Origin of the sequence: Sphingomonas glacialis (genome assembly GCF_014653575.1) — a bacterium.
In the GTDB taxonomy this organism is placed as follows: domain Bacteria; phylum Pseudomonadota; class Alphaproteobacteria; order Sphingomonadales; family Sphingomonadaceae; genus Sphingomonas; species Sphingomonas glacialis.
Genome location: NZ_BNAQ01000004.1, coordinates 283,754 through 390,353 on the forward strand (window position 1 = coordinate 283,754; position 106,600 = coordinate 390,353).

General features: G+C 66.7%; 112 protein-coding genes, 2 tRNA genes, 1 other RNA gene, 1 pseudogene and 1 other annotated feature (1 of these 117 only partly in view). Of the genes and pseudogenes, 68 read left to right on the forward strand and 48 right to left on the reverse strand.

Translation table 11 applies throughout. The features are described 5' to 3' along the window. Positions 1–1,357, reverse strand: the 5' portion of a protein-coding gene (locus IE187_RS14735; protein WP_189676869.1) for a TonB-dependent receptor. Its footprint begins 656 nt before the window's first position; only the first 1,357 of its 2,013 coding nucleotides appear in the window; the start codon lies at positions 1,355–1,357; the stop codon falls past the left edge of the window. Between the two features lie 45 nt (positions 1,358–1,402). Beyond that, a complete protein-coding gene (locus IE187_RS14740; RefSeq protein ID WP_189676870.1) occupies positions 1,403–2,722 on the reverse strand; it encodes a chymotrypsin family serine protease in 1,320 nt (439 codons plus the stop codon). A 217-nt stretch (positions 2,723–2,939) separates the two neighbouring features. Between IE187_RS14740 and IE187_RS14745 the strand changes: the two genes are divergently transcribed. Then, entirely contained in the window at positions 2,940–3,281 is a 342-nt protein-coding gene (locus tag IE187_RS14745; protein WP_189676871.1) for a hypothetical protein, read from the forward strand. A 125-nt stretch (positions 3,282–3,406) separates the two neighbouring features. Here IE187_RS14745 and IE187_RS14750 read toward each other — a convergent pair whose 3' ends face one another. The 3 genes from IE187_RS14750 to ald all read right to left on the reverse strand — a co-directional run bounded on the left by IE187_RS14750 (position 3,407) and on the right by ald (position 5,682). Then, positions 3,407–3,910, reverse strand: a complete 504-nt coding sequence (locus IE187_RS14750) for a hypothetical protein (RefSeq protein ID WP_189676872.1) — start codon at positions 3,908–3,910, stop codon at positions 3,407–3,409. Then, positions 3,856–4,248, reverse strand: coding sequence for a hypothetical protein (locus IE187_RS14755; RefSeq protein ID WP_189676873.1), 393 nt, complete (start codon positions 4,246–4,248; stop codon positions 3,856–3,858). The genes IE187_RS14750 and IE187_RS14755 overlap by 55 nt, the downstream gene beginning before the upstream one ends. Before the next feature lie 327 nt (positions 4,249–4,575). After that, positions 4,576–5,682, reverse strand: a complete 1,107-nt coding sequence (ald, locus tag IE187_RS14760; RefSeq protein ID WP_189676874.1) for an alanine dehydrogenase — start codon at positions 5,680–5,682, stop codon at positions 4,576–4,578. Between the two features lie 131 nt (positions 5,683–5,813). Between ald and IE187_RS14765 the strand changes: the two genes are divergently transcribed. From IE187_RS14765 to IE187_RS14780, 4 genes are all read left to right on the forward strand, one after another. Beyond that, entirely contained in the window at positions 5,814–6,254 is a 441-nt protein-coding gene (locus IE187_RS14765; RefSeq protein WP_133187359.1) for an Lrp/AsnC family transcriptional regulator, read from the forward strand. A gap of 197 nt (positions 6,255–6,451) precedes the next feature. Continuing rightward, on the forward strand, positions 6,452–8,335 hold the full coding sequence (locus IE187_RS14770) for a potassium transporter Kup (protein ID WP_229839439.1): 1,884 nt from the start codon (positions 6,452–6,454) through the stop codon (positions 8,333–8,335). After that, the gene (locus IE187_RS14775; protein WP_189676875.1) at positions 8,332–8,859 is read left to right on the forward strand and encodes a 2'-5' RNA ligase family protein; all 528 of its coding nucleotides are present in this window, start codon (positions 8,332–8,334) and stop codon (positions 8,857–8,859) included. Before IE187_RS14770 ends, IE187_RS14775 begins: the two co-directional genes overlap by 4 nt. Before the next feature lie 97 nt (positions 8,860–8,956). After that, positions 8,957–9,033: transfer RNA gene (locus tag IE187_RS14780), tRNA-Met, on the forward strand. Between the two features lie 88 nt (positions 9,034–9,121). Here IE187_RS14780 and IE187_RS14785 read toward each other — a convergent pair. Together IE187_RS14785 and IE187_RS14790 are read right to left on the reverse strand one after the other, a co-directional pair. Further along, on the reverse strand, positions 9,122–10,162 hold the full coding sequence (locus tag IE187_RS14785) for an aldo/keto reductase (RefSeq protein WP_189676876.1): 1,041 nt from the start codon (positions 10,160–10,162) through the stop codon (positions 9,122–9,124). A 113-nt stretch (positions 10,163–10,275) separates the two neighbouring features. Then, complete coding sequence (locus IE187_RS14790; protein ID WP_189676877.1) at positions 10,276–10,725, reverse strand: hypothetical protein; 450 nt, start codon at positions 10,723–10,725, stop codon at positions 10,276–10,278. Positions 10,726–10,910: 185 nt separating this feature from the next. Here IE187_RS14790 and IE187_RS14795 point away from each other — a divergent pair, with 185 nt between their 5' ends. Together IE187_RS14795 and trxB are read left to right on the forward strand one after the other, a co-directional pair. Then, positions 10,911–11,291, forward strand: a complete 381-nt coding sequence (locus IE187_RS14795) for a VOC family protein (protein WP_133187367.1) — start codon at positions 10,911–10,913, stop codon at positions 11,289–11,291. A 100-nt stretch (positions 11,292–11,391) separates the two neighbouring features. Next, positions 11,392–12,357 carry a thioredoxin-disulfide reductase gene (trxB, locus tag IE187_RS14800; RefSeq protein WP_133187369.1) on the forward strand — a complete coding sequence of 322 codons (966 nt, stop codon included), beginning with the start codon at positions 11,392–11,394 and terminating at the stop codon, positions 12,355–12,357. Positions 12,358–12,489: 132 nt separating this feature from the next. Here the strand turns inward: trxB and IE187_RS14805 are convergent, their stop codons facing one another. The 3 genes from IE187_RS14805 to IE187_RS14815 are packed head-to-tail and all read right to left on the reverse strand — an operon-like array spanning position 12,490 to position 14,241. Next, positions 12,490–13,257 (reverse strand): hydrolase 1, exosortase A system-associated, encoded by a 768-nt coding sequence (locus IE187_RS14805; protein WP_189676878.1) that lies wholly within the window; start codon positions 13,255–13,257, stop codon positions 12,490–12,492. After that, complete coding sequence (locus IE187_RS14810) at positions 13,245–13,958, reverse strand: alpha/beta hydrolase family protein (protein ID WP_229839426.1); 714 nt, start codon at positions 13,956–13,958, stop codon at positions 13,245–13,247. Before IE187_RS14810 ends, IE187_RS14805 begins: the two co-directional genes overlap by 13 nt. 10 nt (positions 13,959–13,968) lie before the next feature. Then, the gene (locus tag IE187_RS14815) at positions 13,969–14,241 is read right to left on the reverse strand and encodes an acyl carrier protein (protein ID WP_133187375.1); all 273 of its coding nucleotides are present in this window, start codon (positions 14,239–14,241) and stop codon (positions 13,969–13,971) included. Between the two features lie 116 nt (positions 14,242–14,357). Here IE187_RS14815 and IE187_RS14820 point away from each other — a divergent pair, with 116 nt between their 5' ends. From IE187_RS14820 to IE187_RS14875, 12 genes are all read left to right on the forward strand, one after another. Further along, entirely contained in the window at positions 14,358–15,857 is a 1,500-nt protein-coding gene (locus IE187_RS14820; RefSeq protein ID WP_189676879.1) for an AMP-binding protein, read from the forward strand. Next, the gene (locus IE187_RS14825; RefSeq protein ID WP_189676880.1) at positions 15,854–17,080 is read left to right on the forward strand and encodes a pyridoxal-dependent decarboxylase, exosortase A system-associated; all 1,227 of its coding nucleotides are present in this window, start codon (positions 15,854–15,856) and stop codon (positions 17,078–17,080) included. Before IE187_RS14820 ends, IE187_RS14825 begins: the two co-directional genes overlap by 4 nt. A 104-nt stretch (positions 17,081–17,184) precedes the next feature. Then, a complete protein-coding gene (locus IE187_RS14830; protein ID WP_189676881.1) occupies positions 17,185–17,829 on the forward strand; it encodes an XrtA/PEP-CTERM system exopolysaccharide export protein in 645 nt (214 codons plus the stop codon). Positions 17,830–17,842: 13 nt separating this feature from the next. Next, the gene (locus IE187_RS14835; RefSeq protein ID WP_133187383.1) at positions 17,843–19,366 is read left to right on the forward strand and encodes an XrtA system polysaccharide chain length determinant; all 1,524 of its coding nucleotides are present in this window, start codon (positions 17,843–17,845) and stop codon (positions 19,364–19,366) included. After that, on the forward strand, positions 19,363–20,295 hold the full coding sequence (locus IE187_RS14840; RefSeq protein WP_189676882.1) for an AAA family ATPase: 933 nt from the start codon (positions 19,363–19,365) through the stop codon (positions 20,293–20,295). The genes IE187_RS14835 and IE187_RS14840 overlap by 4 nt, the downstream gene beginning before the upstream one ends. Beyond that, the gene (locus IE187_RS14845) at positions 20,292–21,920 is read left to right on the forward strand and encodes a hypothetical protein (RefSeq protein ID WP_189676883.1); all 1,629 of its coding nucleotides are present in this window, start codon (positions 20,292–20,294) and stop codon (positions 21,918–21,920) included. Before IE187_RS14840 ends, IE187_RS14845 begins: the two co-directional genes overlap by 4 nt. A 39-nt stretch (positions 21,921–21,959) precedes the next feature. Beyond that, complete coding sequence (locus tag IE187_RS14850; protein WP_189676884.1) at positions 21,960–23,354, forward strand: XrtA/PEP-CTERM system-associated ATPase; 1,395 nt, start codon at positions 21,960–21,962, stop codon at positions 23,352–23,354. A gap of 4 nt (positions 23,355–23,358) precedes the next feature. Then, a complete protein-coding gene (locus IE187_RS14855) occupies positions 23,359–24,216 on the forward strand; it encodes an XrtA system polysaccharide deacetylase (protein ID WP_189676885.1) in 858 nt (285 codons plus the stop codon). Continuing rightward, on the forward strand, positions 24,213–25,286 hold the full coding sequence (locus IE187_RS14860; RefSeq protein ID WP_189676886.1) for a FemAB family XrtA/PEP-CTERM system-associated protein: 1,074 nt from the start codon (positions 24,213–24,215) through the stop codon (positions 25,284–25,286). Before IE187_RS14855 ends, IE187_RS14860 begins: the two co-directional genes overlap by 4 nt. After that, complete coding sequence (locus tag IE187_RS14865; RefSeq protein WP_189676887.1) at positions 25,286–26,497, forward strand: TIGR03087 family PEP-CTERM/XrtA system glycosyltransferase; 1,212 nt, start codon at positions 25,286–25,288, stop codon at positions 26,495–26,497. Before IE187_RS14860 ends, IE187_RS14865 begins: the two co-directional genes overlap by 1 nt. A 16-nt stretch (positions 26,498–26,513) precedes the next feature. Further along, positions 26,514–28,043 (forward strand): exosortase A, encoded by a 1,530-nt coding sequence (xrtA, locus tag IE187_RS14870; RefSeq protein WP_189676960.1) that lies wholly within the window; start codon positions 26,514–26,516, stop codon positions 28,041–28,043. Beyond that, the gene (locus IE187_RS14875; RefSeq protein ID WP_189676888.1) at positions 28,043–29,935 is read left to right on the forward strand and encodes an XrtA/PEP-CTERM system amidotransferase; all 1,893 of its coding nucleotides are present in this window, start codon (positions 28,043–28,045) and stop codon (positions 29,933–29,935) included. The genes xrtA and IE187_RS14875 overlap by 1 nt, the downstream gene beginning before the upstream one ends. Position 29,936: 1 nt before the next feature. Here the strand turns inward: IE187_RS14875 and IE187_RS14880 are convergent, their stop codons facing one another. From IE187_RS14880 to IE187_RS14890, 3 genes are all read right to left on the reverse strand, one after another. Then, positions 29,937–30,365 carry an MAPEG family protein gene (locus IE187_RS14880; protein ID WP_189676889.1) on the reverse strand — a complete coding sequence of 143 codons (429 nt, stop codon included), beginning with the start codon at positions 30,363–30,365 and terminating at the stop codon, positions 29,937–29,939. A gap of 61 nt (positions 30,366–30,426) precedes the next feature. After that, positions 30,427–31,470 (reverse strand): 1,9-bis(guanidino)-5-aza-nonane synthase, encoded by a 1,044-nt coding sequence (locus IE187_RS14885; protein WP_133187399.1) that lies wholly within the window; start codon positions 31,468–31,470, stop codon positions 30,427–30,429. Between the two features lie 125 nt (positions 31,471–31,595). After that, complete coding sequence (locus IE187_RS14890; protein ID WP_189676890.1) at positions 31,596–32,831, reverse strand: type III PLP-dependent enzyme; 1,236 nt, start codon at positions 32,829–32,831, stop codon at positions 31,596–31,598. Positions 32,832–32,970: 139 nt separating this feature from the next. On the opposite strand from IE187_RS14890, the gene IE187_RS14895 reads away from it, so the two are divergent. The 14 genes from IE187_RS14895 to IE187_RS14960 all read left to right on the forward strand — a co-directional run bounded on the left by IE187_RS14895 (position 32,971) and on the right by IE187_RS14960 (position 44,323). Then, a complete protein-coding gene (locus tag IE187_RS14895) occupies positions 32,971–33,939 on the forward strand; it encodes a threonine ammonia-lyase (RefSeq protein WP_229839427.1) in 969 nt (322 codons plus the stop codon). 64 nt (positions 33,940–34,003) lie between these two features. After that, positions 34,004–34,171 (forward strand): hypothetical protein, encoded by a 168-nt coding sequence (locus IE187_RS14900; RefSeq protein ID WP_165954448.1) that lies wholly within the window; start codon positions 34,004–34,006, stop codon positions 34,169–34,171. 324 nt (positions 34,172–34,495) lie between these two features. Further along, positions 34,496–35,395 (forward strand): alpha/beta fold hydrolase, encoded by a 900-nt coding sequence (locus tag IE187_RS14905; RefSeq protein WP_133187403.1) that lies wholly within the window; start codon positions 34,496–34,498, stop codon positions 35,393–35,395. A 218-nt stretch (positions 35,396–35,613) separates the two neighbouring features. Continuing rightward, entirely contained in the window at positions 35,614–35,946 is a 333-nt protein-coding gene (locus IE187_RS14910) for a hypothetical protein (protein ID WP_133187413.1), read from the forward strand. A 385-nt stretch (positions 35,947–36,331) separates the two neighbouring features. Next, a complete protein-coding gene (locus IE187_RS14915) occupies positions 36,332–36,976 on the forward strand; it encodes a histidine phosphotransferase family protein (protein WP_189676891.1) in 645 nt (214 codons plus the stop codon). A gap of 106 nt (positions 36,977–37,082) precedes the next feature. Further along, positions 37,083–39,374: a chemotaxis protein CheA gene (locus IE187_RS14920; RefSeq protein ID WP_133187417.1), complete on the forward strand. Its 2,292-nt coding sequence runs from the start codon at positions 37,083–37,085 to the stop codon at positions 39,372–39,374. After that, positions 39,374–39,802, forward strand: a complete 429-nt coding sequence (locus IE187_RS14925; protein WP_133187419.1) for a chemotaxis protein CheW — start codon at positions 39,374–39,376, stop codon at positions 39,800–39,802. Before IE187_RS14920 ends, IE187_RS14925 begins: the two co-directional genes overlap by 1 nt. Before the next feature lie 65 nt (positions 39,803–39,867). Further along, entirely contained in the window at positions 39,868–40,233 is a 366-nt protein-coding gene (locus tag IE187_RS14930; protein ID WP_189676892.1) for a response regulator, read from the forward strand. Positions 40,234–40,242: 9 nt separating this feature from the next. Further along, positions 40,243–41,334, forward strand: coding sequence for a chemotaxis protein CheB (locus IE187_RS14935; protein ID WP_189676893.1), 1,092 nt, complete (start codon positions 40,243–40,245; stop codon positions 41,332–41,334). Positions 41,335–41,396: 62 nt separating this feature from the next. Next, positions 41,397–42,191 carry a CheR family methyltransferase gene (locus IE187_RS14940; protein ID WP_189676962.1) on the forward strand — a complete coding sequence of 265 codons (795 nt, stop codon included), beginning with the start codon at positions 41,397–41,399 and terminating at the stop codon, positions 42,189–42,191. Between the two features lie 89 nt (positions 42,192–42,280). Then, entirely contained in the window at positions 42,281–42,970 is a 690-nt protein-coding gene (locus tag IE187_RS14945; RefSeq protein WP_133187425.1) for an N-acetylmuramoyl-L-alanine amidase, read from the forward strand. 11 nt (positions 42,971–42,981) lie between these two features. After that, an RNA gene (gene rnpB / locus IE187_RS14950) (RNase P RNA component class A) lies at positions 42,982–43,374 on the forward strand. 80 nt (positions 43,375–43,454) lie between these two features. Then, complete coding sequence (locus tag IE187_RS14955) at positions 43,455–44,000, forward strand: J domain-containing protein (protein WP_133187427.1); 546 nt, start codon at positions 43,455–43,457, stop codon at positions 43,998–44,000. Then, positions 43,997–44,323, forward strand: a complete 327-nt coding sequence (locus tag IE187_RS14960) for a hypothetical protein (RefSeq protein WP_189676894.1) — start codon at positions 43,997–43,999, stop codon at positions 44,321–44,323. Before IE187_RS14955 ends, IE187_RS14960 begins: the two co-directional genes overlap by 4 nt. A gap of 63 nt (positions 44,324–44,386) precedes the next feature. Here IE187_RS14960 and IE187_RS14965 read toward each other — a convergent pair whose 3' ends face one another. Further along, positions 44,387–45,460: a serine hydrolase domain-containing protein gene (locus IE187_RS14965; RefSeq protein WP_189676895.1), complete on the reverse strand. Its 1,074-nt coding sequence runs from the start codon at positions 45,458–45,460 to the stop codon at positions 44,387–44,389. 24 nt (positions 45,461–45,484) lie between these two features. Between IE187_RS14965 and IE187_RS14970 the strand changes: the two genes are divergently transcribed. Further along, positions 45,485–45,829, forward strand: coding sequence for a hypothetical protein (locus IE187_RS14970; protein ID WP_189676896.1), 345 nt, complete (start codon positions 45,485–45,487; stop codon positions 45,827–45,829). Between the two features lie 13 nt (positions 45,830–45,842). Here IE187_RS14970 and IE187_RS14975 read toward each other — a convergent pair whose 3' ends face one another. From IE187_RS14975 to IE187_RS15015, 9 genes are all read right to left on the reverse strand, one after another. Continuing rightward, a complete protein-coding gene (locus IE187_RS14975; protein WP_189676897.1) occupies positions 45,843–46,253 on the reverse strand; it encodes a SufE family protein in 411 nt (136 codons plus the stop codon). A 136-nt stretch (positions 46,254–46,389) separates the two neighbouring features. After that, complete coding sequence (locus IE187_RS14980) at positions 46,390–46,632, reverse strand: hypothetical protein (RefSeq protein WP_133187436.1); 243 nt, start codon at positions 46,630–46,632, stop codon at positions 46,390–46,392. A gap of 30 nt (positions 46,633–46,662) precedes the next feature. Further along, positions 46,663–46,932 (reverse strand): hypothetical protein, encoded by a 270-nt coding sequence (locus IE187_RS14985; RefSeq protein WP_133187438.1) that lies wholly within the window; start codon positions 46,930–46,932, stop codon positions 46,663–46,665. A gap of 189 nt (positions 46,933–47,121) precedes the next feature. Further along, positions 47,122–47,394, reverse strand: coding sequence for a hypothetical protein (locus IE187_RS14990; RefSeq protein ID WP_133187440.1), 273 nt, complete (start codon positions 47,392–47,394; stop codon positions 47,122–47,124). A gap of 18 nt (positions 47,395–47,412) precedes the next feature. Beyond that, positions 47,413–47,706 (reverse strand): hypothetical protein, encoded by a 294-nt coding sequence (locus IE187_RS14995; RefSeq protein ID WP_133187443.1) that lies wholly within the window; start codon positions 47,704–47,706, stop codon positions 47,413–47,415. A 41-nt stretch (positions 47,707–47,747) separates the two neighbouring features. Next, a complete protein-coding gene (gene pspC, locus IE187_RS15000) occupies positions 47,748–48,125 on the reverse strand; it encodes an envelope stress response membrane protein PspC (protein WP_133187445.1) in 378 nt (125 codons plus the stop codon). Position 48,126: 1 nt separating this feature from the next. Next, positions 48,127–48,396 carry an envelope stress response membrane protein PspB gene (gene pspB, locus IE187_RS15005; RefSeq protein WP_133187447.1) on the reverse strand — a complete coding sequence of 90 codons (270 nt, stop codon included), beginning with the start codon at positions 48,394–48,396 and terminating at the stop codon, positions 48,127–48,129. A 1-nt stretch (position 48,397) separates the two neighbouring features. Further along, positions 48,398–49,066, reverse strand: coding sequence for a phage shock protein PspA (gene pspA / locus IE187_RS15010; RefSeq protein ID WP_189676898.1), 669 nt, complete (start codon positions 49,064–49,066; stop codon positions 48,398–48,400). Between the two features lie 42 nt (positions 49,067–49,108). Continuing rightward, positions 49,109–49,252: a hypothetical protein gene (locus IE187_RS15015; RefSeq protein WP_189676899.1), complete on the reverse strand. Its 144-nt coding sequence runs from the start codon at positions 49,250–49,252 to the stop codon at positions 49,109–49,111. Positions 49,253–49,411: 159 nt separating this feature from the next. Here IE187_RS15015 and pspF point away from each other — a divergent pair, with 159 nt between their 5' ends. Both pspF and IE187_RS15025 read left to right on the forward strand, forming a co-directional pair. Continuing rightward, positions 49,412–50,458, forward strand: coding sequence for a phage shock protein operon transcriptional activator (gene pspF / locus IE187_RS15020; protein ID WP_189676900.1), 1,047 nt, complete (start codon positions 49,412–49,414; stop codon positions 50,456–50,458). A gap of 64 nt (positions 50,459–50,522) precedes the next feature. Then, the gene (locus tag IE187_RS15025) at positions 50,523–51,128 is read left to right on the forward strand and encodes a superoxide dismutase (RefSeq protein WP_189676901.1); all 606 of its coding nucleotides are present in this window, start codon (positions 50,523–50,525) and stop codon (positions 51,126–51,128) included. A gap of 441 nt (positions 51,129–51,569) precedes the next feature. On the opposite strand, the gene IE187_RS15030 is transcribed toward IE187_RS15025, so the two are convergent. The 4 genes from IE187_RS15030 to IE187_RS15045 all read right to left on the reverse strand — a co-directional run bounded on the left by IE187_RS15030 (position 51,570) and on the right by IE187_RS15045 (position 56,268). Then, on the reverse strand, positions 51,570–52,187 hold the full coding sequence (locus tag IE187_RS15030; RefSeq protein ID WP_189676902.1) for an inner membrane-spanning protein YciB: 618 nt from the start codon (positions 52,185–52,187) through the stop codon (positions 51,570–51,572). After that, positions 52,184–53,113 (reverse strand): signal recognition particle-docking protein FtsY, encoded by a 930-nt coding sequence (ftsY, locus tag IE187_RS15035; RefSeq protein ID WP_133187457.1) that lies wholly within the window; start codon positions 53,111–53,113, stop codon positions 52,184–52,186. The genes IE187_RS15030 and ftsY overlap by 4 nt, the downstream gene beginning before the upstream one ends. Then, a complete protein-coding gene (mtaB, locus tag IE187_RS15040) occupies positions 53,110–54,480 on the reverse strand; it encodes a tRNA (N(6)-L-threonylcarbamoyladenosine(37)-C(2))-methylthiotransferase MtaB (protein WP_189676903.1) in 1,371 nt (456 codons plus the stop codon). Before mtaB ends, ftsY begins: the two co-directional genes overlap by 4 nt. 159 nt (positions 54,481–54,639) lie before the next feature. After that, on the reverse strand, positions 54,640–56,268 hold the full coding sequence (locus tag IE187_RS15045; protein WP_189676904.1) for a putative bifunctional diguanylate cyclase/phosphodiesterase: 1,629 nt from the start codon (positions 56,266–56,268) through the stop codon (positions 54,640–54,642). A gap of 227 nt (positions 56,269–56,495) precedes the next feature. Here IE187_RS15045 and ffh point away from each other — a divergent pair, with 227 nt between their 5' ends. The 3 genes and pseudogenes from ffh (at position 56,496) to rimM (ending at position 59,098) form a co-directional block, all read left to right on the forward strand. Next, complete coding sequence (gene ffh / locus IE187_RS15050; RefSeq protein ID WP_189676905.1) at positions 56,496–57,983, forward strand: signal recognition particle protein; 1,488 nt, start codon at positions 56,496–56,498, stop codon at positions 57,981–57,983. A gap of 42 nt (positions 57,984–58,025) precedes the next feature. Then, positions 58,026–58,466 (forward strand): annotated as a pseudogene (gene rpsP / locus IE187_RS15055) (30S ribosomal protein S16); the annotation flags it as partial. A 140-nt stretch (positions 58,467–58,606) separates the two neighbouring features. After that, positions 58,607–59,098, forward strand: coding sequence for a ribosome maturation factor RimM (rimM, locus tag IE187_RS15060; RefSeq protein WP_189676907.1), 492 nt, complete (start codon positions 58,607–58,609; stop codon positions 59,096–59,098). Here rimM and IE187_RS15065 read toward each other — a convergent pair. Further along, positions 59,088–59,993, reverse strand: a complete 906-nt coding sequence (locus IE187_RS15065) for an NAD(P)/FAD-dependent oxidoreductase (RefSeq protein WP_189676908.1) — start codon at positions 59,991–59,993, stop codon at positions 59,088–59,090. The genes rimM and IE187_RS15065 overlap by 11 nt on opposite strands. Before the next feature lie 82 nt (positions 59,994–60,075). On the opposite strand from IE187_RS15065, the gene IE187_RS15070 reads away from it, so the two are divergent. From IE187_RS15070 to rplS, 4 genes are read left to right on the forward strand one after another with little or no spacing between them, the layout of a single operon-like run. Further along, on the forward strand, positions 60,076–60,369 hold the full coding sequence (locus tag IE187_RS15070; RefSeq protein ID WP_189676909.1) for an AbrB/MazE/SpoVT family DNA-binding domain-containing protein: 294 nt from the start codon (positions 60,076–60,078) through the stop codon (positions 60,367–60,369). Next, a complete protein-coding gene (locus IE187_RS15075) occupies positions 60,366–60,743 on the forward strand; it encodes a type II toxin-antitoxin system VapC family toxin (protein WP_133187473.1) in 378 nt (125 codons plus the stop codon). Before IE187_RS15070 ends, IE187_RS15075 begins: the two co-directional genes overlap by 4 nt. After that, the gene (gene trmD / locus IE187_RS15080) at positions 60,740–61,471 is read left to right on the forward strand and encodes a tRNA (guanosine(37)-N1)-methyltransferase TrmD (RefSeq protein WP_189676910.1); all 732 of its coding nucleotides are present in this window, start codon (positions 60,740–60,742) and stop codon (positions 61,469–61,471) included. Before IE187_RS15075 ends, trmD begins: the two co-directional genes overlap by 4 nt. A gap of 1 nt (position 61,472) precedes the next feature. Beyond that, positions 61,473–61,865: a 50S ribosomal protein L19 gene (gene rplS, locus IE187_RS15085; RefSeq protein WP_010186138.1), complete on the forward strand. Its 393-nt coding sequence runs from the start codon at positions 61,473–61,475 to the stop codon at positions 61,863–61,865. A 72-nt stretch (positions 61,866–61,937) separates the two neighbouring features. Here rplS and IE187_RS15090 read toward each other — a convergent pair whose 3' ends face one another. The 3 genes from IE187_RS15090 to IE187_RS15100 all read right to left on the reverse strand — a co-directional run bounded on the left by IE187_RS15090 (position 61,938) and on the right by IE187_RS15100 (position 65,168). After that, on the reverse strand, positions 61,938–63,416 hold the full coding sequence (locus IE187_RS15090; protein WP_189676911.1) for a SulP family inorganic anion transporter: 1,479 nt from the start codon (positions 63,414–63,416) through the stop codon (positions 61,938–61,940). 70 nt (positions 63,417–63,486) lie between these two features. Next, positions 63,487–63,542 (reverse strand) — a sequence feature (sul1 is cis-regulatory element that is thought to sense ions involved in sulfur or methionine metabolism; They are found in Alphaproteobacteria). A gap of 52 nt (positions 63,543–63,594) precedes the next feature. Further along, positions 63,595–64,281, reverse strand: coding sequence for a pentapeptide repeat-containing protein (locus IE187_RS15095; protein ID WP_189676912.1), 687 nt, complete (start codon positions 64,279–64,281; stop codon positions 63,595–63,597). A gap of 35 nt (positions 64,282–64,316) precedes the next feature. After that, positions 64,317–65,168: an alpha/beta hydrolase gene (locus IE187_RS15100; protein WP_189676913.1), complete on the reverse strand. Its 852-nt coding sequence runs from the start codon at positions 65,166–65,168 to the stop codon at positions 64,317–64,319. Positions 65,169–65,277: 109 nt separating this feature from the next. On the opposite strand from IE187_RS15100, the gene IE187_RS15105 reads away from it, so the two are divergent. From IE187_RS15105 to IE187_RS15145, 9 genes are all read left to right on the forward strand, one after another. Further along, the gene (locus IE187_RS15105) at positions 65,278–66,636 is read left to right on the forward strand and encodes a DUF418 domain-containing protein (protein WP_189676914.1); all 1,359 of its coding nucleotides are present in this window, start codon (positions 65,278–65,280) and stop codon (positions 66,634–66,636) included. An 82-nt stretch (positions 66,637–66,718) separates the two neighbouring features. Further along, entirely contained in the window at positions 66,719–68,947 is a 2,229-nt protein-coding gene (locus tag IE187_RS15110; protein WP_189676915.1) for a S9 family peptidase, read from the forward strand. Between the two features lie 158 nt (positions 68,948–69,105). After that, positions 69,106–69,822, forward strand: coding sequence for an MgtC/SapB family protein (locus tag IE187_RS15115; protein ID WP_189676916.1), 717 nt, complete (start codon positions 69,106–69,108; stop codon positions 69,820–69,822). 61 nt (positions 69,823–69,883) lie between these two features. Next, positions 69,884–70,912 (forward strand): aspartate-semialdehyde dehydrogenase, encoded by a 1,029-nt coding sequence (locus IE187_RS15120; RefSeq protein WP_189676917.1) that lies wholly within the window; start codon positions 69,884–69,886, stop codon positions 70,910–70,912. Beyond that, positions 70,912–71,433 (forward strand): hypothetical protein, encoded by a 522-nt coding sequence (locus tag IE187_RS15125; RefSeq protein ID WP_189676918.1) that lies wholly within the window; start codon positions 70,912–70,914, stop codon positions 71,431–71,433. The genes IE187_RS15120 and IE187_RS15125 overlap by 1 nt, the downstream gene beginning before the upstream one ends. 57 nt (positions 71,434–71,490) lie before the next feature. After that, the gene (locus IE187_RS15130; RefSeq protein ID WP_229839428.1) at positions 71,491–71,676 is read left to right on the forward strand and encodes a hypothetical protein; all 186 of its coding nucleotides are present in this window, start codon (positions 71,491–71,493) and stop codon (positions 71,674–71,676) included. After that, positions 71,657–72,418 carry an alpha/beta fold hydrolase gene (locus tag IE187_RS15135; RefSeq protein WP_189676919.1) on the forward strand — a complete coding sequence of 254 codons (762 nt, stop codon included), beginning with the start codon at positions 71,657–71,659 and terminating at the stop codon, positions 72,416–72,418. The genes IE187_RS15130 and IE187_RS15135 overlap by 20 nt, the downstream gene beginning before the upstream one ends. 52 nt (positions 72,419–72,470) lie before the next feature. Beyond that, positions 72,471–74,309 carry a M2 family metallopeptidase gene (locus IE187_RS15140; RefSeq protein ID WP_189676920.1) on the forward strand — a complete coding sequence of 613 codons (1,839 nt, stop codon included), beginning with the start codon at positions 72,471–72,473 and terminating at the stop codon, positions 74,307–74,309. 14 nt (positions 74,310–74,323) lie between these two features. After that, complete coding sequence (locus IE187_RS15145) at positions 74,324–75,052, forward strand: SIMPL domain-containing protein (protein ID WP_229839440.1); 729 nt, start codon at positions 74,324–74,326, stop codon at positions 75,050–75,052. 43 nt (positions 75,053–75,095) lie between these two features. Here the strand turns inward: IE187_RS15145 and IE187_RS15150 are convergent, their stop codons facing one another. From IE187_RS15150 to IE187_RS15165, 4 genes are all read right to left on the reverse strand, one after another. Beyond that, complete coding sequence (locus IE187_RS15150) at positions 75,096–75,602, reverse strand: hypothetical protein (RefSeq protein ID WP_133187501.1); 507 nt, start codon at positions 75,600–75,602, stop codon at positions 75,096–75,098. A gap of 70 nt (positions 75,603–75,672) precedes the next feature. After that, positions 75,673–77,127 carry an AMP nucleosidase gene (locus tag IE187_RS15155; protein WP_189676922.1) on the reverse strand — a complete coding sequence of 485 codons (1,455 nt, stop codon included), beginning with the start codon at positions 77,125–77,127 and terminating at the stop codon, positions 75,673–75,675. A gap of 84 nt (positions 77,128–77,211) precedes the next feature. Next, a complete protein-coding gene (locus IE187_RS15160) occupies positions 77,212–77,475 on the reverse strand; it encodes a hypothetical protein (protein ID WP_189676923.1) in 264 nt (87 codons plus the stop codon). 109 nt (positions 77,476–77,584) lie between these two features. Further along, a complete protein-coding gene (locus IE187_RS15165; RefSeq protein ID WP_133187507.1) occupies positions 77,585–78,064 on the reverse strand; it encodes a peroxiredoxin in 480 nt (159 codons plus the stop codon). Positions 78,065–78,183: 119 nt separating this feature from the next. On the opposite strand from IE187_RS15165, the gene IE187_RS15170 reads away from it, so the two are divergent. Continuing rightward, on the forward strand, positions 78,184–78,756 hold the full coding sequence (locus IE187_RS15170) for a YqgE/AlgH family protein (RefSeq protein ID WP_189676924.1): 573 nt from the start codon (positions 78,184–78,186) through the stop codon (positions 78,754–78,756). 104 nt (positions 78,757–78,860) lie between these two features. Beyond that, the gene (ahcY, locus tag IE187_RS15175; protein WP_189676925.1) at positions 78,861–80,282 is read left to right on the forward strand and encodes an adenosylhomocysteinase; all 1,422 of its coding nucleotides are present in this window, start codon (positions 78,861–78,863) and stop codon (positions 80,280–80,282) included. Positions 80,283–80,400: 118 nt separating this feature from the next. On the opposite strand, the gene IE187_RS15180 is transcribed toward ahcY, so the two are convergent. Then, positions 80,401–81,009: a CC0125/CC1285 family lipoprotein gene (locus tag IE187_RS15180; protein WP_189676926.1), complete on the reverse strand. Its 609-nt coding sequence runs from the start codon at positions 81,007–81,009 to the stop codon at positions 80,401–80,403. Positions 81,010–81,303: 294 nt separating this feature from the next. On the opposite strand from IE187_RS15180, the gene IE187_RS15185 reads away from it, so the two are divergent. The 3 genes from IE187_RS15185 to IE187_RS15195 all read left to right on the forward strand — a co-directional run bounded on the left by IE187_RS15185 (position 81,304) and on the right by IE187_RS15195 (position 82,593). Next, entirely contained in the window at positions 81,304–81,894 is a 591-nt protein-coding gene (locus tag IE187_RS15185; RefSeq protein WP_133187515.1) for a hypothetical protein, read from the forward strand. A 34-nt stretch (positions 81,895–81,928) separates the two neighbouring features. After that, positions 81,929–82,456, forward strand: a complete 528-nt coding sequence (locus IE187_RS15190; RefSeq protein ID WP_189676927.1) for a DUF2141 domain-containing protein — start codon at positions 81,929–81,931, stop codon at positions 82,454–82,456. Between the two features lie 62 nt (positions 82,457–82,518). Then, positions 82,519–82,593 (forward strand) — tRNA-Asn (locus tag IE187_RS15195). 105 nt (positions 82,594–82,698) lie between these two features. Here the strand turns inward: IE187_RS15195 and IE187_RS15200 are convergent. Beyond that, the gene (locus IE187_RS15200) at positions 82,699–83,493 is read right to left on the reverse strand and encodes an NAD kinase (protein WP_229839429.1); all 795 of its coding nucleotides are present in this window, start codon (positions 83,491–83,493) and stop codon (positions 82,699–82,701) included. A 207-nt stretch (positions 83,494–83,700) separates the two neighbouring features. On the opposite strand from IE187_RS15200, the gene IE187_RS15205 reads away from it, so the two are divergent. Both IE187_RS15205 and IE187_RS15210 read left to right on the forward strand, forming a co-directional pair. Further along, entirely contained in the window at positions 83,701–85,689 is a 1,989-nt protein-coding gene (locus IE187_RS15205) for a putative bifunctional diguanylate cyclase/phosphodiesterase (protein ID WP_189676928.1), read from the forward strand. A gap of 14 nt (positions 85,690–85,703) precedes the next feature. Then, the gene (locus tag IE187_RS15210; protein WP_189676929.1) at positions 85,704–86,159 is read left to right on the forward strand and encodes a YybH family protein; all 456 of its coding nucleotides are present in this window, start codon (positions 85,704–85,706) and stop codon (positions 86,157–86,159) included. Between the two features lie 128 nt (positions 86,160–86,287). Here IE187_RS15210 and mfd read toward each other — a convergent pair whose 3' ends face one another. Together mfd and IE187_RS15220 are read right to left on the reverse strand one after the other, a co-directional pair. Further along, complete coding sequence (mfd, locus tag IE187_RS15215; RefSeq protein WP_189676930.1) at positions 86,288–89,863, reverse strand: transcription-repair coupling factor; 3,576 nt, start codon at positions 89,861–89,863, stop codon at positions 86,288–86,290. 49 nt (positions 89,864–89,912) lie between these two features. After that, positions 89,913–90,179 carry an FAD assembly factor SdhE gene (locus tag IE187_RS15220; protein WP_133187525.1) on the reverse strand — a complete coding sequence of 89 codons (267 nt, stop codon included), beginning with the start codon at positions 90,177–90,179 and terminating at the stop codon, positions 89,913–89,915. An 87-nt stretch (positions 90,180–90,266) separates the two neighbouring features. Between IE187_RS15220 and recG the strand changes: the two genes are divergently transcribed. Next, complete coding sequence (gene recG, locus IE187_RS15225) at positions 90,267–92,327, forward strand: ATP-dependent DNA helicase RecG (protein WP_133187527.1); 2,061 nt, start codon at positions 90,267–90,269, stop codon at positions 92,325–92,327. 3 nt (positions 92,328–92,330) lie between these two features. Here recG and IE187_RS15230 read toward each other — a convergent pair whose 3' ends face one another. The 5 genes from IE187_RS15230 to serS form a co-directional block, all read right to left on the reverse strand. Beyond that, positions 92,331–92,651: a PilZ domain-containing protein gene (locus IE187_RS15230; RefSeq protein ID WP_189676931.1), complete on the reverse strand. Its 321-nt coding sequence runs from the start codon at positions 92,649–92,651 to the stop codon at positions 92,331–92,333. Positions 92,652–92,750: 99 nt separating this feature from the next. Further along, positions 92,751–93,977 carry a tyrosine--tRNA ligase gene (gene tyrS / locus IE187_RS15235; RefSeq protein WP_189676932.1) on the reverse strand — a complete coding sequence of 409 codons (1,227 nt, stop codon included), beginning with the start codon at positions 93,975–93,977 and terminating at the stop codon, positions 92,751–92,753. 29 nt (positions 93,978–94,006) lie between these two features. Then, positions 94,007–95,122: a M23 family metallopeptidase gene (locus tag IE187_RS15240; RefSeq protein ID WP_189676933.1), complete on the reverse strand. Its 1,116-nt coding sequence runs from the start codon at positions 95,120–95,122 to the stop codon at positions 94,007–94,009. A 26-nt stretch (positions 95,123–95,148) separates the two neighbouring features. Further along, positions 95,149–95,913 carry a 5'/3'-nucleotidase SurE gene (gene surE, locus IE187_RS15245; RefSeq protein WP_189676934.1) on the reverse strand — a complete coding sequence of 255 codons (765 nt, stop codon included), beginning with the start codon at positions 95,911–95,913 and terminating at the stop codon, positions 95,149–95,151. Positions 95,914–96,037: 124 nt separating this feature from the next. Continuing rightward, positions 96,038–97,318 (reverse strand): serine--tRNA ligase, encoded by a 1,281-nt coding sequence (gene serS, locus IE187_RS15250; protein WP_189676935.1) that lies wholly within the window; start codon positions 97,316–97,318, stop codon positions 96,038–96,040. 95 nt (positions 97,319–97,413) lie between these two features. Here serS and IE187_RS15255 point away from each other — a divergent pair, with 95 nt between their 5' ends. Continuing rightward, the gene (locus tag IE187_RS15255) at positions 97,414–97,854 is read left to right on the forward strand and encodes a host attachment family protein (protein WP_189676936.1); all 441 of its coding nucleotides are present in this window, start codon (positions 97,414–97,416) and stop codon (positions 97,852–97,854) included. A 59-nt stretch (positions 97,855–97,913) separates the two neighbouring features. Here the strand turns inward: IE187_RS15255 and IE187_RS15260 are convergent, their stop codons facing one another. Next, complete coding sequence (locus IE187_RS15260; protein ID WP_133187541.1) at positions 97,914–98,009, reverse strand: PEP-CTERM sorting domain-containing protein; 96 nt, start codon at positions 98,007–98,009, stop codon at positions 97,914–97,916. 145 nt (positions 98,010–98,154) lie between these two features. On the opposite strand from IE187_RS15260, the gene IE187_RS15265 reads away from it, so the two are divergent. From IE187_RS15265 to IE187_RS15275, 3 genes are all read left to right on the forward strand, one after another. Continuing rightward, on the forward strand, positions 98,155–98,895 hold the full coding sequence (locus IE187_RS15265; protein ID WP_189676937.1) for a hypothetical protein: 741 nt from the start codon (positions 98,155–98,157) through the stop codon (positions 98,893–98,895). A gap of 504 nt (positions 98,896–99,399) precedes the next feature. Next, a complete protein-coding gene (gene dksA / locus IE187_RS15270; protein WP_133187545.1) occupies positions 99,400–99,864 on the forward strand; it encodes an RNA polymerase-binding protein DksA in 465 nt (154 codons plus the stop codon). A 76-nt stretch (positions 99,865–99,940) separates the two neighbouring features. After that, positions 99,941–100,321, forward strand: coding sequence for a PilZ domain-containing protein (locus tag IE187_RS15275; RefSeq protein ID WP_133187547.1), 381 nt, complete (start codon positions 99,941–99,943; stop codon positions 100,319–100,321). Positions 100,322–100,377: 56 nt separating this feature from the next. Here the strand turns inward: IE187_RS15275 and IE187_RS15280 are convergent, their stop codons facing one another. After that, a complete protein-coding gene (locus IE187_RS15280) occupies positions 100,378–100,533 on the reverse strand; it encodes a DUF465 domain-containing protein (protein ID WP_140852102.1) in 156 nt (51 codons plus the stop codon). Positions 100,534–100,709: 176 nt separating this feature from the next. Here IE187_RS15280 and IE187_RS15285 point away from each other — a divergent pair, with 176 nt between their 5' ends. Together IE187_RS15285 and IE187_RS15290 are read left to right on the forward strand one after the other, a co-directional pair. Further along, on the forward strand, positions 100,710–100,907 hold the full coding sequence (locus tag IE187_RS15285) for a YdcH family protein (RefSeq protein ID WP_133187551.1): 198 nt from the start codon (positions 100,710–100,712) through the stop codon (positions 100,905–100,907). Between the two features lie 127 nt (positions 100,908–101,034). Continuing rightward, complete coding sequence (locus tag IE187_RS15290; RefSeq protein WP_189676938.1) at positions 101,035–101,472, forward strand: DUF1465 family protein; 438 nt, start codon at positions 101,035–101,037, stop codon at positions 101,470–101,472. Positions 101,473–101,527: 55 nt separating this feature from the next. Here the strand turns inward: IE187_RS15290 and IE187_RS15295 are convergent, their stop codons facing one another. After that, positions 101,528–102,487, reverse strand: a complete 960-nt coding sequence (locus tag IE187_RS15295) for an NAD(P)H-dependent flavin oxidoreductase (protein WP_133187553.1) — start codon at positions 102,485–102,487, stop codon at positions 101,528–101,530. 106 nt (positions 102,488–102,593) lie between these two features. Between IE187_RS15295 and IE187_RS15300 the strand changes: the two genes are divergently transcribed. Further along, a complete protein-coding gene (locus IE187_RS15300; RefSeq protein WP_189676939.1) occupies positions 102,594–105,185 on the forward strand; it encodes a M1 family metallopeptidase in 2,592 nt (863 codons plus the stop codon). A 46-nt stretch (positions 105,186–105,231) separates the two neighbouring features. On the opposite strand, the gene IE187_RS15305 is transcribed toward IE187_RS15300, so the two are convergent. Beyond that, entirely contained in the window at positions 105,232–105,756 is a 525-nt protein-coding gene (locus IE187_RS15305; protein ID WP_133187557.1) for a gamma carbonic anhydrase family protein, read from the reverse strand. Positions 105,757–105,942: 186 nt separating this feature from the next. Between IE187_RS15305 and IE187_RS15310 the strand changes: the two genes are divergently transcribed. Beyond that, a complete protein-coding gene (locus IE187_RS15310; RefSeq protein WP_189676940.1) occupies positions 105,943–106,323 on the forward strand; it encodes a hypothetical protein in 381 nt (126 codons plus the stop codon). Positions 106,324–106,600 lie beyond the last annotated feature (277 nt).

Below are 106,600 nucleotides of genomic sequence, written 5' to 3' on the forward strand. Positions count from 1 at the left end.
GGAAGCCCGTATAGGCCGCGGTGCGCAGCGCGATCGCGTCGCTCGCGTGGAACAGCGCCCCGGCGCGGCCCGTCCCCTCGAAACCGTGGCGGTCGCCGTAGCGCGCCTGCGTGGTGACCGACCCCGCCGCATTCGCCTCGCGGAAGAAGCCCCGGGTGATCGTCCAGCGGTCGCCGCGCACACCCGCGGTCAGCACGAGCCGCCCGAGCGTCCAGTCGTCCTCGACGAACGCGCCAAGCGTGCTGGTCTTGCCGCCCGCGGTGCGGCGCGTCGTGACGAGCCCGCTCGCGGCATAGGCATCCTCGTACAGCGTACCGTCGCCGAGCCGCGCATCGACACCGACGCGCAGCACGTGATCGGCCCCGACCGGCGGACGCAGCTCGATCTTGCCGCCAAGGCCGGTGGCGGGCGTGTTGCGCTGGTCGAGCGTCAGCTTGGCGGTGGTGGCGCTGATCACGCGGTTGGTGAAGTTGCGCGTCTGGACATAGGCGAGCGCGTCGATCGCCCAGGCCCCGCGATGGATCAGCCGGACGCTGGCATCATTGGCCTGCGAACTGCTGTCGGCACCCGCGAAGCGCAGCGTGCGAGTGTCGCGATAGAGCAGGCCGCGCGCCTGGATCTCGGTCGCGGCATCAAGGGGCACGACCGCGCGCATCCCGCCCGACCAGTCGCGATAGCGCGCGCGCACGCTCGCCGCGGTGATCTGGCTGTCGGGCGTGGTGTAGTACCCGTCGCCCCGCTCGAACTTGCCCGAGAGACTGACGAACCCGCCGCCCACGTTAGGCGAGACGCTCGCCGACACCTCTTGCGCATTGTTGCTGCCATAAAACGCCTCGCCAGCAAGCAACGGCAGGTCGCGCCGCGCCGCGCTCACCAGCTCGATCGTCCCCGCGACCGCCCCCGCACCGAACGCGCCCGCACCGCCGCCGCGCGTCACCCGCACCCCGCCGAGCCGATCCGCCGCAATCGCGTTGAACGGGATATAGCCGAAGAACGGATCGGCGAGCGGCACCCCGTCGAGCAGCACCAATGCGCGGCTCGACGCGTTGCCGCCGAGCGCGCGCAGCGTGACGCCTTGTGCCGACGGGTTGGCCGAGCGGCTGTCGGCGCGGCGGAATTGCTGGAAGCCCGCGACGTCGAGCAGCACGTCCTCGACCCGGCCCGAGGCGTCCCCCGTCAGCCGGTCGCGCGAGATCGTCACCGAACCATAAGCGGGCACCCCGGGCGGGACGGGCAAGGGCTGGCCCAGCACCACGATGTCGGGGCCGTCGCTTGGCGGTGGCGGCGCAGCCTGCTGCGCAAGCGCGGGGAGGGGCGCTGCAAGGGCGAGCAGCGGGAGGAGCGATACGCGATACATCGGTGAGGCCAGACCTGATCGGGAGAAGATCGGCGCCGCCGCGCGTCATCCCGTCGGAACGACGCCCGGCATCGCCTGCAGCAGCGACCAGCCCTCTGGCAGATAATCGAGCGACATGTAGAAATAAAACGCGCACGACCCGTCGCCGCGATAGCTCGCGCCTTTCAGAATGCCGAGCGCGGTGGTGCCGCTGAACACCGGCGATCCGCTGTCGCCGCCCTTGCACGTCGGGCCCGACACGGTGACCCAGGTCGGCAGGCACGGCCCGCCGCACAGATCCCCCGCGGGCGCGAAATCGGTGAGCTGGACGAGCGCGCAGCTATAGCCGGTGCGCTCGCCGCGATGGCAGACGAAATCACCCGCGCGCGTGCTCGCGCGGCCGCGGCTGCCCGTCACCGGGCGTAGCCGGGTGCGCGCGGCATCGGCATAGAAGGTCGGCGGCAACGGCCCGAGCGCCGCGTTGATCTGGACGTCGCGATAGCCCCAGCCCCATTGCCCGACGAAGCTGAGCGGCTCGATGCCCCCGCGCGCACCGCGATAGTCGAGCTGGTCGACGCAGTGCGCCGCCGTCGTCACCGCGCTGCGCACGCCGTCGGTGATGTTGAAGCCGGTGGTGCAGACATAGCGCCGCTTGTCGTCGGGGTTGAGCCCCTCGACTCGCGCGCCGCCTTCGGGCGAGAGGTTGACGTCCTTCTGGTTGAGCGCGCGGACCTTGACCGGCACCCCAGCGATCGCGCCGAGCCGCTGCTCGAGGCTGGCGGCGCCCTCGGCGGCGTCGCTGCTGCCGATCGTCACGACGAGCGCGCCGGTGTGCGGATCGAGCCCCATGCCGGGCGGGGTGCGAAGCGCCGCGCGGATCGCCGCCTGGTGATTGGTCATCGCCCAGATCACCCGCTCGCGCGTGACCGCGGCGCCGGGCCGGAACACGATCGGCACGGTGATCCCGCCCGCGCTGACCTGCTCGGGCGCGACGGGGGCGGTGCCGGTGAGATTGACGACGATGCGATAGGCCGGGCGATGCTCGATCGCGATCCCGGCGAGCCGGTCGCGATACCGCTCGGCGATCGCATCGGTGACGGGAACGCTCGCATCCTGCACCGCCAGCCGCGCGATCGCCTCGCGTAAGGGGACCGCGAAGAGCCTGGCATATTCGGCGGCATCTTCCGCGCGCGCGGTGGCGGCGGTTTCGACGATCGGCAGCGCGACGAGCGGGGGCGGGGTGGTCTTGGTGTCGATCAGCGGGAATGCTGTCGCCGTGATAGCGGGAGGCTGCGCGATCTGCGTCGGGATGATCGGCGCGGCCGACTGCGCCCAGGCGCTGGCCGGGATGAGGAGAACGGCGATGGCGAGGGGGAAAATGCGCACCCTTGTATGATAGCGGATTGCCCGCGCGCCGGGAACGGGAAAGCGCTCGCGTGACGAGCGGGATGGCTGACGCGAGCCTGCCCGGATGGCGAGACCGGACCCGCCGTTCGGTCGTCATTTCTCGATTGCTTTGCCGTAGATGCACGCGGATACCATCACGAACACGCATGGCTCTTGTACGCATTTCTCCAGCACTGTCCGACAGGGAGTAGCTACGATGATCAAACTGCTGATACTTGGCGTGGCGGCGACGACCGCCGTATCCGCCAGCGCGCAAACGACTGTTCTCGACGGCGGGATGGGTGCCCCGAACTACAGCACCTATCGAACGTCGATCGAAAGCCTGAACGCCGCGCCGTCTTCCGAAACCCCGACGATGCGCGCTGCAAAGCTGGCGCGCGCCAACGCGCTCAAGGCCGAGGCCGAGACGTTGTTGCGCCAGGATGGCGGGACATTCACCCCCCAGCATATCGCGTATATCCGCGGCAAAGCCTGCGACATTCTCGGCCATTCGCGCGTCGAGATGGGGAGCCTGGTCCCGCGGCGCCGCTGCGTCTGATCGGCCTGCTCAGGCCGGCCGCGGATCGCGTGGGGGGTGCGGGCGAACGCCTGGCGCCCCGCGCAGGAGGCTAGGGGCGAATAAAATGCGGTCTCAATACCGCGACCGTCGCCTGCCGCGCGAGGTCATCTCAATTTTGCGAGCGTAATGCTGCTGCCCCGCACCACCCAGACCTGCTTGTCGGAGGTGGCGACGAACACCGGCATCTTCAGGCTGTACGATGCAAAGACATGGATCTCGGTGGGTACGGGATCGAGCAGATGCGTAACGGTGACGCCGACCGGCTTCGCGCCGGCCGGCAGCTTCGGCACCGCCAAATTGAGACAGCTTACAGTATACGGGCGCGACGAGACGACGGTGCCGTCGGGTGCCACGACGATGCGATAATTCCCGCCCATCGGATAGGTCGTCGCATCGGGCATGGCGGACAGCAGGTACACCGCGATCGGCCCGCCGTTGCGCGACGGCAGAACGACGGTGTTGAACGGGAAAGCGGTGCAGGGCTTGTAGCCGCGCTCGACCGCCCGTGCCGCCGCCACGGTGCGGGCGCGCGCGAGGATCGCCTGATCTGCGCTCAACGCGACCGGGGTGGCGAGCAATTCCTTGCGGACGACCTGACCGGCGCGCACATCGGCGACGAAGAACGCCCGCGCCGCGTCGCCCGCGCCGCGTCGCCCGCGCCGCGATAGTAGGTGACTCGCAAGGTCTGCGGATCGGCCAGCTCGACGACATAGCCGCCGACGCCGGTGAGCTGGTCCTTGGCAACGGTTGCGGTCAACGCATCCGTGCTCGTCCAGGCCGCCCGGTCGAAAAGGTAGAGTAGCCGGCCGATGCTGGCGGATTGGGCAACCCGCTGTTCGGCGGACGGGAGCGGTGGAGCGGCGCCGGGCAATGCCGGCGCGGCAGGCGGAGCGTCCGACGCCTGAACGCCGGCCGCGGCCAAGAATGCAGCGAAAATCAGTGACATCGTCTTCCCCCGATGGCCGGAGGCTGGACGAAGCCACGCGCGTTGGCAATCCCGCTGCGGGCGAATATCTTGGGATCGCGGGCTGCGTCCGCCCGATCCGACAGGGCCGCTGTCCTACAACCCCGCGCCTGTGGTATACGTCTCCCGGCTCTTTGAAATCGCCGGCCCGCACGGTCGGCATTGGCACCAAAATGGAAACGATCGCGCTTGAAGATCGCGCGTCTTGGGGTCAATCGAGTCAACTAACTCGCTTCGTCGCAAAAACGCCCGCCATCGCACGGCGGGCGCTCCCCGATCAGCCAGCCCTAGACTCAGTCAGCCCCAGCCTCAGCCAGCCCACGCCTCGAACGGCAGGTCGAGCGCATCCGCCACCGCCTGGTGCCGGATCTTGCCCGCCGAGACGTTGAGCCCGTTGGCGAGATGCGCATCGGCCTGCATCGCGCCCTCGGCGCCGAGCGTCGCGAGCTTCAGCACGAACGGCAGCGTCGCATTGTTGAGCGCGAACGCCGAGGTCCGCGCGACCGCGCCGGGCATGTTGGCGACGCAATAGTGGATCACGCCGTCGACCTCGAACACCGGGTCCTCGTGCGTCGTCGCATGGCTCGTCTCGAAGCAGCCGCCCTGGTCGATCGCGATGTCGACCAACACCGAGCCGCGCTTCATCGTCTTGAGCATGTCGCGCGTGACGAGCTTGGGCGCCGCCGCACCGGGAACGAGCACCGCGCCGATCACGAGATGCGCGCTCTTCACCGCCGCCGCGATCGCCGCGCGCGAGGCATAGGCGGTCTTGATCTGGCTGCCGAAGAACATGTCGAGCTCGGCAAGCCGTGCGTTCGAAATGTCGTAGATCGTCACGTCGGCGCGCATGCCGACCGCCATCTGCGCGGCGTTGACGCCCGAGACGCCGCCGCCGAGGATCGCGACCTTGGCTGGCGCCACGCCCGGCACGCCGCCGAGCAGGATGCCGCGGCCGCCTTGCTCCTTCTCGAGATAGTGCGCGCCGACCTGGATCGACATGCGCCCGGCGACTTCGGACATCGGCTTGAGCAGCGGCAGCGAGCGGTCGGGTGCGGTGACGGTCTCGTACGCGATGCACGTCGCGCCCGACTTCATCAGGCCTTCTGCCTGCGGCTTGTCGGCGGCGAGGTGGAGATAGGTGAAGAGCAAATGGCGCGGTTCGAGCAGCGCGATCTCGCTCGCCTGCGGCTCCTTGACCTTCACGATCATGTCGCTCTGCGCGAACACAGCCGCGGCGTCGGGCAGGATCGTCGCGCCGGCGGCGACATAGTCCTGGTCCTCGAAGTCGATGCCGAGGCCCGCGCCGGTCTCGACCGCGACGCTATGGCCCGCGGCGACGAGGTCGGAGACCGAGGGAGGGGTCAGGCCGACACGATATTCGTGATTCTTGATTTCCTTGGGAACGCCGATGCGCATCGCAAACTCTCCTATTGAGTGCGGCCCTTCTACAGCAGTGCGAGCGGGAAGTGCGTGCAAACTCGTCCGCAAGGCGAGGCAGATCGGGATTGTATTGCAAAACGTGCCACGCCCGCGCAACAGCGTCCCGGATGGATACGATCGACAGCAAGATCATCGCACAGCTCGGGCAAGAGTCGGGGCTGACGAGCGAGGCGCTCGGCGAGCGCGTCGGCCTTTCGCCCTCCGCCGCGCATCGTCGCGTCAAGACGCTCGAGCAGCAGGGGATGATCCTCGGCTACCGCGCCCGCCTGTCGCGCGCCGCACGCGGCAATCCCTCGACGGTGTTCGTCTCGGTGACGCTGACCGACCAGCGCCAGGCGACGATGCAGCAGTTCGAGCAAGCGCTCGCGCGCACGCTGCAAGTCAGCGAAGCGCATTTGATGAGCGGCGAATCGGATTATCTGCTCAAGGTGCTGGTCCGCGAGGATGACAGCTACGAGCGGATCCACCGCGAAGTCCTGTCGGCACTTCCCGGCGTCCACCGCCTCGTCACACAATTCACGATCCGCACGCTCGCGACCGAGGATTGAACGTGTCTGAACATGCGCTGTACATGGCGTTGCGGGGGGCATTGCCGCGTGCTATTGCGCCGCACCATCGGGACCGAGGCTTAGCCGTCATCCATGACCTATCTGCATGAAATCCGGGCAAGAACACCCTTAGCGTGACGACCACTCAGGCAAGTGCGGGCGACCTGCCCGCCAATCGCGATTCGACGCCCGATACGATCGGCGAAGACGCCCTCCATCACGGCAAGGACGGTCTCGCAAAGCTCGCTTTGGGCGCGATCGGCATCGTCTTCGGCGACATCGGCACCAGCCCGATCTACGCCTTTCGCGAAACCTTCGCCGGGCATCACAAGCTCGCGCTCGATCCGGTCCACATCATGGGCGTCGTCAGCCTGATGTTCTGGTCGATGATGATCGTCGTCAGCCTCAAATACGTAACGATCATCATGCGCGCCGACAATAAGGGCGAGGGCGGCAGCCTGGCGCTGCTTGCTTTGGTCAACGGCCGGACCAAGAACAAGCGCTGGTCGCGCGGGATCATCCTGCTCGGCGTGTTTGCGACCGCGCTCTTCTACGGCGATTCGATGATCACCCCGGCGGTGTCGGTGCTGTCGGCGGTCGAGGGCCTCGCGGTCGTCTCGCCCGGGCTCGGCAATCTCGTCATGCCGATCGCGATGACCATCATCATCGCCCTGTTCTGGATCCAGCGCAGCGGGACCGCGCGCGTCGGGCTGTTCTTCGGCCCGATCATGCTCGTCTATTTCGCGGTGATCGCGACGCTCGGCGTGCTCAGCATCGTCAAGACGCCCGACATTCTCTGGGCCTTCTCGCCGCACTATGCCGTCGAGTTCTTCGCGCTCGATCCGCTGCGCGCGTTCCTCGCGCTCGGGTCGGTCGTGCTCGCGGTGACGGGCGCCGAGGCACTGTACGCCGACATGGGGCATTTCGGTCGCAACCCGATCCGCGTGTCGTGGCTGTTCGTCGTGCTGCCCGCGCTGATGATGAATTACATGGGGCAGGGGGCGCTGCTGTCGCGGATGGGCCAGCCCGCGCTCGAGAGCCCGTTCTACATGCTCGCCTCGGACAGCCTCCAGCTGCCGCTCGTCATCCTCGCGACGATGGCCGCAGTGATCGCATCGCAGGCGGTGATCTCGGGTGCCTTCTCGGTGACGCAGCAGGCGATCCAGCTTGGCTTCATGCCGCGGCTGCGGATCGAGCATACCAGCGCGGCGACGGTCGGGCAGATCTACATTCCGCTGGTCAATTGGCTGTTGCTGACGATGGTCCTGCTGCTGGTGATCTTCTTCCGCACCTCGTCCAACCTCACGTCGGCCTATGGCATCGCGGTGACGGGGGCGATGTTCATCGACACTTGCCTGCTCAGCGTCGTGCTGTTCCGTCTGTGGAACTGGCCGGTCTATTATGCGCTGCCGTTGCTCGCGGTGTTCTTCCTGGTCGACGGTGCCTATTTCTCGGCGAACCTGACCAAGGTGCCGGCGGGCGGCTGGTTCCCGCTGCTGGTCGGCTTGATCATCTTCACGATCCTGACGACCTGGTCGAAGGGACGGCAGCTGATGATCGACCGGATGCGCGAGGGCGCGATGCCGATCAAGATCTTCATCCAGTCGGCCGCCACCTCGGCGACGCGCGTGCCCGGCACTGCGGTGTTCATGACCTCCTCGCCCGAGGGTGTGCCGCACGCGCTGCTGCACAACCTCAAGCACAACAAGGTGCTCCATGAGCGGATCATCCTGCTGACGATCAAGATCGCCGACGTCCCCTATGTGTCGGAGGGGCATCGCTGCATGATCGAGGATCTGGGGGCCGGCTTCCACCGCATGGTGCTGCGCTATGGCTTCATCGAGGAGCCCGACGTGCCGGTGGCGCTCGCCAACGTGCATCGCTGCGGTGCCGATTTCCGGATGATCGACACAAGCTTCTTCCTGTCGCGCCAGACGCTGCTGCCGTCGTCGCGGCCGGGGATGATGCTGTGGCGCGAGAAGCTCTTCTCGTGGATGCTGCGCAACGCCGAGAGCGCGATGGAGTTCTTCCGCCTGCCGACCAACCGCGTGGTCGAACTCGGCAGCCAGCTCGAGATTTGAGCGATGTCGCGCCAGCGCCGGCCCCTGCGCCGATCATCGTCACCGCGCTGTTCGGTGCGGGTGATGCTGCCTGGTTCGATGAGCTGCGCGTCCGGCACTTTCCGCCCGAGCGCAACCAGCTCAAGGCGCACCTGACGATGTTTCATCACCTCGCGCCGAGCCTCGAGCGCGAGCTCAAGCAGCGGCTCGCGGCGGAGACCAGCCGCGTGCGTGCGCCCGAGGCGCGGATCGCGGGGCTTATGTCGCTCGGTCGCGGTGTCGCGTTCCGCATCGAATCGCCTGCGCTGGAGGATATCCGCGATCGGCTCGCCGATGCCTTTTCCGCGGTGCTGACGCCGCAGGACCGCGCGGGCTGGCGGCCGCATGTCACGGTGCAGAACAAGGTCGAGCCCGCCGTCGCCAAGGCGCTGCAGGCCGAGCTTGCGCGCGATTTCCAGCCCCGCACCGTCCGCCTCGCCGGGCTGGCGAGCTGGTGGTATCGCGGCGGCCCGTGGGAGCCGCTTTCGCGCCATATGTTCGCTTGAGACGAAACCGGCGTAAAGGTGGGTTGACCGCCCGGATGCGCCTACTTATAGCCCGCGCCTCGCACACAGCGGCACGCTCCGGTTTAGCCGGGGCCACGGCGAAGTAGCTCAGTTGGTTAGAGCACGGGAATCATAATCCTGGGGTCGGGGGTTCAAGTCCCTCCTTCGCTACCATCCCTTTTAGAACCCGGCCTCGGGTCACCGCTCTCGCCAGCCGCGGGCAATGCCCGGCCCGCCCGCACAGGCAAACCGGGCGCGGGCGTCAGCGCATCTTCTCGAGCAGCGTGCGGCGATATTCGCCCTGACGTTCGAACATCCAGCCGGGATATTCCGCAGGCAAAGCGCTCGTCTCGCCGAGCTTGGCGAGATCGTCGGACGACAGTTCGACCTTGGTCGCGGCAAGATTGTCGGTCAGCTGGTCGGGCCGCTTGGCGCCGACGATCACGCTCGACACCGCCTTCTGGTGGAGCAGCCACGCGAGCGCGATCTGCGCGACCGAGACACCGTGCGCCTCGGCGATCGGGCGCATCACGTCGATGATGGCATAACCGCGATCCTTGTCGATCGGCGGGAAGTCGAAGGTCGCGCGGCGGCCATCGGTCTTGCTCTCGTCGGCGCGGTCATATTTGCCCGACAGGAAGCCCCCAGCGAGCGGGCTCCACACCATCAGCCCGACTTCCTCCGAGAGGAGCGCGGGCACGATCTCGCGCTCGAGGTCGCGGCTGGCGATGGTGTAATAGGCCTGAAGCGAGGCGAAGCGGTGCAGCCCGAGCCGCGCCGATTCGCCGAGCGCCTTGACGATCTGCCACGCCGCCCAATTCGAGATGCCGATATAGCGGACATGGCCATGCTGGACGAGCGTATCGAGCGCGCGCAGCGTCTCCTCGATCGGCGTGGCGGGGTCGAAGCCGTGAATCTGGTAAAGATCGATATGGTCGAGTTGGAGCCGCTTAAGGCTCGCCTTGCACGCGTCGATCAAATGGTAGCGCGATGCGCCGCGCGCATTCGGGCCAGCGCCCATCTCGCCGAACGCCTTGGTCGCGACGACGATCTCTTCGCGCTTGAGGCCGAGGTTGCGGATCGCCTGGCCGGTGATCTCTTCCGAGCGGCCGTTCGAATAGACGTTGGCGGTGTCGATGAAATTGATCCCGCCATCGATCGCGACGCGGACGAGCGCATCGGCTTCGTCCTGGCCGAGCTGGCCGATCTTGCCCCACATGTCGTCGCCGCCGCCGAAGGTCATCGTGCCCAGGCACAGTTCCGAGACGAACAGGCCGGTGCGGCCAAGCTTATTGTAGCGCATGGAGATTCCTTCCGAAGCCGCCCGCGGAGCGTGGGGCAGGCGGTCCTCGCATTAAAGCATGACGCGCCGAATGGCTCCAGTCGCCGGGTTGCCGGCGTCAGGTGGTACGCGGCCTAATCGCGCAAATCTGGAAACAGCGCCTCGATCTCTGCCTGCAAGTCGCTCGACCCCGCACGCAGCCCGAACTCGTCCAGCAGCGCGCGGACCAGGCGGATGCGAACGGGGCCGAGCCCCGGCATCGTCTCGAGCCCGGGCTGGTCGCGATCGGCGATTCGATCGGCGAGATCGCCGAGCGTGCGGTATCCGGCGCGGGTCAGGATCCCGCGCAGCCCCGCGGGCAAGGCGGACCGGCCGACCGGAAAGTCGCGCGCGGTCGCGCCCGGCATTGTCCGATGCAAGCGCGTCTGCCCGGCCTTCTCGCGCTTGAGCGTGCGGCGGATGTGGCCGAGCTGGCTCGTCGTTAGCGCCAGCCGACGCCCGATCACGCGATACGGCACGCCTTCGGCGCGGAGCGCACGCGCCGCGGCCAGATTGGCGCTGACCTGTTCGAGTTGGCTGAGCATAAGCGAGCGGCGTTCCTGCGGTAGCAGTGGAGATAGGGCGTGGGCGGGCGTTCCGACAAGCGGCGTATCGTTTGCGTCCAGGCGCGCGGGCAGCGCGTGCACAGGTGTCTTTCGTGTCCGCGGCAAATGCGCTAGCCGCGACGCACTGCCGCTGCACGGTGCGCGGCGCAATCACGGAGCACGCTATGTTCAGCCACGTCATGGTCGGATCAAACGATCTCGAGGCCTCGCGCGCATTTTATGATGCGACGCTCGGTGCGCTCGGCGCCAAGCCCGCAGTCGAAAACAGCGGTCGGCTCGTCTATATGCACGCAGGCGGGCTGTTCATCGTCACCAAGCCGATCGACGGTGCGGAAGCCTGCCACGCCAATGGCGGGACGATCGGCTTTGCCGGTGCGTCACCCGAGCAGGTCGATGCGTGGCACGCTGCCGGTGTCGCGGCAGGTGGCACGCCGATCGAGAACGATCCTGGCGTGCGCGAAGGCGGTTTCGGCAAGCTCTATCTGGCTTATCTGCGCGATCCTGCCGGGAACAAGTTGTGCAGCATGTATCGCATCCCTGCCTGATCTCGCACGGCGCGGTCTTGCGCGCTGTCTACGACCTCCCATCTCATTGGCCGGCCCGCTGCTCCCCTAGAGGCAGCGGGCCGACAGGATGAAAGCCATCATGACCACTCACCACACCCGCATGTTGATCCTTGGTTCGGGGCCCGCCGGCCTCTCCGCCGCCATTTATGGCGCACGCGCGGGGATGAAGCCGATCCTCGTCCAGGGCATCCAGCCCGGCGGGCAGCTGATGACGACGACCGATGTCGAGAATTATCCCGGCTTTGCCGACGTCATCCAGGGGCCGTGGCTGATGGAGCAGATGCAGAAGCAGGCCGAGCATGTCGGCACGACGCTGATGTACGACACGATTGTCGCGGTCGATTTGTCGCAGCGCCCGTTCCGGCTGACCGGCGACAGCGGCGACGTCTATGAAGGCGAGGTGTTGATCATCGCGACCGGCGCGCAGGCCAAGTGGCTTGGGCTCGACAGCGAGGAAGCGTTGAAGGGCAAGGGCGTCAGCGCTTGCGCGACGTGCGACGGCTTCTTCTATCGCGGCAAGAAGGTCGCAGTGATCGGCGGCGGCAACACTGCGGTCGAGGAAGCGCTCTACCTCACCAACCACTCGCCCGACGTGACGCTGATCCACCGCCGCAGTTCGCTCCGCGCCGAGCGCATCCTCCAGGAGCGGCTGTTCGCGCACAAGGGCGTGACCGTCTTGTGGAACAAGGAAGTCGACCAGTTCGTCGATGGCGGCGGCAACGCCGGGCTGGTCGCGATCGATCTGGTCGACACCGTGACCGGCGAGAAGTCGCGGCTCGAGACCGAGGGCGGCTTCGTCGCGATCGGGCATCATCCCGCGACCGAACTGTTCCGCGGGCATCTGAAGCTCGACGAGGACCATTATCTGTGGGTCGAGACGGGTTCGACGCGGACCAGCGTGCCGGGCGTGTTCGCGTGCGGCGACGTGATGGACAAGATCTACCGCCAGGCGGTGACCGCGGCGGGAACGGGCTGCATGGCGGCGCTCGATGCCGAGAAGTTCCTGGCCGAGGCCGAGTTCGAGCTGGCCGAGGCGGCGGAGTAAGAGCCTCATTCTTCGTCACCCCGGCCTCGTGCCGGGGTCCACCGCGCCATAGAGTCTGCATGGGCAGGTTATGCATCCCGGTGGAACCCGGGACAGGCCCGGGGTGACGGTTTAGGGGGCGTCGATCAAACTCTAGACGCGCGTTACCGCGCTGAATATCTGCGGCTCCAGCCATGCCGCATCGCTCGAATGCGCGAAGCTGTGGCTGTCGGTGTCGCACAGCGCGACGGGCCCGTCCCATCCGTCGCGAAACGCGATCGCGGTGGTGTCGCGCGCCGCGAGCAGGATCGTCGTGTCGATCCGGCTCGCCGCCAATGCCGCGCGCAGTCGCGCCGCCAGGCTCTCGGCGGCTTCAGGTTTGCTCTGCGCAACCTTGGCCAACCCACCGGCCAGCTTGGACAAATTGACCCCGCCGCGCGCGAGCCGCAGCCATTCGCGCGGGTCTTTCAGCTTCTCGGCATAGCGCGCGCGGATTGCGGCGGCGGGGGGTAGCGCGTCGGTTTCCTCGATCACCCAGGGGTTGGCGAGGATCAGCCGGTCGATCCCGGCGGTCGCGCCGAACAGCGCAAGCGCCGTCGCCGCATCGCAATTGCCGAAACCGACGAGCCGTTCGATCCCCGCCTCGGCGCTGAAGGTCGCCGCAGCGCACCCGATATCGGGGCCCGAGGTCAGAAACCCGCCGTTCGTCCCCGTCGAATCGCCGATCCCGCGCCGGTCGAAGCGCAGCACCGGGATCCCCCGCGCCGCAAGGCGCTCGGCCAGCAGCGCCATCCCGCGGTGCGCGCCGATACGGATCTCGTTGCCGCCCGAGACGATCAGCAGCCCGGTCTTGCCCGGCGCTTCATCCAGCGTGCCGAACAGCGTGTCGCCCGTGCAGGCGAAGCGGATCAGCCTCCGCATGTGGTAATCCAGTCGGCAATATCGTCGGCGAGCAACGTCGCGAGCGCAGGGTCCGAATCCGGCTCGGCGCGTCGCCACAGCGGTGCGCCGGGGACACGCCGATCGGCCGGCATCGGATCGGTTGCGAGCCGGACAGTCCGGACGAATCCCCCATCCGCGGCAGTCCACGGGATACGCCGCGAGAGATCGGTCAGCAGACCCGGCGCGATGCGGTTGCCCGCAATCTCGATCGGCGCGTCGGTATCGAGATACCACCGATCGCCCAGTACCGTTCCCGCCCGCGCGGCGGCTTGCTTGATCCGCTTGAGGCCGCGCAGCACGCTCGCGCCGTCCTGCGGCGCAAGCTGCCAGCGACCGTCCAATGCGGCCGTCGTGTCGAGCAGCGCGCCGCTGCGGATCGACACGCCGTAACACCGGCGACCGTCGGCGCGCTCAAGCTTGATCGCGTCGGCGATGCCATCGCTGAAATCGCCGATGCCGCACTGCTCGAGCGGAACGAGGCTTTCGCCCTGGCCCGGCACGTCGGGGAGCAAGCTGCCCACACCGCGGCGTGCAAGGGCGCGGCAGATCGCCACCGCAAGCGCGCGGACGCGATTGGCTTCCTCGAACAGCGGTAGGGTGACGACGGCGACCGGCCCGCTCGCCGGCCCGAAACGCAGCATGGCCTCGCGGCCGCGGCGCGTCTCATACGAGTCGATCAAGCGGGTAGCGTCATCGCGGCGCCTTGGCCGCGGCGAAGCGGACGAGGCTACCATAGGTCTCGAGCATTTCGCCATCGACCTCGTCATCCTCGATCAGGATGCCGAGCCGCTCCTCGATCTCGGTCAGCAAGCCAGCGACTGCCATCGAATCGAGTTCGGGCATTGCGCCGAACAGCGGGGTCTCTGCGCGCAACTCGGCCGCGCGCGCCTCGCTCAGCCCCAGCACGTCGCGCAACGTTGCGCGGACGGTCGAATCGATCTGGTCGTAATCATCTGGAAGCACAAGGAGCCCCGGTTCTAGCCGTTATGTTGCACCGCGATAGAGACTGGGCCGGGCAATGCCAAGAGCCGCCCCCGCGCGAGCCCTTCACAGCCAAGCCGCGTTCGCTATCAGGGGGCATGCTTGCGCTCGACCCAATCCCCCGGCCCATCGATACGCTGCCCGCGTTGGGGCGTGGCGATGCGGTGGCGATGATCGATCGCGCGGGGACGCTCGACTTCGACGGGCTCGAGCGGATGACGGGCGAAGTGGCGGCGTGGCTGGCGGCGCAGGGCTATGCGCCGGGTGCGCGGGTCGCGAGCTGGCTGCCCAAGACACGGCTGGCGTGCGTATTGCCGATGGCGGCGCCACGCGCGGGCCTTGTGCATGTTCCGATCAATCCGATGCTCAAGCGTGCGCAGGTCGGCTATATTCTGGCCGACAGCGGGGCGGCAGCGCTGCTGACGCAAGCGGGCCGACGCGATACGCTGGAAAGCGGTGACATCCCCGAGGACTGTGCAGCCTTGCTCGACGAGGACGTGCGCGGGGAGGACCGACTTCCGCCGTCGGGCGGTGATCCCGATACGCTTGCCGCGATCCTCTATACCTCGGGATCGACCGGGCGGCCGAAGGGGGTGATGCTGAGCCACGCCAATCTGTGGCTCGGCGCGATCAGCGTCGCGCACTATCTCGGGCTGACGCCCGACGACCGCGTGCTCGGCGTGCTGCCGCTGAGCTTCGATTATGGGCAGAACCAGCTCTTCTCGACCTGGGCGGCGGGCGCCAGTTACGCGCCGCTCGATTATCTGACGGCGCGCGATGTCGTGAAGGCGGTCGAACGCGTCGGCGCGACGACGCTCGCGGGCGTCCCACCGCTGTGGGTCCAGCTGCTCGAAGCCGAGTGGCCCGATGCCACGGCAAGCCTTTTGAAGCGCCTCACCAATTCGGGCGGAGCGTTGACCGCGCCGCTCGTCGCCGGGCTGCGGGCGCGGTTCGCGCAGGCCGATCTCTACCCGATGTACGGGCTCACCGAGGCGTTCCGCTCGACCTATCTTGCCCCCGCGCTGGTCGCCGCGCATCCCGACTCGGTCGGCCGCGCGATCCCCTTTGCCGAGGTGATGATCGTCCGCCCCGACGGAACGCAAGCCGCGGCGGGCGAGCCGGGCGAGCTCGTCCATGCCGGGCCGCTGGTCGCGCAAGGGTATTGGCGCGATGCCGAGCGCACCGCGCAGCGTTTCCGTCCGGCACCGGCCTGGTCGATATCGGGCGGAATGGCGGTGTGGTCGGGCGATACGGCGGTGATCGACGACGAAGGCCTGTTGCGCTTCGTCGGGCGCGACGACGAGATGATCAAGAGTGCCGGCAACCGCATCAGCCCGACCGAGATCGAGGAAGCCGTTGTGGCGGGCGGCGAGACCGTCGAGGCGGTCGCGCTCGGCGTGCCCGATCCGCGGCTCGGCCAGGCGATCGTCGTGGTGGCGCGCGGCGACGGTGCGCGCGAGGCCGATCTGCGCGCGCGCTTGCGGCGCGACCTACCGAGCTTTCAGCAGCCGACGCGCTACGAATGGCGCGCCGAGCTGCCGCGCAACGCCAACGGCAAGCTCGACCGGGCAGCGATCAAAGCGGAACTGACGTCATGAAACCGATGGGTACGATCCCTGCCGACTTTGCCGGTGCCCCGCTCACGATCGCCGGGCGCAGCGCCGCGGATTGGGTGGCGATGGCGGGCGATACGCCGCTGTTCATCTATGACAGGGGAGCGGTCGAAGCGCGGATCGCTCGCTTCCGCGCGGCCTTTCCTGACATCGACTTGCATTATGCGATCAAGGCCAACCCGTTCGCGGCGCTGCTCGCGGCGATGGCGCCGTTGGTCGACGGGCTCGACATCGCTTCGGGCGGCGAACTGACGATGGCGCTCGCGGCGGGCAAGGCGCCGCAGACGATCAGCTTCGCAGGCCCGGGCAAGCGCGACGACGAGCTTACGGCTGCGATAAAGGCCGGGGTCACGATCAACCTCGAATCGAGCGGCGAGGCGACGCGCGCGCTTGGCATTGGCGACCGGCTTGGTATCACGCCGCGCCTCGCCATCCGGGTCAATCCCGAGATCGAGCTGCGCGGATCGGGGATGCGGATGGGGGGGCGTGCGTCGCCGTTCGGGATCGACGCCGATCGCGCCGCGGCGGTCGCCCGCGATGTGATCGCGAGCGGGGCGGACTGGCGCGGATTGCATATCTACGCGGGCTCGCAAGCGCTCGACGCGTGGGCGATCATCGACACGCAGGCGGCAACGATGGCGCTGGCCGGGCGGCTCGCCGAGGAAATCGGCGTGATGCCGCCGCTCGTCAATCTCGGTGGAGGCTTCGGCATCCCGTATTTCCCGGGCGAAGCGCCGCTCGACATCGCCGCGATCGGCGCGGCGCTCGCGGAAGCACTCGCCACCCGCAGCACGGCCTTGCGCGACACGCGCTTTGCGATCGAGCTCGGACGCTGGCTCGTCGGCGAGGCGGGCGTCTATCTGACGCGCGTCGTCGACCGGAAGGAGAGCCGCGGCGAGACCTTCCTCGTCGTCGATGGCGGGCTGCACCATCAGCTCGCGGCGACGGGCAATCTCGGCACGGTGGTCAAGCGCAACTATCCGGTGAGCATCGCCACCGCCGCCGCCGGTGCGCCGACTGAGGTCGTCAGCGTCGTCGGGCCGCTGTGCACCCCGCTCGATCGGCTCGCCGATCGCGTCACGTTGCCCGTCGCCGCAGTCGGCGATCTGGTTGCGGTGTTCATGGCCGGCGCGTACGGGGTCTCGGCAAGCCCGACGGCGTTTCTGGGGCATCCGCTCCCGGCAGAAACGCTGGCCGAGCATTCCTAACGGTATATTCACCCCTTCCGCACCATATCGTGTCGACAGCCGTAGCTTGCTCATCCGGGGCAGACGTGACTCGGGTCGGCAGCATCAAGCGGTGGGAGGTATGCATGCAGCGTTTTTCGAAGTCAGTTCGCGCGGTCTTGAGCGTCGGGACGAGCGCGCTCGCGCTGGCCGGTTGCACGACCGTGAGCCGTCCTGAACTGCCGCAGGCCGCCTTTGTCGCCGGGCAGGAACAGCCGGGCGAGGAATATATCATCGGCCCGCTCGACCAGCTCAACATCTTCGTGTGGCGCAACCCCGAGCTGTCGTCGAAGGTGCAGGTCCGCCCCGACGGCCGGATCACCACGCCGCTGATCAGCGACATGCCCGCGGTCGGCAAGACGCCGCGGATGCTCGCCGACGACATGAAAATCGCCCTTGGGGAATATATCAAGGATCCGATCGTTTCGGTCATTGTCGAGAACTTTTCCGGCACCTTCAGCCAGCAGATCCGCATCGTCGGTGCGACCGCCAAACCTGCTTCGATTCCGTACCGCGCCAACATGACGCTGCTTGACGCAATGATCTCGGTCGGGGGCTTAAGCCAATATGCCGCAGGCAACCGCGCAAAGCTCGTCCGCTACAATCGTGAGACCGGCAAGCAGGTCGAATACAATCTCAAACTGTCGCGTCTGCTCAAGGACGGCGACAGCCGGGCCAACGTGCGGCTCGAACCCGGCGATGTGATCATCATCCCCGAGAGCATGTTCTAGGGGCCGCCGAGCGATGAGTGGTTTCCTCACCGAAGTGCAGATCATCCTGCACACCATGTGGATGCGGCGCTGGATAGCGCTCGGCGTCGCATGGGGTGTCGCGGTGTTGGGCTGGGCGGTCGTCGCGCAGCTCCACAATAGCTACGAATCGCGCGCGCGCGTCTTCGTCCAGCTCAACACGATCCTGCCGAGCGCGGTCGGGATCACCGCTGCGGATCAGCAGAAGGACGTCGACACGATCCGCCAGACGCTGACCTCGGCGGTCAATCTGGAAAAGGTCGTGCGCGGCACCGATCTCGCCAATACGGTCAAGACCGATCGCGACGTCGCCGACCGCGTCAACACGCTGTCCAAGGCGATCAAGATCACCGCGCAGCAGGACAATCTGTTCGAGATCGTCGCAAGCGGATCGAGCCCCAAGGTGACCGCGCAGATCGTCCAGAAGCTGATCGACCTGTTCGTCGAACAGAATCTGTCGGGCGACCGCGACGAGACCAATTCGAGCCTCAAATTCCTCGATGCGCAGCTCGAGCAGCGTCAGAAGCAGCTCGCCGATGCCGATGCCAAGCGCGCCGATTTCCAGAACCGCTATCTCGGCAGTCTGCCGGGTTCGGGCTCGCTGACCGACCGGATGGGCGCGGCACGCTCGGCGATGGCGCAGGTCGATAGCGATCTGGCGGCGGCGCAGTCGGCGTTGTCGGTGGTCAATGGCCAGATGGCCGGAACGCCCGCCAACATCCCCGGCGCAGCGGGCGCTGCCGCCAGCGCCGGCCCGGCGCGTGCGCGCCTCAATGCGATCCAGGGGCAGCTCGCCGATGCGCGGGCGCGCGGCTATACCGAGAACCATCCCGACGTCGTCGCGCTGCGCAGCCAGCTTGCGTCCGCGCAGGCCGCCGCACGCAGCGAACCGATGGTCGGCGGCGGTGGCGCCGCGTCGGCTTCGAACCCGGCCTATCTCGGGCTGCGCTCGATCCAGGCCGACAAGCAGGCCCAAGTCGCGGCGCTGAGCGCGCGCAAGGGGCAGCTCCAGCACGATCTCGATGCGATCAACGGCAAACTCGCTGGCGACCCCGCGGTCGCCGCGCAGCAGTCGCAGATCGATAACGACTATCAGGTGATGAAGGACAGCTACGCCAAGCTGCTGGCTGATCGCGAGGCGATCAAGCTGCGCGGCCAGGCGCAAAGCCAGACCGATTCGATCAAGTTCAGCGTAATCGATCCGCCGACGGCACCGCGCGTTCCTGCATCGCCCAACCGGCCGCTGTTGCTGACCGGGGTGCTGATCGCAGCGCTCGGCGCAGGCGTCGCGGTGGCGTTCGGGCTGACGCAGTTCAAGACGACATTTGCGACCGCAGGCCGGCTCGAAAAGGCCGCCGGGCTGCCGGTGATCGGCTCGATTGGCGCGATCGTCACCAAGGCGCAGCTCGCCCACCGGCGTCGGATGCTCGCCTATTTTGCCGGCGGGGTCGGTGCACTGGGCGCAGCCTATATCGGTTTGCTCGGGGTCGAGATGCTTCAGCGAGGATTGGCAGCATGAGCGATCCAACCCCGCGCAAGCGTCCCTCGCTGCTCGAACAGGCGGCGACACGCTACGACTTCAACACCCATTTCCGTCCGCTCGACGATGTGCCGGCCGACAAGCCGGTCACCACGCCGATCGCGCCACTCGCGTCGCCTACGCCCGAGCCCGGTCCGATCGCGGCGCCGCGCGCTACGCCTCGGCGGGGCGCCGAGGTCAAGATCGATCGCACCTTGCTCGCCGAGCGCGGCATGCTCGTGCCGGGTGCCCCGATCGGCGCACTGGTCGAGGAATTCCGGCTCGTGAAGCGCCAGTTGCTCACCACCGCGCGCGGCGTTCGCGTGCGATCTGGCGACCTGTCGCGGACGATCCTCGTTACGTCGGCACAGCCCGACGACGGCAAAACCTATTGCGCGCTTAACCTCGCCATCTCGATGGCGGCCGAGCGCGATCTTGAAATCCTGCTGATCGACGCAGACTTCGCCAAGCCGGACGTCATGGCACGGCTGGGGTTGAGCGAGGGGCGGGGGCTGCTCGATGCGCTCGCCGATCCGCAGGTCGAGCTCGAGAGCTGCGTCGTGCGCACCGATATCCCGCATCTCAGCCTGTTGCCGTGCGGCACCAAGTCGAATGCCGATACCGAGCTTGTCGCGAGCGCACGCACCGGCGAACTGATCGCGCAACTGCTCGCGGCCGATCCGCGGCGCGTGTTGATCTTCGATTCGCCACCGGTGCTCGCCGCATCGCCTGCTGCCGCGCTCGCGCATCATGCCGGGCAAGTCATGCTCGTCGTGCGCGCCGACCGCACCAGCGAAAGCGACCTGCGCGAGGCGATCGACCTGCTCGACGGGTGCGAAGCCATCCAACTCCTCCTCAACGCCGTGTCGTTCGCCCCCGGTGGGCGGCGCTTCGGCAGCTATTATGGACAACAGGAAGACGCGTCATGAAGTGCCGCCTCCGCTCCACTGCACTCCTGCTCGGGACTGGGCTCGCTGCGTTGATCGCGGCCGCACCGGCGCAGGCGCAGGACCAACAGCGCCGAACGCGAATCTCGCCGTATATCGAGATCGGGCAGATCGTGACCGCCGACCTCAAGAATGACGACGTCCTGACCTATTCGACGGTCGCGGGCGGGGTCGAGGCGTCGGTCCAGACACCTCGGACGCAGCTGCAGGTTAGCTACCGCTATGAGCGGCATTTTTCCTACGCCAAGCGTGTCGGGGACGATGACCTGCACAATGGCTTGGCGCGCGGCAGCATCGCCGTCGCGCCTAATCTCAGCATCGAGGCCGGCGCGATCGCGACGCAGTCGCGTACCGATATTCGCGGCGCCGCACCGATCGCGCAGGTCGGCCAGCGTGACAATATCAGCCAGGTGTTCTCGGGCTATGTCGGGCCGAGCTATGCCGCGCGTGTTGGCCCGGTCGGTGTCGCGGCGAGCTATCGCTACGGCTACACCAAGGCCGGGTCGCCGGGGAATACCGGTGTCGCACCCGGCAGCCCGCGGCTCGACGTGTTCGACAGCTCGCAAAGCCACACCGTCAATGTCAGCGCGGGGGTGAAAGCGGGGGCGCTGCTGCCCGTCGGGATCAACGTCTCGGCCGCGTATGACCGCGAGACCGCCAACCAGCTCGATCAGAAGTTGGAGGACAAGGTCGTTCGCGCCGATCTCGTCGCGCCGGTTGCGCCGACGGTCGCGCTCACCGCGGGCGTCGGCTACCAGAATCTGCAAGTGCGCCAGCGCGATGCCTTGGTTGACGCAAACGGTGTACCGGTGGTCGACCGCCGCGGCCGCTTCCAGTCCGATCCTGCCTCGCCGCAACGCATCGCTTACGAGACCGACGGCTTGATCTATGACGCGGGCGTGATCTGGCGTCCGTCGGAGCGCACCACGCTGCAGGCGCATGTCGGGCGGCGGTATGGTGGGATGACCTATTTCGGAACGCTCAGTTACGCCGCGACGCGCTCGATCTCGGTCAATGCCGATGTCTATGACACGGTCGAGACGTTCGGGGGGCAGTTGCGCAACAGCCTGGCGGGTCTGCCGACCTCGTTCCTCCAGCAGCGTGCGGCATTCGGTCAGCAATATAGCGGCTGCACGTTCGGCGCGGCGGGTGCGGGGGCGGGCGGGTGCCTCAACGGCGCGTTGCAGTCGATTTCGACCTCGGCGTATCGCGCACGCGGCATCGATGCGGTGATCTCGGCGACTCGCGGCAAGCTCAACCTCGGCGTGGGCGCGGGCTATTCGAACCGCCGCTTCCTTGCGCCCGACCAGATCAACGCGGCGTTCTCGATCAACGGCGTCAGCGACCAGAGCTATTATGCCCAGGCGTTCGCCAACGTGCCGCTGACGCGAGTCTCCGGTATCAACGGGACGCTGATCTACAATTATTACGACAGCGGGATTGCCGATGCGCCGGGCGTGACCAGCGCCGCCGCGACCGCGCTCTATTATCACAATTTCGGTCGGATCGGCACGACTGCTTCAGCAGGCCTGTATTCGTTCAGCCAGAGCGGCGTCGCGGATCAGCTTTCGGCGACGGGCCAAGTGGGTGTACGGTATCAATTCTGAAACGCACGGGCGGATTTCTGTCATTGCGGGGATAGCAGCATGTACGAAGACTATTATGGATTGCGCGGTCGCCCGTTCCAGCTGACGCCCGACCCACGCTTCTGGTTCGAGACCGCGACGCATCGCAAGGCAATGGCGTATCTCGGTTATGGCCTGGCGCAGGGCGAGGGCTTCATCGTCATCACGGGCGATGTCGGCGCGGGCAAGACGACGCTGGTCGGCCATCTGATGGACACCGTCGATGCGACTCGGCTCCACGTCATCAAGATCGTCTCGACGCAGATCGAGGCCGAGGATCTGCTGCGGATCGTCGCGGGCGGGCTCGAGATCGAGAGCGACGGGCTGACCAAGGCGCAACTGCTCGTCGCGATCGAGCGTGGGCTGCGCGCGACGGCACGCGCCGGACGCCGTACGCTGCTGATCGTCGACGAAGCGCAGGCGCTGCCCGTTTCGAGCCTCGAAGAGCTGCGAATGCTCTCGAACTTCCAGACCGGCAGCCATGCGCTGCTGCAGATTTTCCTGCTTGGCCAGCCCGAGTTTCGCGAGCGGCTGCACGGGTCGGACCGGCTCGAACAGCTCCGGCAGCGCGTGATCGCGGTCCACCATCTCGATCCGATGGAGCGGGACGAAGTCGAACCCTATATGCGCCATCGCCTCGCCGTGGCGGGATGGACCGGGCGCCCGGGCTTCACGCCCGACGCCTATGCCGCTTTTTATGACGGCACCGACGGCGTGCCGCGGCGGCTCAATCAACTGGCCGGGCGCGTCCTGCTCTACGCAGCGATCGAGCAACTCGAGACGATCGACGCGCATGCGGTGGCGACCGTGCTTGCCGACATTGCGGGCGACATGCCCGGCGTAAAGGCGATCGTGATTCCCGAGCGCCAAGCGCCGGTCGCGACGCCGGAAGCCGAACCCGTGCCGAGCCTGGTGCCCGAACCGGACGCGCCGGCCGTGCCGCACTCGGATCCGGTCGCTGCACCCGTGCCGGTGGCGGACGTCGAGCCGGAACCTGAACCGGAGCTTGAGCGCGAGCTGGAGACAGAACCGGAGCCGGACTTCGAGTCGGAGTCGGAGCCCGAGCCCGAGCCCGAGCCCGGGCCCGAGCTCGAAGCGGACGACGAAACGCCGCATGCGCCCGATCCGGTCGTGCTCGCGGTCAGTGAGCCTGTCCCGGAAGTGCTCCCGGTGCCCGCATTCAAAGTGCGGCCTATCGCCGACGACGCGGAGGACCATCCGCCGATCGCGCCGCGCGAGGAGCCCATTGCATCGACAGACGTGGAGCCCGACACTACCCTCGCCGAGCAAGTCGCCGCGCTGACTGCGCGCGTCGAGGAGCAGGACGTCGCTCTGCGGCGCGTGCTGAAATTGCTCGTCGACTGGGCGGAGTCGGGACAGGCGCCGGGCCTTGCCATGCAGCATGACGAGGACTGAGCCGATGCGCCACGCGCTGACGGTCGATATCGAGGACTGGTTCCAGGTCGGCGCGTTCGAGACGGTGATCGACAAACGCGACTGGGATTCGCTCACGCCGCGAGTCGAGCGCAACACCGATGCGGTGCTCGCGCTGTTCGGCGAAAGCGGGGTCAAGGCGACCTTCTTCACGCTCGGCTGGGTGGCGCAGCGGTACCCTGCTTTGATCCGCCGGATTGTCGAGCAGGGGCATGAGGTGGCGAGCCACGGCTGGGATCACGATCGGGTCTTCACGCTCGACGCCGCCCGCTTCCGCGCCGACATCGGCCGCGCGCGCGCAGCGCTCGAGGATGCCGCGGGCGTCGCCGTTACCGGCTACCGCGCGCCGAGCTTCTCGATCGATGCGCGCACGCCCTGGGCGTACGATGTGCTCGCCGAGGAGGGGTACGTCTATTCGTCGAGTGTCGCGCCGCTCAAGCATGACCATTACGGCTGGCCCGAAGCTTCGCGCTACCCCTTCCGACCGCTTGCGGATTCGCCGCTGATCGAAGTGCCGGTGACCGTCGCCGAATTCGGCGCGCGCCGGATGGCGACGGGCGGGGGCTTCTTCCGGCTCTTCCCGGCAGCGCTGACCGATTATGCGGTACGCCAGGTCAGCCGGGAGGCGCAGCCGGCGATCTTCTATTTCCATCCGTGGGAGATCGATCCCGGCCAGCCACGCGTCACCAATGCGCCCGCGAAATCGAAGCTGCGGCATTACAGCCGGCTTGGCGCGATGGCGGGAAAGCTGCGTGGGCTGATCGACCGGCATGACTGGGGCCGCATGGACGCCGTCGTCGCCGCGCTCGATCTGCCGACGCGAGCGCGCGAGCCAGTCGCGTGACGGTGCCTCTGCTCGCCGCGCCGGTTGGCGTCCGGGCGATCGATCTGCGGGAGCCCGACGCGCGGACGCGGATCGACGCGTTCGTGCGGGCGCACGATCAGGCGACGCCATTCCACCTCCCGGCGTGGAGCCTCGGCGTCGCACAAGGCTGCGGGCAGACCAGCCACACGCTCGTCGCCGAGCACGCCGACGGGGCTATCGTCGGCCTGCTGCCATTGACCGAAGTGCGCTCGCCTTTGTTCGGCAAGGCATTGGTGTCGAACGGCTTCGCGGTCGGCGGGGGGATCCTCGCGACTGAGGCTGCGGCGATCCCCGCGCTGGCCGACGCCGCTTGGGCGCTGGCCGAGCGGCTCGGCTGCCCGACGCTCGAACTGCGCGGCGGGCCGATTCCGGCCGAGGGCTGGCAGATCGACACGACGACCTATCTCGGCTTTGCGCGCGATCTCGCGGCGAGCGATGCCGACGAACTGCTCGCGATCCCGCGCAAGCAGCGCGCCGAGGTGCGCAAGGCGCTCGATGCCGATCTCGAGGTCGCGATCGGAAGCGTGCCCGCCGACCTCAAGGCGCATTACGCGGTCTATGCCGAATCGGTGCGCAACCTCGGCACGCCGGTATTCCCCAAGCGGCTGTTCCGCGCGGTGCTCGATCAGTTCGGCGACGATGCCGACATCCTCACCGTCCGCGCGAACGGCGAGCCCGTCGCGGCGGTGCTCAGCGTCTATTTCAACGGGACCGTCTATCCGTACTGGGGCGGTGGCACGCACGCCGCACGCGGGCTCCGCGCCAATGACCGGATGTATTTCGCGCTGATGGCGCACGCCCGGTCACGCGGCTGCACGCGCTTCGATTTCGGTCGTTCGAAGGCCGGGACCGGCCCTGCCGCGTTCAAGAAGAATTGGGGCTTCGAGGGCGTCGCGCTGCCCTACGCCAAGCGCGCCGCGGTCGGCACCGAGGCGCGCGAGATCAACCCGCTCGATCCGCGCTATTCGCGCAAGGTCGACCTGTGGAAGAAGCTGCCGCTGTGGGTGGCGAACCAGCTTGGCCCGCACATCTCACGTGGCCTCGGCTGATGGGAGACATCCTGTTTCTCGGCCACCGCGTGCCGTATCCGCCCGACCGTGGCGACAAGATCCGTGGCTTCCACATCCTCAAATATCTGTCCACACGCAAACGCGTCCATTTGATCGCCTTTGCCGACGATACGCGCGATCTCGCCGGCAAGACCGGGCTCGCCAAGATGACCGGCAACCGCTCGATCATCTGGCGTTCCAAGTCGCGCGTGCAGGCAGCGATCGAGGCGCTGCTGACGCGCAAGCCGATTTCGCTCACGTCGTTCGACAGCCGGTCGCTGCGCAGCGCGGTCGAGGCGCTGCTCGAGCGCCATGCGATCGATACGATCTACGTTTTCTCGAGCCAGATGGCGCAATATCTGCCGGCGCGCCCGCGGCAGACGGTCATCATGGATTTCGTCGACATGGATTCGGCCAAGTTCGCCGCCTATGCGAAGGAAGGCCGCGGCCCTATGGCTTGGGTCATGCGCCGCGAAGCTAATCTGCTGTTTCAGTACGAACGCGCGATCGCCGCGCGCGCCGATGCCAGCCTGTTCGTCAGCGAAGCCGAGGCGCAGCTGTTTCGCGAGCGCAGTGGCGCGGAGCGCGTCCATGTCGTCGAGAATGGCATCGACACCGACGTCTTTGCACCCGACGCCTCGTTCACGCAGATCGACGCGATCGAGGCGTTGATCGTCTTCACGGGGCAGATGGATTATCGCCCCAATATCGAGGCGGTGAGCTGGTTCGTCGCGGCGATCTTCCCGCACATTCGCGTGCGCTTTCCGCACGCGCGCTTCGCGATCGTCGGGCGCGCGCCGAGCGAGGCGGTCAAGGCGCTTGCCAAGCAGCCCGGTGTGATCGTCACCGGCGAAGTCGCCGATGTGCGCGGCTGGCTTGCCGCGGCGTCGGTCGTCGTCGCACCGCTCAAGCTCGCGCGCGGGATCCAGAACAAGGTGCTTGAGGCGATGGCGATGGCGCGTCCGGTGGTCGCGTCGCGCGCCGCGGCGGAGGGGATCGACCATGCCGACACGCTGCGCGTCGGCGAGAGCGTCGGCGAGATCGCCGATGCGGTGATCGCGCTGCTCGACGATCCTGCCGCAGCGGGACGACTGGGCCGCGACGCCCGCGCGCAGGTGCAGGCGCGCTACAGCTGGGAAGCAAGGCTCGCGCCGCTCGATGCGATCCTCGGGATCAGCGTCAAGGCGCCGCCGTGCCGCTCCGCGGCCTGAGCCGGTGACGATCGCGATGCCCGTGCCCGCGTCTGCGGACCCGCGCGCGTCGCTCGCGCCGCTGTGGCGCCGGCAGACGGCGATCCTCGCCATCGTCGCGATGGCATTGCTCGCGCTGTTCCGGAGCGATGTCGCTGCACTGACGACGATCTGGTGGACGAGCACGACTTTCGGGCATTGCCTGTTCATCACCCCGGTGCTCGCCTGGCTGGTATGGCAGCGCCGCGGCGAGCTCGCGCAAGTCGCGCCGATTGCCTGGGCGCCGGGGTTGGCGATCGTCGCGCTTGGCGGGCTCGGCTGGCTGTTCGGCGATGCCGGCGGCGTCGCGCTCGCGCGGCACCTCGGGATCGTGATGATGCTGCAAGGCGCGGTGGTGACGCTGCTCGGCCCCAATGTCGCGCGCGCGTTGCTCTTCCCGCTCGCCTATGCGGTGTTTCTAGTGCCGTTTGGCGAGGGGCTCGAGGAGCCGTTGCAGCGCGTGACCGTCGGCATGACGATGCCGCTGCTCCATCTGTTCGGTGTGCCCGCGCAAGTCGATGGCGTGCTGATCACGATCCCCAACGGCTATTTCGAAGTGGCCGAGGCGTGTTCGGGCGCGAAGTTCGTGATCGCGATGATCACCTATGGCACGCTCGTCGCCAATGTCTGCTTCGTGTCGTGGAAACGGCGTGCGCTGTTCCTGCTGGTGTCGGTGATCGTTCCGGTGCTCGCCAACGGCGTGCGCGCGTTCGCGACGATCTTTGCGGCGTATCATAGCTCGGTCGAGCAAGCGACGGGGTTCGACCATATCGTCTATGGCTGGGTGTTCTTCGGGCTGGTGATGGCGGCGACGCTGGCGATCGGCTGGCGCTGGTTCGACCGCGCGCCCGATGCGCCGGTGTTCGATCCCGCAAAGCTGCAGAGCGTCCCGCGATTGCGGCTCGACGCGGTGGTCGCAGCCGCGCTCGTGCTCGCGGTCGCGGCGGTGTTCCCGGCCTGGTCGAGCGCGATCGCGGGGCGGGCGCAAAGTCTGCCGGCGGAGATCGCGCTGCCGGAGGTGCCGGGCTGGCACCGCGTCGCGACGAGCACGCGCGCGGTGTGGTCCCCCAATTATCCGGGCGCCGACCATTTTCTGCTCGGGCGCTATGCCGATGCGGCGGGCGAGACGGTCGATCTGGCGATTGCGGTCTATGGCAGCCAGCAGCAGGGCAAGGAGATCGTCGCGTTCGGCGTCGGGCCGATCCGCGAGGACGATGTGTGGCTCCGTGTCGAGGATCTGCCCGATCTTGCGGGTGGGTCGGTGATCCGCGTCAGCGCCCCTGGCCCGGTCGAGCGGCAGATCGTAACGTGGTACCGTGTCGGCGATGCGCTGACGACCAAGGGGCCGATCGTGAAACTGGAAACGCTGAAGGCCAAGCTGCTCGGTGGGCCGCAGCGCGCGGTGGCGGTGCACGTCTCGGCCGAGATTCTGCCGGGGCATAACGCGCGGGCGGCGATGACGCGCTTCATCGCGGCGCTCGGTCCGATCGAGCGTGTGGCCGATCGTGCCGCCGGGATGTCGCGCTGATGTGCGGCATCGCCGGTCTCTATTATCCCGCGACCCCCAAGCCGGTCGATCCCGCGCGGATTCAGGCGATGGCCGACGCGCAGGCGCATCGCGGGCCCGACGGCTCGGGCGTGTGGACTGCACCGGGGGTCGGGCTCGGGCATCGGCGCTTGTCGATCATCGACGTTGCGGGCTCGCCGCAGCCGATGGCGAGCCAGGACGGCGCGCTGACCGTCACCTACAATGGCGAGATCTACAATTTCGCCGAGCTTCGCGCCGAGCTGCAGGCGTTGGGCGCGGTGTTCGTCACCGCTGGCGATACCGAGGTTTTGCTTCACGGCTGGGCGGCGTGGGGGGCGGCGATGCTCGACCGTCTTAACGGCATGTTCGCGTTCGCGCTCCACGATACGCGGCGACAGAGCCTGTTCCTTGCGCGCGACCGGCTGGGGGTAAAGCCGCTCCATTATGTCGAACTGGCCGATGGCGCGGTGGCGTTCGCGTCGGAATTGAAAGGGCTGCTCGCGCATCCGCTCGTGCGCCGCGTGCCCGATATCCGCGCGGTCGAGGATTATCTGGCGTTCGGCTATGTGCCCGACGATGCCTGCCTGGTCTCCGGGGTCAAGAAGCTGCCCGCGGGGCATTGCCTGCTGATCGAGCGTGGCAAGCCGGTGCCGGCGCCGTCGCGCTGGTGGGACGTCGATTTCTCGAAGCGCGCGACCGGATCGGCCAAGGCGCTCGAGGAAGAATTGACCGCGCTGCTACGCGAGGCGGTAACGTCGCGGATGGTGTCGGACGTGCCGCTCGGCGCATTCCTGTCGGGCGGAGTCGACAGCTCGGCGGTGGTCGCGCTGATGGCCGAGGCGTCGCGCGGGGCGGTGCGGACGTGCACGATCGGCTTCGACGAGAGCAGCCTCGACGAGCGCAAATACGCCGACGAGATCGCGCAGCGTTTCGCGACGCAGCATCGCGAGCGGGTGGTGGCGGCGGACGATTTCTCGCTGATCGACACGCTGGTCCATGCGTTCGACGAGCCCTTCGCCGATGCCTCGGCGCTCGCCACCTACCGCGTGTGCGAGCTGGCGCGCGAGGACGTCACCGTCGCGCTGTCGGGCGACGGGGCGGACGAGGCGTTTGCGGGCTATCGGCGCTACAAGTTTCAGGCGGCCGAGGAGCGCGTGCGGGGGCTGGTCCCTGCGTCGGTCCGCACCAATGTGTTCGGCACGCTCGGCCGCTGGTATCCCAAGGCCGATTGGGCGCCGCGACCGCTGCGCGCCAAGACGACCTTGCTCGCGCTCGCCGAGGATGGCGCCGAGGGCTATGCGCGCTCGGTCGGCGTGACGACGCCGGCGTTGCGCGCGGCGCTGTTCACCGCTGCTGCCAGAACGGCACTCGGCGGGCACCGCGCCGAGGACCGCTATGTCCGCTCGATGCGCGATGCGCCGGCGCGCGACGCGCTCGACCGTGCGCAATATGCCGATTTCCAGCATTGGCTGCCGGGCGACATCCTGACCAAGGCCGACCGCACGAGCATGGCGGTCAGCCTCGAGGCGCGCGAGCCGTTGCTCGACTACCGACTGGTCGAGTTCGCCGCAAAACTCCCCGTCGGGATGCGGCTGCATGGCGGGCAGGGGAAGTGGCTGCTGAAGAAGGCGATGGAGCGCTATCTTCCCAAGGACATCCTCTATCGTCCGAAGATGGGCTTCGTGACGCCGATCAGCGCGTGGTTTCGCGGGGCCTTGGCGGATGAGGCGGCGCGGCTCGCATCATCGCGCGTGCTCGCTGGAACGGGCTGGTTCAACGCCACGACGATCGCTCAGCTCGCCGACGACCACCGCAGCGGCCGCGCCGATCATGGGCGGACGCTGTGGCAGCTGGTGATGCTCGAACGCGCGATGGCGCGGCTGTTCGGCTGAGCTAGCGGAATACCGCCAGTGCCGCGTGCAGCGTCAACGCGACGAGCATCAGCGAGCTGCCCAGGAAGAATGCGAACCGCACCGAGACCTTGTTGATCGTCGCCTGCCAGATGCTGTGCGCGATCCGCAACGCGACATAGGCCCAGGCGATCCAGGCGTTCGCGCCGTCGCCAGTGCCGGTCAGCGCGATCACCCCGCACACCGCGTAGAACAGCGTCGGCTGTTCCATCAGGTGATTGTAATTGTGCGCGACCCACTGGATCTTGGGCGGCAGCCCGCGGTCGGCATCGGCGGGCTTTGTGCCGACCAGCGTGCCGAGATCGATCCCCGACGCCTTCATCGCCGGCAGGCGCGTCGCCAACATCCACAGCAGCATCACCAGCGTCCAGGCGATCATCGCCACGACCGGTTTCAAAATCTCGCTGTGCATGAAAAAGCCTCCCCCAATTGCTCGGGGGAGGCTGCCTCAGTTAGTCTTGCTTTGCAACGGATCAGTCGAAGCTGGCACCCCAGCGACGCTTGACGCGGTCCTTCCACAGGCCGCGGTGGTAGGCGTCCGAGGCGAGGAGCGGCATGACCGAGCCGGCTTCGGCGAACACCATCTGCTCGATGCCGGTGTTGACCTTGCCCCACGATGCCGCTTCCTGCAGCGTCGAGGACGAGCAGGCACCGTCGCGCACGTCGGCAACGGTGATCTGCACCGCGTACTTGTGGACCTGCACGTCGTCATGGCCGAGGATCTCGGCGCAGACGACGGTGTCCTGGATGAAGTTCTTCGGCACGCCGCCGCCGATCATCAGCAGGCCGGTGACGCCAGCCTTGATCTTGATGTCGGTCAGCTCGCGGAAATCGGCGATCGCGTCGAGCACCATGTAGGGCTTGCCCTCCTTGGCGCGGTCGACCTGGTGCTTGACCAGACCGAAGCCTGCCGAGGAATCGACGAACGCCGGGCAGAAGATCGGCACGTCATGCTCATAAGCGAGCTTGACGAGGCTGTTCTCCTTCTTGCCGTTCTCGACGAGATACTTGCCCATCTCGCGGATGAATTCGCGGCTCGAATACGGCCGCGGCTCGAGCGAGTTGGCGATCTCGAGGATCGTGTGGTCGCAATCCTGGAGCTGCTCTTCGTCGATATAGGTGTCGTAGATCCGGTCGATCAGCAGCGAGCGCAGCGTGTCGTCGTCGGGCACTTCGAGCGCCTGGTAATGCTTGTGGCCGAGGCCCTCGAAGAAATCCATGTCGACGATCGACGCGCCCGTTGCGACGACGCCGTCGATCATGTTGTTGCGCAGCAGCTCGGCATAGAGATCCATGCAGCCGCCAGCCGAGGTCGAACCGGCGATGACGAGGAAGATCGAGCAATCCTTGTCGGCGAGCATCTGGTTGTAGATGTCGGTCGCGCGGCCGAGGTCGCGGCTGGTGAAGCTCATCTTCTTCATCGCGTCGACGATCGGGCGCGCGTCGAACTTGGTGATGTCGATATGCTCGACGGTGGTCGAGAGGAGCTCGGCCTTGCGGTTGGACATGTCGTTCATGGAAAACTCCTTAGCAAACAGCCGTCATCCCAGCGAAGGCTGGGATCTCCGGGGGCGGGCGATACGCGCGCTTCCGGGAGACCCCAGCTTTCGCTGGGGTGACGGATCGTAATGGACTTGGCCTGTTACAGCGTGACGACGTTCGAAGCGACCTCTGGCTGCTCCTCGCCATAGACCTCTTCGCCGTACAGCGACACCATCGGCTCGTCAGAGACGATTACCGTCTCGTCCGAACCAAAGCCGTTGAACGCGGTGCGCATCGCAGACCCGTAAGCGCCGAGCATCCCGATCTCGAGATAGTCGCCGGCCTTGACGTCGGCGGGGAGGTAGAACGGCCCCACCATATGGTCCATGTCGTCGCAGGTCGGGCCGTAGAAGCTGAACGGCATATCCTTCGAGCGGCTCTCGGGCTCGCGCAGCAGCTCGACCGGGAAACGCCAGCCGATATGCGCCGCATCGAACAGCGCGCCGTACGCGCCGTCGTTGATGTAGAGCTCATCGCCGCGACGCTTTTCGACGCGCACGACGATCGAGCTGTACTCGGCGCACAGTGCACGGCCGGGCTCGCACCACAGCTCGGACGAATAGCTGACCGGCAGCGATTCGAACGTGCGGTGGATCGTCTCGAAATAGCGCTCGAGCGGAGGCGGCTCCATCCCCGGATAGGAGGAGGGGAACCCGCCGCCGACGTCGATCACGTCGACCGTGACCGCTGCCTCGACGATCGCCGCGCGGACGCGCTCCATCGCATTGGCATAGGCTTCGGGCGTCATCGCTTGCGAGCCGACATGGAAGCAGATGCCGAGCGCATCCGCCGCCTGGCGAGCGCGGAACAGCAGGTCCTTGGTCTCGCCCGGCGCCGCGCCGAACTTCGAGGCGAGGCTCAGCTTGCTATGCTCCGACGAGACGCGAAGCCGGACGCACAGCGTCAGGTCCTCGGCGCCATCGGTCGCGTCGACGATCTTCTCGAGCTCTTCCACGCTGTCGAGCGAGAACGTCTTCACGCCATAGTCGAAATAGGCCGCGCGGATCGCCTCGGGCGCCTTGACCGGGTGCATGAAGCACAGGGTCGCGTCCGGCAGCGTTAACGCCACCAGCCGTACTTCGGCGATCGATGCCACGTCGTAATGCGTGATTCCGCTGTCCCACAGGATCTTCAACAGATCCGGCGAGGGGTTCGCCTTGACCGCATACATCGAGCGACCCGGGAACTTCTCCGCGAAGAACCGGGCCGCACGCGCAGCAGCGTGCGGACGAACGAGCGTAACCGGCTGGACCGGCTTCTGCTTAGCGATGTCGATGCCGGTAACGGCAGTCGAAGGGGTGGTCGCTAACCCCAGCGCGCGATGTAGATTGTGCAATTCAAGGGACCTCCAATGTCCGCAGACAAGTTCACGAAAACACTGCCTTGCGGTTGGAAGTCCCATGGGGCAGCGGATGGGCGAAATAGGGTCGTGCTTTTTCAATGTAAAGCGGTTTTGGACCCCCCGGAGGTGACACGTGACGATTTTAAGACAGCCGACCCGGGCAGGGGTGCGCGATGCCGCCGCCAAGGTCGCTGCGGTGGTGCCGGCAACGCCGCTGTTCGTCGTGGATATTCAAGGCGTTGCGGTCGCTTTCAAGGCCGAGTGTCTGCAGCCGATGGGCGCGTTCAAATTGCGTGGGGCGTGGCATCGGTTGACCGCGATCGAGCCCGATTTGCGGAGCAAAGGCGTGGTCGCCTTTTCATCGGGGAATCACGCGCAGGGAGTCGCGTGGGCAGCACGGCGGCTGCAAATGCCCGCGACGATCGTGATGCCCGCCGATGCGCCCAAGGCCAAGCGCGAGGGGACGCTCGCGCTGGGGGCCGAGGTGGTGAGCTACGACCGCAAGACCGAGAGCCGCGAGACGATCGCCGCGCGACTCGCCGAGGCGCGGGGCGCGGTGCTCGTGCCGAGCTTCGACGATCCGTGGGTGATCGAGGGGCAGGGCAGCGCCGGGATCGAAGCGGCGGCGCAGATGGCGGCAGCGGGGCTGGGGAGTGCTGCTCGCGTAGTGGTGCCGTGCGGCGGCGGCGGGCTCGCGGCGGGACTGGCGCTGGCCCTGCCCGAGGCAGCGGTCACCGTCGTCGAGCCCGCGGGGTGGGACGACATGCGGCGCTCGCTCGAGGCGGGGTGGATCGAACCTGTCGGCGATTCGCCGCCGCCGACCGCGTGCGACGCGTTGCAGACGATGCGGGTGTCGGGGCTGACCTTCGATGTGCTCGCGCGGCGGGGCGCGACGGGGGTTGCGGTGAGCGAGGCGGAGATCCGCGCCGCACAACGCTGGGCGGCGGAGCGCTTGCGGCTGGTGGTCGAGCCGGGCGGCGCGGTGGCGCTGGCGGCGGTGTTGAGTGGGAAGGTGGCGGTCGAGCCGGGGCTGCTGGTGCTGCTGTCGGGCGGGAATGTCGATCTGGCGGCGTATGGTGCGGTGCTGGCCGGGACGGACTGATCTTCACCGTGCCGGGGGATCGGGAAGGGTCGACTTGGCGTGGGCCTAACGGTTAGGGTTCTGCATGACCGCCCTCGAAGGCCTTGCGCCTGCTCTTGCCATGCTCGCCGCCTTCGCCTGCCTGATCGGCGGCGGCATGTTGATCGCCAAGCGTCAGAACGTCCGCAAGGGTGTGCTCATGCTGGTGATGGCGGCGGTGCTGGTGGGTAATGTGGTTATCTGGACGCTGTAGCCCGATCCGCCGCTGCGCGTGCGACGAACCGTGCGGAGGTTGACTCGATTGACCCCTGGACATGGTGTTTACACCGGCGATCGTTTCCGTTTTGGCGCCAATGCGGTCGCGCAGGTCTGACGATTTCAAAGAGCCGTGCACGCTATACCATGGCGGCCGCCTTGTAGGACAAGGCCATGTCTGTTTTCGCCCAATAATGGACATAGGCCGGCTGAAATGTCTTTCTAATTCCGGGCGTTCGCATCTGCACGACATTTTCTCTAGTAAGCGCAGGCCGTCGTAAACAGATCTCGGCGAGCGACCGAACAAGAGAGAGCGTCGATCATGGACATTGCCAAAGCAAACGGGATCGAACTGGCTTGGGAGAGCTTCGGCAATACGAACGGTGAGGTTGTCCTCCTGATCGCCGGACTTGGCACCCAGATGATCCGCTGGACCGCCCCGTTCTGCGCCCACCTCGTAGCCCTGGGTTATCGCGTGGTGCGCTTCGACAACCGGGACGCCGGCTATTCGACGCACCTCGACGCTTACCCGGCCGTGAATTTCGGCGCGCTAGCTGCAGCGCTTGGGGCGGGAGAACGACCAGAGGTCCCATACACGCTCTACGACATGGCGGCAGACGCGATCGGACTGATGGACGCGCTGGGGATTGCGCAAGCTCACATCGTTGGCCGGTCCATGGGAGGCATGATCGCTCAAATCATGGCCAGCGAGCACGCTAGTCGCGTCCTATCGCTCACCTCGATTATGTCGAGCACGGGCAACCCAGCGCTCCCGCAGGCAGCACCAGATGCCATGGCGATGATGATGCAGCCGATGCCCGACCCTTCCTTCGACCGAGCAGGCTTCCTGTCGCGAAGTTCGGCCTTCGCCAGACGCATAGCGGGCTCGGGATACCCTTTCGACGAGGAAGCCCACCGTGCGCTGGCTTCGGAAGAACTCAGCCGTGCCTACGATCCCGCCGGAACGGGCCGCCAGATCGCGGCCGTTGGCGTGACCGGAGATCGGCGCGCTCGGCTGTCGGCTGTTACTGCACCCACGCTGGTCATTCATGGAAATGACGATCCATTGTTCTTGCCGGACTGCGGCCGGGACACAGCCGCTTCTATTCCGGAGGCCGAACTCTTGCTCATCGCTGGCATGGGACATGACCTTCCTGTTGGTGTGTGGCAGCAGATCGCAGGGAAGATCGATAGTGTCGCGCGACGAGCAGCACCCGCATAGCGTACCTGACGGCAGCTATCCCGCCCCGGTTCTCCTGAAGCGTTCGACCGCTAACCATCAGGTTCTTGAAAACGGCATCGGCGGTCCGCCGCGGCAGAGCGCGATCAGGTGACAGCCATTTATCATGCGCGTCCACAAATCTCTGCTAACGGAGACCTTGTCGTGGGCTGATCGAGAGACCGCCTGCAAGTCCTGAGGCTTTTGAGGTCGTCCGCTATATGATCCTGTCGCTGCTGTTCGCGCTGCAATCTGAAACCTCGCCAGTCACGCCTATAGATCCAGATATCGTGGTACTTGCAAACAAGCTGCGCCGTATTGATGTCGATATGAAGCTGAAAAAGCGGGGCGGGATAGTGACCCTTGCAAGCTGCCGGGTAACGCGCCCATCGGGCGAAGTAGAACTCGATGCTATTCCGTGTGGTGTTGCGCAGCAATGCATGACCGAGGGGGTGGTGAGCAGAAGGCAGTTGGTTGCGTGCGTAGAAGATAAGTCAAATCGGAAAATTGACGCTATCGTCGCAGCTCGGCGCGAGGCAGCTACCAAACGTTAAGAGGTGTGCATGACCATCAACGTGTCGGCGTTCTCTTGAACCATCCTTTTTTGGGAAAGCCGGCGGCGCTCGACTACGTCAGCTATCCGCATTCGCCTGTCCAAAAGCGGACAGTCGGCTCACCACCAAACCCAGACATTCATCGCCCCGGTGAAAGCCGGGGTCGATATGTCGCGCGGCGCGCGGCGGACCGCAAATGGTGCGACCGCGACCTTCGCCTCGGTGGCGGTTTTGGGTGGCGGCAGCGAACGCCGACCGTCGCAGGCGTGCCAGGCTAGCCATCGCGCGCCCCCCGATACCGGGCTTCCCACCCCACGCCGCTTGCACCAAGCGCCCTGCGGCGTAAGAAGAACCGACACCGTGTGACCCGAAAGCCGCTTATCTCATGACGATGACCTCCGTCGACTTCGCCAGCCTGCTCTGTTCGCGGCTCTGCCACGATCTGCTGAGCCCGGTGGGTGCGCTCAACAACGGGCTCGAACTGCTCGCCGACGAGCATGATCCCGAGATGCGCGCGCGCTGTCTCGAGCTGCTCAGTGAAAGCGCCAAGGCGTCGGCCAACAAGCTCAAATTCTTCCGGCTCGCGTTCGGCGCGGCGGGCGGCTTTGGCGAGACCGTCGACGCGCGCGAGGCGCGCGCTGCGATCGAGGGGCTGTTCGGCGACGGGCACCGCGTCAAGCTCGGCTGGCTGGTCGAGGATGCGACGCTGCCCAAGCCTGCGATCAAGGTACTGCTCAACCTCGCGCTGATCGCCGGCGATGCGCTGGTGCGCGGCGGGCAGCTCGATGTCGGAGCCGAGAGCGTGGACGGCCAGATCGAGATCGTGGTGCGCGCAGCGGGCCCGCGGATCGTGCTCGATGGCGAGATGCGCGCCGCGCTGACCGGGACACAGGGCGATGCCGTCATCACCCCGCGCGCCGCCGCGGCCTATCTCGTCCATGCGCTCGTCGCCGAGGGTGGGGGCGGCGTGCGGGTATCGGATCCGGGCGATGCGGTGCTGCTGTTCGGGGCTGCGTTCAAGGCCGGCTGACCCCCCGCGACCGCCAAGCCCCGGCGCGGGCGACGCAATTCCGGACGCTATACCCGCCCTTAACCATTCTTCGGCCATGGTCTTCCGTAGCGTTTCGCGGGGACCCATGGACGACCTTTTACAGGAATTTATCGCGGAGACGCGCGAGACGCTCGAGGCACTCTCGGGCGAGATCGTCGCGTGGGAATCGGCGCCCGGCGACCGTGACCGGCTCGATTCGATCTTTCGCTTCGTCCACACCGTCAAAGGCAGCTGCGGCTTTCTCGACCTGCCGCGACTCGCGCGGCTGAGCCATGCCGCCGAGGACGTGCTCGCCGCGGTCCGCGCGGGCGAGCGCACCCCCGATACCGCGCTCGTCAACGCTGTGCTCGCCATCGTCGACCGGATCGGCGAACTGGTCGAGGCGATCGATGCCGGCCATGCCGTCGATGATTCGGGGGAGGATCTGCTCGTCGCCGCGCTCGATTCCGGCGCGCAGGCCGCCGCCCCGGTGAGCGTGGTGACGCCGAGCCGCGCGCCGAGCCGGAGCGTGCGGCTCAACGTCGACCTGCTCGACCGGATGATGAGCGGCATGTCCGACATGGTGCTGGCGCGCAACGAGCTCGCGCGGCGGCTGCGCGACGATGGCGCCGACCCGAGCGTCGAGGCGGCGCTCGAGCGGCTGTCGCTGACCGTTGCCGAGATGCGCGACACCGTCACGCGGACGCGGATGCAGAAGATCGATGCGCTGTTCTCGGCGCTGCCGCGGATGGTGCGCGATACCGCGGCCGAGCTCGGCAAGTCGGTGACGCTGCAGATCGAGGGGAGCGACGTCGAGCTCGACCGCGAGATGATCGAGATGATGCGCGATCCGCTCGTCCACATCATCCGCAACTCGATCGACCACGGGATCGAGCCGCCCGCGCTCCGCCGGCTGGCGAAGAAGCGCGAGAATGGCTGGCTCAACGTTTCCGCCCGGCAATCGGGCAACCAGATCATCATCGAGATTTGCGACGATGGGCGCGGGATCGACGTCGATGCGCTGATCGCCAAGATCGCGCAGGAGGGCCGCCGCAGCGAGGCCGAGTTGCGCGCGCTGAGCCCACAGGCGAAGCTCGACCTGATCTTCGAGCCCGGCCTGTCGACCAAGACGGTCGTCACCGCGATCTCGGGGCGCGGCGTCGGGATGGACGTGGTGCGCGCCAATGTCGAACAGATCGGCGGGCGGATCGAACTGTTCAACACGCCGGGGACGGGCCTGCGGATCGCGATCCATGTGCCGCTGACGCTGTCGATCATGTCGACGATCGGCGTCGGCGTGCGCGACCAGCGCTTTGCGATCTCGCGCCAGGCGATCGAGGAGATCGTCCGCGTCGGGGGGCAGACGATCCGCATCGACCGGATCGGCGATACGCTGACCGCGACCGTGCGCGACCGGCGGATGCCGCTGATCGATTTGAGCGATATGCTCGGCTTTGCGCCGCTCGACCCGGCGATGCTCGTCATCGTCAGCGTGTCGGGGGGGAGCTATGCGCTCGCGGTCGACGCGGTGCTCGATCATGAGGAACTGGTCATTAAGCCCGCCGCGCCCGCAATCATGGCGACGGGGATCTATGCCGGCCAGACGCTGCCCGACAGCGGGCTGCCGATGCTGATGCTCGATTGCGCGGGAATCGCGCACGTCGCCGGGCTGGTGTTCACGCGCGCGACCGCGGCCGACGAGGACGCCGTGGTCGAGGCCGTGCCGGGGGTGCAGGCCTTGTTGTTCGAGGATCTCGACGGGTGCCGGCGGATCGTGCCCTTGTCGGTGATCGACCGCGTCGAACCCGTCGCGACGGGCGCGATCCGCATGTCGGCGGGGCGGTTGCGGCTGTCGGTCGAGGGGGGGATCATCCCGCTCGTCGCGCTCGGCGAATGGGCGGCGCTGCCGACGGTCTCGGTGCTGCGGCTGCGCGACGGCGCGACCGAGATCGCCTATGCGATCAAGGAAGCGCTCGACATCGTCGAATTGCCGAGCGCGATCGTGCCGGCGCATGCGGTCGGGCCGATCGCGGGCGTCGTCGCGATCGACGGCGAGCAGATCGAAGTGCTCGACCTGTTCTGGATCTTCTCGGCGCACGGCGGCGGCGAGGCCGAGCCCGACGCGCCGTTGTGCCTGCTCGACAGCGCCGAATCGGCGTGGATGACGACCTTTCTCAAGCCCGTGCTCGAAGCGTCGGGATACCGCGTCACCGATGCGCTTCGCCCGGGCGAAGTGCCGCGCGTGCTGGTGCGGATGGAAAGCGACGCCGCGCCGTCGGCGAGCCAGATCCCGGTCGTTAGGCTGCGGCGCGAGGCCGAAGGCGCCAGCGACACGATTTTCCGCTACGATCGCCCCGCCGTGCTGGCGGCGGTCGCGCGCTCGGCAGGAGGCCGCTGATGCCACTCTTCCTGATCGCGCAGATCGCCGGTCGCATCGTCGCGATCGAATCGGACCAGGTCGAATCGGTGGTCGATATCGGGACGATCATCCCGGTGCCGCGCGCCGACCATCACGTGCGCGGGCTTGCCGCTTTGCGCAGCCGCGTGGTGACCGTAATCGACACGCGTGCCGCGCTCGGGCTCGAGCCCGGGACGACCGCCGCGACGCGCGCGGTGATCACGATCGTCGAGGGACACCATTATGCGGTGCTGGTCGATGCGCTCGACGATGTCGCGCCGTTCGAGCTCGCGCCGCTGGCGGCGGGGATCGTGCTCGACAAGGGATGGCTGACCGTCGGGCGCGGGATCATCGAGCGCGACGGCGAGCCGATCCTCGCGATCGGCCTGGCGGCGCTCATTCCGCGCGGACTGGCGCTTGCGGCGTGAGATTAACGGGACGCTTACGCATTTCGGGCAAAGTCCGTCATAGCGTGCTCTAACAGGGTGAATTCATGAAAACCTGCCTCGTCGTCGACGATTCGAAGGTGATCCGCAAGGTCGCCCGCCACATCCTGGAGACGCTCAACTTTCGAGTCACCGAAGCCGGCGATGGCCGCGAGGCGCTCGATTCGTGCCTCGCCTGCGCGCCCGACGTCGTGCTGCTCGACTGGAACATGCCGGTGATGAGCGGCATGGATTTCCTGCGCGCGCTGCGCGACAGCGCGATCGCGAGCCGCCCCAAGGTGGTGTTCTGCACCACCGAAAACGGTATGGCGCACATCCGCGCCGCGATCGAGGCGGGGGCCGACGAATATGTCATGAAGCCGTTCGACCGCGAAACGCTCGAAAGCAAGCTTCAGATTGTCGGCATGGCCTGAGGGCGCGTGATGCCCCTGGCTCCCTCCCTCATCGCCGGAAGCGCGGTCGACGACTCGCCACGGGTGCTGATCGTCGATGATTCGGCCGTGGCGCGCGCGGTGATCGCGCGGGCGCTGGAAGGCGGGCGCTTCATCGTCGCGGGCGCTGTCTCGAACGCCGACGCAGCGCTCGCGTTTCTGCGCGCGACACCGGTCGATGCGGTCGTGCTCGATATCGAAATGCCCGGGACCTCGGGGCTGGCGGCACTGCCCGATCTGATCGTCGCGGGGCAGGGGGCCAAGGTGCTGATCGTCTCGTCCGCTGCCGCCGAAGGCGCTGCCGCGACGATCGAGGCGCTCGCGCTCGGCGCGGCCGACACGCTGATGAAGCCCGGCGTGGGCGATTTCGCGGGGCGGTTCTCGGTTGCGATCGTCGAGAAGCTGCGCCGCCTGCTCGCGGTCGAAACCCCCGCCGAGACGCCGCTTGGGCTGTCGCCGCGACGCCCCGAATCCGATGGCGCCAGCGCTGCGCTCGCGACGGGCCAGGGGTTCGACATCGTCGCGATCGGCGCCTCGACCGGCGGGATCCACGCGCTCGCCAGCCTGCTGCGCGAGCTGCCCGTGTCGTTCCCGCTGCCGATTCTGATTACCCAGCATTTGCCGGGCTCGTTCATGCCGTTCTTTGCAGCCCAGGTCGCGATGATGGCGGACCGACCGTGCGACGTCGCGACCGATTCGATGCGGATCCGCCCCGGCCGGACGATCGTCGCGCCGGGCGATGCGCATATGCGCGTCGTCAGCACCGGCGACGGCGCCGCGATCCGGCTGACCAGCGAGGCCAGCAAGAGCGGCTGCATGCCCTCGGTCGATCCGATGTTCGACAGCGTCGGCGAGGTTTACGGCGCGCGCGCGCTCGGGATCGTGCTGAGCGGCATGGGGCGCGACGGGAGCGACGGCGCCCGCCGGCTGGTCGATCGCGGCGGGATCGTTCTTGCGCAGGATCAGGCGAGCTCGGTCGTGTGGGGCATGCCGGGCGCGATCGCGACGGCCGGGCTCGCCAGCGCGCTGCTGCCGCCGGCCGAGATCGGCCGGATCGTCGCGACGCGGCGACGTCCGGCATGAGCGATGGCAGCGACGCGCTGAAGTTCAACCTGCCGTTCGAACGCGCTTCACCTGCGGGCACGATGGGCGTGCTGACCGCGATCCTCGAGTCTCGCACCGGGCAGCAGCTCGGCGCGAACCGCGCGTGGCGGATCGAGACCGAGCTCACCCCGCTGATGCGCGACCTCGGGCTCGCTTCGCTCGAGGCGCTGGCGGTGGCGGCACAGCGCTCGCCGACGATTGCCGAGCAGGTCGCCGACGCGCTGCTCAACCAGGAGAGTTCGTTCTTTCGCGACGCCGCGGTGCTCGATCTGGTCGCGAGAGCGCTCGCCGCGATGCGCGTCGACCATCCCGAACGGCGGCTGCGGATCTGGTCCGCCGGTTGCTCGTTCGGCCAGGAGCCGTTGTCGCTCGCAATGCTGTTTGCCGAACAGCCGGCGCTCGCCGGGGCTGCGATGCCCGAGATCATCGCCACCGACGTGTCCGAGGCGGCACTCGCGCGGGCGCGCAGCGGGCGCTACTCGCAATTCGAAATCCAGCGCGGGTTGCCGATCCGCCGCATGGTCGAATGGTTCGACACCGATGGCACCGACTGGATCGCCAAGCCCGAACTCGTCCGCCGCATCGCGTTTCGTCGGATGAACCTGGTCGCCGGCGCGCTGCCGTCGGGGCGCTTCGACGTCGTGCTGTGCCGCAACGTCCTGCTATATCTGACCCCCGAGGATCGCCGGCAGATCCTCGACCGGTTCGCCACGATCCTGCAGCCCGGCGGCGTGCTCGTGCTGGGTGCGGGCGAGACCACAATCGGCCAGACCGAGGCATTCCAGCCGAGCCCGACGTATCGCGGCCTCTACGAACGCGACGCATCGAGCGTTTGACGAGCTCGGCCACCAGCCGTTGCTGACGGGGTTCCTTGTCGCGCGCGTCCGTGCTTAAGCTCTGGTTTGGCTTGCGTAGGGACCTCCCCATGACGATCATCGAAACGCCCTCGCCCAATTTCGACGACCGCTCGCTGCCGGTGTCGATGATCGTGCTGCACTACACCGGCATGCAGACCGGACAGGCGGCGATCGACCGCCTGCGCGACCCGGAAGCGAAGGTCTCGGCGCATTATCTCATCGCCGAGGACGGTCAGGTGCTGCGCATGGTGCCCGAGGATAAGCGCGCATGGCACGCCGGCAAATCGTGCTGGCGCGGGATCGAGGACGTCAATTCGGCGAGCATCGGGATCGAGATCGTCAATCCGGGGCACGAATTCGGCTATCGCCCCTTCCACGAGGAGCAGATCGATGCGCTGATCCCGTTGGTTGCGGGGATCACCGAACGCCACGGGATCACGCGCGGCAACGTCGTCGGCCATTCGGACATCGCGCCGGCGCGCAAGCAGGACCCGGGTGAGCTGTTCCCGTGGAACCGGCTCGCCAAGGTGCGCCTCGCTTTGCCGCGACCGACCAAGAAGCTGCTCGATCCGATGTGGGCCGATGCCGGCTTCCTCGTCGCGCTCGAGCGCTTCGGGTATGACGTGCGGGACAAGCTCGCCGCGGTCGTCGCGTTCCAGCGGCGCTTCCGCCCCGAACTGATCGACGGCGTGATCGACGGCGAATGCCGCAGCATCCTGCTCGCACTGCTGTTGCCAAAGCCGCAAGGGGACGACTAAGGAACGCGCAGCCAGAGGGTCGGGCGGCCGCGGGTATCTTTGGATACGCGAGGAAAGTCCGGGCTCCGCGGAACGACGGTGCCGGGTAACGCCCGGCGGGGGTGACCCCAGGGACAGTGCCACAGAGAGCAGACCGCCGATGTCCGAGCTTCCCGCAAGGGGAGCGAGGAACAGGCAAGGGTGAAAGGGTGCGGCAAGAGCGCACCGCGCGACGGGTAACCGAAGCGGCATGGTAAACCCCACCGGGAGCAAGATCGAATAGGGGTGGCACATGGGCTTCGTTTCAGCTCGTCACCCGGGTTGATTGCTTGAGGCGGCGTGCAAACGTCGTCCTAGAGGAATGGTCGCCTAACCCCGTCGCATGGCGGGGGGGACAGAACCCGGCTTACAGACCCTCTGGCGCTTTTTCGTTTTCGACGCTTTTCATGGGCGTTTCACAAAAGCGTCATGGCGCTATCGCACCGCGATGCTTAGATGGCCCGCTATGGCGCGTACATCATCACGATCGGTCGACTGGGGTTTTCCGCGCTGGCGCGCTTATGGCGAGGCTGGCAGCGAGGCGGCGACCGTGCGGTTGTGCGACCGCCACGGCTGCACCGAAAAGGGCGATTGCCCCGCGCCGAAATCCCCCAACAGCCCGGAACGCTGGTATTTCTGCCAGGTCCATGCCGGCGAATACAATCGCGGCTGGAATTATTTCGAAGGCCTCAGCGCCGAGGAAGCCGCCGAGCGCGAGCGTGCCGAGACGCAGACCGCCGAAGGCTATACCGAATCGCGCCACAATCAGTGGGCGGGGCGCGGTGACGGCAGCCGATCGCGCGACGAGATGCGCGCGCTCGAAGTGCTCGAGCTCGAAGTCGATGCCGAATTCGACGCGGTGCGCGTGGCGTGGCGGCGGCTGGCCAAGTCGAACCATCCCGACGTCCGCCCCGGCGACAAGGAGGCTGCGGCGCGCTTTCTCGCGATCCAGGCGGCGTATGACGTGCTGAAAGCTGCCGAGGAGCAGCGCCAGTGGAAGCCCGAGGCTTGAAGACCGTCCGTTCGGACTGGGCGAACACGCTGCTGGTCTGCAAGAAATGTTCGAAGAAGATCGGCGGCGGGTTCGGGCCGAAGGGCAAGACCGGGCTCGCCAAAGCGCTGCGCGCCGAGCTTGACGTCGCCAAGGGCCGCAAGGGCTCGCTCGGGATTATCGAAGTAAAATGCCTCGGCGTGTGTCCGAAGGGCGCGGTAACGGTGGTGAACGGTGCCGCGCCGGGCGAGTGGCTATTGGTGCGCGAAGGTCTGCCGATTGCCGCGGTGGCCGCCGAGCTTGGGCTTGGCGCAGCGCCCGATAAGGGCATTGCGCGAGACTAGACGCTCCGGCGTCGCCATCTGGCATTCGTCAAAGCGACCAAGCTGCTGCAACTGCGCTCGCACCTAGCGCCGGGTCTCTCCCCCAGCCGCGAGTGGGATGCGCTCGACGATTCGCCCGAGGCGGGCGCGCAGCGTCGTGAAGGTGGGCGTGTCATCCTGCGTCTTACCGAGCCGGACGAGCACGAGCTTCTGATCGGGCGAGGCGATGACGAACTGGCCGAGATGGCCGAGGCACGACACCAACGAGGCGGGGCCGTGGCCGGGGAACAGCGCGGGTCGCCGATCGACCCCGCCGGGCCGGTTGAGCCAGAGCTGGCCGCCATATTCGCGATTGTCGGGCGACGGCGTCTTCATGAAGGCGAGCCAGTCGGGTGCGACGATCTGCGTGCCGTCGGGCGCCTTGCCCGCGAGCAGCACGCTGCCGAGCCGGCCATAATCGTCGAGCGTCATGTAGATCAGCGATCCGCCGATCTGCGTTCCCGCGCCGTCGAATTCGAGCCGGGCGCTGGTGATGCCAGCGGGGGCGAACAGGCGGCGCTCAGCAAACGCCTGATATGCGCGTGCCCGCGCGCGGGGATCGGTGCTTGTCGTCAGCGTGCGCGTAATGATTTCCGACAGGATCAGCGTCGTCAGCGAGCTGTATTCGAACTTGGCGCCGGGCCGGGCCTCGAGCTTGGCGCCGATCGCGCGCGCTGCCATTGCCTGCGATCCGCTGACGAACAGCACTTGGTTGGTGTCCGACGCTTCGACCGGATCGCCGACTTCGGTGTGCGCCAGCCCCGAGGACATATTCAGCAGCATCCGCAGCGTGATCGCACGGCGCGGATCGCCCGCTTCGTGCCATTCGGCGATCGGCGCGGGGGCATCGAGCGCGAGCTTGCCGTCGGCGACGAGGTCTCCGACGAGCAACGCGGTGACGGTCTTGGCCATCGACCAGCTGATGAAGCGCGTCGCATCGGAATAGCCCGGCGCATAGCGTTTCGCGACGACCTGCCCGTCGCGGAGCAGCAGCGCGGCGCGCGTTTCGCCGACATCGGCGCGGAACAGCGGCGCGAGCGGGCCGGGGTCAGGGGCGGCAACCGATCCGGTCGCGAGCAGTGCGCTCGCCAGCATCAGCCAATGGCTTTTCATTCGCATGGACGAAGACTAGGCTTGGCCGTGATGAATGCAAGACGCCTGATTCTTGGGTCGTTGCTCGCCATGGTGCTGGTCGTGGCGGGGGGCAGCTATGCGTGGGTGCGTGGCCATCGCGCCCAGCTCGAGCTCGGCGTCGGCTATGCCGCGCGAGTCGCGTGCGGGTGCCGCTATGTCAGCGGGCGGCCGCTCGGCGATTGCCACAAGGATTTCGAGCCGGGCATGGAGCCGATCCGGCTGTCCGAAGATCCCGCGACGCGCACCGTGACCGCGTCGGTCCCGCTGATAGCACGGCGCAGCGTGCGCTACGATCCGGTGCTCGGCTGCCAGCCGGAGCGCTTTGCGGGGACGCCGCTCGTCGTGCCGCACTGAACGCGCGCGGGCATCAGGCGTCGGCGTAGCGCGCGGCGGTGTCGCGGATCAGCGCGATCATGTTGGGAATGCCTTGCGTACGGTTCGAGCTCAGCTGGTTCCTGAGATCGAACGGCGCGAGCTCGGTCGGGATGTCGGTGGCGAGGATCGCCGCGGCGGGCTGATCCTGCACCGCGAGCAATACGAGCGCGATGATCCCCTTGGTGATAGCAGCGTTCGAATCGGCGAGGAAGTGCAGCGTGCCGTCGTCCTCCGCCATCGGATAGACCCATACCGAGGCCGAGCAGCCGCGCACCAACGTCGCATCGGTTTTGAGTGCGTCGGGCATCGGTTCGAGCTCGCGGCCGAGATCGATGAGGAGCCGGTAACGGTCGTCCGCATCGAGGAAGCTATATTCGGATTCGAGATCGGCGAGGGTTTGCATGGGGGTTGCTATACCGCACCCTCCGAGGGTGCCAACCCCAACCGTCGCCCCGGCGTAGGCCGGGGCCGCTGGCTTGTGTGCGGGGCGGGTGCAGCGCGCCCGACATAGCGGCCCCGGCCTGCGCCGGGGCGACGGATTACAAGTCCACGCCCGCCGCGATCGCCTCGAGCTTGCGGATGCGCTCCTTGAGGTCGGCGATCTCGATCCGCGCGCTCGCATTGGGCAGCGGTTGCGCTGGTGTCGGATCGCCGAACGCGTGGAGTTCCTGCTGCTTGAAGGCGAGCCAGCCGCGCCAGCCGGTCAGCGCGGCGCCGGTCAGCATCGCAAGCCCGGCGAGGCCGGCGGTGGCCATGGTGATGTAGAAGGTCGGGTCGGTCATCATCCCTGCTCCTGCAAAAAGGGTCATCGGTTAGGGCCGGTCGCGGAGCTTCTCGATCTCGCGATCGAGGCGGGCGCCGCTGTCGTTATTGTCGGTGGCGAGGCGTTCGAGCACGGCGAGCCGCTCCTTCATCGCCCGCAGTTCGTCGCGCAGCCGGTCGTTCTCGGCTTGCGCTGCGGGATCGTCGCGGAAGCGGACGTCCTCGCCATGCTTGGTGTGGACCACGCCGTAGCGCGCCATCAGCACGCGGCCGAGCGTGACCACGACGATGATCGCGACGACCATTTCAAACGGGTTCATTTGGGTCACTCCTTCAAAAGGGTGGAACTGGACCGGCTATTCGGCCGGGACGGCGGCTTCGCGAAGTTTGCGGCGGCGTGGGCGGTCGACGCTTTCGGTCGCCCAGACACCCCCCGCCGTGACGACGGCGAGCACGATAAAGAATGCGATCATGATATCCTCGAGGAGAAAGAGTTTGTTTGTAAAGAGTTAGTTGAGCGGTGCGTCGCGCAACCGGTCGATTTCATGCGAGAGGTCGACGCCGCGGTCGGTGATGATCCGTTCGAGCACGCGGACGCGCTGTTCGAGCCGTTCGGTCTGCGCGGCATATTGCGCGGCCTTTTCGGCGACCAGCGTCGCTTCGATCTCCATGCGGCGCTCCTGATGGCGCAGCCACGGGCGGACGATGAAGATGCCGATCACGGCGCAGAGCGGGATGCAGACCGCGAAGATCGGGATGAGCAGTGCGATGGGGAAGCCCATGGCGGTATCCTTTCGGGATCAGCGCAGCGCGTCGATTTCGCGCGAGACACGCTCGGCGGGATCGGTGGCGATTCGTTCGAGCACCGCGAGGCGCTCCTCGAGCCGGCTGACCTGGCCGTGCAGCTTGTCGTTCTCGGCCTTGAGCAGGTCGGTCTGGCGGGTCAGGCTGAGGTCGTCGCCGCGGTGGATCAATTCGCCCTTCTTTGTCTCGATCGGATAGCCGTGCTTGGCACGGACCCAGGTGTTCACGACCCAGGCGACGGGTCCGACCGTGATCGCCGCGACCGGGATCAAAAGTGCTAGGTTGCTCATGTGTTTTCCCCTGTTTGGCTTTGCCCCAAGCCCGGATCAGATCAGCGCAGGCTGTCGATCTCGTCGGCGAGGCGTGTGTTGCGGCTGGTGTACATCATCTCGATGTCGGCGAGGCGACGGTCGATGTCGCGGAACTTGCTGCGGACTTCGGCGGTCGAGCGCGTCGGGTTGGCGCGCACGCCCTGCCAGAACTTGGCGTCCTCGGCGCTGTCGTAGAGGCCGAGCGGCTTCTTGTCGGCGACGCAGGCGATGATGATGTACGCCAGCAACACCCAGCCGCTGGTGACCAGCGTCAGCATCGCGGTGCCGACGCGGACGAGCGTCACGTCGATGCCGGTGTAATCGGCGATCCCCGAGCAGACCCCCAGCCATTTGCTGTTCTGCTTGTCGAGGTAGAATTTGGTGCGGCTGGCGGACATTTCAGTTCCTCCGTGCTGGATCGTAGGGGGTGGGCTCGGCGAGCGGCATGCTCGCGCGCCATTCGGGGTGATCGACGGCGATGATCCGCTCGACCGTGCCGAGGCGCTCCTCGAGCCGGCGGGCGAGCGAGTAGAGCTCGTCGAGCAGCTTCTCGTCTTCATTGGTGATCTTGGGCGCCTGCCGCCACTTGGTGATGTAGTGCAGGATCACCCAGGGCATCCCGATGAAGAGCGTGCCGCAGACGGCGATGGGGACGAGGACGTCCTCCATCTCAGCCGTCCTTTCCGACGCGGGCCTTCATCGCGGCGAGTTCGGCCTCGACCTTCTCGGCCGATTTGAGCTCGGCGATTTCCTCGTCGAGCGTCTTGGGCGGGGCACCGAAGCCGGCAACCTCGGCGCGGCCCTCGGCCATGTCGACGCGGCGCTCCATGATTTCGAAGCGGCTGAAGGCGTCCTGTATCTTGGGCCCGGCGTAGAGGTCGCGCAGCTTGAAGCGGTTCTGCGCGCTCTCGAGCCGCGTCGCGATCGAGTTCTGGCGGGTGCGTGCCTCGCGCAGCTTGCCGGTGAGCTTGGCGATGTCCTCTTCCGAGCTGCGCAGCGCCTCGTCGAGGACGCTGATCTCGCCGCTCAGCTGGCCGGCCATGTCGGCGGCTTTCTGCTTCTCGACGAGCGCAGCCTTGGCGAGGTCCTCGCGGCCCTTCGACAGCGCGAGCTCGGCCTTTTCGGTCCAGCTCTCCTGCAAGCTGCCGAGCTTGCTGATGTGGCGGCGCATTTCCTTCTGGTCGGCGATGGTGCGCGCGGCAGAGGCGCGGACTTCGACCAGCGTTTCCTCCATCTCGAGGATGATCATGCGGATCATCTTGGCGGGGTCTTCGGCCTTGTCGAGCAGGTCGGTGAAGTTGGCGGCGATGATGTCGCGGGTTCGGCTGAAGATGCCCATGATGTTACTCCTTCGAGGGTACGCAGATACTGGCGAGAAAACTCAGGCGATCGTGTGGATCGCGGCAGGGGCGGCAGTGGCCGGGCCGACGGTGCCGACGATGGCGACCGACCCGATCAGGACGGTGGCGACGAGGGAGACGAAGATCTGGGCGACCGAGTTGCCCGACTTATATTCGCTGTTCATTTCGTGTCTCCTTGGCGGAAGTGCGGAGCCCCGTGGGGCGATGCCAACAGCTTTGCAGGGAGCGTGCCAGTTTTCGAAATGGCGGATTTGCGTGGGTTTGGGTGTGGTAGTTGAAAAACACACTTGCCAAGGCTTGGGATTTTACGCCAAGCGTTGGGAATGGAGCGAACGACCCAGGTAATCGGACAATCGGGCGCGTTTCTCGACGCGCTCGAACTCGCCAGCCGCGCGGCGGCGCTCGACCGGCCGGTACTCGTCATCGGCGAGCGCGGGACGGGCAAGGAACTCGTCGCCGAGCGCCTGCATCGCCTGAGCCCGCGCTGGGACCAGCCGCTCGTCATCATGAATTGCGCGGCGCTGCCCGAAACGCTGATCGAGGCCGAGCTGTTCGGGCACGAGGCGGGCGCCTTCACCGGCGCGACCAAGGCGCGGGCAGGGCGCTTCGAGGAGGCGCATCGCGGCACGCTATTCCTCGACGAGCTCGGCACGCTGTCGATGGCGGCGCAGGACCGGCTGTTGCGCGCGGTCGAATATGGCGAGGTGACGCGGATCGGTTCGTCGCGGCCGATGCGCGTCGACGTCCGCATCGTGGCGGCGACCAACGAGCATTTGCCCGACAAGGTCGCGCGGCACCAGTTTCGTGCCGATCTGCTCGACCGGCTGAGCTTCGAGGTGGTGACGTTGCCGCCGATGCGCGCGCGCGTGGACGACATTCTGGTGCTGGCCGAGCATTTCGGCCGGCGCATGGCGTCCGAACTCGGGCGCGACCATTGGCCGGGCTTCACCAAACCGGCCGAAGCGGCGCTCGTCGCGTACCAATGGCCGGGCAATGTGCGCGAGCTGCGCAACGTCGTCGAGCGTGCGGTCTATCGCTGGGATCTGGACGGGCCGATCGACGCGATCCAGTTCGACCCGTTTCACTCGCCGCACCGGCCGGCGACAATGGTGTCGCTTGTCGAGCCCAGCGCAGTCGCACCAGCGGCACCGCCCGTCGCAGCGCCGCCGTCCGCGGCAGCCGCGGAACCGATGGATTACAAGGCGCGGCTCGCGCGGTTCGAGTGCGAGATGCTGCAGACGGCGATGGCCGAGAACCGCTTCAACCAGCGCGCGACCGCCGAGGCGCTGGGCCTCAGTTACGACCAGTTGCGCCACGCGCTGAAGCGCCACGGGCTGATTTCGGGCGCGGCGACAGAATCGGTTGCGTAACGAGCGAGCGGGACCCATTTGCCGGGCCTGACGTTTGCGTATCGAGCTTTACAGGAGAAGACCCATGGCTTTCGAACTTCCCCCGCTGCCTTATGCCTATGACGCGCTGGAGCCGACGATCTCGAAAGAGACGATGACCTTCCATCATGACAAGCATCATGCGGCCTATACCAACAAGCTCAACGAAGGCGTCGCCGCCGACCCGAAGCTCGAGGGCAAGACGATCGAGGAAATCCTCGGCATGATCTCGACGCTGCCGCCGCTCGTGCGCAACAATGGCGGCGGTTTCTGGAACCACGATTTCTTCTGGAAGATCATGGGCCCGGCCGGCTCGACCCAGCCGTCTGGCGCGCTCGCCGAGGCGATCGACGCCTATGGCGGCCTCGACAAGCTCAAGGACGATTTCAACACCAAGGGTGCCGGCCAGTTCGGTTCGGGCTGGGCGTGGGTGATCAAGGACGAGAGCGGCGCACTCAAGGTCGTCTCGACGCCGAATCAGGACAACCCGCTGATGGACGACGCCAAGGACAAGGGCACGCCGATCCTCGCCAACGACGTGTGGGAGCATGCCTATTACCTCACCTACATGAACGACCGTCCGGGCTATCTGAAGGCGTGGTGGGACGTGGTGAACTGGGACGAAGCCGGCAAGCGTTTCGACGCGGCCTGAGCCACAGCGGCGGTTCAAACGATTACAGTTGCACGCGGTGCAGGTGGTAGCGCGTACATTGCAGTTGCTAAGGATCCTGCTGCAGTGCACAAAGAGTGTGCCTTTCAGGCATCCTCTCCTAAAACTTTCACGGCCGGTCGAAAGACCGGTTTTTTTTTGTTTGCGCGGCTGGTATAGCTAAAGCGCTGTCGTAGCGCCGGATCAGAACACAAACGACGGATGAGGGGCCGCCGGTCAAAACCGGCAACGGCGACACGATCGTGCGGGGGATCGAGCGAACGCGCTCTCCCCCGCGATTTGCAGGTATGGTCTAACTCTCCACGTCACCCCGGGCTTGTCCCGGGGTCTACCGTGTCGCACGCACTTCGGGCGCAGAACGGGCATCCCGGTGGACCCCGGGACAAGCCCGGGGTGACGCTCAGGTGGCTTAATCTGCGCGAATCACTCCACTGGCGGGACGGGCGGATCATCTTGCGTGTTGAAGCCGTGCTTCATCAGCATCGGGACATTGGCGAAGGCGAAGATCAAGGTCAGCGGGATCACGCCCCACAGCTTGAAGCCAAGCCAGAAGGCGTAGCTGAATTCGTGGCGGACGATTTCATTGATCACCGCGAGGAAGGCGAAGAACAGCGCCCAGTTGATCGTCAGCTTGCGCCAGCCGGTCTCGTTCAAGCCGGGATAGGCAGCTTCGAGGAACAGGCTGAGCAGCGGCCGTCCGGTCAGCAGCCCGAAGACCAGAATCGCCGAGAGCATCGCGTAGATGACCGTCGGCTTGATCTGGATGAATTCCTTATTGTGGAAATAGAGCGTCAGCCCGCCGAACACGAGCACCAGCGTGCCCGTCAGCCACAACATGGGCGAGATCCGGCCCGAGCGGACGAGCGAATAGATCATCGCCGCGATGCTCGCGATCATGAACGCGGTCGTCCCCGCGATCAGTTTGACCATGTCGATCCCGGGCGTCAGGAAATTGACGAGGAAGAAGATCGCGATCGGGCCGATGTCGATCGCCAGGCGCTGCCCGGCGCCGAGCGGCTTCTTGGGGGAGGTAGGGGTCATTTGCGGACCCCTTCCACGCCGGCGATGATCCGCGCAACCTCGTTCGCGTCGAACGGGCGCAGATCGCCCATGCCCTCGCCGACGCCGATCGCGTGGATCGGCAGGCCGTATTGCTCGGCCGCCGCGACGAGCACGCCGCCGCGTGCGGTGCCGTCGAGCTTGGTCATCACGAGCCCGGTGACGCCGGCATCCTTCTTGAACACCTCGATCTGGCTGAGCGCGTTCTGGCCGGTGGTCGCGTCGAGCACGAGCAGCACGTCGTGCGGGCTGTCGACGTTGAGCCGGCCGAGCACGCGGCGGATCTTCGAGAGTTCGTCCATCAGCTCGCGCTTGTTCTGGAGGCGCCCGGCGGTGTCGACGATCAGCACGTCGATGCCGGTGGCGGTCGCCTGCTTGACCGCCTCATAGACGATTCCCGCCGCGTCGCCGCCTTCTTTCCCCGAGATGATCGGCACGCCGGCGCGCTCGGCCCAGGTGGCGAGCTGGCCGATCGCGGCGGCGCGGAAGGTGTCGCCGGCGGCGAGCATCACGCCATAATCCTGTTCCTTGAGCAGATGCGCGAGCTTGGCGATCGTCGTCGTCTTGCCCGAGCCGTTGACGCCGATCACCAGGATAACGTGCGGGCGCGGGAAGCCGGTGATTTCGAGCGGCTTGGCGACCGTATCGAGCACCTTCTCGATCTCCTCGGCGACGACGAGGCGGATGCCGAGATCCTCCATGTCGCGCTCGAACACGCCGGTCGACAGGCGGTGGCGGATGCGCGCGGCGGTCTGCGGGCCGAGGTCGGATGCGATCAGCGCTTCCTCGATCTCGTCGAGCGTCGCGCGGTCGAGCGGGCCCGTGCCGAGCCCGGCGAGATTGCCGAGCAGACGGTCGGAGGTGCGCTTGAACCCGCCGAGGAGTTTGTCGTGCCAAGTGGGGGTCATGCGATGATCTCTTGCAACTGCAACGGATTTTCCTTCCCCGGCGAAGGTCGGGGCCCAGGAGAAATGGCGGATGTTGGTGCGGGCTGGACTTCCCCACGGCCGTTCCACGACTGGGCCTCGGCCTGCGCCGGGGAAGCGGGGAGGGGAATGGCGCGAAGCGTGCTGCCGTTGGTGTCGATGATGCGAACGGTCTGCACCACCCCGACTGCCCGCGTGTCGAAGCGCACCTCGGCGAAACCGGGCGTATGGCCGCGATCGCCCGGTCGCTCGACCAGCACGTCCTGCGTCGTGCCGATCAGCCCGCGCAGCCACACCGCCTTGCGCCGCGCGCCAGCTTCGCGCAGCAGCGCCGCGCGCGCCTTGCGGACGGGCACGGGCACCGCCGGCATCCGCGCGGCAGGCGTGCCGTCGCGCTCCGAATAGGGGAAGATGTGCGCGTGGACGACGTCGCAATCGTCGATCAGCGCGAGCGTGTCGGCGAACATCGCGTCGTCCTCGGTCGGGAAGCCGGCGATCAGGTCGGCGCCGATCGTGATGTCGGCGCGCGCCGCCTTGAGGCGTTCGACCAGCGCGACGCTTTGGGCACGCGAATGGCGGCGCTTCATCCGCTTGAGGATCAGATCGTTGCCCGCCTGGAGCGAGAGGTGGACGTGCGGCATCAGGCGCGGCTCCTGCGTCAGCAGCGCGAACAGGCGATCGTCGATCTCGATCCCGTCGAGCGACGATAGCCGCAGCCGTTCGAGCGCGGGAACGTGGCGGAGGATCCGCTCGACCAGCTGCCCGAGGCTCGGCGCGCCGGGCAGATCGGGCCCGTAGCTGGTGAGGTCGACGCCGGTCAGCACGATCTCGCGGTGGCCGGCATCGACCAGCGCTGCGATCCGGTCGATCACCGCGCCGGCCGGGACCGAGCGGCTGTTGCCGCGGCCGTAGGGGATCACGCAGAAGGTGCAGCGATGGTCGCAGCCGTTCTGTACTTCGACGAAGGCGCGGGCGTGCGCGGCGAAAGCGGGGGCCAGGTGCGGGGCGGTTTCGCGGACGCGGAGGATATCGCCGACGATCACCGGATCGGGGGCTGCCCACGCTTGCGCCGTCAGTTTCTCGGCGTTGCCGAGCACGCGGTCGACCTCGGGCATCGCAGCGAAGCTCGCCGGGTCGATCTGCGCGGCGCAGCCCGTCACGACCAGTTGCGCCGATGGCCGCTCGGCACGCGCGCGGCGGATCGCCTTGCGCGTCTCGGCGACCGCGCCGTTGGTGACGGCGCAGCTGTTGACGACGACCAGATCCCGCCCGCCAACAAGCGCGCGGATCGCTTCGCTTTCGGCGATGTTGAGGCGACAGCCGAGGGAGATGATCTGCGGTTCGGGCATTGCGTCGCGATCTAGGGGGCGTGGGGCGGTAAGTCCATGGATCGCGCGTCGCGGCGGCGGAAGGGAGGGCGCGGGAGTGGGTCGGCCTAAGGCTGGCGTCGACCTCTCCACCGGCCGACCCACCCCCAGCCCCTCCTTTTCAGGGAGGGGGGTGAGAGGTCAGCCCGCGCGGCGTTCGTCGGGCTCGCCCGCTTCGCTCGCCGCGTTCTGCAACAAGCGCCGCTCGGCGAGCAGTCGCCGCGTGTTGGCGATGCTCGTCGGGCGTCCGTAGAGATAGCCCTGGCCCTTCCCGCAACCGAGCCCGCGCAGCCGCTCCTCGACCGCGATATCCTCGATCCCTTCTGCGGTGATCGGCAAATTGAGGCTGTCACCGAGCCGCGTGATCGCGGTGACGATCGCGGCGCTTTCGGTGTTCTCGGTCATCGACATGATGAAGCTCTTGTCGATCTTGATCCGGTCGAACGGCAGCGCGCGCAAATGTGCGAGCGACGAATAGCCCGTCCCGAAATCATCGAGCGCGAGCCGGATCCCCTGGTTCTTGAGGCTGCCGACGATCGATTGCGCGAGCGGGAGATTGTCGAACAACGCGGTCTCGGTGATCTCGATCTCGAGCCGACTGGCGGGGAAGCCCGTCTCGGTCAGCACCTTGATGATCTTCTGCGCGAGCCACGCATCGCGCAGTTGGCTCGGCGAGATGTTGACCGACAGCGACAGCGCCGCGTCCCAATCCTTCGCGGCGAGGAACGCCTGGCGCATCAGCGACAGCGAGAGATCGGCGATCATCCCGGTTTCCTCGGCGATCGGGATGAAGGTGTCGGGTACGATCAGCCCGCGCGTCGCATGTTCCCAGCGCGCCAGCACTTCGAACCCGCTCAGCCGGCCCGTCGTGAGATCGATCTGCTGCTCGAAATAGGGGACGATCTCCTGGCGCGGGATCGCGTTGCGCAAGCCCACTTCGAGCTCGTTGCGGGCCTGCAGCTCGCGCTCCATCGACAGGTCGAACCAGGCGAAGCGGTTGCGGCCCGAATTCTTGGCGGCGTACATCGCGATGTCGGCCGAGCGCATCAGCGCGTCGATGCTCGCGCAATCGAAGTCCGAGCGCGAAATGCCGACCGAGACCGAAATGTGCAGCTGCAACCCCTCGATCCGGAACGGCTGGGCGAGTTGGCTGACGAGCTTTTCGGCGATCCGCTCGACGGTCGCCGGGTGGGCCGCATCGAACAGGAAGGCGCACGCGAATTCGTCGCCGCCGAAGCGCGCGGTGAGCGCGACGCTCGGCATCGCCTCGGCGATCTGCAGCGCGACCTGCTGGAGCAGCGCGTCGCCGGTCGCGTGGCCGTGCATGTCGTTGACCATCTTGAAATGGTCGAGATCGAGCATCAGCAGCGCCATCGCCTTGTTGCGCGCCTGCGCACGCACGAACATCGCGGCGCCTTCCTCGGCCAGGCTGCGGCGGTTGAGGAAGCCCGTGAGCGGATCCTTGGCGGCGAGCATCTGCGCGCGCTCCTCCGCGGCGGTGCGGATCGTCACTTCATGCGCGAGCTCGCGGTGGCGGCGCCAGCCGAACAGGATCAGCGCGACGTTGAGCAGCAGCGCGATCACCAGCGTCTGGTCGGGCCCTTCGCCGCCGTAGAAATAGCGCCGGACGGTGGTCGACAGTACCGAGCTGCCGGTCCCGACGAACAGCAGGATCGAGGCGACCGTGATCGCGCCGTTGAGGATCTCGCGGCGTTTGGGCGGGGCAGAGCTGCCCGCGTCGCTCGGTTCGCCACGTATCTCGACCGTCATAGAAAGCTGTCCACCCCACACTGAACCTGTCTCTTGTCACGACAGCCGTGTAGATCGCGTTAAGCCCGACGGTTGCGCGACGCATCGAAACGGCGTAGGGCGCGCCGATCGTTCCTGCACTGGAGCGTGAGGGCTGCCCCATGGGGCTACGCCGGCCGACGAGGTTTCGTCCGCCGGCGTTCTTTGCGTTACGGTGCGGACGCGATGTTTTGGAAGGGTTTTTTCGGATGTTCGAGAGCCTGAGCGACCGTCTTGGCGGTGTGTTCGATCGGTTGCGGGGGCGCGGTGCGCTCACCGAGGCAGATGTGCGCGGCGCGATGCGCGAAGTGCGAGTCGCGCTGCTCGAGGCCGACGTCGCGCTGCCGGTGGCACGCGATTTCGTCGACAAGGTTACCGAAGCTGCGGTCGGCCAGAACGTGCTGCGTTCGGTCACGCCGGGGCAGCAAGTCGTCAAGATCGTCAGCGATGCGCTGACCGAGATGCTCGGCGCCGAGGCGGCCGAGCTCGAACTCGGCGTGACGCCGCCGGCGATCATCATGATGGTCGGCCTGCAGGGCTCGGGTAAGACGACCAGCACTGCGAAGATCGCGCTGCGGCTCGCCAAGCGGCAGGGCAAGAAGGTCTTGATGGCGTCGCTCGACGTCAATCGCCCGAACGCGCAGGAACAGCTCGCGGTGCTCGGCACGCAGGCCGAAGTCGCGACGCTGCCGATCGTGGCGGGCCAGCAGCCGGTCGATATCGCGCGGCGCGCTGTGCAGGCGGCGAAGTTGCAGGGCTATGACGTCCTGATGCTCGACACCGCGGGTCGTCTCCACGTCGACCAGGCGCTGATGGACGAGATGCGCGCCGTCGCCGACGTCGCCAAGCCGAACGAGATCCTGCTCGTCGTCGACTCGCTGACCGGCCAGGACGCCGTCAACGTCGCGCAGAACTTCTCCGAGCAGGTGCCGCTGACCGGCATCGTGCTGACCCGGATGGACGGCGATGCGCGCGGCGGTGCGGCATTGTCGATGCGCGCCGTCACCGGCAAGCCGATCAAGTTCGCCGGCATGGGCGAAAAGCTCGACGCGCTCGAGGCGTTCGATCCCAAGCGCGTTGCCGGCCGCATCCTCGGCATGGGTGACGTGGTCGGTCTCGTCGAGCGCGCGGCCGAAGCGATCCAGGTCGAAGACGCCGAGAAGATGGCCGCCAAAATGGCCAAGGGGCAGTTCGATCTCGACGATCTGCGCGCGCAGCTCAAGCAGATGCAGCGGATGGGCGGCATCGGCGCGCTGGCGGGCATGATCCCGGGCATGGGCAAGGCCAAGGGCATGGTCGATCAGGTCGGCGGCGAGAAGGTGCTCGTTCGGATGGACGCGATCATCACCTCGATGACCGCGAAGGAGCGGCGCAAGCCCGAGCTGCTCAACGCCAAGCGCAAGATCCGCGTCGCCAAGGGCTCGGGGACGACCGTGCAGGACGTCAACAAGCTCCTGAAGATGCACCAGGAAATGGCCAACGCCATGAAGAAGATCAAGAAGATGGGCGGCCTTGCCGGCATGGCCAAGATGTTCGGCGGTGGCGGCGGCATGGGTGGCCTCGGCGGTGCGCTCGGCGGAATGGGCGGGATCGACCCGGCCAAGATGCTGAGCGGCGGCGGGGGTGGTCTTCCCGGCCTCGGCGGCGGCCAGACCAAGCTTCCCCCCGGCTTCGAGAATTTGCTCAAGAAGAAATAAGTTCAACCCGATCAACAGATTAAAGCAAGAAGGTACTCTATCATGGCAGTCAGCATTCGTCTTTCGCGCGGCGGTTCCAAGAAGCGCCCGTATTACCGCATCGTCGTCGCCGATGCGCGCGCACCGCGCGATGGCCAGTTCATCGAGAAGATCGGCACCTACAACCCGCTGCTCGCCAAGGATGACGAGAAGCGCATCGTGCTCGACGCCGATCGCGCAACCTACTGGCTCGGCGTCGGCGCGCAGCCGACCGACCGCGTCGCCCGCTTCCTCGACGTGAAGGGTGTGCGCGAGCGCGCTGCCCGCAACAACCCGAACAAGGGCAAGCCCGGCGAGAAGGCCGTCGAGCGCGTCGAAGAGCGCCAGAAGAAGCTCGACGATGCCGAGGCCGCCAAGGTCGCAGCAGCCGCCGCCGAGGAAGAAGCCAAGGTTGCAGCCGCTGCCGCTGCGGAAGAGGCCAAGGCCACTGCCGCTGCCGAGGCTGCTGAAGCCGCTGCCGCTGCCAGCCAGGCCGAGACCGAAGCTGTCGTCGCTTCGGAAGTAGAAGCCGCTACCGAAACCCCGACCCCGGAAGCCGAAGCCGTTGCTGAGGCGACCTCGGAAGAAACCCCGGCGAACGGCTGATGCAACAGGACAACCCCGTCACGCTCGCCGTCATCATCGGCGCGCACGGCGTGACGGGGGAGGTCCGTCTCAAGGTCTTCACCGAGGATCTTGCCGCGTATACCGACTTCAACGGCGGCACGCTGTCGTTGAAGTCGGTGCGCCACGGCAGCAACGGCATGATCGCGCGGATCGCCGAAGTGACCGACCGCAATAAGGCCGAGGCCTTGCGCGGGACCGAGTTGACCGTACCGCGCTCGGCGCTGCCGCCGCTCGAGGACGGCGAATATTATCACACCGATTTGCTGGGCTTGCCTGCGGTTTCGACCACGGGCGAGGCGCTCGGCCACGTCGTCGCGATCGACGATTTCGGTGCGGGCGACGTGATCGAAATCGAACGGCCGTCCGAGGACGGCAAGCCGGGCAAGCGCTTCATGATCCCGATGAACGCCGACGCGGTGCCCGAATGGGATGCCGAAAAGCTCGTCGTCGAAGTCGGCTTTATCGTCTGAGCGGCTTCCGCTCGTCGAGCAAATTGCGGATCGTCGTCGCGGCGACGCCGGCTTCGCCCATCGCGTGGCTGATCTGGTCGAGCCCTTTCACGACATCGCCTGCCGCGAACAGGCCGGGGATCGAGGTGCGCTGGTGGTCGTCGACCTCTAGACAGCCCTCGTCGGTTGCGTTGGCGCCCGCCGCGACCGCCAGGTGCGAGCGGATCGTCGAGCCGAGCGCGGGATAGATGCTGTCGAAGCTGAGCGCGCCGTCGGGCGTGGTGACGACGATCTGATCGCCTTGGACCTCGATCGGCGTGCAAGGCCCGTCGCGGTGGACGATGCCCGCTTCATCAAGCTTGGCGCGGCAGCTGTCGTCGAGCTCGTGCGCGCCGCCGGGGGCGATCAGCGTGACGTCGCGGGTATAGCCGCGCAGGAACAGCGCCTCCTTCATGCCGTGCGTGCCCGTGCCGACGATGCCGACGCGCTTGTCGGTGACCTCATAGCCATCGCAGATCGGGCAATAGCGGATCAGGCCGCGTTCGAGCGCTGCGTCGTGCACGGCGTCGTCCATCGTCGGGCGGAGGTTGACCACACCGGTTGCCAGCAGCACCGAACGCGTAGGGAAGCTGCGGCCTTCGATCTCGACGGTGAAATCGTCGCCGCGGCGGACGATCGCGGTGACCTCGGCCTCTTCGCGCAGTGCGCCGAATTCGGCCGCTTGTTCGCGCATCAAGCGGAGCAGTTCGGTGCCCTTGATCCCGCCGGGATAGCCGGCATGGTTGTGCGTCCGCGGGATCAGCGCCGCGCGGCTGCTGCCGCAATCGAAGAGCCTGATCTTCAGATGAAAACGCGCGAGGTAGATCGCGGCGGTAAGGCCGGCGGGACCGGCGCCGATGATGATGCAATCGTCCATGGCTGCGATACGCGCGAGCGAGCAGGGCGTTCCTTGACGGGTTTGCGGAATGTATATACGCCTTGTATATACGGAGTTTGAGATGGGCGACGAATACACTGCTAAAACCTTCAAGTCCGGCAACTCGGTCGCGCTGCGATTGCCGAAGGCGTTGGGCGTGAAGGAGGGCATGGAGATGAAAGTGCGTGAGGATCGCGGCAGCTTCATCGTCGAGCCGGTCAACATCCCCAAGCGTAAGTTCAATATCGATAAGGTGTGGGGTATCGGCCAACATCTCGACCTGAAGCCCATCGCGAGCGAAGATCGCGTTTTTGAGCATCGCACCTTGCTGTCGGACGATCCTGATTGGCTTGCGCCGGTCGAACCTGGAGCGTGAAGTATCTTCTCGACAGCAATATCATCATCGCAGCGATTTCGGCATCGAGTTCTCGGTTGCGGGAGCGGATGGCGATGTGCGACGAGGATGATATGGTTACGTCGGCGATTGCCTATGCCGAGGTCGCGCATGGCGCGATGAATGGCAAGCCGCCGCCGCTCGACATTATCGACGCGTTTCTGGAGAGCATCCCGGTACTGCCGTTCGATCAGGCATCGGCTCGGATTTATGCAGCGCTTCCCTTCGTTCGGGCAAGCTACGACAGGCTGATCGCGGCGCACGCTCTTGCTTGCAAGCTGACCATTGTCACCGGGAATGTCCGTGACTTTAAGGGTATTCCCGATCTTTGTGTCGAGGATTGGACGCTGGCATGACCTTCGCCGCGACTATCCTCACGCTCTACCCCGAGATGTTCCCCGGACCGCTTGGCCTGTCGCTCGCAGGCCGCGCGCTCGGTGAGGGCAAATGGAGCCTCGACGCGCGCAACATCCGCGATTTCGCGACCGACAAGCACAGCACGGTCGATGGCACGCCGGCGGGCGGCGGGGCGGGGATGGTGCTGCGCCCCGATATCCTCGCCGCAGCGATCGACAGCGTCTCCGCCGGACGCCCGCTGCTCGCGATGACGCCGCGCGGCGCGCCGCTCACGCAGGCGCGCGTGCGCAGACTCGCCGAAGGTCCCGGCGTCACCATCCTCTGCGGGCGCTTCGAGGGCTTCGACGAACGCATCTTCGCCGCGCGCGAGATCGAGGAAGTGTCGATCGGCGACTATATATTGTCGGGCGGCGAGATGGGCGCGATGGTCCTGCTCGATGCTTGCATTCGGCTGCTCCCCGGCGTAATGGGCGCGGCTCACAGTGGCGTGGACGAGAGCTTCGAAACGGGGCTGCTCGAATACCCGCAGTACACCCGACCTTATGAATGGGAAGGGCGCACGATCCCCGAAGTGTTGCGATCGGGGGATCATGCGAGGATTTCGGCATGGCGCAAGCACATGGCCGAGACCGAAACACGGCTAAGGCGGCCGGATCTCTGGGAGCGCCATGAGGGTGCTCGGGTCCAGTCGCCCTCTGGCGCGCGACGAACGAAGAAGGACGCATGAGATGAATCTCATCCAGACGATCGAAGCCGAGAACATCGCCAAGTTTCTCGAGAACAAGAAGATCCCCGAATTCCGCCCCGGCGATACGCTGAAGGTCGGCGTGAAGGTGGTCGAAGGCGAGCGCACCCGCGTCCAGAACTACGAAGGCGTGTGCATCGCGCGTTCGAACAAGGGCATGGGTTCGAACTTCACCGTACGGAAGATTTCGTTCGGTGAAGGCGTCGAGCGCGTTTTCCCGCTGTATTCGCCGAACATCGACAGCATCGAAGTCGTCCGCAAGGGCGCGGTGCGTCGTGCGAAGCTGTATTACTTGCGTGGCCGCACCGGCAAGTCGGCGCGTATCGCCGAGCGTCGCGACACGCGTCCGGCCAAGACGGTCGCTGCCGCCGAGTAATCGGATCGCAAGCGCCGCAAGGCATAGGAAAGGGCGCGGGGATTTCGATCCCCGCGCCCTTTTTGTTTGGGCTTAGGCCTCGGCGCGGACCAGCGGCGCGTGCCGGTCGACCAGGATCGCGCTTGCCTGGTTCAGGCCGATCAGCTCGACGATCGTCCCGTGGCGCCGCATCTTGGTGACCAGATCCTCGAGCGTGCCGACCGCGGTCACGTCCCACAGATGCGCATGCGTCAGGTCGATGCGGACGGTCCGCGCCGTATCGCGCAGGTCGAACTGATCGGCGAAGATCTCGGCGCTGGCGAAGAAGACCTGCCCTGACACGGTGTAGATGCGCGTATCGGTCGCGGGATCGAACGTCGTGTCGACGCGCAGCAGCTTGGTCACCTTGAAGGCGAAGAATACGCCGCTGAGCAGAACGCCTACGCCGACGCCGGCGGAAAGATCGTGCGTCACGACGGTAACCACAACAGTCGCGAGCATGACGACGCCCGAGACCTTGGGATGCCGCGCCAGATCGGCGAGCGAGCTCCACGAGAAGGTGCTGATCGACACCATGATCATGATCGCGACGAGCGCCGCGACGGGCACCTGCGCGACCCAGGGGCGGAGCGGCACCATGATGACGAGCAGGAACAGGCCCGCCGCGAGCGTCGACAGCCGCCCGCGGCCGCCATAGCGGACATTGCCGACGGTCTGGCCGATCATGCCGCAGCCCGCGATCCCGCCGAACAGCCCGGCCGCGACATTTGCGAGCCCGAGCCCGCCGCACTCGCGCGCCTTGGAGCTGGCGGTGTCGGTGAGATCGTCGACGACGCTCGCGGTCATCATCGATTCGAGCAGGCCGACCGCGGCCATCGCGAAGGCGTAGGGCGCGACGATCCGCAGCGTCGCCCAGTCGAGCGGGACGTTCGGCAAGGCGAACGCGGGCAAGGATGTGGGGAGCCGACCGAGATCGGCGACGGTGTGGATCGGCATCGGGAAGGCGATGCTGATCGCGGTCAGCACGACGATGCAGATCAGCGGGGAGGGGATCGCGGTCGTGATGCGGGGCACGAGGTAGATGATCGCCAGGCCACCCGCGATCATCGCATAGGTGTGCCAGGTGACGCCGAGCATCTGCGGCACCTGCGCCGAGAAGATCAGGATCGCGAGCGCGTTGACGAAGCCCGTCCGCACCGAGCGCGAGACGAAGCGCAGCAGCACATCGAGCTTGAGCAGCCCGAACGCGATCTGGAGCAGGCCGGCGAGCACCGTCGCGTAGAGCAGGAATTGCAGGCCGTGGCCGTGCACCAGCGCCGCCGCGACGAGAGCGACCGATCCGGCGGCGCCCGAGATCATCGCTGGGCGCCCGCCGACAAAGGCGAGGACGATGCCGATCACGAACGAGGCGAACAGGCCGACTTCGGGGTCGATCCCGGCGACGAACGAAAAGGCGATGACTTCGGGGATCAAGGCAAAGGTGCCGACCAGACCGGCGAGGAGGTCGCGCCGGGCGCCACCGATGCCGCTGAACCATTCGGCGCGATACCGGGAAAGGGGAGTGCTATTCATAAAAAAGTGTCCGCAGAAATCGCAGCTGCGCCGTCTGTCGAGAGCGGCGTCGAAAAAAGAATGCGATGTGCGTTGTCCGGCGGATCGGCGGCCGGAATAGCCACCCGGATTTGCACCGGGTCCTTGCGAGTGCGCTCTAGGTACTGCGGTTTGTGCTGCGGCGCAACACGGTGGGCCGCTAAAGGACGCGGAGGCCCAATTCTCCCAGCAACTGCCCGGCTTGCTCGCGCGAGATCGTCGCGCCGCGGAACTGGCGCGCATCGACCAAAGCGATCCCGCCGAGATCACAGCCGCGCAGGTCGGCGCCGTCGAAGCGGCATCCCGCGACCCCTGCGTCGCGCAGGCTGCACGCCTCGAACACCGCCGCGCGGAAGTCGCTCTTGCGCAGATCGGCCTGGCCGAAGTCGATCTTGCGCAGCGTCTGCTTGCGGAAGGAGAAATTGGGCAGCTTGGCGTTGATCAGCAGCACTTCGTCGAGGCGCAGGTCGAACGCCTTGGCGTCGGACAGGTCGGCGCCGGTGAGCTTGCAGCGCTCGAAGCTGGCGGCGGTCAGCTTGGCACCACGCAGGCTCACGTTGTTGAGATCGCTCGCCTCGAAGCGCGCCTCGGCGAGATCGGCGCGGGTGAACTGCGCGAAGGCGGCGCGGCACGAGATCCACGCCGTCGCCTCGAGCCGCGCGCCCGATAGATCGGCGCGGCGCAGGCTGCACCGCTCGAAGCGCCAGTGCGACAGATCGAGCCCCGACAGGTCGGCGTCGTCGAGGTCGCAGTCGAGGAGATACTGCGGGCCGTTCGCGATGAGGCGTTCGAGGTCGGCGCGTTGCAGCGGTTCTTCGCGCGACACGGTGGGGAGTGGGGCGGTCATCGCTCCTCCTAGCCCGATGCGCCGCGCAGCGCGACCTAGCGAAACGCGATCAGCTTGACGGTGTCGGGCAGCGGCGGGGTGGGGGCGTCGGGATGGTCGAGGCGCGCGGCGATTGCCTCGATGATCGCCGTCACCACCGCGCCGTCGGGATGGTGGTCGGCACCGCGGATCACTGCGCTGAAGCCGTCGCGCTTGGCGAGGAACGCGGCCTTGTGGAGTTCTTGCCCCATCGCGGCGGGGACGGTGTCGTCGGCGAGGCCGTGGATCAGGAAATACGGCTCGTCGAGCCTGGGCACCGCAGCGAGATTGTCGTAGCGATCGGCGATGAAGCTGCGCGCGATCTTGGGTGCCATCGCGCGCAGGCCGGTGAAGGTGCCGATCGTCACCAGCGCGTCGAGCTTTTGCCGCATGGCGAGGCCGAACGCGACACCGCCGCCGAGGCTGTGGCCGACGACGATCACGCGGTCGCTGCCGGCAAGGCGCTTGGCCTCGGCGTAGAACGCGTCGGCATCGCGCCCGAGGCCGGCTTCGTCGGCTCGGCCGGGATTGCCCGAATAGCCGCGATATTCGGCGGCGACCACGCCATAGCCCGCGGCGATCAATGGTGCGAACCAGTCGAGCGAGCTCATCGCGCTCGACGCATTGCCGTGGAAGACAAGCAGCGTCGGCCTGCCCGGCCGCGGTGCGATTTCGGCGCCGGTGATGGCGAGGCCGTCGCTCGTCGTCAGCGTTACCCGCTGCGCGCCCGCTGGGAGCGGCGCCGCGGCGATCGGGGCGGTCGGCGCGGGGTAGATCCGGTCATGGATCAACTGGCTCGACACGGGGCTTGCCGCCGCGACGAGGAGCGCGGCGCCGAGCGCGACCAGACGAATTCTTCTCTGTTGCATCGGATACCCTCGCGGCGCGGCTTTCCTTCCGAAAGCGGGATCGTGTAATGCTTGCATAACACACGTCATCGCGCTATACTTTGCGCGATTTGAGGCCATGGGGGGAAACATGTCCGACGTCGCGATCACCACTGCCGCCGAACCCGATGGCGCGCCGCGCATCGCGGTGCTCGATATCCTGCGGGGCGTCGCGATCCTCGGCATCCTGTTCATGAACATCAACGACATGGGGCAGTCGCTCTATGCCTCGTTCGACGACATCCGCCATCTCGGCTGGTCGGCGAGCGATCAGGTGGCGTGGTGGCTGCGCGAGGTGTTCGCCAACGGCACCGCGCGCTGCATGCTCGAGATGCTGTTCGGCGCGGGGATGGTGATCCTGACCGACCGTGTCGCCGAACGGGCAGGCGAAAGGGTCGTGCTGCGACGCTACTATGTCCGCAACCTGATCTTGTTCGCCTTCGGACTCGTCCATGTCTTCATCCTGCTCTGGCCTGGCGACATCCTGCACACCTATGGACTGGCGGCGTTGGTGGCGTTCCTGTTCCGGCGGTTGCGGCCGCGGCTGCTAATCATGATCGGGCTGACGCTCGCGCTGTTCCAGCTCGTCGGCGGCGGCTATTTCGGCTATTATCAGACGCTGCAGACGCGTGCGCAGGTCGCTGCGATCGAGGCCAAGGTCGCGGCCGGTGCCAAGCCGACCGCCGACGAGCGCAAGCTGCTCAAGAACAAGGCCGAGAAGACCAAGAAGCGCGCCGAGACCAAGGCCAAATCGCGCAGCGACATTGCGGCGGAGGACGCCGCGCGGACCGGCACCTTCGCGACCTGGGCAGCGGCGCAATGGCACAGCTTTCTCGACATAGAATCGCAATTTCTCGAAGTGCTGTTCGTCTGGGAGGCGGCGAGCGTGATGCTGCTCGGCGCGGCGCTCTACAAGCTCGGCATCCTGCAGGGGCGGCGGTCGCGGCGCTTTTATGTCTGGATGGCAGTCATCGCCTATGGTGTCGGGATCCCGCTTCGCATGATCGGCGCGCACGAGCAGATGCAGTTCGGCAACGGCCCCTACACCTTCTGGGCGAGCTACGAGATTGCGCGTCAGGCAATGACGCTCGGGCATGTCGCGCTGATCAACCTGCTCGTCTCGACCGTGTTCGGCGCGCGGCTGTTGCGGCCCTTCGTTGCGGCGGGGCGGACCGCGCTGTCGATCTACATCGCACAAACGCTGATCTGCCTGTGGGTGCTGTATCCGCCGTTCGTGCTCGGCCTGTACGGCAAGATGAGTTGGGGGCCGCTGATGGTAACCGCGCTGGTGATCGACGCGGTGCTGCTGGTCGGCGCGAACCTGTGGGTGCGGCAGTACGACATCGCGCCGGTCGAATGGGCGTGGCGGTCGCTGGTCGAGCAGCGCGTGCTGCCATGGCGCAAGCGTCCGCGCGCGCCGCAGGCCGAGGGCGCGCCGGCACTCGCGTAACGTCCCTTTACCTGGCGCGCGGGGCCCGCGATAAGCGCGCTCCACCGCCCGTCTGGGGCGCGACAGGGACTGGAGATGCGGGATGCGGGCGAGTTGGGCTTTTGCGGGCGTGATGCTCGCCTGTGCGGCGGTGCCGGCCATGGCTGCTGATCCCGTCGCCACCCCGCTGACGCTGAAAGCGGTGTTCGGCAGCCCCGATCTCTCGGGCGTCCAGCCACGCGGCGTCAAGCTCTCGCCCGATGGCACGCTGCTCACCTCGCTGCGCCCGCGCGCCGAGGAGAAGGAGCGCTTCGACCTGTGGGCGCGCGACACGCGCACCGGCGTCGAGCGGATGCTGGTCGATTCGAAGAAGGTCGGCTCGGGGGCCGAGCTGTCCGAAGCCGAGAAGATGCAGCGCGAGCGCGCGCGCATCGCGGGCTCGAAGGGGATCGTGACCTATGATTGGGCGCCCGATGGCAAGACGATATTGGTGCCGATCGACGGCGACCTGTATCTCGCCGGGCTCGACGGCACCACGCGGCGGCTGACCAACGCGCCGGGCGACGGCGCGCTCAACCCGGTGATCAGCCCGAAGGGGGGCTTCGTCAGCTTCGTGCGGGGGCAGAACCTCTTCGTCCAGCCGCTCGGCGGCGGCGATGCGCGCGCGGTCAGCAGCGATGGCGGTGGCATGGTGCATTGGGGCGAGGCGGAGTTCGTCGCTCAGGAAGAAATGGACCGGCGCACGGGCTATTGGTGGTCGCCTGCCGACAGCCACATCGCGGTCGAGCGTTTCGACGAGGCGCCCGTCGGGATCGTCACGCGCGCCGCGATCGGGGCGAACGGGACCAAGGTCTATGACCAGCGCTATCCCGCCGCGGGCACGCCCAACGTCGCGGTCGCGCTGTACGTGATGAAGGCGGACGGGTCGGGGAAGGTAAAGGTCGATCTCGGCACTAACCCCGACATCTATCTCGCACGCGTCGACTGGACGCCCGATGGCAGCGCGCTGCTCGTCCAGCGCGAGAGCCGCGACCAGAAGACGCTCGACATGCTCAAGGTCGATCCTGCGACGGGCAAGGCCACGGTGCTGTTCACCGAGAAATCGGGCACACGCAGCTGGCTCAATTTGTCCGACGCCTATCGTCCTATGAAGGACGGGAGCTTGATCTGGCGTTCGGAGCGGACCGGCTTCGGCCATCTCTACCGCTTCAACAAGGGCCAGTGGACCGCGCTGACCAAGGGCGACTGGGTCGTCCAGGCGCTGCTCGGCGTCGACGAGGCCAAGGGCCGGCTGTTCTTCACGGGCAACAAGGACGGCGTGCTCGAGCAGCATCTCTATTCGGTCGACATCGCGCGCCCGAACGTAATCACGCGCCTCACCGAAGCCGGCTGGTGGAACAACGGCACGATGGACGACGCCGCGACGCGGATTATCGTCTCGCGCTCGAGCGCGGCCCAGCCGACGCAGGTCTATCTCGCCGACGTCGACGGCAAGCGGCTGTCGTGGATCAACGAGAATGCGATCAAGCCAGGGCATCCATACTACCCGTATCTCGCCAGCCACCAGCAGACCAAGTTCGGCACGATCAAGGCCGACGACGGTACCGAGCTCTATTACGAGATGATCACCCCGCCGCTCGAGCCGGGGAAGAAATATCCGGTCTTCTTCCAGCATTATGGCGGCCCCGGCACCGGGCAGCAGGTCACGCGCGGCTGGGGCGGCGCGTTGCCGCAGTACCTGGTGCAGCACGGCTATATCTATTTCCAGATCGACAATCGCGGCTCGTACAATCGCGGCAAGGCGTTCGAGGATCACATCTACCGCGCGATGGGGACGGTCGAGGTCGCCGACCAGCTTGCGGGCGCGAAGTTCATCAAGAGCCAGCCGTTCGTCGATCCGGCCAAGGTTGCGATCTATGGCTGGTCGTATGGCGGCTACATGACGCTCAAGATGCTCGAGGCGAACCAGGGCGTCTATGCCGCCGGCGTGTCGGGCGCGCCGGTGACGCAATGGGAGCAGTACGACACCCACTATACCGAGCGCTACATGGGCTCGCCGGTGGCGGACAAGCAGGCCTATCTTGCGTCGGACGCGCTCGGCAAGGCGCCCGACATCAAGGATCCGCTGCTGCTGATCCACGGCATGGCCGACGACAACGTCGTCTTCACCAACTCGACGGCGTTTGCGGCACGGATGCAGGCGACCGCGACGCCGTTCGAGATGATGTTCTACCCGGGCTATACCCACCGTGTGGGTGGGCCGGGGATCAGCGAGCATCTGTGGGGGACGATCCTGACGTTCCTCGATCGCAACGTGAAGGACAAGAAGTAAGAATAACGGCGCTGATACTTCCCCGGCGAAGGCCGGGGCCCAGGAGCGACACGAGAGCATGCGAGCGGCTGCGCTCCGTTACCTCTACCTTCGCTCCTGGGCCCCGGCCTTCGCCGGGGAGGCGGTAGCGAGACAATCGGGCTAGGGCGGCCATCATCATGCGGTTCCTCACCACCTTCCACCTCTGGCCGTTCCTCGACACCGTCGTCAGCTACGTCGCGGCCTTCATCCTCGGCACGCTGATCGGCGCAGAGCGCCAGTATCGCCAGCGGACCGCGGGCCTGCGCACCAACGCGCTCGTCGCGCTTGGCTCGGCGGCGTTTGTCGATCTCGGGCAGCGCTTGGGTGGCGACGTCGAGTCGATCCGGATCATCGCCTATGTCGTCTCCGGGATCGGTTTCCTCGGCGCGGGCGTGATCATGAAGGAGGGGATGAACGTCCGCGGGCTCAACACCGCCGCAACCCTCTGGTGCTCGGCCGCAGTCGGCGCGATCGCGGGGAGCGACATGATCGCCGAGGCGGTGCTGCTGACCGGCTTCGTCATCCTCGCCAACACGATGCTGCGCCCGCTGGTCGACGCCATCAACCGCATCCCGCTCGAGGGGCGCAGCGTCGAGGCGACGTATAGCGTGACGATCACCACCGATGCCGAGGACGCCGGCCCGATGGGCGACTTGCTGACCGAGCATCTCGAGACCGCGCAGCTCCCGGTCGCCGAACTCGACATCATCTCGCGTGGCGAGGACCGAGTGGAGATTGTGGCAAAGCTCGTCAGTACCAATATAGCGGTCAGCGAGCTCGATGCGCTGACCGATCATCTCGCGACGGTGCATGGAATAACCCATGCGACCTGGCAGGCGCGCACGCACGATTAGCAAAGCGATTGGACGCGCCGGCGTAATGTCGCTACGGGCGCGTTCCGAATTGGAGGAAGTTATGGGTTATCGGATCGTGGTCGCGGGCGCGACGGGCAATGTCGGGCGCGAAATGCTCAATATTCTGGCGGAGCGCGAGTTCCCGCTCGACGATATTGCCGTCGTCGCATCGTCGCGCAGCCAGGGCGACGAGGTCGATTTCGGCGAGACGGGGCGCAAGCTCAAGGTCCAGAATATCGACCATTTCGACCCGACCGGCTGGGACATGGCGCTGTTCGCGATCGGCTCGGAAGGGACCAAGATCCACGCCCCGCGCTTTGCGGCTGCCGGCTGCACGGTGATCGACAATTCGTCGCTCTACCGGATGGACCCCGACGTGCCGCTGATCGTGCCGGAAGTGAACCCCGATGCGATCGCGGGCTATACCAAGCGCAACATCATCGCCAACCCGAACTGCTCGACCGCGCAGATGGTCGTGGCGCTCAAGCCCTTGCATGATTTCGCCAAGATCAAGCGTGTCGTCGTCTCGACCTATCAGTCGGTGTCGGGCGCGGGCAAGGCGGGGATGGACGAGCTGTTCGAGCAATCGCGCAACATCTTCGTCGGCGATTCGGCCGAAGCCAAGAAGTTCACCAAGCAGATCGCGTTCAACGTGATCCCGCACATCGACAGCTTCCTCGACGACGGATCGACCAAGGAAGAGTGGAAGATGGTGGTTGAGACCAAGAAGATCCTCGACCCCAAGATCAAGGTCACCGCGACCTGCGTGCGCGTGCCGGTGTTCGTCGGGCATTCGGAATCGATCAACATCGAGTTCGAGAACGAGATCTCGGCTGCACAGGCGCAGAAGATCCTGCGCGAGGCGCCCGGCGTGATGCTGGTCGATAAGCGCGAGGACGGTGGCTATGTCACGCCGGTCGAATGCGTCGGCGAATATGCGACCTTTATCAGCCGCGTGCGCGAGGATTCGACCGTCGAGAATGGCTTGTCTTTGTGGTGCGTTAGCGACAATCTCCGCAAGGGTGCGGCGTTGAACGCAGTGCAGATCGCGGAGCTGCTCGGGCGGCGGTATCTCAACAAGGGGGACTGATGATCGGACTCGGTTTGCTGGCAGTCGCGGCGGTGCACATGTGTCCCGTCGCGAATGCGCGCTACGTCCTGCGCAGCAATCCGGGTGTCACGCTCCATTTCGAAAATGCGCCGATCAACGACGACTGGCCGCAAGGCGTGGTGGTGGCTATCCACGGCGTAAAGACTGGGCGCACCAGTTACTGGCTGCCTTGGTATGGCGGCACCGACGGTGGGCGCCACATCCGCGGGACCGCATTGCTCGATCGGTCGAAAGATTTGGAGGCGCAGCGACGGGTGGAGCGCAGGGGAGACCTGGACTTCTTCCTCCTCGATTCCCGCTATCGCTTCTTGTCGAGCCTGCCCAAGCGCGGCAGCGCCGCGCCAGCGCATCTGCTGATCCCCAATTTGGATCTCTGGCATTTCTTCGACGCTGCCGGACAGCGTGACGACTCGCCGCGGGCCTTTTTCGACCTTGTGGGATGTCATCGGTCGACAGCACATGATCGCGGGAAGGACGCCATCCTGCCGTCTGTCGCATGATGCTCGGCTAATGCGACGGTTCGGCGCGGGCACGCTCAGTAGACCCAGCCCGCGTGTATGATCTGTATCACCGTCAGCAGCTTCGACGACCCGTCGCGCTTCCGCCCGATGCAGCATTTCTCGCCCGAGACTTGGCACGCGGCATGGCTCGACACTAAGGACCTTCCGACGACGACGCGCGTGGCGGATCATCCCTCCACGGCCGATCGATGGATGAAAGCGCTTGGCAAACTCCCCGACTGAACCGCAGTTCTTCGAGAGCTTCGATGACACCCGCCTGGCATGGCGCGAAATGGGCGAGGGGCGCCCTGTCGTGCTGATCCACGGCTTCTTCTCGAACGCGACGATCAACTGGATTAAATACGGCCACGCCGCGAAGATCGCTGCGGCGGGTTTCCGCGTGATCATGCCCGATCTGCGCGCGCACGGCCACAGCGCCAAGCCGCATGATGCCGCCAGCTATCCGCCCGACGTGCTGATGCGCGACGGCTTCGCGCTGATCGAGCACCTCGGGCTCTCCGATTACGATCTCGCGGGCTATTCGCTCGGTGGGCGTACGACGATGCGGATGCTTGCCAATCGCGCGACGCCGCGACGCGCGGTGCTGTCGGGGATGGGGCTCGAGGGCATCCTTCACACCTCGGGGCGCGGGCATTATTTCCACAACGTGCTGACCAACCTCGGCAGCTTCGCGCGCGGGAGCAGCGAGTGGCTGACCGAGGCGTTCCTCAAGACCACGGGCGGCGATCCGGTGGCATTGCTGCGCATCCTCGACACCTTCGTCGATACGCCCGCCGCAGCGATCGCGGCGATCGAGACACCGACCCTCGTTGTCACCGGCGTCGATGACGACGACAATGGCTCGGGCGAAGCGCTCGCCGAAGCGATGCGGCATGCGACCTTCCGGTCAGTGCCGGGCAACCATATGAGCGCGGTGCTCAAGCCCGAGCTCGGCGCAGCAATCGCAGAGTTTCTCGCGGCTTGACCGGGCGCGGGATGCGGCACAGATTGCCGCATCACGTAAAACGGGGCTTTCCATGATCCGCACAGGTATTTCTTCGCTCGCGCTCGTTCTGGCGCTGGCGACCACGCCGACGCTCGCCGCGGCCGCGCCGGCGCCCGCTGCCGCGACGGTCGCGCCGACCACCGCCGAGGCCGACGCCTTCGTCGCGCGTGCGGAAAAGGAGCTCGCGGATTTCTCGACCCCCGCGCAGCAGGCGGCGTGGATCAACGCGACCTACATCACCGATGACACCGATGCGATCGCCGCCAAGTTCGGCGCCGAGGGCACCGAGATGCAGGTCCGCCTCGCGCTCGAGGCCGCGAAATATGCGAGCCTGCCCGGCCTGTCGTTCGACACCAAGCGCAAGCTCGACTTGCTTCGCAACGGCCTGACGCTGCCCGCACCGACCACGCCGGGTGCTGCAGCCGAGCTGTCGACGATCGTGACCAAGCTCGGCTCGGATTATGGCAAGGGCAAGGGAACGCTCGACGGGAAGCCGATCAACGGCAGCGACATCGAGGCGGCGATGGGCGAGGTGCGCGATCCCGCCAAGTCGAAGGAGATGTGGGTCAGCTGGCACGACGCCGTCGGCGCGCCGATGCGCAAGGATTTCGCGCGCGAAGTCGTCATTGCCAACCAGGGTGCGAAGGGGCTCGGTTATGCCGATGTCGGCGCGCTGTGGCGCTCGGGGTACGACATGACACCGGCGCAGTTCGAAGCGACCGCCGACACGCTGTGGAAGCAGGTCGAGCCGCTCTACAAAGCGCTCCACACCTATGTCCGCTGGAAGCTCAACGCGAAATATGGCGATGCGGTGCAGCCCAAGACCGGCGCGATCCGCGCCGACCTGCTCGGCAACATGTGGGCGCAGGAATGGGGCAATATCTATGATGTCGTCGCCCCGGCAGGCGCAGGCGATGTCGGCTACGACGTCGGCGATCTGCTGAAGGCCAAGCGCTACGATCCGATCAAGATGTTCAAGACCGGCGAGGGCTTCTATTCCTCGCTCGGCTTCAAGCCGCTGCCCGATACCTTCTGGGCGCGCTCGCAGATCGTCAAGCCGGCCGACCGCGAGGTCGTGTGTCATGCCTCGGCGTGGGACGTCGACAGCGTCAATGATTTGCGGATCAAGATGTGCACCAAGGTCAATGGCGACGACTTCGTCACGATCCATCACGAGATGGGCCATAATTACTATCAGCGCGCGTATAACGCGCAGCCCTTCCTCTACCGCAATGGCGCGAACGACGGCTTTCACGAGGCGATCGGCGATTTCGTCGCGCTTTCGATCACGCCCGATTATCTGGTCAAGATCGGCCTGCTCGATCCCGCCAAGGTGCCGAGCCCCGACAAGGATATCGGCCTGCTGCTCAAGCAGGCGATGGACAAGGTCGCCTTCCTGCCGTTCGGCCTGCTGATCGACAAATGGCGTTGGGGCGTATTCTCGGGCGCGACGCCGGAGGCGCAGTATGAGAAGAGCTGGAACGAGCTGCGGCTGAAGTATCAAGGGATCGTCCCGCCGGTGCCCCGCGACGAGACGCGCTTCGATCCGGGCGCGAAATACCATGTCGCGGCGAGCGTGCCCTATGCGCGCTACTTCCTCGCGCGGCTCTACCAGTTCCAATTCTATCAGGCGGCGTGCAAGCAGTCAGGCTGGACCGGGCCGCTGCATCGCTGTTCGTTCTACGGCAACAAGGAAGTCGGCGCGAAGCTCGACGCGATGCTCGCGATGGGCCAGTCGAAGCCGTGGCCCGAGGCGCTGCAGGCGTTCACCGGCAGCCGCGAGCTGTCGGGGCAGGCGATGGTCGAGTATTTCGCGCCGCTCAAGGCGTGGTTGGACAAGCAGAACCAGGGGAAGCCAAGCGGATGGTAACATCCTTCCTGATCATGGCCGTTCTCGCGGGCCAGGCCGTCACCGGCGGGAGCCCGCCTGTGACGGTTGAGATCGTTGCTTCCGGGCGCGTTGAAACGCCCGCGGATCGCTTTCGCGTCTCGGGCAACGTCCTCGCCTGCGGTGCTACAAAGGCCGAGGCGGATGCGGCGTTGGCGCGCAAGGTCGCCGAGCTCGAAGCGAGCCTGCGCGCCATCGGCGTCACCAAGGCGCAGCCGCTCGAACGGCCCTCGCTCGCCGGGATGATGGGGGCGATGTCCGGCACGCGCGGGTCGTATGGTTGCAATACGGTCGATTTGAAGGATCTGCTCGCAAGTCCCGGAGCGGCGACGAAGCCAAAGCCGGCCGAGCGGCTCGGTGCGAATGCGCCGGTTTCGTTTGACGCGCCAAGTCGGTCCGTGGCGATGCGCGCGATTGCGGCGCTTACGGCGGCCGATGCGAAACCGGCCGAAAAGCCGCTCGCGATCTTGATCGACGATACGACAGCGCGGCGTGCGGCCAAGCAGCAAGCATTGACCAAGGCAAGGCAGGAAGCTGCTGCGTACGCCGTGTCGCTAGGATCCGGACCTGCCACGCTGACCAGAATCAGCGAGAAGCAGGACTGGAACTCGACCGATTTTGCGGGCCAGATGGTCCGGATGATCGGCCTCGCCGCCTCGGCTCCCGGCGACTCCGTAGCGACCGATGTGACGTTGACGGTAGAATTCAGGCTGGGCGAGCGGTGAACGATGTGTGATCGGCCGCACGACGTCCGATCACCGTCCTGACTTATTCCGGAACCGTGCCTTCATCGGCGATCCCGGCTTCGAACGACGCGCTTGAATCGGTGCCATCGGCCTGATGCGCGTGCGCGCCGGGGTTGAGCTTTTCGTCGCGCGGCGTGCTCGAGCGCAGGGCGAAGAGCGCGGCGGTGGCGGCGGCGCCGATCGCGGCGATCCCGCCGACGACGGTGGCTTTGCCCCAGCGGCTCCCGGACTTGGCGCGCGGCGTGGCGGCGGCGGCGGCAGTCGTCTTGGCAGGCGCCTTGCGCGCGGTCGCTGGCTTGCTTGCCGTCGCGCGCGTCGAGGTCGTCGGACGCGGCTTGGCGGGCTTGCGCGGGGCGGGGGCCTTGGTCGGGGTGGCCTTTACCGTGGCTTCAACTGGCGTTTTGCTGGTGGCCGCTGTCTTGCGCGGGGTGGCGGGCTTGGCCTTGGCCGGTGGGGGCGGCGTCGCAGATGCGTCCGCCGCCGGGCGCTTAGACTCAGTATCGGTCGGCTTTTTGGGCGGCGTTGCCATGGGGTCGTCCTTGTTCGTTGAGCTTGCGTAACGCACGAAGCCGCCGGGGTGTCCCCCAACGGGGCGTGGCTTAGCGGAAGGGGGGTTCGTTGAACGCGCGGAGCTTGCGGCTGTGGAGCTTCTGCCCCTCGCGGCGCAATTCCTCGCACGCCTCGATGCCGATCCGCATATGCTCGCTGATCGCGCGTTCGTAGAAGCGGTTGGCTTGCCCCGGCAGCTTCAATTCGCCGTGGAGCGGTTTGTCCGAGACGCACAGCAGCGTCCCATAGGGCACGCGGAAGCGATAGCCCTGCGCGGCGATCGTCGCCGATTCCATGTCGATCCCGACCGCACGGCTGAGCGAGAAGCGCAGGGCGCTGCGCGAATATTGCAGCTCCCAATTGCGGTCGTCGGTGGTGACGATCGTGCCGGTGCGAAGCCGCCGCTTGAGTTCGTCGCCCGACTGGCCCGAGATCGTCTCGGCGGCGCGGGCAAGCGCGAGCTGGACCTCGGCGATCGCGGGGACGGGAATCGCGGGGGGCAGGACGTCGTCGAGCACGTGATCGTCGCGCAGATAGGCGTGCGCGAGCACGTAATCGCCGATCCGCTGGCTCGGGCGCAGGCCACCGCAATGGCCGATCATCAGCCACGCCTCGGGCCGCAGCACCGCCAGATGATCGCAGATCGTCTTGGCGTTCGCCGGGCCGACGCCGATATTGACGAGCGTGATCCCGGTGCCGTCCGCCGCCATCAGATGATAGGCCGGCATCTGGTGGCGCCGCCATGCGCTGGTATCGGCGAGCGCCGCCTCGACATCGTCGCCTGCGCGCAGCAGCACGCCGCCCGCACCCGACACGCCACTGTAGCGCGACGGTGTGCCGTCGGATCCAGGCGCGAGCTGGCTGAACGCCCAACGGACGAACTCGTCGACATAGCGGTGATAGTTGGTGAACAGGACGTAGCGCTGGACATGCTCGGGCGGCGTCCCGGTGTAATGCCGCAGCCGCGCGAGCGAGAAGTCGGTGCGCAGGCCATCGAACAGCGCGAGCGGGCGTGCGCCGTCGCTGACTTCGTACAGGCCGTCGGCGATCTCGTCGCCGATATGCGCGAGCTCGGTTGCCGGGAAATAGCGCGCGAGCTCGACTGCGGAGACTTGGTCGAGGCTGAGCGCGTGGCCGGGATCGATCACGTAGGGGAAGGGGATTTCCTGCCGCCCGGGGACCGCCTCGACCGTGACGTCGTAATCCTCGATCAGCAGCGTCAACTGTTCGGTGAGATAGTCGGCAAAGATCGCGGGCTTGGTGACGCTGATCGCGTAATCGCCCTCGGTGACGAGCCGGCCGAACGAGCGCATCGGCGTCGGCCGGTCGCTCCCGCCGCGATAGTGAAGGTGGATTTCGGGATAGGCGAAGCTGCCATCGTGGCGGCTTTCGGGGGCGGGTTGCTCGCCGGTCGCGAGATAGGCGGTCAGCGCCTGCTGAAGCCGCGCCACCGAGGCGCGATAGAGCCGATCGAGTTCGGCGACGATGTCGGATGCTTGCGTCATCCCAAAGGGCTAAACCGGGACCGTTACGCTGGCAAGTCGGCGCCACCCCGACGTTGGCCGGGATGGCACGCGATCTTGAGTCTGTCAGGCCTTCGCGTCTGTCTTGGTCGGCTCGTCATCCTTGGCGAGCAGCTTGCTCGCCCCGAACGCCGCACCGGCGATCGCCGCTGCTGCACCTGCCGCGATTCCGGCAGCGGCAAGCGGGTTGGCCTTGGCCGCGTCGACCGTCGCGGTGAATGCCTCGGTCACGGCTTCCTTGGCCTGCTCGAACAGACCTTCGGCCTGCTCGATGATCGTTTCGGTCGTGCTGGCCGCGGACTTGGTCGAATCGATTTTGTCGTCGCTCATGGCACTGCCCTTTCCAATGAACTCAACCCTAGCAACTCATTGAGACGGGCCAGGTTCCGCAAGCGCGATCGACGCGGCGTTGCGATCGCTCGCTTCGCCGCGACGAGGGTCAGATTTCGCTCAGCAGATGTTCGGCCGACGAGACTTCGAACGCGCCGGGGGCTTCGACGTTGAGCTGCTCGACGACGCCGTCATTGACGAGCATCGAATAGCGCTGGCTGCGCTCGCCCATGCCAAACTTCGAACCGTCGAAGGTCAAGCCGACTGCCTTGGCGAAATCGGCATTGCCGTCGGCGAGCATCACGATGTCGCCAGCGTCGCTCGCCTTGCCCCATGCGCCCATCACGAAAGCATCGTTGACCGAGGTGAACGCGATCTCGTCGACGCCCTTGGCCTTGAGTTCGGCAGCCTTGTCGACGAAGCCGGGCAGGTGACGCGCCGAGCAGGTCGGGGTGAAGGCGCCGGGTACCGCGACCAGCGCGACCTTGCGGCCCTTGAAGAACTCGTCCGAGCTGATTTGATCGGGGCCATCGGCCGTGGCCTTGGTGAGGGTGATGCTCGGGATACGGTCGCCGACGCTGATCGTCATGGAAATCTCTCCTGTTGCGCCGCCCGGTGAAGAAAGTGCGAGCGGCGCGCCGTACGTCGTGCAGGCGGGCGTGAATTTCAAGCGTGGCGAGCCGCGCGGCACGGGCCTATGTTCGGTGCATGGATCAAGCGACTTTCCTTACCGGCCAGTTTCTGCTGGCGATGCCCGGGATCGGCGACCCGCGCTTCGATCATGCCGTGATCGCGATGTGCGCGCATGACGCGGAGGGCGCGCTCGGCATCGGGGTCGGCACGGCGATCGAGGGGCTGGGGCTGCACGCCGTGCTCGAGCAGCTCGAGATCGATCCGGGCGTCGCGCCCGACGCCCCGGTGCATTTCGGCGGCCCGGTCGAGCCGCGGCGCGGCTTCGTGCTCCACACGCTCGATTGGGCAGGACAGGATACGATCGAAGTGGCCGGCGCGGCGGGTGCGCTGTGGGGGCTGTCGGGGACGATCGACGTGCTCAAGGCGATTGCCGAGGGCCGCGGCCCGTCGCGCTGGCTTGTCGCGCTCGGCTATGCCGGGTGGTCCGAGGGGCAGCTCGATGGCGAGATGACGCGGCATGGCTGGTTCAACGTCGCGGCAACGCCGGATCTCCTGTACGACGTCGCGGCCGACGCCCGCTGGGAGGCGGGTTTTGCGATTGCCGGGATCGATCCGCGCCTGCTGGCGAGCCAAGCCGGCCGGGCGTGAGACGGTTTTCCGGATTTCCGGGCAAGACATAAAGATATCTTTATATTTGATCCGGAGGCGTTTTGCGGGTAGGGGCGCGGCATCACACAACCGGAGATAGCCCCGTGGCCACCGTTCTCGACCGCCCTGCGAACGACTATGTCGTCGCCGACATCACGCTTGCCGATTTCGGTCGCAAGGAAATCAACATCGCCGAGACCGAGATGCCCGGCCTGATGGCGCTGCGCGAGGAATTCTCCGCATCGCAGCCTTTGAAGGGCGCGCGCATCACTGGTTCGCTGCACATGACGATCCAGACCGCAGTGCTGATCGAGACGCTGACCGCGCTCGGCGCCGACGTCCGCTGGGCGACGTGCAACATCTTCTCGACGCAGGACCATGCCGCTGCCGCGATCGCCGCGACGGGCGTCCCCGTGTTCGCGATCAAGGGCGAGAGCCTCGCCGACTATTGGAACTATGTCGGCGACATCTTCAACTGGGGTGCTGACACCGACGGCCAGACCGCCAACATCATCCTCGACGATGGCGGCGACGCGACGATGTTCGCGCTGTGGGGCGCCAAGCTCGAAGCCGGCCACACGATGGGCGAGCCCGAGAATGACGAGGAAGTCGAATTCCAGCGCGCATTGAAGGCGTTCGTGGCGAAGTATCCCGGTTACCTGACCGAGACCGTCAAGAACCTGAAGGGCGTTTCGGAAGAGACCACGACGGGCGTCCACCGCCTGTACGAGATCGCCAAGAAGGGCGAGCTGCCGTTCCCGGCGATCAACGTCAACGACTCGGTGACGAAGTCGAAGTTCGACAACCTCTACGGCTGCAAGGAATCGCTGGTCGACGCGATCCGTCGCGCGACCGACGTGATGCTCGCCGGCAAGGTCGCTTGCGTCGCCGGTTTCGGTGACGTCGGCAAGGGTTCGGCGCAGTCGCTCCGCAACGGCGGCGCGCGCGTGATGGTCACCGAAGTCGATCCGATCTGCGCGCTGCAGGCCGCGATGGAGGGCTTCGAAGTCGTGACGATGGAAGAGGCCGTGACTCGCGCGGACATCTTCTGCACCGCGACCGGCAATGCCGACGTCATCACCGCCGAGCATATGGCGGCGATGAAGCCGATGTCGATCGTCTGCAACATCGGCCACTTCGACTCGGAGATCCAGATCGCCGCGCTGTCGAACTATGAGTGGGACGAAGTGAAGCCGGGCACCGACCTGGTGAAGTTCCCCGATGGCAAGCAGATCATCATCCTCGCCAAGGGTCGTCTGGTGAACCTCGGCTGCGCCACGGGCCACCCGTCGTTCGTGATGTCGGCATCGTTCACCAACCAGACGCTCGCGCAGATCGAGCTGTGGACCAAGGGCGAGAACTACAAGAACGAAGTCTACGTCCTGCCGAAGCACCTCGACGAGAAGGTCGCCGCGCTCCACCTCGAAAAGCTCGGCGTGAAGCTCTCGCAGCTGACCCCGAAGCAAGCTGGCTATATCGGCGTTCCGGTCGAAGGCCCGTTCAAGCCCGACCACTACCGCTACTAAGGACGCGGCGCCCACGGGCGCCGCTCCAACAAAAAAGCCGCATCCGCTCAAGAGCGGGTGCGGCTTTTTCGTGTTCGGGATCCGGTCCCGGTCGCGCTGGACGCGACCGGGCGTGGGATCACTTGGGCGTGACGATGCTCGGCCCGAGGTTGGCGATCACGTCATGCGCGTCGAATGCGCGAATGTTGTCCTTGGGCTTCGGACCCTTGCCGATCACGATCTCGGCATTGGCTTCGTATTTGTCGATCGTGTTGACGTCGATCCCGCGGTCGAAGAAGGGATCGCCGAAATACGGATCCCAGCTGCGCCAGCCGAAGCCACGGCCGCGATAGCGCCAGCTCGGGCCCCAATAGCCGCCACCGAAACCGCCACCATAACCGAAGCCGCCGCCGAACCCGCCGATTCCGGGCGTGGTATAGGTGCGCGTCTTCTTGTCGACTTCACGATCGGCGAAGACGAAATAATCGCCACCGTTCTGCACCGTCAGTTCGGCTGCGCGATACAGCAGATACTTTTCGACCGTGTCGCGCGCGGTGTAGCTGTTGCCCGAGAAGCTGACCATGAAGCGGTTCGCCTCGATCTGGCGATCGCTATAGCCCGAGCGTTCGAAGCCGCGTCCGACCGCGGGGCCATAGGTGGATTCGGTAGCGCAAGCGGACGTCAGCAGGGTGACGGCGCCGAGCGCGACCACCAGGGATTTTCTAAGCGTTGGGGAAGCTATCGGCATTTCGATCTCCAGAGGCGGTCCAGTGCGGCGAACCGTGCCGTGCGGGCCATGAAGCGCAGAACGATCGAGGTGGCGCAAGGCTCCGCCAATCTTCTGGTCGCGTCACCGATAGCGCGGGCCACATGAACCGCAACTGACGCGGCGATGACGAATGCGGAAATCCGTTCGTCGATGCGACGAACCGTTTTGTCGCAGCCGGGAACGGTATCTGGCGGTTCTCTCGCGCTGGCGCCGTCACGGTATCGAGAGCGATTGCAGGCGGGGGCGTCTTGCGGTCGGCTCGGGAGGATGGCCATGCGGATTGCGCTCGGGATTTCGTTGGGACTGATCGCCGCGACCATGCCGGTCGCCGCATCCGCCGCGCCGGCGGACGCGCTCGATTCGCCGCTGTCCACGGTCGTCGAACGGATGTTGCCGGTCGAGGCGAAACTCACCCCCGATTTCCGCGTGCGCACCGATCTGCTGACCACTTCGACAAGCATCAGCCCGCTTGGCGATCCTACAGGCCCGATGCAGCATCGCTTCGCGAGCTCGATGATCGATTATTATCCGCTCGGCGGCAGCGGCCTGCGGCTCTCCGCCGGCATGCGCTTCTTCCAGGTCGCCAATTTCCTCAAGGACGCCGAGAAGGCGACTGCTGGCCTGCTGTACAACCCGCGTCTGCCTGGCAGCGGCAATGCGGTGCGGACTGGCTTCAACCGCCACACGCCCGCCGCGACGGTCGGTTATACGGGCACCTTCAAGAACGCGCTGTTCGGGGTCGAGGTCGGCAGCCTGATCGGCAACGCCAATGCCAATTTGCCGCGCGCCATGGACCGCCTGAGCAACCGCGCGCGCGGCGGGATGAATCCGATCGCCAATGTGGTGTTCGGACTGCGGTTCTGAAGTGGGCGATACGCCACCGTTTGTGGGACTGACGATGAAGACGATCTTGAATCTCGCGATGGGTGTCTGCGGCGCGATGCTGGCCCTTCCGAGCGTGGCGCAGGCCGGCGGCATCATGGGCACCGATGCCGCGCATTGCAGCTCGGGCAAGGGGCCGGCGATCCAAGTCAACGTGCTCGATCTCAAGGACCGCCGCGGGCAACTCAAGCTCGAGCTCTATCCCGCGAACGACGCCGACTTCATGCGCTCCGACACCGAGTTGCTCGCCGAGGGCAAGGTGTTTCGCCGCGTGACCGTCGACGCGCCGGTCGCTGGGCAAGTCGCGATGTGCATCCGCGTGCCGCATCCGGGGCGCTATGCGCTGCTGTTCCTCCATTCGCGCCGCGCGCAGGACAAGTTCGACTTCTGGCAGGACGGGGTCGGGCTGCGCAGCAACACCCGCATCGGCCGCGCGCGCCCGCCGCTCGCCAACGCGACGGTCGAGGTGGGCAACGGGGTTTCGGTGCTCGATATCGAGACGCAATATCTGCGTGGACTCCGCGGATTCAGCCCATTGCGATAAAAGCGCATTACGGGCCTTGCGCGTTCGCGAAACCCGCTGCTATAGGCACGCCACTGCAGTGTTCCCCGATAGCTCAGCGGTAGAGTAGGTGACTGTTAATCACTTGGTCGTTGGTTCGAATCCAACTCGGGGAGCCATTTTCCACCGCAGTGCGTGACCCGCAGCCTAGCGCTTAGGCGCGGTCACCAGTCTCCACAAAAACTAGCGCTTGGCTCTGCCAGCGCCGCGGTGTGTCGCGGCATTTAAGCCGCAAACTGTTCCATCGTGATCCGATCGTCGAGCGCGTGCTCGGGATCGAACAGCAGTGTCAGCTCGCGCGTGCGGTCGATCATGATCTCGACGCGCGCGACATCGCGAATCTCGCGCTGATCGGCCACCGCGCTGACGGGGCGTTTGGCGGGTTCGAGCACGCGCAGCGTGATCCGCGCTTTGTCGGGCAGGATCGCGCCGCGCCAGCGCCGCGGGCGGAACGGGCTGATCGGCGTCAGCGCCAGCATGTTCGAGCCGAGCGGCAGGATCGGTCCTTGCGCCGAGAGATTGTACGCGGTCGATCCGGCCGGTGTGGCGACCAAGATGCCGTCGCACGCAAGCTCGGGCAACACGATGCGGTCGTTGACGGTGACCTCGAGCTTGGCGGTCTGGCGCGTTTCGCGCAGCAGCGAAACTTCGTTGATCGCAGGGAGCGCAAAGCTTTCGCCGCCCACCGTCGTCGCGGTCATTGCCAGCGGCACCACCTTGAACGCCTTGATTCGCTCGAGCCGCGCATCGAGCCCGTGCGGGCGCCACTCGTTCATCAGGAACCCGACAGTGCCGAGGTTCATCCCGAACACCGGCACGACCGGCTTGCGCCGTTCGAGCATCGCGTGGAGCGTCTGGAGCATGAACCCGTCACCGCCGAGCGCGACGATCAGTTCGGCGTCCTCGACGGGCACCCAATCGTGTGCGTCGGACAGCATTGCGGCGGCGTCCTGCGCGGCCTGGGTCGGGGACGCGACCAGCGCGCGGCGCGCGCCGGCCATGTTGGCGGAACCTGTCATGGCGCGTTCCCGCTGGTGGTGTGCGGCGCTGCCACGACCGCCGGCGCGAAGCCACGCACAGCGCGGGCCTTGCGGTCGGGACGGTCGGCAAGAACAGGCGCGCTGGTCATCTCGCTTGGAGCTAGGGCTTCGGATCGAGCGTCACAAGGGCGATTGCGGCGGTAACACCCTCTTCTTTAACCCAAGACGGCGCATTAGGGTCGTTGCATGACCGGTACGCCCAACGCCCCGCTTTTCATCCTGTCGTTCCGACAGCGCGACGAACTGGCGTCCTTGGCGGCGGGCGCTGGCTGGCAAGTCGTCGCCGCGCGCCGGGCGGGCGGGGCCGAGCGACGCTTCCTGTCGAGCGGCGCCGCGGTGGCGGTGATCGATGCGCGCGGTGCGCCGGCCGACGGGGTGAATGCGGCGCGCACGATGAGCGGCGCGGTCGAGGCGAATGGTGGCGCGCTGCTCGCTTTGGTTTCGCGCGGCGAGGCGGCGACGATCGCCGCGCTTTACGGCGCGGGGGCCACGCATTTCCTGGCGAGCCCGTTCAGCGAGGCTGAATTCCTCCAGGCGGTCCGCTTTGCCGCGCGCCATGCCGAGCGGATGGCGCGCGAATGGGCGGCAGGGCCGGTCTTTGCGCCGCTCGGCTGGCGCTACGATCTGATCAGCCGGACGCTCATTCTCACGCCGGGGCTCGCAGCTTTGCTCGCGATCGACGACGAGCCGAGCGTGCGCGCGATGCTGCGACGGCTCGACCGCGGTGATCGCATCGCTGCCGTGGCGGCGCTGCGCCGGGTCTCGGCCAACCGTCCGGCCACCGCCTTTGCGCATGATTCGGACCTGACGACGGTCGGGCGCGTGGTGCAGCATCTCCAGCTCGACGCCGAAGGCGGGCGGATCGACGCCGTGGTCGAACCGCTCGGCAGCGCGCCCGAGCCGGCCGCCGAGCTGCGCGAATCGCTTGCCGGTGCGCGCGATGCGGGGAGCGCGCGGCGCTGGCTGACGCGGCGGCTCGCCGACGAGGCCGGCGCGCCGCTGCACGCGATGCTGATCGCGCTCAATCGCTTCGACATGGTCAATACAGCCTATGGCCGCGCGACGGGCGACGCCTTGCTCAGCAGCGCGCAGAAGCGGATCGACGATGTCGTGCGCGACATGCTCGGGCGCGACGCGCTGATCGTGCGGCTCAGCGGGTCGACCTTCCTGGTTGCGGCCCGCAGCATCCGGCTGCGGATCGATCTCGTGGTCGAGCGAATCGCGCACGCTCTGGCGCGCCCGTTCGTGACGGGCGATTCGATCGCCGTGCTCGGTTGCCGGATTGGGCTGGCCGAGGCCCTGCCCGACGATAGCGCGGCAAGCCTGTTGCGCCGCGTCAGCGAGGCGCTGGCCGACGCGCGCGAATCCGATACCGCGACGATGCGCGTCGCCGACGCCGAGCAAGGCGATGCGCCGATCGACCAGCTTGCGGTCGAGCTCAACCATGCGCTCGAGCGCGGCGAGATTGGCGTGCTGTACCAGCCGCAGGTGTCGGTCTCGACCGGGGCGATCGTTGGCGTCGAGGCCTTGGCGCGCTGGGAGCATGGCGTGCTCGGCACGATCGGCGCCGAGACGCTGTTCGCCGCGGCGGCGCGGGCCGATCTCGAGATCGGCCTGTCGGACCATATCCAGCGCGTCGTTCTCGCGCAGGCGGCGGCGTGGCCTGTGGCCCTGGCGGGCTTGCGCCTGTCGCTCAATCTGACCGCAGCCGATATCGCGCGGCCGGGTTTCGCCGACCTGTTTCTCGACCGGGTCGATGCCAGCGGCTTTCCGCGGACGCGGCTGACGCTCGAAATTACCGAGAGCGGGCTGATCGAGGATCTCGGCATCGCCTCGGCCTTGCTGTCGGTGCTGCGCGGGGCGGGGTGCCGGATCGCGATCGACGATTTCGGGACGGGCTATTCGAGCCTCGCCTATCTCAAGGCGCTGCCGCTCGATTATCTCAAGATCGACAAGAAGCTCGCGCAGGACATCACCGGGTCGGCGCGCGACCGGATCGTGGTGCGCGGCGTCATCGACATGGCGCGCTCGCTCGGGCTGACGGTGATCGCCGAGGGGGTCGAGACGCAGCCGCAACTCGAGGCGCTGGCGGCCGAGGGGTGCCAGATCTATCAAGGGTTCCTGTGCGCCGAACCGATCTCGGTCGAGGCGCTCGAGGCGCTGGTCGCGCGCTAGCTGGAGGTACCGGAATGAAGCGTCTTGCCTTGGGAATGTTCCTGGCCGCAGTGCCGCTTGCGGCCAACGCGACGCCGCCAGCACAAGTGGCTCAGCTTTCGCCGCAAGCCGGCGTCGAGGCGGCGATGGTCGATAGCGCGGCGGGCTGGAATGCGGGCGATCTCGCGCGCTTCATGGCGGTGTATTCGGACGCACCCGAGACCAGTTTCGTCACCAAGACCGGCGTGCTGCGCGGCAAGGCAGTGATGGCCGAGCGCTATCGTACCAAATATGACTTCGCCGACGTCGGCAAGCGCGGCGTGCTGAGCTTCGTCACGCTCGACTTCCGACTGCTCGATCGCGGTCATGCGCTCTATATCGGCCGCTACACGCTGCGCGCCGCCGATGGCAAAGACCAGTCGGGGATGACCTCGCTGGTGTTTCGCAGGGAGCGGGCGGGGTGGCGGATCATCGCCGACCATAGTTCGTGACCTCACCGTTCCCCGGCGAAGGCCGGGGCACAGCAGCGCGCCGAAGCTGAGCGGGCGCAGCGCACGATGCTCTTCCGCTCCGCTACTGGGCCCCGGCCTTCGCCGGGGAACCGACTGAGCAGGGCGCATTACCCCGCCGCCTTCGCCAACCCCTTAGACAGTTGCAGCGCGCCGTGTAGCCGCGCCTTGGGATCGCCCCAGGTGCGCGTGACCACCAGCTTGCTGTCCGGCCGCAGGCGGGCAACGCCGTCGAGCTTGGCGACCCATGCCAGCAGCCCCTCGACGTTCGGCGTCTTGTCGTCGAAGAAGGTGACGAGCGCGCCCTTGGGGCCGACGTCCATCTTGGCGACGCACGCCTTCTTGGCGTTCAGCTTGATCTCGATGATGCGGATCAGGTTCTCGGTCGGTGCGGGGAGCTTGCCGAAGCGGTCGATCAGCTCGGCGGCGAACGCCTCGACCTGGTTCTGGTCCTCGAGATCGTTGAGGCGGCGGTACAGCCCCATCCGCAGGTCGAGATCGGGGACATATTCCTCGGGGATGAGGATCGGCGCGTCGACGGTGATCTGCGGCGAGAAATCCTTCGGGCGCAAGCGCTGGCCGCCGGCCTTGGCATCCATGATCGCCTCCTCCAGCATCGACTGGTAGAGTTCGAAGCCGACTTCCTTGATGTGCCCCGATTGCTCGTCGCCGAGCAGATTGCCCGCACCGCGCTGGTCGAGATCGTGGCTGGCGAGCTGGAAGCCCGCCCCCAGCGTGTCGAGGTCGCTCAGCACCTTGAGCCGCTTTTCGGCGGTCTGGCTGAGCGTGCGGTTCTCGGGCGTGGTGAGATAGGCATAAGCGCGCGTCTTGGCGCGTCCGACACGGCCGCGCAGCTGATAGAGCTGCGCGAGGCCGAAGCGGTCGGCGCGGTGGATGATCATCGTGTTCGCGCTCGGAATGTCGAGCCCGCTCTCGACGATCGTGGTCGAGATGAGCACCTCGAACTTCTTGTCGTAGAACGCCGACATCCGCTCCTCGACCTCGCTCGGCGCCATCTGGCCATGCGCGACGACGTAGCGCACTTCAGGCACATGATCGCGCATGAACGCCTCGATCTCGGGCAGGTCGGCGATGCGGGGCGTCACGAAGAAGCTCTGCCCGCCGCGATAATGTTCGCGCAGCAGCGCCTCGCGCAGCACCACCGGATCCCACGGCATGATGTAGGTGCGCACCGCGAGGCGATCGACCGGCGGGGTTTGGATCACCGACAGCTCGCGGATGCCCGACATCGCCATCTGCAATGTGCGCGGGATCGGCGTCGCGGTGAGGGTCAGGACGTGGACGTCGGTCTTGAGGCCCTTCAGCCGTTCCTTGTGCGTGACACCGAAGCGCTGCTCCTCGTCGACCACGACGAGCCCGAGCCGCTTGAACTCGATCCCCTTGGCGAGGATCGCGTGCGTGCCGATCACGACGTCGATCGTGCCGTCGGCGAGGCCGGCCTTGGTCGCCTTGGCCTCGGCACCGGGGACGAGCCGCGACAGCCGCCCTACGTTGAGCGGGAAGCCCTCGAAGCGCGCGGTGAAATTGTTGAAATGCTGGCGCGCGAGGAGGGTGGTCGGGCAGACCACCGCGACTTGCAGCCCGGCCATCGCCGCGGCGAACGCACCGCGCAACGCGACCTCGGTCTTGCCGAAGCCGACGTCACCGACGACAAGCCGGTCCATCGGCGTGCCCTTGAGCAGATCGCCCATCACGTCCTCGATCGCGCGGTCCTGGTCGTCGGTTTCCTCGTACGGGAAGCGGTCGACGAAGGCGGCATAGCCGCTGTCGCGATCGATCGTCTCGGCGGGGCGCAGCGCGCGTTCGGCGGCCGTTGCGATGAGCTCACCCGCGATCTCGCGGATCCGCTCCTTCATCTTCGACTTGCGGCGTTGCCACGCTTCGCCACCGAGGCGATCGAGGCTCGCACCTTCGCTGTCCGAGCCGTAGCGGCTGAGGACTTCGAGGTTCTCGACGGGGACGAAGAGCTTGTCGCCGCCGGCGTAGGTGAGGGCGACGCAATCGTGCGGGGCCTGGCCGACGGGGATCGAGGTCAGGCCCTCGTAGCGGCCGATGCCGTGGTCAGCATGGACGACGAGATCGCCCGGCGTGAGCATCGCCAGTTCGGCGAGGAAGGCGTCGGCCGATTTCTTGCGCTTGGCGCGGCGGACGAGGCGGTCGCCGAGCATGTCCTGCTCGGTGAGCAGCGCGACCTGCGGGGAGGAGAAACCGTGGTCGAGCGGGAGGATGATGAGCGCGACCGTCGCGCCATGTCCTCCCCTCCCGCTTGCGGGAGGGGTTGGGGGTGGGCTCGCGCCATCAGCGGTTGCTGACTTTGAGGGCGCGCGCCCACCCCCAGCCCTTCCCGCAGGCGGGAGGGGGGAAGTAGGAGCAGAAGCGCCGAGCGCCTCTTGCCACGTGTCCACCAGCTTGAGGTTCGTCGCGCCATGATCGCGCAGCAACCCCGCCAGCCGCTCGCGCGCGCCCGCCGAATAGCTCGCCAGCACCGCTTTCCGCCCATCGCGCTCGAGCGTGCGCAGATGGTGCACCACCGCGTCGTACACGTTCGCGCCATTCGCGCGCTCGGCCCCGAAATCGCGCGGTCCGTCGACGCCGAAATCGAGCACGCTCGCGCTCTCGGGTTCATGGAACGCGGTGATGCGGTGCGCCGGCGCCTCGTCGAGCCGCGCGGCGAAATCCTTCGCGGTGAGATACAGCGCATCGACCGGCAGCGGACGATAGCTGCCGGGGTCGCTGACCTGCGCCTTCACCCGGTTGGCGTGGTAATCGGTGATCGCCTCGAACCGCTGCTCGGCCGCCGCGACCGAGCCCGCATCGCGCAGGATCACCGCATCGTCGCCGAGATGGTCGAACAGCGTCGTGAGCTTGTCTTCGAACAGCGGAAGCCAATGCTCCATCCCTGCAAGACGCCGCCCTTCCGAAATCGCCTGGTACAGCGGATCGCCCGTCGCGGTCGCGCCGAAGCGCTCGCGATAGCGCGCGCGGAAGCGCTTGATGCTGTCCTCGTCGATCAGCGTTTCCGAGGCGGGCAGCAGGATGAAGCCGTCGACACGGCCCGTCGTCCGCTGGTCGGCGGGGTCGAAGGTGCGTACGCTCTCGATCTCGTCGCCGAAGAAATCGAGCCGGAGCGCATGCTCCTCGCCGCTCGGGAACAGGTCGACCAGGCCGCCACGGACCGCGAATTCGCCCGAATCGGCGACGGTCTCGACGCGGACATAGCCGTTCGCCTGAAGCTGCGCGGCGAGCTTGTCGCGGCCGATCCGCTCCTTTGGCGCGAGCCTCGCGACAAGCTGGCGGATGCGGAACGGTGTCAGCGTGCGCTGCGCCACCGCGTTGACCGTGGTGAGCAGGAGCTGGGGGCCTTTGACAGGCTGCTGCAGCCGGTGGAGCGTCGCCATGCGCTCGGCCATCACCCGCAGCGTAGGGGAAGCGCGATCGTACGGGAGGCAGTCCCACGCCGGAAAGGTGAGGATCTCGAGCTCGGGCGCGAAGGTCTGTGCGGTCGCGGCGATGGCGCGCATCGCGGCCTCGTCGGGCGCGACGAACACCGCGCGCGATTTGGCGGCGCGGGCGAGGTCGGCGAGCAGCCACGGCTCGAACCCGGTCGGCACGCCGGCGAGCGTGAGTGGGGTCTTGGCGGTGAGGATCGTGTTGAGGTTTGGCATCGGTACTTTCGAGGTCCGTCACCCCGGCACACGGCCGGGGAACGAGAGACTATTCCGCGATCGGCACGTAGTTGAGCGCCTGCAGCGCCTCGAGGATCGATCCGCGATAGCGCTCGGGGCAGGTATCGGTCCCGATCGCCCACGCCATGATATCGACGTCCTGCTCCTCGAGCAGCTCCTCGACCAGCGTGAGCTCGGCACCGTCCCAGCCCGCCGAGCGCGCATCGAAGAAGCCGCCGATCAGCAGATCGGCTTCCTTGGTGCCGCGGTGCCAGGCGCGGAAGCGCAGGCGTTTCAGGCGGGTCTCGCGGTCCATGCTCGCTCCATACAGAAATGCCCGACACCGACCGACAGCGGAACGCTGGCGGCGGAAGCCGGGTGGGGGTAGAGGACCCAGATAGTCATGCGACCCGATATCCTCAATCCATTGTTCGCCGAAGTCACGGCGCTGAAGGGCATCGGCCCGGCACTCGCCAAACCGCTCGACCGGCTCGGCCTGTCGCGCGTCGTCGATGTCGCCTTCCATTTGCCGACCGGCTGGGTCGATCGTCTCGCGCGTGAAGAGCTCGACATGGCCGATGCCGGGCGGGTGATCGCGATCACGCTGACCGCGCAATCGTACCGCTCGAGCGCGGGGCGCGGGCCGACGCGGGTCCATGCGACCGATGCGCTCGGCAACGTCGTCAGCCTCGTCTATTTCGGCGGGAATTCGGGCTGGGCGAAGAAGTTGCTGCCGGTCGGCGAGCCACGCCGCGTATCGGGGCGGCTCGAAATGTACGGGCAGGATCTGCAAATGGTCCACCCCGACTATGTTCTCCCGCTCGAGGAAGCCGGCGACACGCCCGAGCGCGAGGCGATCTATCCGCTGTCGGAGGGGATGACCTCGAAGCGGCTCGGCCAGCTCGCCGCGCAGGCGATCGAGCGCGCGCCGGACCTGACCGAATGGATCGAGCCTGGCTTACTCGCCAAGCAGCAATGGCCCGCCTGGCGTGAGGCGCTCGCGCGGATCCACGCTGATCCCTCCGACGCGATGGCGCGCGAGCGGCTGGCGTACGACGAAATCTTTGCCAACCAGCTGGCACTGATGCTTGTGCGCCAATCGTCGCGGGCAAGGCGGGGACGGGCGCTCGCAGGGACGGGTAAGCTGCGCGATGCGCTGCGGCTGCCTTATGAGCTCACCGGCGCGCAGGCGCGTACCGTGCGCGAGATCGAGGGCGACCTCGCCCAGCCGCAACCGATGCTGCGCTTGCTGCAAGGCGATGTCGGCTCGGGCAAGACGCTCGTCGCGACGCTCGCGATGCTCGTCGCGGTCGAGGCGGGCGCGCAGGCGGCGTTGCTCGCGCCGACCGAGATCCTCGCGCGCCAGCATTACGAATCGCTGCGCCGCACGCTCGCCGGGCTGCCGGTCGAGGTCGCGGTGCTCACCGGGCGCGACAAGGGCAAGGTGCGCGAGGCGACGCTGATGGGGCTCGCCGCGGGGACGATCGACATCCTGATCGGCACGCACGCGATCTTTCAGGAAGCGGTCGCCTACAAGGATCTCGGGCTGGTCGTGGTCGACGAGCAGCATCGCTTCGGCGTCGCGCAGCGGATGATGCTACAGGCGAAGGCCAAGGCTGCACCGCATTTGCTGGCGATGACCGCAACGCCGATCCCGCGCACGCTGACGCTCGCCAATTATGGCGAGATGGACGTCAGCCAGTTGGACGAGATGCCGCCCGGCCGCCAGCCGATCGAGACGCGCGTCATTTCCGAGGACCGCCTCGCCGATGTCGTCGATGCACTCGGCCGACATTTGTCGGATGAGGGCCAGGCATACTGGGTCTGCCCGTTGGTCGAGGAAAGCGAGAAAAGCGACATGGCCGCCGCCGAGGCGCGCGCCGAGACGTTGCGTGCACGCTTCGGCGACCGTGTCGGGCTGGTCCACGGCAAGATGAAGCCCGCCGAGAAGGACGCGGTGATGAGCGCGTTCTCGGCCGGGCAGCTCGGCGTGCTCGTCGCGACGACGGTGATCGAGGTCGGGGTCGACGTGCCCAATGCGACGCTGATCGTGATCGAACATGCCGATCGCTTCGGGCTCGCGCAGCTCCACCAGCTGCGCGGTCGTGTCGGGCGGGGCTCGGGCAAGTCGAACTGCCTGCTGATCCGCGGCGGGTCGCTGAGCGAAACGTCGCGCGCGCGGCTGGCGCTGATGCGCGAGACGACCGACGGCTTCCGCATCGCCGAGGAGGACCTGCGCTTGCGCGGGGCAGGGGAGTTGCTCGGTACCAAGCAATCGGGCGAGGCCGGTTTCCGCCTCGCGACGCCCGACATGCTGATGACGCTCCTTCCGGTCGCGACGGATGATGCGCGACTGCTGATCGACCGCGACGGCGGGCTAGAGGGTGCACGCGGGCAGGCGGCGCGCACCGCGCTCTATCTGTTCGAGCGCGATGCCGGGGTTGCGCTGTTGCGGTCCGGCTGAGCGCTACTTCGCCTTCAACAGCACCGCGAGCAGTTCGTAATATTCGGGCAGCGGGATCGCCACGTCGAGTTCGCACCCGATCCGCCCGCCCAGCGCCCAGCGAATCTCGGCGACCACCACCCCGACCACCGGAAGCGTGACACGGAGCCGATCGCCGACGCCGTAGCTCAGGTCGCACCGCGCCATCAGCCCGGCGGCCGAGAGATTTACGATCAGCAAGGAGAGTTGCCGCGCGTCGGGCCCGAACGCCCGTGCGCGGTAATGTACTTCGTCGCGGACGAGCGTCCGGCTCTCCGCTGTCGCCAAGTCCAACGCCTTACCCATTACAAGCCCCCTCTTGGGTGGCCTCGACGCTAGGGCCGCGGGTGTGAAGCAGTACGGAACGAACCCGCTTAACAGCGGATTACCCGAACTGTGGCGCAATCAGCCGCGGACGAGCAAGCCGTGGTTCTTCTTGCCTGCCGCGATCCGCACCGGCGCATCGCCGACGCTGACGATCATCGCTTCGTCGCTGACCTTGTCGGCACCGACGCGCGCGCCACCGCCCTTGATCAGCCGTTTGGCCTCACCCTTCGACGCAGCGAAGCCCAGGCCGATCAACGCGTCGACGATGCCGATATCGCCGCTCACGGTGAAGGTCGGCAGCGAGCCGCCCGCCGCACCTTCCTCGAAGGTCCGGCGCGCGGTCTCGGCCGACTCGAGTGCCGCGGCTTCACCACGGCACATCGTGGTCGCGGCGTTGGCGAGGACGATCTTGGCGGCATTGATCTCGGCGCCCTCGAGCGCCTCGAGCCGCGCGATCTCGTCGAGCGGCAGATCGGTGAACAGCCGCAGGAAGCGCCCGACGTCGCGGTCGTCGGTATTGCGCCAGAATTGCCAGTAATCGTAATGCGGCAGCTGGTCCTCGTGGAGCCACACCGCGCCCGACATGGTCTTGCCCATCTTCCCGCCGTCGGCGGTGGTGATCAGCGGCGTCGTGATGCCGAACACCTCGGTCCCGTCCATCCGGCGCGAGAGCTCAATCCCGTTGACGATGTTGCCCCACTGGTCCGATCCGCCCATCTGCAGTCGGCATCCGGCGCGGCGCGACAGTTCGAGGAAGTCGTATGCCTGGAGGATCATGTAGTTGAATTCGAGGAACGACAGCGACTGCTCGCGGTCGAGCCGCAGCTTGACCGAGTCGAACCCGAGCATCCGGTTGACCGAGAAATGCTGGCCGACGTCGCGCAGGAACGGGATGTATTCGAGCTTGTCGAGCCACTCGGCATTGTCGAGCATGATCGCGTCGCTCGGCCCGTCCCCAAAGGTCAGGAAGCGTTCGAAGATGCGGCGGATCGAGGCGACGTTGTGCGCGATCCCGTCATGGTCGAGCAGCTTGCGCGCTTCGTCCTTGAAGCTCGGATCGCCGATCTTGCCGGTGCCGCCGCCCATCAGCACGATCGGCTTGTGGCCGGCCTGCTGGAGCCGGCGCAGCAGCATGATCTGCACCAGGCTGCCGACATGGAGCGAGGGCGCGGTCGGATCGAAGCCGATATAGCCCGGCACGACCTGCTTTGCCGCAAGCGCATCGAGCGCTGCCGCGTCGGTGGTCTGGTGGATATAGCCGCGGGTCGACAGCAGGCGGAGGAGATCGGAAGTGTGCTCGGTCATTCCGGGCGCATAGCCGATTTTTGCGTTCGTTAAATCCCCGGCAATTGCCGTTGCGGATCGACCGGTGTGCGGCCCTTGCGCATTTCGAAATGGACCTCGGGCCGGCTCGCCGCGCCCGAATCGCCCGACAGCGCGATCGTCTGGCCGCGCTTGACCGCCTGGCCGCGCCGGACGAACAGCTGGCTGGCATTGGCATAGACCGTCGTCCAGCTCGACCCGTGCTTGACGATCACCAGGCCGCCGAGCGTCGGAACCCCGCTGCCGGCATAAGCCACGACGCCGTCGGCCGAGGCGAGAATTGGCGTGCCGAGCGGCACGGCGATGTTGACGCCGTTGAACTTCTCGCCCGAAGCGCCGGGGCCAAAGCGCGTGATGATCTTGCCGTGGACCGGCCAGGCGAAGCCGCTCGTCAGCTGCGCCGGCTCGGCGAGCGCTTGCGTCGGCGCGAGCACGCGGCGCGGCGACGCGGTCGGCTGGGCGGGGCGCTGGTTGGCGGCGAGCGCGGGCTCGCTGCCGGTGAGGATATCATCGATGTCGAGCGTGAAGGCGGCGGCGCGCTCGGCCGCCGAACTGCCGCCAGCGGTACCCGGGATCAAAACGCGCATCCCGACGCGCAGCGTGTAGGGCGCGGTCAAATCGTTGGCGGCGATGATCCGCGACCAATCGACCGCATAGGCGCGCGCGATCGCGATGCCCGTCTGGCCCGCGCGCACGAGATGATAGCGCCCGCCCGGGATCGTCAGCCGCTGGCCGGCGCGCACCACGAAGGGCGCAGGCAGCTGGTTCGCGCGCGCGATCGCTTCGGATCCGCCGCCGGTACGATCGGCAATCGCGCGCAGCGTGTCGCCAGGGCGGACGAGATAGGTGGTCGTATCGATCGTCGCGGCATCGGCGGTGACGGGGCGGGCTTGCCACGCCGGCAAGGGCGCGGGGAGGGCGGAGACGCGCTCGTCGATGCGGCGCGGTTCGTAGCGCTCGGGCTGTGTATCGTCGCGCGGGCCGGTCCGGTCGTCGCGCCATGCCGTATCCTGGCGATCGCGCGGCGGGCGATACCCGCGGTCGGGTCGGTCGGGATTGGGAATGCACGCGCCGAGCGTCGTCAACAGCAGCACCGCCGCCCAGCCGTATTCCCTGCCCCGCACCATCCCCGTCCCCCTGATCGCCCCGACCGTTACGTGTAGAGCTGGTTAAGCATAGCGAGTGACGCGTGATGTGTCAGGTCGAGATGCAAGGGCGTCACCGCGATGAACCCGTCGGCCACGGCTTCGAGATCGGTCGAATGCGCCGGCGTGTCGATCGGCGGACCGAGCGCGAACCAGTGATAGTCATAGCCGCGCGGATCGCGATTGGTGACGATCTGCAACCGGCCATAGTCGCGCAGTCCTTGTTGCGCGATCCGGATGCCTTTCACCGCATCGGCGGAGCCTGCCGGGAAATTGACGTTGACGAGCGTGCGCGGCTCGAGTGGTGCATCGATCAGCGGGCGCAGCACGCGCTCGCCCCATGCCGCGGCGGCATCGAACGGGACGGTGTCGCCCATGCCCTGCTTGTCATAGACCTGGCTCAGCGCGATCGAGCGAACGCCCGCGAGCGCGCCCTCCATCGCCGCCGAGACGGTGCCCGAATAGGTCACGTCCTCGGCAAGGTTGGCGCCGCGATTGACCCCCGACAGGATCAGGTCTGGCTTGTGATCGGCCATGATCCTGGCGAGCGCCATCATCACCGCATCGGTCGGCGTGCCCGCGACGGCGAAGCGCTTCTCGCCATGCTGGCGAACGCGGATCGGCCGGGTGAGCGTCAGCGAATGGCCCGCGCCCGATTGCTCGTCGGCGGGGGCGACGACCCACACATCGTCCGAGAGTTTCGCGGCGATCGCTTCCAAGATTTTGAGGCCGGGGGCGTGATAGCCGTCATCGTTGGTGAGCAAGATGCGCATCGGATCTCTTTCAAATTCGAACCAACTCCCGTTCGCCCTGAGCTTGTCGAAGGGCTGCTCGCCACACATTCCGAAGTGTGTGCGGCGAGCAGTGCTTCGACAGGCTCAGCACGAACGGTTTGGGTCAGTGCTTGGGCTCCAACCGCGTCACGCCACCCATATAGGGTAGCAGCGCCTCCGGCACCGTGACGCTGCCGTCCGCATTCTGATAATTCTCGAGCACTGCCACCAACGTCCGCCCGACCGCGAGCCCCGAACCGTTGAGCGTATGGACGAACTCGGTCTTTTTCTCGCCCGCGACGCGGTAGCGCGTGTTCATCCGCCGCGCCTGGAACGCACCGGTGTTCGAGCACGAGCTGATTTCGCGGTACGCGTTCTGGCCCGGCAGCCACACTTCGAGATCGTAGGTCTTGCGCGCGCCGAAGCCCATGTCGCCGGTGCACAGCAGCAGCTTGCGATAGGGCAGGTTGAGGCGTTCGAGGATCGTCTCGGCGGCGCGGACCATGCGCTGGTGCTCGGTCTCGCTGTCCTCGGGCCGCACGACGCTGACGAGCTCGCATTTTTCGAACTGGTGCTGGCGGATGAAGCCGCGCGTGTCGCGCCCCGCCGCGCCCGCTTCGGAGCGGAAGCATAGCGTGAGCGCGGTCAGCCGCAGCGGGAGCGCGCTTTCGTCGAGCAATTCGCCCATGACGCTCGCGGTCAGGCTGACTTCGCTCGTCGGGATGAGCCAGCGATCGTCGGTCGTGCGAAAGCTGTCCTCGGCAAACTTCGGCAGCTTGTCGGTGCCGTACATCGCCTCGTCCTTGACGAGCACGGGCGGGTTGCATTCCTCATAGCCATGCTCGCGCGTTTGAACGTCGAGCATGAACTGGCCGAGCGCGCGGTGCAGCCGCGCCATGTCGCCGCGCAGGAAGGTGAAACGCGCGCCCGAAAGCCGCGCACCGGTCTCGAAATCCATGCCGAGCAAAGGGGCAAGATCGGCATGTTCGCGCGGCGTGAAGTCGAAACCGCGCGGGGTGCCCCAGCGGGAGACTTCGACATTCTCCTCCTCGCCCGCGCCGTGCGGCACATCGTCGGCGGGCAGATTGGGGATGATCTCGAGCGCCGCCTTGAGCTGTGCCGCGACATCCTTTTCCTCGGCCTCGATCGCGGGCATCCGCTCCTTCAACGCGGCGACCTCGGCCATCAGGCTGGCGGCGGTAGCGTCGTCCTTCTTGGCCTTGGCCGCGCCGATCGCCTTCGAGGCTTCGTTGCGGCGCGCCTGGCCGGTCTGCGCTTCGGTGATCAGCGCGCGGTGGCGCTCGTCGAGCGCGACCAGCCCGGCGGCGAGCGGCGACAGCCCGCGACGCGCGAGCGCGGCATCGAAGGCGGCAGGGTTTTCGCGGATCGATCGGATATCATGCATGGTCGCAGGCTATGCCCAGCCTGCCGCAAGCGCGCAACCCGCGCGGCACGCGGCGCGTTGCCCGAGATACCACCAACCATAAGAGGCCAGCGCCCATGCAGATTTCCCACAATGCCGTCGTGCTCGTCGCAGATGGCCGCAAGTCGCTGTTCCTGCGCAACGAGGGCGACGCGACGCATCCCAACCTCGTCGTCGAGCGCGCGGTCGAGCAGATCAATCCGAGCGACGGCGAGCAGAAGACCGACCACGCCGGACGCTCGTCGTCGAGCGTCGGTGGCGGCCACAATTCGATGGCCGAGGTCGATTTCCACCAGCAGGAGGAAGACCGCTTCGCCGCCGATACCGCCGCGCTGCTCAAGAAGCGTGCGCTGGCGAATGATTACGACCAGCTGTTCGTCGTCGCCCCGCCGCGCACCCTCGGCGAGCTGCGCAAGCATTATCACAGCGAAGTCAGCGCGCGGTTGAGCGGCGAGCTTGACAAGGATCTGACCGGCCATCCGATCGACCAGATCGAAAAGGCGCTGCAAGCCGCCTGAAACAAAGCGGGCTCCCGCGATCATCGCGGGAGCCAGTTTGTATTCGCGCGATCAGCCGGTCAGGCGGCGATGGCGTTCCGCTTGGTGAAGCGCTTGCGCGCAACGAGCGCTGCCGCCGCTGCGCCGAACAGCAGGACCATCGGCGGCGCGGGCACTGGTGCGGGCGGGCCATCGGGATTGCCGGGGGTGCAGTTCGCGCCGCAGCTCGAGCTGCCATAGCTGCTGCTGCCCCAATTGCTGCTCGAATTCCAACCGTGGCTGCTCGATCCATAGCTGCTCGAGCTGGCCGACGAGGTGCTCGTGCTCGATCCGTTCGACGAACTGGCCGACGAGACATTGCCGCTCGAGGCCGAGGAGACGTTGCCGCTCGACGAGGTCGACGACGAGGAGGCCGACGAAACGTTTCCGCTCGAAGAGGTCGATGACGAGACATCGCCGCTGCTGCCGCCCGATGCCGAGGAGACGTTGCCGCTCGACGACGATCCGCCCGTCGACGACGTGCTCGACACGGTCGCGCCGCCGGTGCTGGTCGAGGATCCGCCGCTGCCGCCCGACGACGATGTGCTAGAGACTGCACCACTCGACGTGGAGGAGCCGCCGGTCGAGGTCGAGGAGCCGCCGGTCGAGGTAGAGGAACCGCCGGTCGAGGTCGACGAGCCTCCAGTCGAGGTCGACCCGCCGCTGGTGGACGAACTGGTCGAAGATCCGCCCGACGATACGTTGACGACGGTGCCGCTGCTGCCGGTCGACGTCGACGAGATCGTGATGTTGCCGCCGCCTCCGCCGCCACCGCCGCCACCGAAGAAGCCTCCAGCGAAGAAGCCGCCGCCGCCGCCGAAGCCGCCGCCGATCACGGCTGGGCCGAAGCCGCCCGGCGACCCGTTAAAACCGTTGAACGCGGGCGGCAACGGGATCGGTGCGCCCTGCGTCGTCACCACGACCACCTGCGGTGGCGGGGTGGTACGCGTCGTCGTCACGACTCGACGGACCCGGCGCACCGAGGCCACCGCCGTCTTGCGTACGATTCGCTTGGTCTTGTGAACATAGGCCGTGCGGGCCCGAGACGAATCCGCGACATGCACCGCGCCGCCGCCGACGATCGCGCCGCCGCACGCACAGGCACACAGTTTCGCCAAGGCCATCCGCACCGACATATCGCCACTCTCTCTTTACCGTTAATTCAATACTCTATGGCGTTCCACGGTAAGTTTCGCCACGTCGCTTTATCGGGTAAACGGCAACAAATCGTTACGTTCAAGCGCGTTCCCCACCTCACAACCCTTAATCCACGATTTTGTCACATTCGCAAAGGTTGATTGTGAGTTAACGTTTCGTCTTGGGACACAGGCGCGTTTGCCGCTTGCACGGCGCCGATGCGTGTTCGGGTGGGTGCGGGAAAAGCACATTGCGCCAAGCAACGGAAGAAGATCGCATCGGATTGCTTGTGGAGCTTCAAGGGCATGGCTATAGGCCCGCACGACGTGAGTTGACCCGGGGGCGGACCCACGATGCGTTCGGCATCGTGCGGCTGTGGGAGAAAATGGGATGGCGACGGTCTTGAATCGACACGATGACTCCGCGAAGTTCGCAGTGCCGCCCGTCGGCGGTGATGACGGCTACCGGCCAAGCGCCGACGAAGAGTTCATGAACCCGCGGCAGCAGGCGTATTTCCGCGCCAAGCTGCAGGGGTGGAAGGACTCGATCCTGCGCGAGGCAGCAGGAACGCTGTCGCAACTCCAAGTCGATACGCTGCGCGAAGCCGATCTGACCGATCGCGCGTCGAGCGAGACCGACTGGTCGATCGAACTGCGCACGCGCGATCGCCAGCGCAAGCTCATCTCGAAGATCGAAGCGGCGATGCGCCGAATCGATGAAGGCGAATACGGCTATTGCGAGGTGACCGGCGAACCGATCTCGCTCGCCCGGCTCGAAGCACGGCCGATCGCGACGATGACGGTCGAGGCGCAGGAGCGCCACGAACGCCAAGAAAAGATCTCGCGCGAAGAGTGATCTTCCGCATCTGTTAAGTGGTTCGATACATTTCCCCGGCTATCACGATCATAACGGAGGCCGTAAGTTTCAGGCGATGGATCAATATTCCCACGATCCCCTCAGCGCTCCCGACGAGGATGGCGCCCACAACCGGCAGGAGTCGCGCGACAGCCTGTTCCTGATGGCGGATTTCCGCGTCGTCGGTGGTAGCGAGGTTCGCCCGCTCCGGGTGCGCAATCTGTCGGCCGGTGGCTTGATGGCCGAACTCCAGGGTGGGCTCGAACAGGGCCTGCGCGTCGAATTCGATGTGCGGGGTATCGGCTGGGTTCCCGGGCAGGTCGCTTGGTCGGCGGCCGGGCGCATTGGCGTGGCGTTCGACCAGCAGATCGATCCGCTGCTGGCGCGCAAGCCTGTCGGGCAGGGGGCGCAAACGCCAACCTTTGTAAAGCCGATCTTCGGTCGCCCGCTTCGCTGAGTCGGTCGATCGGCAAGTAAGCGGACCCGGACGCGCTGCGCCCGGGCCCTGTGGCGTCAGATTTGCGCCAATTCCTGTTTGATCTTGAGCTTCTGCTTCTTCAGCGCGGCCAGCGTAACGGCGTCGGGCAAGGGACGCTGCGCTTCGGTGGCGATCTGTCGATCGAGGACTGCATGCTTGGCCGTCAGGGCCGAATGATGCGCGGTCTGCATGGATGCGTACCTCCTTCATGAGCTGCTTGGGGGAGCGAATAGAAACATGCTTGAGGTTAATTGTCTTCCCTCATTTTGCGGGAGCGCGACGCGCGCACCGAATTGCGCGACCGGTCGATTTTATCCGTGTCGCAGCGCCGCGATTTGCTAAGACGGGGCAATCGAGCGGGGACCGAATGGACGACAGCCTTATCGCAAAGCGCCTCGAGGTGTTACGCGTCGAACATCGAGATCTGGATTCGGCCATAGGCGCGCTGATCGACAGCGGCTCGGCGGACCAGCTCCAGCTTGCGCGGTTCAAGAAGCGCAAGCTGCGGCTGCGCGACGAGATCGCGCTGCTCGAAGACCAGTTGATTCCCGACATCATCGCCTAGGTCCCCAGCGTCTGGCGCGCCGCTCCGCTTTGGGACATGCCGCCGCAAATCTGCGATGGACGCGCTACCTTTGCGCCTTCGATTATGGCTAAGGTCAGCGATGCGAGTAAATTGGCACGACTTACGGATGCAGCGGCGCGTGATCGACACGTTGTATATTGATGCGATGGTGCTGGCCGACGAAGCCCGCAGCTATTTCGATGAGGGCGGGCGCGCCGATCGCGAAGCGCTCGATCCGATGGCGCGCGTCGCCTTCTCGTGCGAATCGCTCAAGGTCACGACTCGCTTGATGCACATCATCGCCTGGCTGCTGACGCAGCGCGCGGTCGAGGCGGGGGAAATGCTGCCGCGTGACGCGCTCGATCCGTCGCGCCGGCTCGGCACCGCGCCGGTGACCGATTCGGTGGCGCTCGTACAGATGCCCGAATCGGCGCGCACGCTGATCGCGGCGAGCGTGGAATTGCATGGCCGCGTCGCGCGGCTCGACGATGCCAGCGCGGGCGTAGACCTCGAGATCGAAAGCCCGGTGCGATCGCTGCACCAGCGGCTGGCGATGGCATTCTAGCCCGCCGAGCGAGACGGCGAGGAGCGGGGGGCCGGATCCGTCCGGCCCCGGTCGTTCAGAGCTTCAGCCGCTCACGCGCCGCGCGGTACTGCGCTTCGAACCGGTCGACCATCGCCGCGACCGACTCCACGCGCTCGATCACGCCGATTCCTTGGCCCGATCCCCAGATTTCCTTCCACGCCTTGGGCTTGGCGCCGTTGCCGGTGCCGAAGTCCATCGTCTTGAGATCGCCTTCGGGCAGCGCATCGGGGTCCATGCCCGCCGCGACGATCGAGGCGCGCAGGTAATTGCCGTGCACGCCGGTGAACAGGTTCGAATAGACAATGTCGGCGGCCTTGCCCTCGACGATCCCCTGTTTGTACGCGGCTTCCGCATTCGCCTCGAGCGAGGCGATGAAGGGTGAGCCCATATAGCCGAAATCGGCGCCCATCGCTTGCGCCGCGAGGATGGCGTCGCCCGTCGCGATCGAGCCCGACAAGGCGAGCGGTCCGTCGAACCACTGGCGGATTTCCTGGATGATCGCGAAGGGCGACAACCGCCCTGCGTGCCCGCCCGCGCCGGCGGCAACCGCGATCAGCCCGTCGGCGCCCTTTTCGATCGCCTTGCGCGCGAAGCGGTCGTCGATGACGTCATGCAGCGTGATCCCGCCCCAGCTGTGCACCGCAGTGTTGAGATCCTCACGTGCGCCGAGCGAAGTGATGACGATCGGCACTTGCCACTTCGCGCAGGTCGCGAGATCGGCCTCGAGCCGCTCGTTCGAGCGATGGACGATCTGGTTGACCGCGAACGGCGCCGCCGGGCGCTCGGGATGGTCGCGGTTATGCGCCGCCAGTTCCTCGGTGATGCGGTGGAGCCATTCGTCGAGCATCGCTTGCGGTCGCGCGTTGAGCGCGGGGAAGGATCCGACGATCCCCGCCTTGCACTGCGCGATCACCAGTTCGGGACCCGAGATGATAAACAGCGGCGAGCCGATCAGGGGAAGCCGCAGCGACGAGAGGAGGGGCGGTGTGCTCATGTCCGTTTCATAGCGCAACCGAAAGGACTGTCCAGCGGCCTCGATTTGCCTCGCGTGCAGAAAGCCTTATGGCGCGCAAATCCCCGTTTGTTTCCGGAGTAACGAAGTGAAGCTCACCCTTGCCGCCGCGCTGTCGCTCGGAACCGCGACTCCTGCTTTCGCTGTCGGGCAATTGCCCAGTGGCATCGCGCCGGTCGCCTATGACATCACGATTCGCCCCGACGCCAAGGCGATGACCTTTTCGGGCGAGGAAACGATCAGCATCGCGGTGGCGAAGCCGACTCGCACGGTCGTGCTCAACGCCGCCGACCTCAAGATTTCGCGCGCGATGGTCGACGGGGCGGCGGTGCCCTTCACGATCGACACGACCAAGCAGCAGCTGACGCTGACGCTGCCGACGATGCTCGCCGCGGGCCAGCACCGTGTCCAATTCGCCTGGACCGGCACGATCAACACCTCGGCCGCGGGCCTGTTCGCGATCGATTACAGCAACCAGGACGGCTCGTCGTCACGGCTGCTGGTCACCCAGTTCGAGGCGCCCGATGCGCGCCGCTTCGCGCCGATGTGGGACGAGCCCGGCTACAAGGCGACCTTCAAGCTCAGCACCGTCGCGCCCGGCGACCAGACCGCTTTCTCGAACATGCCCGTCGCCAGCGTGACCAAGCAAGGCGACGGCACCAAGCTGTACCACTTTGCCGAGACGCCGAAGATGTCGAGCTATCTGCTCTTCCTCGGCATGGGCGATGTCGAGCGCAAGACGGTAATGGCGGGCAAGACCGAGATCGGTGTCATCACGCGCCGCGGCGTCGTCGACCAGGGCGATTACGCGCTCGAATCGGCCAAGCGCCTGCTGACCTATTACAACGACTATTTCGGCCAGCCCTATCCGCTGCCCAAGCTCGACATGATCGCCGGCCCGGGCTCGAGCCAGTTCTTCGGCGCGATGGAGAATTGGGGCGCGGTCTTCTATTTCGAGCCCGAATTGCTCTACGACAAGAAGCGCGCGACGCAGAGCGGCAAGCAGCGCATCTACACCGTCGTCGCGCACGAGATGGCGCACCAATGGTTCGGCGATCTCGTCACGATGAACTGGTGGGACGATCTCTGGCTCAACGAAGGCTTCGCCTCGTGGATGGAGAACAAGTCGAGCATCGACCTCAACCCCGACTGGTTCGCCGGCGCGACCGCGGTGGCGCAGGATCGCGAAGGCGCGCTGCAGGTCGACGCGACCGCCGCGACGCATCCCATCATCCGCCATGTCGAGACCGTCGACCAGATCGGCGAGGCGTTCGACGGGATCACCTATGCCAAGGGGCAGGCGGTCATCGGCATGATGGAGTCGACGCTCGGCCCGGACGTGTTCCGCGACGGCATCCGCCGCTATATGGCAAAGTACAAATACGGGAACACCACGACCGACCAGCTGTGGGCCGAACTCTCGGCTGCCGCAGGGCGGTCGGTCGCCGACGTCGCGCATGATTTCACGCTCCAGCCCGGCGTCCCGCTCGTCACGATGACGGGCGCGCGTTGTGTCGCTGGCAAGACGCAGGTGACGCTGACGCAAGGCCGTTTCGGCTATGACGCGACCGCCAAGCAGTCGCTCGACTGGCATGTGCCGTTGACGCTCGGTGTCGTCGGACAGCCGGTGACGCGCGCCGTGGTGCGCGGGGCGAAGCCGATTACGGTCAGCGTGGGCGGCTGCGGCACCGTCGTGCTCAACCGCGACAAGGGGTCGTATGCGCGCGTGCTCTACAGCCAGGCTGGGCATGACGCGATCGTGCGCGACTTCGGCACGCTCGCACTGACCGATCAGCTCGGCACGCTCGGCGACGATTTCGCGCTCGCCAAGGGCGGCAACCAGAAGCTCGATCGCTATTTCGCCGATGTCGCGGCGGTCGCGCCCGATGCGAACCCCTTGCTGTGGCAGACGATTGCCGGGCAGCTCGCCGACCTCGAGGGCCGCTTGCCCAAGGGCGCGGCGAAGGACGCGATGCGCGTGCGAGTCCGCGCGACGCTTGCCCCGGCGATGCAGCGTGTCGGCTTCACCGCGACCAAGGACGAATCGCCGCTCGTTGCAACGCTGCGCGAAACGCTGATCGCGGTGCTCGGCCATCGCGGCGACCCTGCGATTGCGGACAAGGCGCGCGGCTATGTCGCCGCATTGGCGACCAACCCCGATGCGATCCCGGCGGCGATCCGTCAGCCGACCCTCGGCACGTACGCGACCAATGCGACGCCGGCCGAATGGGACGCGCTGCTCAAGCTGACGCTCGCCGAGAAGAATCCGGTGGTGAAGAACGGCTATGTCCGCTTGCTCGGCGCGGCCGAGGACGATGCGCTCGCGCAGCGCGCGCTCGATCTGTTGACGACCGACCGCTTCACTGCGCCGCAAAAGGCCGGTTTGCTCAAGGCGGTGGCGGGCGGCCATCCCGACATGGCGTTCGACTTCGCGCTTGCGCATCTACCGCTCGTCAACACGCTGGTCGAGACGAGCACACGCGCCGGCTTCGTCGCGAGCCTGGGTGCGGGGTCGGACGATCCGGCGATGCCGGGCAAGATTACCGCGTTCGCCGCGGCCAATCTGCCGCCAGCGGCGCGTGGCGGTGCCAAGGCGATCGTTGCTTCGATGGCAGCACGGCAGATGGTGAATGCCCGCATCCGCGGCGACATCGCGGCGTGGGCGACCGGCGGACAGTAAGCGGCATGCGGCTTCCCCGGCGTCGAGCGCCGGGGAAGGGGGGTATTCAGTCGATTCGCGTGAGCCCGGCGGCATATTTGCGGCCATTCGCGACATAATGCTCGGCCGAGACGCGCAACATCGCTTGCGCGGCGTCGTCGAGCGTACGGACGGCGCGGGCAGGCGCGCCGACGATCAGGCTGCCAGGCGGGAATACCTTGCCCTCGGTCACCAGCGCGCCAGCGCCGACGATCGATCCTTCGCCGATCTCGGCGTGGTTGAGCACGATCGCGCCCATGCCGATCAGCACGCGGTCGCCGATCGTGCAGCCATGCAGCACGGCGTGGTGGCCGATCGTGCAGTCTTCGCCGATGGTGAGCGGGGCGCCTGGGTCCGAATGACACATCGCACCTTCCTGGATGTTGCTGCGCGCCCCGACGATCATCGGCGTATTGTCGCCGCGCACGACCGCGCCGAACCAGATGCTGACATCGTCGCCGAGCCGTACGTCGCCGATCAGCTCGGCGCTCGGCGCGATCCAGGTCGCTTCGCCCAGCGTCGGGCGGAGTCCGTCGATTTCATAAAGCGGCATGGCGATCCTCATGGGTTGTGCAGGCATCGTGCACATCGATTGGCGCGGTCGGCAAGCCGCACGCCGTTTTACGCCGCCGGTTCCGCGGCTTGATCCGGCTCAAGCAGATATAAAGACACGCATTTCTGCGGACCTCGGCGCGTGCACGTGGCGTTGATACGCTATTGCAACCGAGAGGAAGACAGCATGGCCATCAAGTTTGCCGGAACGATCAACGCCCTCAATCGCGGTATCGCCTCGACCAAGCCCGACAAGGGCGGCGACATGATCGAGGATTGGGAAGCCGCTCTCGCGGACATCGACACGCCCGGCGCAAAGGGCATTCTCCGCGACCTCGCGTCGCTGCGCAAACAGCTCGAGCGCGCAGCGCCTGATGCCGATCGAGTTCACGCATTGCTCCATCGTCTCGGCGAGGCGACGACGCGGATCGCCGAGAAGGCCGAGACCAATCAGGAAAAGCTTAAGACACTGGGCGAGGCACTGACCGAGGCGGGTGAAGATCAGCCCGACGAGGCAGAGGATGTTGCAGCGGCGGCGTCTCCTAAGCGTGGTCGCGCTAAGGCGTGATCATAGGGGGCAGGGAGACCTGCCCCGACTTGCTCGAACGGTCGGAAGGCGTGAAATGGCCCGCAGGCCGCGCATCTGACATCGCCGTAGCTGTGCAGAGCCCGCGGCGATCCCAGGATTTCCGCGGGCTCAGCGCGTGTTTGAAAGAAAATTGCAAAAAACCGTTTGACCGAATCAAACACCCCGACTAGAGACCACCCCACCGCAGCGACGGACCGGACGGTTCGCTTCTGCAGTCACCAAATTGTCGGCGCCGAGGGGCTCTTTGAAAAGAGGG

Coding starts and splice junctions, on each gene's coding strand:
- IE187_RS15305 (WP_133187557.1), bottom strand. CDS start 105,756: ATGCCGCTTTATGAAATCGACGGACTCCGCCCGACGCTGGGCGAAGCG.
- IE187_RS15220 (WP_133187525.1), bottom strand. CDS start 90,179: ATGGACCGCGAGACCCGCCTGAAACGCCTGCGCTTCCGCGCCTGGCAC.
- IE187_RS15110 (WP_189676915.1), top strand. CDS start 66,719: ATGCGGGCGAGTTGGGCTTTTGCGGGCGTGATGCTCGCCTGTGCGGCG.
- IE187_RS15295 (WP_133187553.1), bottom strand. CDS start 102,487: ATGAGCACACCGCCCCTCCTCTCGTCGCTGCGGCTTCCCCTGATCGGC.
- IE187_RS14865 (WP_189676887.1), top strand. CDS start 25,286: ATGGGAGACATCCTGTTTCTCGGCCACCGCGTGCCGTATCCGCCCGAC.
- tyrS (WP_189676932.1), bottom strand. CDS start 93,977: ATGACCGAGCACACTTCCGATCTCCTCCGCCTGCTGTCGACCCGCGGC.
- ffh (WP_189676905.1), top strand. CDS start 56,496: ATGTTCGAGAGCCTGAGCGACCGTCTTGGCGGTGTGTTCGATCGGTTG.
- IE187_RS15240 (WP_189676933.1), bottom strand. CDS start 95,122: ATGGTGCGGGGCAGGGAATACGGCTGGGCGGCGGTGCTGCTGTTGACG.
- IE187_RS14985 (WP_133187438.1), bottom strand. CDS start 46,932: ATGAACCCGTTTGAAATGGTCGTCGCGATCATCGTCGTGGTCACGCTC.
- IE187_RS14940 (WP_189676962.1), top strand. CDS start 41,397: ATGGGCGTGCTGACCGCGATCCTCGAGTCTCGCACCGGGCAGCAGCTC.
- rimM (WP_189676907.1), top strand. CDS start 58,607: ATGCAACAGGACAACCCCGTCACGCTCGCCGTCATCATCGGCGCGCAC.
- IE187_RS15190 (WP_189676927.1), top strand. CDS start 81,929: ATGAAGACGATCTTGAATCTCGCGATGGGTGTCTGCGGCGCGATGCTG.
- IE187_RS14745 (WP_189676871.1), top strand. CDS start 2,940: ATGATCAAACTGCTGATACTTGGCGTGGCGGCGACGACCGCCGTATCC.
- IE187_RS15310 (WP_189676940.1), top strand. CDS start 105,943: ATGGCCATCAAGTTTGCCGGAACGATCAACGCCCTCAATCGCGGTATC.
- IE187_RS14945 (WP_133187425.1), top strand. CDS start 42,281: ATGACGATCATCGAAACGCCCTCGCCCAATTTCGACGACCGCTCGCTG.
- IE187_RS15180 (WP_189676926.1), bottom strand. CDS start 81,009: ATGCCGATAGCTTCCCCAACGCTTAGAAAATCCCTGGTGGTCGCGCTC.
- serS (WP_189676935.1), bottom strand. CDS start 97,318: ATGCATGATATCCGATCGATCCGCGAAAACCCTGCCGCCTTCGATGCC.
- IE187_RS15090 (WP_189676911.1), bottom strand. CDS start 63,416: ATGAATAGCACTCCCCTTTCCCGGTATCGCGCCGAATGGTTCAGCGGC.
- IE187_RS14765 (WP_133187359.1), top strand. CDS start 5,814: ATGGATACGATCGACAGCAAGATCATCGCACAGCTCGGGCAAGAGTCG.
- IE187_RS15185 (WP_133187515.1), top strand. CDS start 81,304: ATGCGGATTGCGCTCGGGATTTCGTTGGGACTGATCGCCGCGACCATG.
- IE187_RS15105 (WP_189676914.1), top strand. CDS start 65,278: ATGTCCGACGTCGCGATCACCACTGCCGCCGAACCCGATGGCGCGCCG.
- ald (WP_189676874.1), bottom strand. CDS start 5,682: ATGCGCATCGGCGTTCCCAAGGAAATCAAGAATCACGAATATCGTGTC.
- IE187_RS14850 (WP_189676884.1), top strand. CDS start 21,960: ATGTACGAAGACTATTATGGATTGCGCGGTCGCCCGTTCCAGCTGACG.
- IE187_RS15155 (WP_189676922.1), bottom strand. CDS start 77,127: ATGACGCAAGCATCCGACATCGTCGCCGAACTCGATCGGCTCTATCGC.
- dksA (WP_133187545.1), top strand. CDS start 99,400: ATGGCGACGGTCTTGAATCGACACGATGACTCCGCGAAGTTCGCAGTG.
- IE187_RS14900 (WP_165954448.1), top strand. CDS start 34,004: ATGACCGCCCTCGAAGGCCTTGCGCCTGCTCTTGCCATGCTCGCCGCC.
- surE (WP_189676934.1), bottom strand. CDS start 95,913: ATGCGCATCTTGCTCACCAACGATGACGGCTATCACGCCCCCGGCCTC.
- IE187_RS15145 (WP_229839440.1), top strand. CDS start 74,324: ATGGCCGTTCTCGCGGGCCAGGCCGTCACCGGCGGGAGCCCGCCTGTG.
- pspA (WP_189676898.1), bottom strand. CDS start 49,066: ATGGGCATCTTCAGCCGAACCCGCGACATCATCGCCGCCAACTTCACC.
- IE187_RS15210 (WP_189676929.1), top strand. CDS start 85,704: ATGAAGCGTCTTGCCTTGGGAATGTTCCTGGCCGCAGTGCCGCTTGCG.
- IE187_RS15230 (WP_189676931.1), bottom strand. CDS start 92,651: ATGGGTAAGGCGTTGGACTTGGCGACAGCGGAGAGCCGGACGCTCGTC.
- IE187_RS14820 (WP_189676879.1), top strand. CDS start 14,358: ATGCTTGCGCTCGACCCAATCCCCCGGCCCATCGATACGCTGCCCGCG.
- IE187_RS15065 (WP_189676908.1), bottom strand. CDS start 59,993: ATGGACGATTGCATCATCATCGGCGCCGGTCCCGCCGGCCTTACCGCC.
- xrtA (WP_189676960.1), top strand. CDS start 26,514: ATGCCCGTGCCCGCGTCTGCGGACCCGCGCGCGTCGCTCGCGCCGCTG.
- trmD (WP_189676910.1), top strand. CDS start 60,740: ATGACCTTCGCCGCGACTATCCTCACGCTCTACCCCGAGATGTTCCCC.
- mtaB (WP_189676903.1), bottom strand. CDS start 54,480: ATGCCCGAACCGCAGATCATCTCCCTCGGCTGTCGCCTCAACATCGCC.
- IE187_RS14995 (WP_133187443.1), bottom strand. CDS start 47,706: ATGAGCAACCTAGCACTTTTGATCCCGGTCGCGGCGATCACGGTCGGA.
- IE187_RS15290 (WP_189676938.1), top strand. CDS start 101,035: ATGCAGCGGCGCGTGATCGACACGTTGTATATTGATGCGATGGTGCTG.
- IE187_RS15125 (WP_189676918.1), top strand. CDS start 70,912: ATGATCGGACTCGGTTTGCTGGCAGTCGCGGCGGTGCACATGTGTCCC.
- IE187_RS14845 (WP_189676883.1), top strand. CDS start 20,292: ATGAAGTGCCGCCTCCGCTCCACTGCACTCCTGCTCGGGACTGGGCTC.
- IE187_RS15025 (WP_189676901.1), top strand. CDS start 50,523: ATGGCTTTCGAACTTCCCCCGCTGCCTTATGCCTATGACGCGCTGGAG.
- IE187_RS14855 (WP_189676885.1), top strand. CDS start 23,359: ATGCGCCACGCGCTGACGGTCGATATCGAGGACTGGTTCCAGGTCGGC.
- IE187_RS15095 (WP_189676912.1), bottom strand. CDS start 64,281: ATGACCGCCCCACTCCCCACCGTGTCGCGCGAAGAACCGCTGCAACGC.
- IE187_RS15165 (WP_133187507.1), bottom strand. CDS start 78,064: ATGACGATCAGCGTCGGCGACCGTATCCCGAGCATCACCCTCACCAAG.
- IE187_RS14990 (WP_133187440.1), bottom strand. CDS start 47,394: ATGGGCTTCCCCATCGCACTGCTCATCCCGATCTTCGCGGTCTGCATC.
- IE187_RS15200 (WP_229839429.1), bottom strand. CDS start 83,493: ATGACAGGTTCCGCCAACATGGCCGGCGCGCGCCGCGCGCTGGTCGCG.
- recG (WP_133187527.1), top strand. CDS start 90,267: ATGCGACCCGATATCCTCAATCCATTGTTCGCCGAAGTCACGGCGCTG.
- rplS (WP_010186138.1), top strand. CDS start 61,473: ATGAATCTCATCCAGACGATCGAAGCCGAGAACATCGCCAAGTTTCTC.
- IE187_RS15115 (WP_189676916.1), top strand. CDS start 69,106: ATGCGGTTCCTCACCACCTTCCACCTCTGGCCGTTCCTCGACACCGTC.
- IE187_RS14965 (WP_189676895.1), bottom strand. CDS start 45,460: ATGCGAATGAAAAGCCATTGGCTGATGCTGGCGAGCGCACTGCTCGCG.
- ftsY (WP_133187457.1), bottom strand. CDS start 53,113: ATGACCCCCACTTGGCACGACAAACTCCTCGGCGGGTTCAAGCGCACC.
- IE187_RS14755 (WP_189676873.1), bottom strand. CDS start 4,248: ATGTCACTGATTTTCGCTGCATTCTTGGCCGCGGCCGGCGTTCAGGCG.
- IE187_RS14830 (WP_189676881.1), top strand. CDS start 17,185: ATGCAGCGTTTTTCGAAGTCAGTTCGCGCGGTCTTGAGCGTCGGGACG.
- IE187_RS14875 (WP_189676888.1), top strand. CDS start 28,043: ATGTGCGGCATCGCCGGTCTCTATTATCCCGCGACCCCCAAGCCGGTC.
- IE187_RS14930 (WP_189676892.1), top strand. CDS start 39,868: ATGAAAACCTGCCTCGTCGTCGACGATTCGAAGGTGATCCGCAAGGTC.
- IE187_RS14980 (WP_133187436.1), bottom strand. CDS start 46,632: ATGACCGACCCGACCTTCTACATCACCATGGCCACCGCCGGCCTCGCC.
- IE187_RS15170 (WP_189676924.1), top strand. CDS start 78,184: ATGGATCAAGCGACTTTCCTTACCGGCCAGTTTCTGCTGGCGATGCCC.
- IE187_RS15280 (WP_140852102.1), bottom strand. CDS start 100,533: ATGCAGACCGCGCATCATTCGGCCCTGACGGCCAAGCATGCAGTCCTC.
- IE187_RS14955 (WP_133187427.1), top strand. CDS start 43,455: ATGGCGCGTACATCATCACGATCGGTCGACTGGGGTTTTCCGCGCTGG.
- IE187_RS15150 (WP_133187501.1), bottom strand. CDS start 75,602: ATGGCAACGCCGCCCAAAAAGCCGACCGATACTGAGTCTAAGCGCCCG.
- IE187_RS15140 (WP_189676920.1), top strand. CDS start 72,471: ATGATCCGCACAGGTATTTCTTCGCTCGCGCTCGTTCTGGCGCTGGCG.
- IE187_RS14835 (WP_133187383.1), top strand. CDS start 17,843: ATGAGTGGTTTCCTCACCGAAGTGCAGATCATCCTGCACACCATGTGG.
- IE187_RS14885 (WP_133187399.1), bottom strand. CDS start 31,470: ATGAACGACATGTCCAACCGCAAGGCCGAGCTCCTCTCGACCACCGTC.
- IE187_RS15255 (WP_189676936.1), top strand. CDS start 97,414: ATGCAGATTTCCCACAATGCCGTCGTGCTCGTCGCAGATGGCCGCAAG.
- pspB (WP_133187447.1), bottom strand. CDS start 48,396: ATGGAGGACGTCCTCGTCCCCATCGCCGTCTGCGGCACGCTCTTCATC.
- IE187_RS14840 (WP_189676882.1), top strand. CDS start 19,363: ATGAGCGATCCAACCCCGCGCAAGCGTCCCTCGCTGCTCGAACAGGCG.
- pspF (WP_189676900.1), top strand. CDS start 49,412: ATGGAGCGAACGACCCAGGTAATCGGACAATCGGGCGCGTTTCTCGAC.
- IE187_RS14785 (WP_189676876.1), bottom strand. CDS start 10,162: ATGCGCTACAATAAGCTTGGCCGCACCGGCCTGTTCGTCTCGGAACTG.
- IE187_RS15070 (WP_189676909.1), top strand. CDS start 60,076: ATGGGCGACGAATACACTGCTAAAACCTTCAAGTCCGGCAACTCGGTC.
- IE187_RS14925 (WP_133187419.1), top strand. CDS start 39,374: ATGCCACTCTTCCTGATCGCGCAGATCGCCGGTCGCATCGTCGCGATC.
- IE187_RS15030 (WP_189676902.1), bottom strand. CDS start 52,187: ATGACCCCTACCTCCCCCAAGAAGCCGCTCGGCGCCGGGCAGCGCCTG.
- IE187_RS14920 (WP_133187417.1), top strand. CDS start 37,083: ATGGACGACCTTTTACAGGAATTTATCGCGGAGACGCGCGAGACGCTC.
- IE187_RS14805 (WP_189676878.1), bottom strand. CDS start 13,257: ATGCGGAGGCTGATCCGCTTCGCCTGCACGGGCGACACGCTGTTCGGC.
- IE187_RS14970 (WP_189676896.1), top strand. CDS start 45,485: ATGAATGCAAGACGCCTGATTCTTGGGTCGTTGCTCGCCATGGTGCTG.
- trxB (WP_133187369.1), top strand. CDS start 11,392: ATGACCACTCACCACACCCGCATGTTGATCCTTGGTTCGGGGCCCGCC.
- IE187_RS14915 (WP_189676891.1), top strand. CDS start 36,332: ATGACGATGACCTCCGTCGACTTCGCCAGCCTGCTCTGTTCGCGGCTC.
- IE187_RS14825 (WP_189676880.1), top strand. CDS start 15,854: ATGAAACCGATGGGTACGATCCCTGCCGACTTTGCCGGTGCCCCGCTC.
- IE187_RS15100 (WP_189676913.1), bottom strand. CDS start 65,168: ATGCAACAGAGAAGAATTCGTCTGGTCGCGCTCGGCGCCGCGCTCCTC.
- IE187_RS14910 (WP_133187413.1), top strand. CDS start 35,614: ATGATCCTGTCGCTGCTGTTCGCGCTGCAATCTGAAACCTCGCCAGTC.
- IE187_RS14905 (WP_133187403.1), top strand. CDS start 34,496: ATGGACATTGCCAAAGCAAACGGGATCGAACTGGCTTGGGAGAGCTTC.
- IE187_RS15015 (WP_189676899.1), bottom strand. CDS start 49,252: ATGAACAGCGAATATAAGTCGGGCAACTCGGTCGCCCAGATCTTCGTC.
- IE187_RS14975 (WP_189676897.1), bottom strand. CDS start 46,253: ATGCAAACCCTCGCCGATCTCGAATCCGAATATAGCTTCCTCGATGCG.
- mfd (WP_189676930.1), bottom strand. CDS start 89,863: ATGCCAAACCTCAACACGATCCTCACCGCCAAGACCCCACTCACGCTC.
- IE187_RS14880 (WP_189676889.1), bottom strand. CDS start 30,365: ATGCACAGCGAGATTTTGAAACCGGTCGTGGCGATGATCGCCTGGACG.
- IE187_RS15160 (WP_189676923.1), bottom strand. CDS start 77,475: ATGAGCGACGACAAAATCGATTCGACCAAGTCCGCGGCCAGCACGACC.
- IE187_RS15205 (WP_189676928.1), top strand. CDS start 83,701: ATGACCGGTACGCCCAACGCCCCGCTTTTCATCCTGTCGTTCCGACAG.
- pspC (WP_133187445.1), bottom strand. CDS start 48,125: ATGTCCGCCAGCCGCACCAAATTCTACCTCGACAAGCAGAACAGCAAA.
- IE187_RS15275 (WP_133187547.1), top strand. CDS start 99,941: ATGGATCAATATTCCCACGATCCCCTCAGCGCTCCCGACGAGGATGGC.
- IE187_RS14795 (WP_133187367.1), top strand. CDS start 10,911: ATGTTCAGCCACGTCATGGTCGGATCAAACGATCTCGAGGCCTCGCGC.
- IE187_RS15130 (WP_229839428.1), top strand. CDS start 71,491: ATGATCTGTATCACCGTCAGCAGCTTCGACGACCCGTCGCGCTTCCGC.
- IE187_RS15120 (WP_189676917.1), top strand. CDS start 69,884: ATGGGTTATCGGATCGTGGTCGCGGGCGCGACGGGCAATGTCGGGCGC.
- IE187_RS15045 (WP_189676904.1), bottom strand. CDS start 56,268: ATGACGGTCGAGATACGTGGCGAACCGAGCGACGCGGGCAGCTCTGCC.
- IE187_RS14790 (WP_189676877.1), bottom strand. CDS start 10,725: ATGCTCAGCCAACTCGAACAGGTCAGCGCCAATCTGGCCGCGGCGCGT.
- IE187_RS14935 (WP_189676893.1), top strand. CDS start 40,243: ATGCCCCTGGCTCCCTCCCTCATCGCCGGAAGCGCGGTCGACGACTCG.
- IE187_RS15285 (WP_133187551.1), top strand. CDS start 100,710: ATGGACGACAGCCTTATCGCAAAGCGCCTCGAGGTGTTACGCGTCGAA.